Source organism: Xanthomonas vasicola pv. musacearum NCPPB 4379 (genome assembly GCF_000277895.2).
In the GTDB taxonomy this organism is placed as follows: Bacteria; Pseudomonadota; Gammaproteobacteria; order Xanthomonadales; family Xanthomonadaceae; genus Xanthomonas; species Xanthomonas vasicola.
Genome location: NZ_CP034655.1, coordinates 459765 through 575107 on the forward strand (window position 1 = coordinate 459765; position 115343 = coordinate 575107).

Annotated in this window: 93 protein-coding genes, 2 tRNA genes, 4 other RNA genes and 12 pseudogenes (1 of these 111 only partly in view); 59 read left to right on the forward strand and 52 right to left on the reverse strand. The window is 63.8% G+C overall.

Annotated elements, in window-relative coordinates; genetic code table 11:
* The first annotated feature begins 40 nt into the window (after positions 1 to 40).
* The 3 genes from KWO_RS02085 (at position 41) to KWO_RS02095 (ending at position 2811) form a co-directional block, all read left to right on the forward strand.
* A complete protein-coding gene (locus tag KWO_RS02085) occupies positions 41 to 1450 on the forward strand; it encodes an FAD/NAD(P)-binding protein (RefSeq protein WP_026113209.1) in 1410 nt (469 codons plus the stop codon).
* A gap of 346 nt (positions 1451 to 1796) precedes the next feature.
* Positions 1797 to 2228, forward strand: a complete 432-nt coding sequence (locus KWO_RS02090; RefSeq protein WP_026112367.1) for a VirK family protein — start codon at positions 1797 to 1799, stop codon at positions 2226 to 2228.
* A 247-nt stretch (positions 2229 to 2475) separates the two neighbouring features.
* The gene (locus tag KWO_RS02095) at positions 2476 to 2811 is read left to right on the forward strand and encodes a DUF6172 family protein (RefSeq protein ID WP_010367985.1); all 336 of its coding nucleotides are present in this window, start codon (positions 2476 to 2478) and stop codon (positions 2809 to 2811) included.
* 437 nt (positions 2812 to 3248) lie between these two features.
* On the opposite strand, the gene KWO_RS02100 is transcribed toward KWO_RS02095, so the two are convergent.
* The gene (locus tag KWO_RS02100) at positions 3249 to 4538 is read right to left on the reverse strand and encodes a DEAD/DEAH box helicase (RefSeq protein WP_017112906.1); all 1290 of its coding nucleotides are present in this window, start codon (positions 4536 to 4538) and stop codon (positions 3249 to 3251) included.
* 332 nt (positions 4539 to 4870) lie between these two features.
* On the opposite strand from KWO_RS02100, the pseudogene avrRxv reads away from it, so the two are divergent.
* Positions 4871 to 5993: pseudogene (avrRxv, locus tag KWO_RS02110) on the forward strand (type III secretion system YopJ family effector AvrRxv).
* Positions 5994 to 6462: 469 nt separating this feature from the next.
* Here the strand turns inward: avrRxv and KWO_RS02115 are convergent.
* From KWO_RS02115 to KWO_RS02135, 5 genes are all read right to left on the reverse strand, one after another.
* Entirely contained in the window at positions 6463 to 7983 is a 1521-nt protein-coding gene (locus tag KWO_RS02115) for a dihydrolipoamide acetyltransferase family protein (protein ID WP_017112908.1), read from the reverse strand.
* Positions 7980 to 8363 (reverse strand): SH3 domain-containing protein, encoded by a 384-nt coding sequence (locus tag KWO_RS02120; protein ID WP_008575527.1) that lies wholly within the window; start codon positions 8361 to 8363, stop codon positions 7980 to 7982. The genes KWO_RS02115 and KWO_RS02120 overlap by 4 nt, the downstream gene beginning before the upstream one ends.
* A 1-nt stretch (position 8364) precedes the next feature.
* Positions 8365 to 9435, reverse strand: coding sequence for an alpha-ketoacid dehydrogenase subunit beta (locus tag KWO_RS02125; RefSeq protein ID WP_010382049.1), 1071 nt, complete (start codon positions 9433 to 9435; stop codon positions 8365 to 8367).
* Positions 9428 to 10516, reverse strand: coding sequence for a pyruvate dehydrogenase (acetyl-transferring) E1 component subunit alpha (gene pdhA, locus KWO_RS02130; RefSeq protein ID WP_010382051.1), 1089 nt, complete (start codon positions 10514 to 10516; stop codon positions 9428 to 9430). The genes KWO_RS02125 and pdhA overlap by 8 nt, the downstream gene beginning before the upstream one ends.
* Before the next feature lie 177 nt (positions 10517 to 10693).
* Positions 10694 to 14281: a lamin tail domain-containing protein gene (locus KWO_RS02135; RefSeq protein ID WP_026113210.1), complete on the reverse strand. Its 3588-nt coding sequence runs from the start codon at positions 14279 to 14281 to the stop codon at positions 10694 to 10696.
* 496 nt (positions 14282 to 14777) lie between these two features.
* Between KWO_RS02135 and KWO_RS02145 the strand changes: the two genes are divergently transcribed.
* The 3 genes from KWO_RS02145 to KWO_RS02155 all read left to right on the forward strand — a co-directional run bounded on the left by KWO_RS02145 (position 14778) and on the right by KWO_RS02155 (position 18425).
* Positions 14778 to 15674: a tryptophan 2,3-dioxygenase gene (locus tag KWO_RS02145; RefSeq protein WP_010382061.1), complete on the forward strand. Its 897-nt coding sequence runs from the start codon at positions 14778 to 14780 to the stop codon at positions 15672 to 15674.
* 640 nt (positions 15675 to 16314) lie between these two features.
* On the forward strand, positions 16315 to 17823 hold the full coding sequence (locus tag KWO_RS02150) for a peptide MFS transporter (protein ID WP_010382062.1): 1509 nt from the start codon (positions 16315 to 16317) through the stop codon (positions 17821 to 17823).
* 11 nt (positions 17824 to 17834) lie between these two features.
* Positions 17835 to 18425 carry a thioredoxin family protein gene (locus tag KWO_RS02155; RefSeq protein WP_010382065.1) on the forward strand — a complete coding sequence of 197 codons (591 nt, stop codon included), beginning with the start codon at positions 17835 to 17837 and terminating at the stop codon, positions 18423 to 18425.
* A gap of 345 nt (positions 18426 to 18770) precedes the next feature.
* On the opposite strand, the gene KWO_RS02160 is transcribed toward KWO_RS02155, so the two are convergent.
* Complete coding sequence (locus tag KWO_RS02160; RefSeq protein WP_010368009.1) at positions 18771 to 19259, reverse strand: MarR family winged helix-turn-helix transcriptional regulator; 489 nt, start codon at positions 19257 to 19259, stop codon at positions 18771 to 18773.
* 122 nt (positions 19260 to 19381) lie between these two features.
* Here KWO_RS02160 and hppD point away from each other — a divergent pair, with 122 nt between their 5' ends.
* Positions 19382 to 20497: a 4-hydroxyphenylpyruvate dioxygenase gene (gene hppD, locus KWO_RS02165; RefSeq protein ID WP_017112910.1), complete on the forward strand. Its 1116-nt coding sequence runs from the start codon at positions 19382 to 19384 to the stop codon at positions 20495 to 20497.
* Positions 20498 to 20804: 307 nt separating this feature from the next.
* Positions 20805 to 22130, forward strand: a complete 1326-nt coding sequence (gene hmgA, locus KWO_RS02170) for a homogentisate 1,2-dioxygenase (RefSeq protein ID WP_017114055.1) — start codon at positions 20805 to 20807, stop codon at positions 22128 to 22130.
* Positions 22131 to 22156: 26 nt separating this feature from the next.
* Here the strand turns inward: hmgA and KWO_RS02175 are convergent.
* Positions 22157 to 22777, reverse strand: a pseudogene (locus KWO_RS02175) (IS630 family transposase); the annotation flags it as partial.
* Between the two features lie 66 nt (positions 22778 to 22843).
* Here KWO_RS02175 and KWO_RS02180 point away from each other — a divergent pair.
* Positions 22844 to 23128, forward strand: coding sequence for a hypothetical protein (locus tag KWO_RS02180; RefSeq protein ID WP_017112633.1), 285 nt, complete (start codon positions 22844 to 22846; stop codon positions 23126 to 23128).
* A gap of 1139 nt (positions 23129 to 24267) precedes the next feature.
* Positions 24268 to 24867: a hypothetical protein gene (locus tag KWO_RS02185; RefSeq protein ID WP_113622324.1), complete on the forward strand. Its 600-nt coding sequence runs from the start codon at positions 24268 to 24270 to the stop codon at positions 24865 to 24867.
* A gap of 287 nt (positions 24868 to 25154) precedes the next feature.
* Here KWO_RS02185 and KWO_RS02190 read toward each other — a convergent pair.
* Positions 25155 to 25619: pseudogene (locus KWO_RS02190) on the reverse strand (IS630 family transposase); the annotation flags it as partial.
* On the opposite strand from KWO_RS02190, the pseudogene KWO_RS02195 reads away from it, so the two are divergent.
* A pseudogene (locus KWO_RS02195) lies at positions 25616 to 25903 on the forward strand (homogentisate 1,2-dioxygenase domain-containing protein); the annotation flags it as partial. The pseudogenes KWO_RS02190 and KWO_RS02195 sit on opposite strands and share 4 nt — an antisense overlap.
* A gap of 104 nt (positions 25904 to 26007) precedes the next feature.
* Positions 26008 to 26084, forward strand: a non-coding RNA gene (locus KWO_RS02200) — sX9 sRNA.
* A gap of 69 nt (positions 26085 to 26153) precedes the next feature.
* Here the strand turns inward: KWO_RS02200 and KWO_RS02205 are convergent.
* From KWO_RS02205 to KWO_RS02215, 3 genes and pseudogenes are all read right to left on the reverse strand, one after another.
* On the reverse strand, positions 26154 to 26729 hold the full coding sequence (locus tag KWO_RS02205) for an OmpO family porin (RefSeq protein WP_010382083.1): 576 nt from the start codon (positions 26727 to 26729) through the stop codon (positions 26154 to 26156).
* A gap of 166 nt (positions 26730 to 26895) precedes the next feature.
* A pseudogene (locus KWO_RS02210) lies at positions 26896 to 27090 on the reverse strand (IS3 family transposase); the annotation flags it as partial.
* Positions 27091 to 27286: 196 nt separating this feature from the next.
* Positions 27287 to 27706, reverse strand: coding sequence for a hypothetical protein (locus KWO_RS02215; protein ID WP_227479926.1), 420 nt, complete (start codon positions 27704 to 27706; stop codon positions 27287 to 27289).
* 48 nt (positions 27707 to 27754) lie between these two features.
* Between KWO_RS02215 and KWO_RS02220 the strand changes: the two genes are divergently transcribed.
* A complete protein-coding gene (locus KWO_RS02220) occupies positions 27755 to 28738 on the forward strand; it encodes an IS5 family transposase (RefSeq protein ID WP_017113471.1) in 984 nt (327 codons plus the stop codon).
* Positions 28739 to 29113: 375 nt separating this feature from the next.
* Here the strand turns inward: KWO_RS02220 and KWO_RS02225 are convergent.
* From KWO_RS02225 to KWO_RS02255, 7 genes and pseudogenes are all read right to left on the reverse strand, one after another.
* A pseudogene (locus tag KWO_RS02225) lies at positions 29114 to 30116 on the reverse strand (IS1595 family transposase).
* Positions 30117 to 30473: 357 nt separating this feature from the next.
* Positions 30474 to 30827 (reverse strand): Na+/H+ antiporter subunit G, encoded by a 354-nt coding sequence (locus tag KWO_RS02230; protein ID WP_010368016.1) that lies wholly within the window; start codon positions 30825 to 30827, stop codon positions 30474 to 30476.
* Complete coding sequence (locus KWO_RS02235; RefSeq protein WP_003486364.1) at positions 30824 to 31108, reverse strand: K+/H+ antiporter subunit F; 285 nt, start codon at positions 31106 to 31108, stop codon at positions 30824 to 30826. The genes KWO_RS02230 and KWO_RS02235 overlap by 4 nt, the downstream gene beginning before the upstream one ends.
* Positions 31105 to 31611 (reverse strand): Na+/H+ antiporter subunit E, encoded by a 507-nt coding sequence (locus KWO_RS02240; RefSeq protein ID WP_010375086.1) that lies wholly within the window; start codon positions 31609 to 31611, stop codon positions 31105 to 31107. Before KWO_RS02240 ends, KWO_RS02235 begins: the two co-directional genes overlap by 4 nt.
* Positions 31608 to 33152 carry a monovalent cation/H+ antiporter subunit D gene (locus KWO_RS02245; protein WP_017112249.1) on the reverse strand — a complete coding sequence of 515 codons (1545 nt, stop codon included), beginning with the start codon at positions 33150 to 33152 and terminating at the stop codon, positions 31608 to 31610. The genes KWO_RS02240 and KWO_RS02245 overlap by 4 nt, the downstream gene beginning before the upstream one ends.
* Positions 33149 to 33523, reverse strand: coding sequence for a Na+/H+ antiporter subunit C (locus tag KWO_RS02250; protein WP_010368025.1), 375 nt, complete (start codon positions 33521 to 33523; stop codon positions 33149 to 33151). The genes KWO_RS02245 and KWO_RS02250 overlap by 4 nt, the downstream gene beginning before the upstream one ends.
* Positions 33523 to 36351 (reverse strand): monovalent cation/H+ antiporter subunit A, encoded by a 2829-nt coding sequence (locus tag KWO_RS02255; RefSeq protein ID WP_010375088.1) that lies wholly within the window; start codon positions 36349 to 36351, stop codon positions 33523 to 33525. Before KWO_RS02255 ends, KWO_RS02250 begins: the two co-directional genes overlap by 1 nt.
* A gap of 165 nt (positions 36352 to 36516) precedes the next feature.
* Between KWO_RS02255 and KWO_RS02260 the strand changes: the two are divergent.
* Positions 36517 to 37418 (forward strand): annotated as a pseudogene (locus tag KWO_RS02260) (NAD-dependent epimerase/dehydratase family protein).
* A gap of 28 nt (positions 37419 to 37446) precedes the next feature.
* Here the strand turns inward: KWO_RS02260 and KWO_RS02265 are convergent.
* From KWO_RS02265 to KWO_RS02280, 3 genes are all read right to left on the reverse strand, one after another.
* Positions 37447 to 37932, reverse strand: a complete 486-nt coding sequence (locus KWO_RS02265) for an Mpo1 family 2-hydroxy fatty acid dioxygenase (RefSeq protein WP_017112251.1) — start codon at positions 37930 to 37932, stop codon at positions 37447 to 37449.
* 99 nt (positions 37933 to 38031) lie between these two features.
* Positions 38032 to 39627: a M4 family metallopeptidase gene (locus KWO_RS02270; RefSeq protein ID WP_010375091.1), complete on the reverse strand. Its 1596-nt coding sequence runs from the start codon at positions 39625 to 39627 to the stop codon at positions 38032 to 38034.
* Positions 39628 to 39869: 242 nt separating this feature from the next.
* A complete protein-coding gene (locus KWO_RS02280) occupies positions 39870 to 40334 on the reverse strand; it encodes a hypothetical protein (RefSeq protein ID WP_227479946.1) in 465 nt (154 codons plus the stop codon).
* Here KWO_RS02280 and KWO_RS22395 point away from each other — a divergent pair.
* From KWO_RS22395 to KWO_RS22840, 6 genes are all read left to right on the forward strand, one after another.
* Positions 40329 to 40604: a hypothetical protein gene (locus KWO_RS22395; protein ID WP_162471411.1), complete on the forward strand. Its 276-nt coding sequence runs from the start codon at positions 40329 to 40331 to the stop codon at positions 40602 to 40604. The genes KWO_RS02280 and KWO_RS22395 overlap by 6 nt on opposite strands.
* Positions 40605 to 41665: 1061 nt before the next feature.
* On the forward strand, positions 41666 to 42115 hold the full coding sequence (gene hap3 / locus KWO_RS02290) for an Hpa3 family type III secretion system protein (protein ID WP_010375095.1): 450 nt from the start codon (positions 41666 to 41668) through the stop codon (positions 42113 to 42115).
* Entirely contained in the window at positions 42112 to 44079 is a 1968-nt protein-coding gene (xopF1, locus tag KWO_RS02295; protein WP_010375096.1) for a type III secretion system effector XopF1, read from the forward strand. The genes hap3 and xopF1 overlap by 4 nt, the downstream gene beginning before the upstream one ends.
* Positions 44080 to 44529: 450 nt before the next feature.
* Positions 44530 to 45513, forward strand: coding sequence for an IS5 family transposase (locus KWO_RS02300; protein ID WP_017113471.1), 984 nt, complete (start codon positions 44530 to 44532; stop codon positions 45511 to 45513).
* Positions 45514 to 45693: 180 nt separating this feature from the next.
* Positions 45694 to 46674 carry an IS5 family transposase gene (locus KWO_RS02310; protein WP_017113964.1) on the forward strand — a complete coding sequence of 327 codons (981 nt, stop codon included), beginning with the start codon at positions 45694 to 45696 and terminating at the stop codon, positions 46672 to 46674.
* A 323-nt stretch (positions 46675 to 46997) separates the two neighbouring features.
* On the forward strand, positions 46998 to 48113 hold the full coding sequence (locus tag KWO_RS22840) for a YopT-type cysteine protease domain-containing protein (RefSeq protein ID WP_227479914.1): 1116 nt from the start codon (positions 46998 to 47000) through the stop codon (positions 48111 to 48113).
* Positions 48114 to 48637: 524 nt separating this feature from the next.
* Here the strand turns inward: KWO_RS22840 and KWO_RS02325 are convergent.
* The gene (locus KWO_RS02325; RefSeq protein ID WP_017112681.1) at positions 48638 to 49564 is read right to left on the reverse strand and encodes a phosphoribosylaminoimidazolesuccinocarboxamide synthase; all 927 of its coding nucleotides are present in this window, start codon (positions 49562 to 49564) and stop codon (positions 48638 to 48640) included.
* A 207-nt stretch (positions 49565 to 49771) separates the two neighbouring features.
* Between KWO_RS02325 and KWO_RS02330 the strand changes: the two genes are divergently transcribed.
* Positions 49772 to 50101 (forward strand): J domain-containing protein, encoded by a 330-nt coding sequence (locus KWO_RS02330; protein ID WP_010368045.1) that lies wholly within the window; start codon positions 49772 to 49774, stop codon positions 50099 to 50101.
* Between the two features lie 150 nt (positions 50102 to 50251).
* Here the strand turns inward: KWO_RS02330 and KWO_RS02335 are convergent.
* Positions 50252 to 51079: pseudogene (locus KWO_RS02335) on the reverse strand (outer membrane protein).
* Positions 51080 to 51324: 245 nt separating this feature from the next.
* On the opposite strand from KWO_RS02335, the gene rpe reads away from it, so the two are divergent.
* From rpe to KWO_RS02390, 12 genes are all read left to right on the forward strand, one after another.
* On the forward strand, positions 51325 to 52026 hold the full coding sequence (rpe, locus tag KWO_RS02340; protein ID WP_017112682.1) for a ribulose-phosphate 3-epimerase: 702 nt from the start codon (positions 51325 to 51327) through the stop codon (positions 52024 to 52026).
* Positions 52023 to 52514 carry a GNAT family N-acetyltransferase gene (locus KWO_RS02345; protein WP_010379430.1) on the forward strand — a complete coding sequence of 164 codons (492 nt, stop codon included), beginning with the start codon at positions 52023 to 52025 and terminating at the stop codon, positions 52512 to 52514. Before rpe ends, KWO_RS02345 begins: the two co-directional genes overlap by 4 nt.
* A gap of 235 nt (positions 52515 to 52749) precedes the next feature.
* Positions 52750 to 53679, forward strand: a complete 930-nt coding sequence (yegS, locus tag KWO_RS02350; protein WP_010368054.1) for a lipid kinase YegS — start codon at positions 52750 to 52752, stop codon at positions 53677 to 53679.
* A 203-nt stretch (positions 53680 to 53882) separates the two neighbouring features.
* Positions 53883 to 54062 carry a hypothetical protein gene (locus tag KWO_RS23510; RefSeq protein ID WP_207286807.1) on the forward strand — a complete coding sequence of 60 codons (180 nt, stop codon included), beginning with the start codon at positions 53883 to 53885 and terminating at the stop codon, positions 54060 to 54062.
* A gap of 308 nt (positions 54063 to 54370) precedes the next feature.
* The gene (trpE, locus tag KWO_RS02355; RefSeq protein WP_010368055.1) at positions 54371 to 55846 is read left to right on the forward strand and encodes an anthranilate synthase component I; all 1476 of its coding nucleotides are present in this window, start codon (positions 54371 to 54373) and stop codon (positions 55844 to 55846) included.
* Positions 55846 to 56907: a threonine aldolase family protein gene (locus tag KWO_RS02360; protein WP_010368057.1), complete on the forward strand. Its 1062-nt coding sequence runs from the start codon at positions 55846 to 55848 to the stop codon at positions 56905 to 56907. Before trpE ends, KWO_RS02360 begins: the two co-directional genes overlap by 1 nt.
* A 31-nt stretch (positions 56908 to 56938) precedes the next feature.
* On the forward strand, positions 56939 to 57703 hold the full coding sequence (locus tag KWO_RS02365) for an SIMPL domain-containing protein (RefSeq protein ID WP_010368059.1): 765 nt from the start codon (positions 56939 to 56941) through the stop codon (positions 57701 to 57703).
* A gap of 10 nt (positions 57704 to 57713) precedes the next feature.
* Positions 57714 to 58292, forward strand: a complete 579-nt coding sequence (locus KWO_RS02370) for an anthranilate synthase component II (protein ID WP_010368061.1) — start codon at positions 57714 to 57716, stop codon at positions 58290 to 58292.
* A 152-nt stretch (positions 58293 to 58444) separates the two neighbouring features.
* The gene (locus KWO_RS02375) at positions 58445 to 59077 is read left to right on the forward strand and encodes a flavin reductase family protein (protein WP_010379434.1); all 633 of its coding nucleotides are present in this window, start codon (positions 58445 to 58447) and stop codon (positions 59075 to 59077) included.
* A gap of 115 nt (positions 59078 to 59192) precedes the next feature.
* On the forward strand, positions 59193 to 60230 hold the full coding sequence (trpD, locus tag KWO_RS02380; protein WP_010379436.1) for an anthranilate phosphoribosyltransferase: 1038 nt from the start codon (positions 59193 to 59195) through the stop codon (positions 60228 to 60230).
* A gap of 62 nt (positions 60231 to 60292) precedes the next feature.
* Positions 60293 to 61168 (forward strand): indole-3-glycerol phosphate synthase TrpC, encoded by an 876-nt coding sequence (trpC, locus tag KWO_RS02385; protein WP_017112685.1) that lies wholly within the window; start codon positions 60293 to 60295, stop codon positions 61166 to 61168.
* The gene (locus KWO_RS02390; RefSeq protein WP_010368066.1) at positions 61161 to 61877 is read left to right on the forward strand and encodes a haloacid dehalogenase-like hydrolase; all 717 of its coding nucleotides are present in this window, start codon (positions 61161 to 61163) and stop codon (positions 61875 to 61877) included. Before trpC ends, KWO_RS02390 begins: the two co-directional genes overlap by 8 nt.
* Before the next feature lie 318 nt (positions 61878 to 62195).
* Here KWO_RS02390 and crp read toward each other — a convergent pair whose 3' ends face one another.
* On the reverse strand, positions 62196 to 62888 hold the full coding sequence (crp, locus tag KWO_RS02395) for a cAMP-activated global transcriptional regulator CRP (protein WP_010368067.1): 693 nt from the start codon (positions 62886 to 62888) through the stop codon (positions 62196 to 62198).
* A gap of 137 nt (positions 62889 to 63025) precedes the next feature.
* Between crp and speD the strand changes: the two genes are divergently transcribed.
* A complete protein-coding gene (speD, locus tag KWO_RS02400) occupies positions 63026 to 63820 on the forward strand; it encodes an adenosylmethionine decarboxylase (RefSeq protein WP_010368069.1) in 795 nt (264 codons plus the stop codon).
* Between the two features lie 159 nt (positions 63821 to 63979).
* Positions 63980 to 64294 (forward strand): DMT family transporter, encoded by a 315-nt coding sequence (locus KWO_RS02405; protein ID WP_010379439.1) that lies wholly within the window; start codon positions 63980 to 63982, stop codon positions 64292 to 64294.
* A gap of 344 nt (positions 64295 to 64638) precedes the next feature.
* On the opposite strand, the gene coq7 is transcribed toward KWO_RS02405, so the two are convergent.
* Entirely contained in the window at positions 64639 to 65292 is a 654-nt protein-coding gene (gene coq7 / locus KWO_RS02410) for a 2-polyprenyl-3-methyl-6-methoxy-1,4-benzoquinone monooxygenase (RefSeq protein WP_010379440.1), read from the reverse strand.
* Positions 65293 to 65474: 182 nt separating this feature from the next.
* On the opposite strand from coq7, the gene rplM reads away from it, so the two are divergent.
* Both rplM and rpsI read left to right on the forward strand, forming a co-directional pair.
* A complete protein-coding gene (gene rplM / locus KWO_RS02415) occupies positions 65475 to 65903 on the forward strand; it encodes a 50S ribosomal protein L13 (RefSeq protein ID WP_003483082.1) in 429 nt (142 codons plus the stop codon).
* 3 nt (positions 65904 to 65906) lie between these two features.
* Complete coding sequence (rpsI, locus tag KWO_RS02420; protein ID WP_005990700.1) at positions 65907 to 66299, forward strand: 30S ribosomal protein S9; 393 nt, start codon at positions 65907 to 65909, stop codon at positions 66297 to 66299.
* Between the two features lie 222 nt (positions 66300 to 66521).
* Here rpsI and KWO_RS02425 read toward each other — a convergent pair.
* Both KWO_RS02425 and KWO_RS02430 read right to left on the reverse strand, forming a co-directional pair.
* Positions 66522 to 66595 (reverse strand) — tRNA-Gln (locus KWO_RS02425).
* Between the two features lie 53 nt (positions 66596 to 66648).
* A tRNA-Met gene (locus tag KWO_RS02430) sits at positions 66649 to 66725 on the reverse strand.
* Positions 66726 to 66843: 118 nt separating this feature from the next.
* On the opposite strand from KWO_RS02430, the gene KWO_RS02435 reads away from it, so the two are divergent.
* The 3 genes from KWO_RS02435 to bfr all read left to right on the forward strand — a co-directional run bounded on the left by KWO_RS02435 (position 66844) and on the right by bfr (position 68595).
* A complete protein-coding gene (locus KWO_RS02435; RefSeq protein ID WP_010368084.1) occupies positions 66844 to 67446 on the forward strand; it encodes an RNA pyrophosphohydrolase in 603 nt (200 codons plus the stop codon).
* A 95-nt stretch (positions 67447 to 67541) separates the two neighbouring features.
* Positions 67542 to 67751: a (2Fe-2S)-binding protein gene (locus tag KWO_RS02440; protein ID WP_010368085.1), complete on the forward strand. Its 210-nt coding sequence runs from the start codon at positions 67542 to 67544 to the stop codon at positions 67749 to 67751.
* 373 nt (positions 67752 to 68124) lie between these two features.
* Positions 68125 to 68595 (forward strand): bacterioferritin, encoded by a 471-nt coding sequence (gene bfr, locus KWO_RS02445; RefSeq protein WP_003483093.1) that lies wholly within the window; start codon positions 68125 to 68127, stop codon positions 68593 to 68595.
* 601 nt (positions 68596 to 69196) lie between these two features.
* Here bfr and KWO_RS02450 read toward each other — a convergent pair.
* From KWO_RS02450 to KWO_RS02460, 3 genes are read right to left on the reverse strand one after another with little or no spacing between them, the layout of a single operon-like run.
* Positions 69197 to 71506, reverse strand: coding sequence for an ATP-binding protein (locus KWO_RS02450; RefSeq protein ID WP_010379441.1), 2310 nt, complete (start codon positions 71504 to 71506; stop codon positions 69197 to 69199).
* Positions 71507 to 73477 carry an EAL domain-containing protein gene (locus KWO_RS02455; RefSeq protein WP_017112687.1) on the reverse strand — a complete coding sequence of 657 codons (1971 nt, stop codon included), beginning with the start codon at positions 73475 to 73477 and terminating at the stop codon, positions 71507 to 71509. It lies immediately after the preceding gene.
* Positions 73478 to 73515: 38 nt separating this feature from the next.
* Positions 73516 to 74142, reverse strand: coding sequence for a DUF4126 domain-containing protein (locus KWO_RS02460; protein WP_010368090.1), 627 nt, complete (start codon positions 74140 to 74142; stop codon positions 73516 to 73518).
* 140 nt (positions 74143 to 74282) lie between these two features.
* On the opposite strand from KWO_RS02460, the gene KWO_RS02465 reads away from it, so the two are divergent.
* From KWO_RS02465 to KWO_RS02500, 6 genes and pseudogenes are all read left to right on the forward strand, one after another.
* Complete coding sequence (locus tag KWO_RS02465; RefSeq protein WP_017112688.1) at positions 74283 to 75020, forward strand: DUF6776 family protein; 738 nt, start codon at positions 74283 to 74285, stop codon at positions 75018 to 75020.
* 3 nt (positions 75021 to 75023) lie between these two features.
* On the forward strand, positions 75024 to 75473 hold the full coding sequence (locus tag KWO_RS02470) for a bactofilin family protein (protein WP_010379445.1): 450 nt from the start codon (positions 75024 to 75026) through the stop codon (positions 75471 to 75473).
* Between the two features lie 72 nt (positions 75474 to 75545).
* Positions 75546 to 75932 (forward strand): iron-sulfur cluster insertion protein ErpA, encoded by a 387-nt coding sequence (erpA, locus tag KWO_RS02475; protein ID WP_010368095.1) that lies wholly within the window; start codon positions 75546 to 75548, stop codon positions 75930 to 75932.
* A gap of 937 nt (positions 75933 to 76869) precedes the next feature.
* Positions 76870 to 78137: pseudogene (locus tag KWO_RS02490) on the forward strand (lipase family protein).
* A gap of 309 nt (positions 78138 to 78446) precedes the next feature.
* Positions 78447 to 79337, forward strand: coding sequence for an NAD(+) diphosphatase (gene nudC, locus KWO_RS02495; protein WP_010368103.1), 891 nt, complete (start codon positions 78447 to 78449; stop codon positions 79335 to 79337).
* 73 nt (positions 79338 to 79410) lie between these two features.
* Positions 79411 to 80310, forward strand: coding sequence for a cobalamin biosynthesis protein (locus KWO_RS02500; RefSeq protein ID WP_017112691.1), 900 nt, complete (start codon positions 79411 to 79413; stop codon positions 80308 to 80310).
* A 219-nt stretch (positions 80311 to 80529) separates the two neighbouring features.
* Here the strand turns inward: KWO_RS02500 and KWO_RS02505 are convergent, their stop codons facing one another.
* The 4 genes from KWO_RS02505 to KWO_RS02525 all read right to left on the reverse strand — a co-directional run bounded on the left by KWO_RS02505 (position 80530) and on the right by KWO_RS02525 (position 84633).
* On the reverse strand, positions 80530 to 80940 hold the full coding sequence (locus tag KWO_RS02505) for a DUF2752 domain-containing protein (RefSeq protein ID WP_010368108.1): 411 nt from the start codon (positions 80938 to 80940) through the stop codon (positions 80530 to 80532).
* Positions 80940 to 81284 carry a CD225/dispanin family protein gene (locus KWO_RS02510; protein ID WP_010368109.1) on the reverse strand — a complete coding sequence of 115 codons (345 nt, stop codon included), beginning with the start codon at positions 81282 to 81284 and terminating at the stop codon, positions 80940 to 80942. The genes KWO_RS02505 and KWO_RS02510 overlap by 1 nt, the downstream gene beginning before the upstream one ends.
* Before the next feature lie 455 nt (positions 81285 to 81739).
* Positions 81740 to 83662 (reverse strand): MFS transporter, encoded by a 1923-nt coding sequence (locus KWO_RS02520; protein WP_010379453.1) that lies wholly within the window; start codon positions 83660 to 83662, stop codon positions 81740 to 81742.
* Between the two features lie 68 nt (positions 83663 to 83730).
* Positions 83731 to 84633, reverse strand: a complete 903-nt coding sequence (locus tag KWO_RS02525; RefSeq protein ID WP_017112692.1) for a LysR family transcriptional regulator — start codon at positions 84631 to 84633, stop codon at positions 83731 to 83733.
* A gap of 97 nt (positions 84634 to 84730) precedes the next feature.
* Here KWO_RS02525 and KWO_RS02530 point away from each other — a divergent pair, with 97 nt between their 5' ends.
* Complete coding sequence (locus KWO_RS02530) at positions 84731 to 85921, forward strand: MFS transporter (protein ID WP_010379459.1); 1191 nt, start codon at positions 84731 to 84733, stop codon at positions 85919 to 85921.
* 129 nt (positions 85922 to 86050) lie between these two features.
* Here KWO_RS02530 and yccS read toward each other — a convergent pair whose 3' ends face one another.
* The 5 genes from yccS to purH form a co-directional block, all read right to left on the reverse strand.
* Positions 86051 to 88264: a YccS family putative transporter gene (gene yccS, locus KWO_RS02535; RefSeq protein ID WP_010379461.1), complete on the reverse strand. Its 2214-nt coding sequence runs from the start codon at positions 88262 to 88264 to the stop codon at positions 86051 to 86053.
* Between the two features lie 213 nt (positions 88265 to 88477).
* Complete coding sequence (gene purD / locus KWO_RS02540; protein ID WP_010379462.1) at positions 88478 to 89773, reverse strand: phosphoribosylamine--glycine ligase; 1296 nt, start codon at positions 89771 to 89773, stop codon at positions 88478 to 88480.
* Positions 89774 to 89793: 20 nt separating this feature from the next.
* Positions 89794 to 90408, reverse strand: coding sequence for a DUF4276 family protein (locus tag KWO_RS02545; RefSeq protein ID WP_010379465.1), 615 nt, complete (start codon positions 90406 to 90408; stop codon positions 89794 to 89796).
* Complete coding sequence (locus KWO_RS02550) at positions 90408 to 91643, reverse strand: AAA family ATPase (RefSeq protein ID WP_010379468.1); 1236 nt, start codon at positions 91641 to 91643, stop codon at positions 90408 to 90410. The genes KWO_RS02545 and KWO_RS02550 overlap by 1 nt, the downstream gene beginning before the upstream one ends.
* Before the next feature lie 49 nt (positions 91644 to 91692).
* Entirely contained in the window at positions 91693 to 93276 is a 1584-nt protein-coding gene (gene purH / locus KWO_RS02555) for a bifunctional phosphoribosylaminoimidazolecarboxamide formyltransferase/IMP cyclohydrolase (protein ID WP_010379469.1), read from the reverse strand.
* Between the two features lie 74 nt (positions 93277 to 93350).
* Here purH and KWO_RS02560 point away from each other — a divergent pair.
* From KWO_RS02560 to KWO_RS02575, 3 pseudogenes are all read left to right on the forward strand, one after another.
* Positions 93351 to 93952 (forward strand): annotated as a pseudogene (locus KWO_RS02560) (CDP-alcohol phosphatidyltransferase family protein).
* 232 nt (positions 93953 to 94184) lie between these two features.
* Positions 94185 to 94818: pseudogene (locus KWO_RS02570) on the forward strand (lysophospholipid acyltransferase family protein).
* Positions 94815 to 95785, forward strand: a pseudogene (locus tag KWO_RS02575) (phosphatidate cytidylyltransferase). Before KWO_RS02570 ends, KWO_RS02575 begins: the two co-directional pseudogenes overlap by 4 nt.
* A gap of 209 nt (positions 95786 to 95994) precedes the next feature.
* On the opposite strand, the gene fis reads toward KWO_RS02575, so the two are convergent.
* The 3 genes from fis to KWO_RS02595 form a co-directional block, all read right to left on the reverse strand.
* A complete protein-coding gene (gene fis, locus KWO_RS02580) occupies positions 95995 to 96267 on the reverse strand; it encodes a DNA-binding transcriptional regulator Fis (RefSeq protein WP_002804983.1) in 273 nt (90 codons plus the stop codon).
* A 104-nt stretch (positions 96268 to 96371) separates the two neighbouring features.
* On the reverse strand, positions 96372 to 97658 hold the full coding sequence (locus KWO_RS23350) for a DUF3426 domain-containing protein (RefSeq protein WP_425526967.1): 1287 nt from the start codon (positions 97656 to 97658) through the stop codon (positions 96372 to 96374).
* 417 nt (positions 97659 to 98075) lie between these two features.
* Positions 98076 to 98453, reverse strand: a complete 378-nt coding sequence (locus tag KWO_RS02595; protein ID WP_010368130.1) for a helix-turn-helix domain-containing protein — start codon at positions 98451 to 98453, stop codon at positions 98076 to 98078.
* A gap of 143 nt (positions 98454 to 98596) precedes the next feature.
* On the opposite strand from KWO_RS02595, the gene KWO_RS02600 reads away from it, so the two are divergent.
* Positions 98597 to 99106, forward strand: a complete 510-nt coding sequence (locus KWO_RS02600) for a hypothetical protein (RefSeq protein WP_010368131.1) — start codon at positions 98597 to 98599, stop codon at positions 99104 to 99106.
* A 62-nt stretch (positions 99107 to 99168) separates the two neighbouring features.
* A non-coding RNA gene (locus KWO_RS02605) (sX9 sRNA) lies at positions 99169 to 99245 on the forward strand.
* A gap of 3 nt (positions 99246 to 99248) precedes the next feature.
* On the opposite strand, the gene prmA is transcribed toward KWO_RS02605, so the two are convergent.
* Positions 99249 to 100181 carry a 50S ribosomal protein L11 methyltransferase gene (gene prmA, locus KWO_RS02610; protein ID WP_010379477.1) on the reverse strand — a complete coding sequence of 311 codons (933 nt, stop codon included), beginning with the start codon at positions 100179 to 100181 and terminating at the stop codon, positions 99249 to 99251.
* 607 nt (positions 100182 to 100788) lie between these two features.
* Between prmA and KWO_RS02620 the strand changes: the two genes are divergently transcribed.
* Together KWO_RS02620 and KWO_RS02625 are read left to right on the forward strand one after the other, a co-directional pair.
* A complete protein-coding gene (locus tag KWO_RS02620) occupies positions 100789 to 101718 on the forward strand; it encodes a hypothetical protein (RefSeq protein WP_017113285.1) in 930 nt (309 codons plus the stop codon).
* A complete protein-coding gene (locus KWO_RS02625) occupies positions 101715 to 102080 on the forward strand; it encodes a hypothetical protein (RefSeq protein WP_010368136.1) in 366 nt (121 codons plus the stop codon). The genes KWO_RS02620 and KWO_RS02625 overlap by 4 nt, the downstream gene beginning before the upstream one ends.
* Before the next feature lie 352 nt (positions 102081 to 102432).
* On the opposite strand, the gene accC is transcribed toward KWO_RS02625, so the two are convergent.
* The 6 genes from accC to cutA all read right to left on the reverse strand — a co-directional run bounded on the left by accC (position 102433) and on the right by cutA (position 108798).
* The gene (gene accC / locus KWO_RS02630) at positions 102433 to 103800 is read right to left on the reverse strand and encodes an acetyl-CoA carboxylase biotin carboxylase subunit (protein ID WP_010368143.1); all 1368 of its coding nucleotides are present in this window, start codon (positions 103798 to 103800) and stop codon (positions 102433 to 102435) included.
* 77 nt (positions 103801 to 103877) lie between these two features.
* Positions 103878 to 104246 (reverse strand): four helix bundle protein, encoded by a 369-nt coding sequence (locus KWO_RS02635; RefSeq protein WP_227479776.1) that lies wholly within the window; start codon positions 104244 to 104246, stop codon positions 103878 to 103880.
* A 16-nt stretch (positions 104247 to 104262) separates the two neighbouring features.
* A complete protein-coding gene (gene accB, locus KWO_RS02640; protein WP_010368146.1) occupies positions 104263 to 104748 on the reverse strand; it encodes an acetyl-CoA carboxylase biotin carboxyl carrier protein in 486 nt (161 codons plus the stop codon).
* Between the two features lie 98 nt (positions 104749 to 104846).
* Complete coding sequence (gene aroQ / locus KWO_RS02645) at positions 104847 to 105293, reverse strand: type II 3-dehydroquinate dehydratase (RefSeq protein ID WP_010368147.1); 447 nt, start codon at positions 105291 to 105293, stop codon at positions 104847 to 104849.
* An 839-nt stretch (positions 105294 to 106132) separates the two neighbouring features.
* Complete coding sequence (locus KWO_RS02650; protein WP_010368151.1) at positions 106133 to 108460, reverse strand: protein-disulfide reductase DsbD family protein; 2328 nt, start codon at positions 108458 to 108460, stop codon at positions 106133 to 106135.
* A gap of 5 nt (positions 108461 to 108465) precedes the next feature.
* Positions 108466 to 108798, reverse strand: a complete 333-nt coding sequence (gene cutA / locus KWO_RS02655; protein WP_010379502.1) for a divalent-cation tolerance protein CutA — start codon at positions 108796 to 108798, stop codon at positions 108466 to 108468.
* Between the two features lie 385 nt (positions 108799 to 109183).
* On the opposite strand from cutA, the gene KWO_RS02660 reads away from it, so the two are divergent.
* Positions 109184 to 109259: non-coding RNA, sX9 sRNA (locus tag KWO_RS02660), on the forward strand.
* A gap of 4 nt (positions 109260 to 109263) precedes the next feature.
* On the opposite strand, the gene KWO_RS02665 is transcribed toward KWO_RS02660, so the two are convergent.
* Positions 109264 to 111060 carry an endonuclease gene (locus KWO_RS02665; RefSeq protein WP_017113287.1) on the reverse strand — a complete coding sequence of 599 codons (1797 nt, stop codon included), beginning with the start codon at positions 111058 to 111060 and terminating at the stop codon, positions 109264 to 109266.
* Between the two features lie 143 nt (positions 111061 to 111203).
* Here KWO_RS02665 and KWO_RS02670 point away from each other — a divergent pair.
* The 3 genes from KWO_RS02670 to groL all read left to right on the forward strand — a co-directional run bounded on the left by KWO_RS02670 (position 111204) and on the right by groL (position 113550).
* Positions 111204 to 111279, forward strand: a non-coding RNA gene (locus tag KWO_RS02670) — sX9 sRNA.
* 197 nt (positions 111280 to 111476) lie between these two features.
* Positions 111477 to 111764, forward strand: coding sequence for a co-chaperone GroES (locus KWO_RS02675; RefSeq protein WP_003483210.1), 288 nt, complete (start codon positions 111477 to 111479; stop codon positions 111762 to 111764).
* Between the two features lie 145 nt (positions 111765 to 111909).
* Complete coding sequence (gene groL / locus KWO_RS02680; protein WP_010368157.1) at positions 111910 to 113550, forward strand: chaperonin GroEL; 1641 nt, start codon at positions 111910 to 111912, stop codon at positions 113548 to 113550.
* Between the two features lie 296 nt (positions 113551 to 113846).
* On the opposite strand, the gene xopX is transcribed toward groL, so the two are convergent.
* Positions 113847 to 115343, reverse strand: partial view of a XopX family type III secretion system effector gene (gene xopX / locus KWO_RS02685; protein WP_227479775.1) — the 3' portion only. The gene runs 687 nt beyond the window's last position; 1497 of the gene's 2184 nt are visible here — the last part of the coding sequence; its start codon lies beyond the right edge, outside the window; its stop codon occupies positions 113847 to 113849.

The window sequence follows — 115343 nt, forward strand, 5'->3', positions numbered from 1 at the left end:
CTGCGGGCACAACGTGCGAGTCATTCAGCGGGATGTACACATGGAAACCCATATCACCGTCATCGGCGCCGGCTTCTGCGGCACCGCGCTGGTCCGTGCACTGGCGCAGAAGGCCGATGCGCAGGTGCGCATCACCCTGGTCGGCGTGGCCGAGACCTTTGGCAGCGGGATCGCCTATGGCGCAGCGCGGCCAGAGCATCTGCTCAACGTGCGAGCCAAGGATCTGGGCATCGACGCACAGGCGCCTGGCGCCTTCGCCGACACCCTGCATCTGGGCGACGGCGGGCGTTTGGAATTCTTGCCGCGGCTGGCCTATGGCGACTACCTGCGCAGCGAACTGGATGCGGCGGTGAGCTGCGCGCAAGCCTCGATCATGCGACTGTCGCAAGAAGCGGTGGCGGTGGAGCGCGTGCGCAAGGGCTTCCGCGTGTTTCTGGCCAATGGCGATGCGTTTCAGAGCGATCGCGTGGTGCTGGCGGTCGGCGCGTTGCAACCGCAGGCGCTGGCGGGTATCGGCCCGCGCTTGAGCGTGCATCCGCGCTATATCGGCTGGCCGTGGCAGGGCGATGCGTTGGCGCGGTTATCACCGGACGACGATGTGCTGATCGTCGGCACCGGGTTGACCATGGTGGACGTGGCACTGACCTTGCACACGCGCGGGCATCGCGGCCGGTTGCTGGCGATTTCCCGGCGTGGGCTGGCACCGCAAGCGCATCTGCGCCAGCCCGGCGCGCCACTGGAATTGCCGCCGCATCTACAGCGTGCGCTCAAGGACGCCGATCTGCGCGGCCTGTTGCGCGGGGTACGTCAGCTCAGTGCGGTGGTCGACGATTGGCGTCGCGTGGTGGATGCGCTGCGCCCGCATCTGCAGCCGCTGTGGCAGCGCCTGGAACTGAGCCAGCGTGCGCGCTTCCTGCGGCACCTGCGCCCGTACTGGGAAGTGGCCCGCCATCGCGTGGCGCCTGGTGCCGCCGAGCAGCTGGCGCAATTGCAAGCGTCGGGCCAGTTGCAAATTGTGTCTGCACGCTTGCTGCGTGCGCGCTGGGTGCCCGATGGCGTGGAAGCGGTGATCCGCCCGCGCGGCTCTGCTGATGCGCAGACCGGTCACTACGATGCAGTCATTCGCGCCACGGGCTTGGATACCGACATCGACCGCACCAGCGACCCTTTGATTGCCGGCATGCGCGAAGCCGGTCTGCTGCGCGCCGATCCGTTAGGCCTGGGCGTGGACACCGATGCGCAACTGCGCGTGCGCGATGGCGCCGGGCAGATCGTGCCGGGGCTGTATTGCGTAGGCCCGCTATTGCGCGGGCGCTATTGGGAAATCACCGCGGTGCCCGAGTTGCGCGTGGCCACGCGCGCATTGGCCGACCGGCTGCTGTTGGGTGCAACGCCTGCGTTACAGTCGACGCCTGAGCAGGTGCCGCGCGAGGTCAATACGCGGTTGTAGGTGCGGCGGTTCGTTAAGTTTTTGCGGTGGCGTAAGTGCTTGCCTGTTTTTCATCTGGACCGAAAGTGTGTGCAAAGCGCGGACGAGGATGCGCGTTGCCTCGCATGGTCTGCGAAGATCTTGATCGCGTCTCGAACAGCGTATGCCCGCTCGCTCAGAGCCGATCTTTCGCGATGCGCTGAGTGATACACAGAATGCGGATCTGTGCACGGCGTTCGCCAGGCAGCGCAATCATGCCGCGTAATGCGTAGTGTCGCGCGCTCATGCAGGACGGAGTGGGTCATGTTGGCGGTCTGGGCGCATGCAAGCCCAGGCCGTCGCATCCCGTTATTTGCCGGAGTTCGCCATGCCACGTCTTGTTTCTATCGCAATGCTTACCACGCTATGCGCGTGCGCGCTGCCCGCGCTGGCCAGCGAATCGCTTAAGAGTTACAACGAAGTGACCGCCGCGCTGGACGCCGGTTACGACGTCAGTGTGAGCACCGACCTTGCACGCTGCGCGCCCGAAGAAGGTACGCCGGTCACCCAGACCCGCGGCGGCCGCCATATCGATGCCTACCGCATCACCGCGGACGGCACCGTGGCATTTTCGGATGCGCATTTCACCGTCGCCAACGACGGCAAGCCGATCCAGCAATTCATGCGCTACCAACTGCGCCCGGATGGCAGCCTGCGCTTCACCACCTACATGTATGACCTGCCGGGCCTGCAGCAACGTGGGCCAGTGCTGGCGTATCAATGCAAGCTCAATGAAGGCGTTCGTTTCCACGCCGATTGAGCGCATCGGGTGTCTGCGATGCCATCACATGCATGGCATCGCAGCATTCGAAAAGCGTGTCGGCACCTGCACAAGCCGCGTGGCATGGGCTACGGCAGGGCGACTGGCGCAGGACTGCCTGGCCGGGGGCTGCAATGCGGTGGCAGCCGCGGCGCGGGAGGGCTGGCAGCGCCAGTAGACGCCGGATTCGCCCGTGATGCCGCCTTGGCCTCACAATAGGCGGCCAGTTCCCACAACCGATGTCGCCATGCGCAAGACCTACCAGCTCAACCTCGAAGGCAAGAACCGCGATCGTCTGCTGGAATCCAGCAAGAACGATATCCGCAAGTACATCCGCCGCGAGCGCCGCAAAGACCTGCCGGAAGGCGCGGATTACTGGGACTTCGACATGCGCTTCGGGGTGGACGAAGCCAGCGCGGTGGCACTGCCGCCGGCCGAGCTGATCCGCTCGATCAACGCGCTCACTGCCGAAGGTGGCGACCAGTTCTTTGTCGAAATCCTGCGCAAGCCAGGCAAGCGCGTACCGCGCGCTGAAAGCGACCACGCGTTCGGTGACGGCGAGCTGGATTTCGAGCAGGACTGAGTTTTCGTCGTCTCCCGCTGGCGGCGCACCGCTGCGGGACGAGGCGTTCCTGGCGTATTGTTGACCGCATCGCATTGGACGAGCGAGGCGTCGTGCCTTGCGGATGGCAACTGGACGGGTCGCACGAGGGCTGCGGTGCCTTGACGCTGGCGAGCGCCGCTGAGCGGCGGACCGACGATGACGCTGCCACCGGCCAAACCTGCTGGTGCTTGATAGCGGGCACTTGTCGCCCGGACGCAGCGGTTCGAGCGGGCCGTGGCTAACCGACTGCTGTTGCGCCAGAGCGTTTTGCTGGGCGGTTGCGGCTGACGCATGCTGTGCGCGTTCGGCTGCCAAGGCCTGCGGTTGTTGGTCAAGCCCGCGCTGCAGTGCGGCGCTGCCGGCACAGTCATCACGCGCCGGTGCTACGACTGCTCGCTACGGTGCGTTCGCCACTCTCAGCCGGGCTTGGCAGTCTGCGCCTGCGCCGCGGCGCGCAATTTGTCCTTCTTGCTCGGCCGCTTGCCCTTGATGCCGCCGTTGTCATGCGCAGCACGTACCGCTGCGTCAAGCGCATCGCCGGCAGGCGTCTTGGCCTGAGTCGGCTCGAAGCCTTCGATCACGCCGGTCGGCACGCGCAGGCCCTGGCGTTTTTCGATCAGCCGCCACTGCTGGGCGCTCTCGGCGGTGACGAAGCTGACCGCCACCCCGCTGGCACCGGCGCGCGCGGTGCGGCCGATGCGGTGGGTGTAGTCGACGGTGGAGCGGGGTAGGTCGTAATTGAGCACGGCCGGCAGGGCGTCGATGTCGATGCCGCGCCCGGCCAGATCGGTGGCCACCAGCACCTGCACCTCAGCCTGTTTGAAGGCCCGCAGCGTGCGTTCGCGGCGGCCCTGGCTCAATTCGCCATGCAGCGGCAACGCGGCGATGCCGGTCTTGCTCAGTTTTTCGGCAACCTTGTCGGCGGTGTGGCGACTGGCGACGAATACCAGCAGCTGCGGCCAGGCGTGTTCCAGCAGCAGATGACGCACCAGCTGCGTGCGCTGGCCGGCATCTACTGCAATCGCGCGTTGCGCGATCGCCGGTGCCTGTTCCGGCGTGGCTTCAATGGTGATGCGCAGTGGGTCGCGCAGACGCCGCTTGGCCAGCGATGCGATGGCAGGCGGGAACGTGGCCGAGACCAGCACGCTTTGCCGCTGTGACGGCAGCAAGGCCAGGATGCGATCGAGCTCGGCGCCAAAGCCCAGGTCCAGCAGGCGATCGGCCTCGTCCAGCACCAGCGTGCTTACCTGCGACAGGCGCAGTGCATTGTGCGCCACCAGGTCCAGCAGCCGCCCCGGGGTGGCGATGACGATGTCCGCGCCACCGCGCAACGCCATCAGTTGCGGATTGATGGCCTCACCGCCGGTGGCGGCGACGATCTTCAGCCGCCGCGGCAAGGCGGCGGCCAGCGACAGCAGGGTCTGCGCGACCTGGGCGACCAGCTCGCGCGTCGGCACCAGGATCAGCCCTCCCAGCACGCGCGGCGCCTGTTCCGGCGCCTGCAGGCGCTGCTGCAGCAGCGGCAAGGCATATGCCAGGGTCTTGCCCGAGCCGGTCTGCGCGGTGGCGATCAGGTCGCGTGCGGCCAGCATCGGCGGAATCATCGCGACCTGGATCGGCGTGAGCGTGCGCACACCGGCCCTGGCGAGCGCGGACTCGAATACGGGCTGTAGCTGTAGCGACAGCAAATCTGCTTTCAGTGACATCGCGCGATTATCCGCGCATTGTCGACGGCGTGCATGCCGAAACGAAGTGCAGGTGCGCTGGCCGCGCATGGCGCTCCACGGCGCCGCCAAGCGGCAGTGGCAACAACCGGTGTGTCGACCCGGGGTCTGCTGCGTCCAATGCGACTAATCCACGGCCGTGGCCAGGTTTTTGGGGTTGGTTAGTCACCGAACATCAGTTACGCAGATCACTCTTCAGCGTGAATTAGTGTCGCTTATCTGTAGTGCTTCGTTCAGGGTTTTTCAGCTTTTCGCATTATTGCCTAGATCTTCGCGCAACGAAACCGAGTTCTTCGATTAGCGCGATCTAATATATGTGCGACTCCATAAGAGTGCAATTCAGATCCATACAAAAAATGGTGGTAAAAAATGAAGAAATTTTTCAGATCATTAGGAGTGGGCGGCTCAAGCAGTAGTCGTTTTCAACATCATATTCCGGAGGCTGACTCAGCACCCAGTAGTAAGGCGTCTACGCCTCCGGCCTCTCCGCCGCCGGATTCCCCGCCCAGTAACTCTGCTTTTTCCGCTCTCCCGACCAGGCCTCGCAAGAAGGCCGAGGCCTTGTCGGATGCGGTGGAGTCGCGCGGACATTTAGCCCCGCCAAGCCTGGTCTCCTATGCCAACGCAACCCTTGATCAACTGAGGCGAAATGAACCCATCAGCGAGTCACTTCGGCTGATGGACATTGAAAATCTCCCCCATCTGGTCCGCTCCTACGACAATAGATTGAATAATCTAAACCTGCGCAGCTTCGACACTCCGGGGCAGTTTTTACATGACCTGAGTCGCTGGCATAAAACAGGATTGCCATTAAGAGCGGTAGTGCGGCTGGATGAAGACCCTAGGAGATGGCATCGCGTCGCGTTCGACGTGCGCAACCACGAGAGTGGACACACGACGATTATCGCATTGGAGCCTGCGTCTGCTTACAATCCGGACCATATGCCTGGTTTCGTGAAAATGAGAGAAAATCTCACGTCTCAGTTCGGTAGGAAAATTTCGTTTGCGGTGATTGAGGCGGAAGCACTTAAGTCAATCGGTGGGTGTGTCATATTTTCTCTTGATTATGCCCTGGCGGCATACCAGGAAAGAAGCACCTTTGACCAATGGCATAAAGATCTTCGAAAGAAAGGAAATATCAAGGGGATGACTCCCGAAAGTCAGCACCTTAACGAGCTTGGCGTCTATTTGCTTAAAGGAACCAGGTTGCTGCCGGCAAACTTCTACAAGCATGCGCATTCCAGGCGCACCATCGACGAGCTCGAGGCAGATCAGCCTGGCGCGTCGGGTACCGACGTGAGGTCAGGCAGAGCCGCTGTCTACAAGGAGTCGCTGAGCCGTAGACTGGAGGAGTTCCAGGTCCAGCGCGATAAGACCTACAGCATGTCAATCGAAGCATCCAGAGCTCGAAAGATCCGTCACGCCTTAGAATCCTGAGACAATTACCAAATATTATTTACTTTCCTTACCTTCACAGGCCCGCTTCCCAGCGGGCTTTTTTTCGGTATGTAATAAGGCGACCCTGATGGAAAGCGCAACGGCAGGCTTGTCGAATGAGGTTTGCTGTGTCTGAAGGGCTTGTCGCTACGCCAGGCAGGATCATCCAGTGGCAGCGGCTGCCGGCGCATCGTGACAGATACGAGAGCGCAAGCGACGTCAGCACTGGCGCCGTGTTCTTGTCCATGCCGCGAATCTGAACTTGGTGCAACCAACCTGGCGCTTGATCGAGGTTCCTTAGCACACCGCAACATTGCGCGGCTGCGGGCGCCGCTGACGTTGGAAATCATCCGCTGCATTGCGCTCGTCCACCTGGCACACGCGCGCATCTGCGTGTACCCGCGTTCGCGGTTGCTGCCGGGGCGTTTTCCAGCCTGCGCGGCGAGCCGGCAAGCCGCCGCGCAAGTGCTCAGTTGGCCAACGCCAAATCGTCCAGCAAGGCGCGCAGGAAGCGCGCCGCTTCACCACCGGTGGCGGCGCGGTGATCGAAGGTCAGCGACAGTGGCATCACCTTGTGCGTTTCCACGCCGCCCATCACCGGGGTGAGCTGGTAGCGCGCGCGACCGGCGGCCACGATCGCCACGCAGGGCGGCACCACCACCGGCGTGGCGTAGCGGCCGGCAAACATGCCGAAGTTGGACAGCGAGATGGTGTAGCCGCTCAGTTCGGACGCGGCGATGCTGCGGCTTTCCACCTGCTGGCGCAGCCGGTTGACGCCTTCGCGAATGCCATGCGCATCCAGCATGTCGGCGTTGCGCAACGCCGGCACGAACAGGCCTTCTTCGGTATCCACGGCAATGCCGATGTCGACCTGGTGGTGCAGGGTGCGGCTGAGTGCGTCGCCGTCGAACCAGGCATTGAGTGCGGGCACCGCCTGGCAGGCGCGCACGATACCGCGCACCAGACGCACGGTGACATCGTTACCGGGCTGCCAGGCGTGCAGATCGGCATCGTCGTTGAGCGTGGTCGGCACCACCTTGGTGTGTGCATCGGCCATCACACGTGCCATGTTGCGGCGCACGCCCTTGAGTTGCTCGGGTTGGCCCTTGGCGCTGATGCCGGGCGACTGGGTGCGCATCGGCTTGCCGCTGGCCGACAGCGTGGAGCGGGCGTTGCCCTCGTCCGCCCTGCGGGCACCTTCTCCCGCAGGCGGGAGAAGGGATGCTGTTGCGGATCGATCCCTGCTGTCGGCAGCGCTCCCAGCAGCTCTCCCACCATCACCGATCGGACCACCTCTCCCGCTGGCAGGAGAGGTCGGCGCGCCATGCGCGCCGGGTGAGAACTGCGCGGTACCGGCAGCCGCTGCCTGCTTTACGTCTGCCAGCGTGACCGTGCCGTCCGGGCCGGTAGCGCGCACCTGTGCCAGGTCCACACGCAGCTTGCGCGCCAGCGCGCGCACCACCGGCATGGCGCGCACGCCGCCGACGGTAATGGCCTGCTCGCTCTGCACGACGTTGGAGCTTTGCATCGCGCCGACCACGGTGCCGGCATCGTCGCGATCGCTGCTGCCATCGCCAGCATCGGCATCGGCATCGGCATCGGCAATTTCGCCGCCGTTATCGGAGGCCACCACGCGCGTGGTGTGCCCAGCCGCGCTGTCGCCGGTGCTGGGCGTGGGTGAGTGCGTCGGCGCCGGTCCATGCGAATGGCCGGTGTCCTGGCCGTCGGCGCGTTGCGGCTGCGAGGCATCCAGCGCGAACTGCGCCAGCACCGAGCCGGTCACGATCACATCGCCGGCGGCGCCGGCGAGCTTGACCACGGTCCCGGAAAACGGCGAGGGCACCTCGACCACCGCCTTGGCGGTTTCCATCGATACCAGCGGGTCGTCCAGGCGCACGGTGTCGCCCTCCTTGACGAACCATTCCACGATGGTGGCGTCGGGCAGGCCTTCGCCCAGGTCGGGCAGGTGGAAATTCTTGTTGTCGCTCATGGCAGATTCTCTTGCGCGGCCGGCAGCTGCGGCGTGGTGTCGTCGAGGAGTTCAAGGTCGGCGGCCGGCAGCCAGCCCTGCGTGCCGTCGGCACGTTCGGACCACCACCAGCCACCGTGTTCGTGATGCAGCAACACGTCCTCGCCTGTCTGGGCATCGAGTTCGCGTGCGTCGTAATCGCGCAGGGCTTCGGCCCGGCCGTCCCCCAGCGGGCGCAACCAGGCCAGCGGCGCCCAACCGGCGCGTCCGCTATCGGTCGTGACCCAGGCAAACGCCGGCCATTCTTCGTCGCGCACGCCCACGCCAACCTGCTGGCCTGCCTGGAAGCGGACCGGGTTGGCGTAGGCGGCGCGATGGTCGCAAAGCAGACGGGCGCGCATATCAGCCGGCAGCCACCGCGCGACGTGCCGCGGCGACGATGCGCTCCACGCTCGGCAGGAACTTCATTTCCAGCCGGAACAGCGGGATATGCGTGTCGTAACCGGTGACGCGTTCGACCGGCGCCACCAGGTCGTACATCGATTGCTCCGCAAGGCGCGCGGCGATTTCCGCGCCGAAACCGGCGGTGCGCGGGGCCTCCTGCACGATCACGCAGCGGCCGGTTTTCGCAACCGATTCGGCAATGGTGTCGAAGTCCAGCGGGCGCAGCGTGGCCACGTCGATGACTTCGGCACTGATGCCTTCGCCGGCGAGTTTGTCGGCCGCTTCCAGCGCTTCTTTGACCTGCGCGCCCCAGGTGACCAGGGTGACGTCGGTACCGTCGCGCAGCACGAAGCACACATCCAGCGGCAGCGCTTCGCCATCGTTGGCCACCACTTCCTTGTACTGGCGATAGATGCGCTTGGGCTCCATGTAAATCACCGGATCCGGGTCGCGGATCGCGGCCAGCAACAGACCGTACGCGCGCTGCGGCGAGGACGGCAACACCACGCGCAGGCCCGGCACGTTGGTGAAGATGGCTTCGTTGGCTTCGCTGTGATGTTCCGGCGCGCGGATGCCGCCGCCCCACGGCACGCGCAGCACCATCGGGCAATGCAGACGGCCACGAGTGCGGTTGCGCAAGCGTGCGGCGTGGCAGATCAGGTGATCGACCATGGGATACACGAAGCCGTCGAACTGCGCCTCGGCCACCGGTTTCATGCCTTGTGCGGCCAGGCCTACGCTCAGGCCTGCGATGGTGGTTTCGTCTAGCGGCGTGTCCAGCACGCGTTCGCTGCCGAAGCGTTGCTGCAGGCCGGCGGTGGCGCGGAACACGCCGCCGTTGACGCCGACATCCTCGCCCAGCACCAGCACCGCGGAGTCGTGTTCCAGCTCCCAGGCCAGCGCCTGGGTGATGGCTTCGATCAGGGTGATGGGCGAACTCATGGCGATTTCTCCGCGCGTTGCCGCAGCGTTGTAAGGGGCACTGGCATGCTGCGACGTGTCTGCGGGCACATGCTTGAGCTCATCCATGACGCGACTCCAGCGCCATCACTTCGGCGCGCTGTGCCAGCAACTCGGCCGGCGGGTCGCCGTAGAGGTAATCGAACATCGCTTCGACCGGCTGCACCGGCGTGTTGAGATAGGCGTTGACCTCTTCGTCCACGCGCGCGCTGCATTCGGCCTTCCAGGCGTCTTCCTGGGCGGCGTCCCACAGGCCTTGCGCGGTGAGGTAGCGGCGCAGGCGCAGCAGCGGTTCGCGCGCCCAGCCCTGCTTGACCTCTTCTTCGCCGCGATAGCGCCGCGCGTCGTCGGCGGTGGTGTGGTCGGACAGGCGATAGGTCAAAAACTCGATCACCGTGCCGCCATCGCCGGCCAGTGCGCGCACGCGTGCCTGACGCATGGCTTCGAGCACGGCAACCAGATCGTTGCCGTCCACCTGCAGGCACTGCAGGCCGCCGGCCAGGCCCTTCTGCGCAAGCGTCTGCGCGCCGGTCTGCGCCGAGCGCGGCACCGAGATCGCCCAGCCGTTATTGATCACGCACAGGATCAGCGGCAGCTTGTAGGCGCCGGCCGAATTGAGTGCGGCATAGAAGTCGGTCTTGGAGCTGCCACCGTCGCCGCAGCAGGCCACCGCAACCTGCGGTTTGCCCTGCAGCTTGAACGACAGCGCCGAGCCGGCGGCGTGCAGGCACTGGGTGGAAATGGGCACGCAGATCGGGAAGTCGATCGCCGCATCGGCATCGCGCGGATAGTCGCTGCCGCGCTCGTCGCCGCCCCAGTACAGCAGCACATCGCGCGGGCGCACGCCGCGTTCGAACATGGTGCCGTATTCGCGGTAGCTTGGCGCAAACACATCGCCGCTGCGCATCGAAGCGCCGATGCCCACATGCGTGGCCTCGTGGCCGATGCAGGCCGCGTAGGTGCCCAGCTTGCCGGTGCGTTGCAAGGCCACCGACTTGGTGTCGAAGGTGCGCACGAACAACATGCGCTTGAACAGGGCGAGCAGTTGTTGCGGGTTGGCGGCGTCGGCCGGAAGGTCGTCGCGGACCCATTGGCCGTCCGCGTCCATGTAGTGCAGATAGTCGATCTGGAACTGCGCGGCTACGCTCATTGCGACGACACCTTCATCAAGAAGTTTCAAATGATATGAGTTGCCATGTTAAGGACGGCGAAGCAAAACGCTGTCCTGCACCGCAGCAGACAATCATGCTGGCTTGCACAAAAAAAAGGGCGCGGACCAGGCCGCGCCCTTTGTCGCAGTAGAGAACTGCGACGTGTTGCACTGCGATCAGCGGCGCCCATCACCTCCGCCGATCGGCGTGACGATCAGCGCAGTGTTGTCGGCTGGGTTGGCATCGGGCGAACGCGAGGTGGCCGTGGCCTGCACCCGCACCGCGCCGTCGGCCGGGATGGGCCTGGTAGCGACGGTCAGCTGGAAAGTTGCCTGCGCGCCGGGCAGTACCACCGCGGCGGTGCTGCAGACGAAGCGGGCCCGACGCAGCGATTGGGTCTGCTTGTCGCAACGCCAGCCTTGCGGCGGTACCAATTGCGACAACGCCGACACCGTGTTGCCTTCGATCACCAGGCCGGAGCCTTGCGCCGGTGCGGCGCCGACATTGCTCACCAGCACGCGGTAGGTGGCGCTGAAGGCGGTGGTCGGCAGGCTGCTTGGACCGTCGAAACGTACCGCCAGGTCGCTGCGGGGTTGCGGACGTGCCTGTACCATGACCGTGGCGGTGTCGGTGTTGTTGCCAGGTTGCGGATCGGGCGATTGCGAGGCGACCGACCCGGCCAGCATCAGGGTGCGTCCTACCAGTTCCGGGCTGGCATCGAGGTGCACCGCAAAGCTCTGCATGGCGCCGGGTTTCATCGCGGGCAGATTGCAGGTAAATGTAGTTTGCGTGGCATTTGTCTGGTTCTGGCAGATCCAACCCGTCGGCGCTGTGATACGCGCCTGCACCGGTAGGTCGAACACCAGCGCCAGCGCTGTGAACGGTGCCCGATCCGGCCCACGGTTCTCCACATCCACGGTGTAGTCGATGCGCTCGCCTTCGGTGACTTGCGCACGTGCAGCAGTCACCGCCACACCCAGGTCCGCGTTGACCTGCTTGCTCATGCGCAACAGCACCACGGTGGGATCGTGATCGGACAACCGCGTCGGCGTATTGGCATCGTTGCGCGCGGTGCCCGGGAAGTCGGCATTGATGCGTGAGTGGCCGACCGACAACGAGGCGATCTGCGGCAAGCGCATCAGCGCCTCGTTGGCCAGGATGTGATCCAGCGACTGCACGTTGCCGTCGAACGCGTACGAGTAGCTCTGGTCGGGCGTGTTGAACCAGGTCAGGTCGGTGTAATCCGGGTTGACCAGATCGGCGCCATCGCCGCCCACCACGGTCTGTGCATCCGGCGCCGGTTTGCCGGTGACCGTGCCCATCGCATCCACATAGCCATCGTTGAACTCGAAGGCGTTGAAGTCGCCCATCACCAGCACTTTTTCGTCAGGGTTCAATTGCTGACGCGTCTGCAGCAGGCGCGCAAGATACTCGGCCTGCGCCTGACGTTTGGCGCGGATGCGGGTGCCGGCGGCATCGTCGGTCTCGGCGCCATTGAGCGAACGCTGATGCACCACGATGGCGGTCAACGGCAGCGTGCGGCCATCGACCTGATGCACGTTGGCGGTGAGCACCAGCGGCGGGCGGTCGTTAAGCAGGCTCACACCGCCTGCCGGCTCGGTCCAGGTCGTGGTCTTGCCTTCCTGGGCGATCGAGAGCACGTCCACCCGCGGCACGCCGCCGGCGGTGTCTGCGGTCTTGACCAGGAAACCGACGTCGATGCCGCCCACGTCATTGCCTTCCTGCAGGTACGCCACGTACTTGGGATCCTGCTGGCCGGAGGACACCGCATCGGCGTTGACGCGTGCGGCCAGGGTCTGCAGCACGCTGAGGTTTTCCACTTCCACCGTGCCCAAGATATCGGGCATGTGCAGGTAGTTGCGGATCGCCAGCGAGGCCTTGTTGAGGCGGGCCTGGAAGGCGGCCGGCGTGAGCACCGGTTCGCCGATTGCCGGGTCGTTCTGGTCGTCGAAGAAGCGCTCCATGTTGTAGGTCGCCACGGCCACATCGTCTGCCTGCGGCATCGGTGCGGGGCGTGGTTGGTCGGCACCGTTGCAACTCACCTGCGGGGTACGTTCCGGATACAGCGTGTAGCGGCGGAAGCTGTAATCCAGCGGGCCGACCACGTTGAACACCATGCAGCCGGAGGCCAGATCCAGCCGCTCGGCGCCGACGCCGGCACTGCCGACCGCGATCACTTCGGGGTTGGTATTCCAGCGCGGCACTCCGGCAGGCGAGCCGGCCGGCAGCGGGTCGGGCAACTGCACGCCCGGCTCGCGGTAGGCGCGCGGCACGCCGGTGACCACGGCATGGAACACCCCATTGCTGGTCGCCGTGGCATTGGTCTCGTTGACGCTGCCACCGGTGGGTGCATTGACGGTGAGGCTGGCGGCGGCCACGCGCATGCCTTCCAGCGCTTCGAGCTGATCGAAGGCGCCGTTAGGGTTGGGGAAGTTCGCGCTCAACGCCACCGGCATCGGCAAGGGGTTGCCGGTGGAATCCAGCAGCACGGTGATGCTGCCGCCGATCTCGGTCAGCGGCGGCTGGTCCGGGTCGGCGGTGGGCACGTATTCGATCACCGTGCCCTGCACGCGCACCCGATTGCCGATGGCGGCCGCGTCCGGCGGTGCGCTGCCGGTGTAGACGTACACGCCTTCGGAGGTGGACGGGTCGGCATCTGCTTCGGTATCCGGCGCCTGCAGGAAGAACCCGGCGCTGCGGCGTGCCGTCACGATGCCGGAGGTGGCCACTACCTGGCCTTCCAGCGGCGAACGTGCGCCCTTGCCCTGGATGGCGTGGATCGGCAACAGGCTGAAGTCGTCGTTGAGGAGGGTGCCGGTAGCACTCAGCGTGGCCGGCAACGCGCCGGTCACCCCGCTGATCTGCAGGCGGAAGCTTTCATCCGGCTCAGGTGTGGTGTCGCCCAGGAAATCGACGGAAATGGTGGCGCTGCGTTCGCCAGCGGCGATGCGCAGGGTGGTGGCTGGCAGGGCAATGTAGTCGCTGCCGGCGGTGGCGGTGCCATCGACGGTGGCGGCGGTGAAGCTTACCCCGCCCGCGCCGGCCGGCTGGCTCAGGGTGAGCGTGAACACGTAGCTGCGGCTGCCAGTATTGCCTTCGGCCTGGCTGACATCGGCCAACGTGGCAATCGGCTGGCCGCCGCCGCTGCACAGGCGCGCGGCACTGGCGGCATTGCGTGGGGCCGGCGCGCCGGTCGCAAAATCGGCTGCGTTATTGTCTGTATCGGTGCACCCTTCGTTGCCGCGCAGCACCGCCAGCGTGTTGCTCGGGGCGGGCGTGGGCGCGTTGCCCTCGGCGCAGCTGGCCGTGCTGCCGTAGCCGACCAGGTCGGCATTGCCGGTGGGGCAGGTGCCGCTCAGCGCGCCCACCGTGTTGCTCAGCGCCACCTTGCCGGCGGTGCCACTCATGGCCAGCGTGCCGGTGGCATCGGGCGTGGGCAGCGCAACGCTGCCGCCGCTGCCATCGGCCTGCTTGATCAGGTAATAACCGCCGGCCGGGACAGTGCCCGCCAACGGGGTGACCTGCCAGCTGCTGCCGGCGGCCGAGGCGTACTGCACCGACCAGCCGTCCAGGCCGACCGAGGTGCTGCCGATGTTGTGCAGCTCGATGAAATCGCTGCGGAAGGTGGCGCCGCTATTGCCGCCACCGCCGTAGACCTGGCTGATGACGACTTGGGCATTGGCGTGGCCGGCCACGGCCAGCGCACACAAAAATACGGCTGCACGACGCTGCAACACATGCATGAGATAAGAGTCCCCAGGATCCCTGAGACGTGAAACGCTCCCCTGGTCCGGCCACGTCCCTGGCCGGCAGCGCCGTTCGATTCTGCATGAATTTGCAGACCGTGGTTGACGATACGGTGACAGCGGCGCAGCAGCTGCGACTAGGCCGGGCGCGTGCAAGTTGATTCAAAGGTGAAAAGAAGCGGGCTCGAGGCCGAGGCATGCAGGTGCGACTGGTGTGGATGGGCGTTCTGCGAGGCACTGCGCAAGGATCGCTGGCCCAATCCCTCAAGAGCCCCTCCGGGACTGCAAGCAGCCAGCCAACCCGGTCCATGGCCGAATGCCATCCGCCATCCGCCATCCGCCATCCGCTAATCCCGATTCCCGATTCCCAATTCCCAATTCCCAATTCCCAATTCCCAATTCCCAATTCCCAATTCCCAATTCCCAATTCAGCAGCGGCTGCCAAGCCGCCGCCAGCGCGCTACCCTGCGTGCCCGATCTTCAGCGCTCCGCCATGCCCGTCGACAAGAATCTGCGTGACCTGGAACCTGGCATCCACACCGACCTGGAGGGGCGGCTGACCTACGGCGGCTATCTGCGGCTGGACCAGTTGCTGTCTGCGCAGCAGCCGCTGTCCGAGCCGGCCCATCACGACGAAATGCTGTTCATCATCCAGCACCAGACCTCGGAGCTGTGGCTGAAGCTGCTGGCGCACGAGCTGCGCGCGGCGATGGTGCATCTGCAAAACGATCAGGTCTGGCAATGCCGCAAGGTGTTGGCGCGCAGCAAACAGGTGCTGCGCCAGCTCACCGAACAGTGGTCGGTGCTGGAGACGCTCACCCCCAGCGAGTACATGGGCTTTCGCGATGTGCTGGGGCCTTCGTCGGGCTTTCAATCGCTGCAATACCGCTACATCGAGTTTCTGCTCGGCAACAAGAACCCGCAGGTGCTGCAGGTGTTCGCGTACGACCCGCCGGGCCAGGCGCGGCTGCGCGAAGTGCTTGAAGCACCCAGTCTGTATGAAGAATTCCTGCGCTATCTGGCGCGCTTCGGGCACGCAATTCCCCAGCAATATCATGCCCGTGACTGGACCGCCGCCCATGTGGCCGACGACAGCCTGCGGCCGGTGTTCGAGCGCATCTACGAAAACACCGACCGCTACTGGCGCGAGTACGTGCTGTGCGAGGATCTGGTGGATGTGGAAACCCAGTTCCAGCTGTGGCGGTTCCGCCACATGCGCACGGTGATGCGGGTGATCGGCTTCAAGCGCGGCACCGGCGGCTCCAGCGGCGTCGGCTTTCTGCAGCAGGCGTTGGCGCTGACATTCTTCCCGGAACTGTTCGACGTGCGCACCTCGGTGGGCGTGGACAGCCGCCCAGTGCAGGGCGGGGCGTACGCCGGGAACGGCTGAGTAAGGCCAGACGTCAAGCGGGCGACAAGCTGAGCACGGGGATAAGCAGAGCAGGGCGACAACCCGCGCAGGGAAAAAAGCTGAGCAATGCAAACGCTGAGCAATCAGCAGCCGCAGCGCACTCAAGCGCCTTCCCCTCGGGGCGAGAAAGCGCGGCCTGCGCGCTACTGGCGCGCGTGCCTAGGAGCGCCCGCGCCGCGAGCGCGGGCCGGGGCGGAGCAGGGATCGATGCATGGCAGCAGCATTGATCGTTTCACTTTGCCGGCGCGTGGCGACGCGTTTGTGATCGCTGGCGCTGCCAGCTTTCCGACGCGCCCCTCATCCGCCCTTCGGGCACCTTCTTCCCCATGAAGGAGGACAATGTCCCGATGGGAGAAGGCAAGGCGCGGCGGCGGTAGGGGTTAAGGGCGATTGCCAGTGCTGACGCAGGCGCCTCGGGACCATCCTAGGCCCTGGAAACGATCTCGCACACGCCGGTGGGGATACCCAACACACCCACCAAACCCGCCCATTCCACCCTCGGCCATCAGGTCGCCGACTCCGGCGAATTTGACGCGTACATGACGTCTAAGTGATCCTCGCGCGTTGCCCGGGCTCGCTCCGGTGCACCCAGCCATCACTGAATACGCAAGGGACTTCTATGAGCGTTGACGCGACTGCGCCGACATCCGCCTCCAATCCGCCGCCGCCCGAGTTCCCCACGTTGCTCGGCCATCCCCGGCCGCTGTGGTTGCTGTTCATGACCGAATTCTGGGAACGCTTTGCGTTCTACGGCATTCGCTGGGCGCTGGTGTTGTACATCGTTGCGCAGTTCTTCAACGGGGATGCCACCGGCCAGGCGCCGGCGGGGCGGACCTACGGCGCCTACCTGGCGCTGGTGTATGCGGCGGCGATCTTCGGCGGCTACGTGGCCGACCGTGTGCTCGGTTACCAGCGCTCGATCCTGGTCGGCGCGGCCGTCATGGCGACCGGTCTGTTTCTGATCGCCATTCCCGACCACACCATGTTCGAGATCGGCCTGGCCACCGTGGTGGTTGGCAACGGGCTGTTCAAGCCGAACATCTCCACCATGGTCGGCAAGCTGTATTCGGTGGCCGATCCACGCCGCGACAGCGGGTTCACCATCTTCTACATGGGTATCAACCTGGGCGCGATGATCTCGCCGGTGCTGACCCAGCTGCTGGCCGAAAAGGTGTTCGGCACCGAAGCCATGCCGTCCTACAAGATGGTGTTCATGGCCTCCGGCGTGGGCATGCTGATCAGCCTGGTGTGGTTCTGGTTCGGCCGCGTCCAGCTCAAGGGCATCGGCGCCCCGGCGCCGGACGCGCAGGGCGTGGGCCGTGTGCTGATGGTGCTGGTGGGCTGCCTGCTGGCGATTCCGGGCGTGTACTTCCTGCTCGCGGTCGGTGCGGACGTGTTGCAGATCGTGCTGACGGTGCTGTTCATCGGCCTGTCGGTGATGCTGCTGGTGGAAGGCATCCGCGAAGGCAAGGTACAGCGCGACAAGGTGATTGCGATGCTGATCATCTTCGCCTTCAACGTGCTGTTCTGGATGTTCTTCGAACAGGCCGGCAGCTCGTTCACCTTCCTGGCCGACAACATCGTCAACCGCAACTTCGGCAGCTGGACCTTCCCCACCGCGTGGTTCCAGTCGGTGAACTCCATCGCCATCATTGCGCTGGCCCCGGTCATCGCCTGGATCTGGGTCAGGTCCGGCCGCTTCAATCCGTCGATCCCGCGCAAGTTCGGCCTGGGCCTGCTGTTCAACGGCCTGGCGTTCCTGCTGCTGATGTTTGCGTTGTCCAGCCTGGTCAACGACGCCGGCAAGATCCCGTTCTGGACCTTGTTCATGGTCTACGTCATCCAGTCGATCGGCGAGCTGTGCCTGTCGCCGATCGGCCTGTCGATGGTGACCAAGCTGGCCCCGGTACGCCTGGTCGGTTTCGGCATGGGTGGCTGGTTCCTGTCCACCGGCATCGGCAACAACCTGTCGGGCATTTTCGCAGGTCATGTCAGCGGGAACGAAGGCATGAGTGTGTCCTCGGCGCTGGGCGGATATACCTTCGGGTTCTGGGCGCTGATGGGCGCCGGCGCGTTGCTGTTCCTGATCGCGCCGCTGATCAATAAATTGATGCATGGTGTGAAGTGAGGAGAACAGCGATGCCGATCAAACCCCTTGTCTGTGGCTTATTGCTGACGGGTCTGTTGAGCGCCTGCGGGCAGACCAGCAGCCCGCAGGAAGCGCCAAAGCCGTTGGATACGTCGATGCAGAAGCCGCCCAGCGCCGATCCCAGCCAACCGGTGTCCTCGGGCAATACGCCGACCGCTGCAGATATCGCCGCAGCCGCCGCGCTCAATGCGCAATACGACCCCTCGCGCGATCCGGCCGCCGATCTGGAGACGGCCAAGGTCGAAGCCAAGCGTGGCGGCAAGCGCATCGTGCTCAATGTCGGCAATGCGGCTTGCGAGCCCTGCAAGGCGCTGGATGAGCTGATGGGCGGCGACGCCGAACTACGCAGCTTCCGCGACGCGCACTTCGTGGTGGTCAAGGTCAACCGCGATGCGGCCAACGAAAACGCTGCGTTCCTGTCGGCGTTCTCACAGCTCAACGACTCTCCCTCGCTGCTGGTGCTGGATAACGACGGCAAGCTGCTGGCCACCCAGTCTGGCCCGGAGCTGCGCAAGGGCGAGGGCTTCGACCGCAAGAAGCTGTTCGACTTCCTCAAGCAGTGGGCGCCGCCGCAGGCCTGAGGTCTTGGATGCGTCAAACACAAAACCCCCGCAGCAGTGCGGGGGTTTTGTGTTTGCATCGTGCCGATGTGGATCGGCTGGCGTGCGCACGGTGAGTCTGCGTCGCGCGCTGCGTGCTGCACCACCTGATGATGCATCGTCGGCGACAGCAGCACGCCACTGCATGGGAGGTACTGTGGCCATGCGCGGCGTGCCAACAGCGAAGAGCAGCGATCCAACCTCCGGTCGCAATCTGTAGGAGCCGCCATACACAGTTCTGCGCGCGTCCAGCAGCGATGCGAGTACTGCACCAGCGTTGCCCGCTAGCACGGAACTGCAACTAAACCAGGTCCTGCGCAGCGCCACTTACTCCTTGCTGGCCATGCGCGGCAGCCCATCCTTGGCCAGCCGGTCGATCAGCTTTTCCAGGATTTGCTGTTCTTCCGCGCTGAACACCGACATCAGCCGTTGTTCCATCTCGTTGACCAGCGGCGCGACGGTCTCGTAGACCTGGCGCCCGGCCGGCGACAGCGCCAGCATCGAGCGGCGGCGATCATCGCCGTGGGTTTCGCGGCGGATGAAGCCGCGCTCCAGCAGGCGTGCCACGGCGCGGCTGACTGCCACCTTGTCCATCGCCGTGCGGTCGGAGACCTCACTGGCCGAAGATCCCGGGTATAGCGCCAGAATCGTGATCACCCGCCACTCGGGAATCGCCATGCCGTAACGATCGCCGTATACCTTGGCAATATTGCTGCTGATACGGTTGGACAGCACGCTCAGGCGATACGGCAGGAACTGCTCAAGGTTGAGCAGTACAGGATGTTGCGGCGGATGAGGGGCGTCGAGATCGCTCATGTTGCACTGTGTCTTGATTTTGGTTTCATTTGCAACTACAAACGGAGGGTGGCCTGCGCATTCTCGCGGGTCTTCTGCTAGTCCGCATAGCCCTGCGGCCCCCAAAGCGTGGAGAAACGACGATGAGCGCACAACCGAACAGCACTGCAACCCGCCCGGATCCGGGCATGCAGATCACCACCTTCGAGAATCCGATGGGCATCGATGGCTTCGAATTCGTCGAATTCGCCGCACCGGCCGGCCAGGCGGAGCAACTGCACGACTATTTCCGCAAGATGGGCTTCAGCGCGGTGCTGCGTCACCGCAGCCGCCCCATTACCGTCTATCGCCAGGGCGGGGTCAACTTCCTGCTCAACGAAGACCCCGATTCGTTCGCTGCCGACTTCGCCGCTGCGCATGGTCCTTGCGCCTGTGGCTTTGCGATCCGCTTCCGCACCCCGGCAGAGACCGTGCTGCAGACCGTGCTGGGCAACGGCGGCGAAGCGGTGCAGGACAAGGCCGATACGCGCGCCGTGCCGGCACCGGTGGTCAAGGGCATCGGCGACTGCATGCTGTATCTGGTGGACCGTTACGGCGACGCCGGCAGCATCTACGACGCCGATTTCGAGCCGATCGAAGGTGCCGACCAGCATCCGACCGGCTTCGGGCTGACCTTCATCGACCACCTCACCCACAACCTGTATTTCGGCAACATGCAACGCTGGTCGGATTACTACGAGCGCCTGTTCAACTTCCGCGAGATCCGCTACTTCGACATCAAGGGCGCCAAAACCGGCCTGGTGTCCAAGGCGATGACTGCGCCGGATGGCATCGTGCGGATTCCGCTCAACGAATCGTCCGACCCCAAGAGCCAGATCAACGAGTATCTGGACGCGTACCAGGGCGAAGGCATCCAGCACATCGCCTGCTTCACCGACGACATCTACACCAGCGTGGAAAAAATGCGCGCCGCCGGCGTGAGCTTTCTGGACACGCCGGACACGTATTTCGACGTGGTGGATCTGCGCATCCCCGACCACGGCGAAGACGTCGAACGCCTGCGCCGCAACAAAATCCTGATCGACGCCGACCCGGATACCAAACAGCGCAAGCTGCTGCAGATCTTCACCACCAACTGCATCGGCCCGATCTTCTTCGAGATCATCCAGCGCAAGGGCAATGAAGGTTTTGGCGAAGGTAATTTCCAGGCGTTGTTTGAAAGCATCGAGCGCGATCAGATGAAGCGTGGGGTGCTTTGAGGGCTGGGATTGGTGATTCGGGATTTGTGGCTGCTGCCACTCACTGCGCCGGTGCGGGTTTGGAGTGGTGCTCGTTGTGATGCCGAACGCCGCAGCTTGTTAAGTCAGGCGGAGCTTTGGTATGTATCAGGCCAATTACGCAGACAAGTCGCACGTATCAGGCAATTGCGCGCGTCCCAAGCACGCATGTGTCTGACAACACAGAGTGATGAAACGCACGTTGCTGAAACCCCTCTCCCGACGGGAGAGGGCTTCAGCACTGGTCGTCCTGTGCGATGGCAAGACCACAATTGAAGAGCCTATGTCCATGCATGACCAATCTAACTACATGACCGGCTTCGGCAACGAGTTCGCGACCGAGGCCGTGGCCGGTGCTCTACCGGTCGGGCAGAACTCGCCACAGCGCGTGGCGCATGGGCTCTATGCCGAGCAGTTGTCCGGCACCGCGTTCACTGCGCCGCGTGGCGAGAATCGGCGTAGCTGGCTGTATCGCATCCGTCCGGCAGCCGTGCATGGCAGCTTCTCCCTGATCGAGCAATCGCACTTCCACAACGACTTCGGTACCGGCCCGGTGCCGCCGGATCAGCTGCGCTGGAGCCCGCTGCCATTGCCGTCCGCGCCCACCGATTTCGTCGATGGTCTCTACACCATGGCCGGCAATGGTGGGCCGGAGGCGATGTCCGGCGTTGGCGTGCATCTGTATGCGGCCAACGCCTCCATGCAGGATCGCTTCTTCTATGACGCCGATGGCGAGCTGTTGCTGGTGCCGCAGCAGGGCCGGTTGCGTGTGCATACCGAACTTGGCGTGCTGGCGTTGGAGCCGCAGCAGATCGGTGTGATTCCGCGCGGGGTGCGCTTTCGCGTCGAGTTGCTGGATGGCACCGCGCGCGGTTACGTGTGCGAAAACTTCGGTGGCCTGCTGCGCCTGCCCGATCTAGGGCCGATCGGCTCGAATGGGTTGGCTAATCCGCGCGATTTCCAAACGCCGCATGCTGCGTTCGAGCAACGCGAAGGCGCGTTCGAATTGGTCGCAAAGTTCCAAGGCCACCTCTGGCGTGCCGACATCGGCCATTCGCCATTGGATGTGGTCGCCTGGCACGGCAATTACGCACCCTATCGCTATGACCTGCGTCGCTTCAACACCATCGGCTCGATCAGTTTCGATCATCCCGATCCCAGCATCTTCACTGTGCTGACCTCACCCAGCGACACGCATGGCACTGCGAACATGGATTTTGCGATCTTCCCACCGCGTTGGCTGGTGGCGCAGCACACCTTCCGTCCGCCGTGGTTTCATCGCAACGTCGCCAGCGAATTCATGGGCCTGGTGCATGGCGTCTACGATGCCAAGGCCGAAGGCTTCGCGCCCGGTGGCGCCTCGTTGCATAACTGCATGAGCGGGCACGGCCCGGATGCGGCCACCTTCGACAAAGCCTCGCAGGCAGATCTCACGCGCCCGGAAGTGATCACTGAAACCATGGCTTTCATGTTCGAAACCCGCGCGGTATTACGCCCTACGCAGCAGGCATTGAACGCCGCGCATCGGCAAGCCGATTACCAGCAGTGTTGGTCCAGATTGCGCGCGGCGTTTCAGCATCCACCAGCGGAAAACGCGACGTCGGTTTCACGGTAAACGGAGCGTGATACGCCCAGGCTTTCCTAGTGTCGCGTTCCGTTGATAACTTTGCAGAGCCGTTCGACCTTGGCCAGGATCGAGTCAGCGGTCGCAGTCCATTGGAACGGTCGCGGGTTTTGGTAGTAGTGCTCGACGAAGGCGTTGATCTTGCGCGTTAGATCGGCCACCGACTCGAAGGAGCCCCGCCTGATCGCCCGCTGGGTGATCAGGCCGAACCAACGCTCGACCTGATTGAGCCAGGAGCTGCAGGTCGGCGTGTAGTGGATGTGGTAGCGCGGTCGTTTGGCCAGCCATGCCTTGATCCTGGCGTGCTTGTGAGTGGCGTAGTTGTCGCAGATCAGATGGACGTCCAGATCCTGCGGCACCTGCGTGTCCACGTGCCGCAGGAACGAGAGAAACTCCTGATGTCGGTGCTGGGGTTTGCACTGGGTAATGACACTGCCGTTGGCGATGTCCAGCGCGGCAAACAGGGTCCTCGTGCCGTGGCGCACAGAGTCATGCGTGATGCCTTCGACGTACCCCAGCCCCATCGGCAGCAGCGGCTGGGTGCGCTCCACAGCCTGTACTTGGCTAGTCTCGTCCACGCACAGCACCAGCGCATGATCCGGTGGATTCAGAGACAGGCCGACGATGTCGCGCACCTGGCGACGGGCCCCGGCGCGGACATCGTCTTCAACATCCATGCCGCGCACACCGGGGGGCAGAAGGTCATGGAAGAAAACCTGGAGATCAGCCAGCCGGACGCGTTGCCGCGACTGCATACCGATCCCGCCACCGGCACGCGCTGCATGCGGATGCACGCCGCCCCGGGGCCGCTCACCGTCGCCTACGCGGCCACGGTGGACATGCACCACCACGCCGCCGATCCGGCGCGCATTCCCGAGGCGCCGGTGCGTGACCTGCCGCCCGAGGCCGTCGGCTACATCCTGCCCAGTCGCTACTGCCAGTCCGACCGCCCCGTCACGCTGGCCATGCGCGAATTCGGCCACCTGTAGCAGGGCTACAGCCGCGTGCAGGCCTTCTGCGATTGTGTGCGCGGCCACGTCGCCTTCCGCTCCAATACCTCCAACTCCACCACCTCGGCCATCGACACTTTCGTGGAGCGCGTCGGGGTGTGCCGCGATTTCGCGCGCTGAACATCCCGGCCCGCATCGCGACCGGCGCCGACTACGGCGCCGATCCCGCGCTGGGCCGCCCGATTTCCACGCCTACGTGGAGGTCTTCCTCGGGGACCGCTGGTACGTGTTCGATCCGTCCGGCACGGCCATCCCCATGGGCATGGTGCGGCTGGCGCCGCGCCGCGATGCCGCCGGCGTGGCCTTCGCCACGATCTTCGGCAGCGTGCAGTCGTCCGCCCCCAAGATCCGGGCCTGGGCGGTGCAGGACCCGGCCCGCGGCTTCGAGCTACCCCAACATTCCTCACTGGCGCTGTCTACCGATTTCCCGGACGGCCACGGCGCGCCGCGTGCTCCGGCAAGCCAGGCCGCAGGGGGGGCACGTGGGCTCGGGACGCATGCCCGCACTGCAGGCGGCCGGCGCCTGAGGCGTTTCCCCGGCGGGTGCCGCCGGGGCCGCAGGTTCGCGCATGCGCCTGCCGGTTCGCACGCCGGCTCCGCCGGCGATGCCAGTGCGGCTTCAATGGGCCAGGGGGGATCAACGCATCCCGTACGCAGGGCCGGGCGCCGCCGCGCCGTGCCCGCTCTCTTCGAGCGCTCCGATGCCTTCCACGCCTTCTGCCACATCGCCACGAACGTCCTTCTGCCAGGCCAGCCCCGCGTACCCCGAACCAGCCACGGTGCCCGACGCGCATGCCGCCGCCCCACCGCAGGAGGCCGGGCCGCGGTTGCACGCCCATGCGGGCCCGTTGCTGCCTCGCTCCCGTTCCCTGCCTGCACGTGCCGGGCTGCCTGGAACCACCGGCCGTCCGCCGCGTGCCGCGGGCACGTCTTCCCCCCGTTCCGCACCCCGCGCCCCGTCTCCGCACGGGCCTGGGCTGCAAAGTCCGCAAGGCCCGCCAGGCCCGCCAGGCCACGGTGGCGCGGGCGCGCGGTGGGCTCTGTTCCCGCGCGACCTTCCCACGCTGCAGCCCCTGTGGCGCAACCTGCTCCGGCAGGCGGCATGGCTGACCGAAGAGATGCGCGCCCATCCCGCGTGGACCGCCGTCGCCCTGGACACCCTGCGGCAGCCCGAACTCGTCGGTGCCATGGCAGCGCAACTGGCCACGGCTGCGCAATGGTTCTCCGCCGGGGCGGCCGCGCTGCCAGGGCAGCTTGCGGAGCGCGGCGACCAGGAAACGGCCTGGCGCATCGCGCAGGCCCTGGTGCAGCTCGATGGAGCGCAACTGGCCGAGGACCTGATCGGCGAGGTGGTGTACGGCACGCTCCGGCACCTGCCGGACCGCCAACTGGCGGGCCTGCAACTGCTCGCGGGCCTGGGCATGCTGCTGGCCTACTGGCAGAGGATGGCCCGCCAGCGCGACGCCCTGGCCGCGGCGCATGCGCCGGACCAGCCGCCGGTGCAGGCCTGCACGCCGGCGGGGCCGGTCGCAGGCACCCTCCAGCGATCCCTGAGCGAAAGCCGCGCCAGCGTGGCAGGCGCGGTGGCAGGCGCGGTGGCGCATGCCACCCAGGGCGTGATCGATGGCGAATATGCGGTGGGCGTGGCCCAGTGGATGGCGGACGAGGCCCGCCAGGCGGCCAGCCGCTGGTTCAGCCGCAGCCGGAGTTTCAGCTAGGGCGTGTCATCAATCCCCGAGCATGCCGCGCCGCGGGCGCGCGCAACCGCGGCCCTTCGGGTTGGGCCTGGCAGGCGCGCTGCCGGCCCCGCGCGGCTTGACCTGACGGCCAGTCAGGCGCTGCTCCGCGCAAGGCCGGCAGCGCGCCTGCCAGACCCAACGCGGCATACGCAGGAATTGGTGACACGCCCTAAGGGCTCTGCCCGCCTTGCCCAGGGCGGCCAGCCGCGGGAGGTGTATGAGCTGGCCCTGCGGGAGATCGCCACGCAGCGGTGAGGCGGCTGGCGCTACTGTTCCGTTCCGTTGATCACTTTGCAGAGCCGTTCGATCTTGGCCAGGATCGAGTCAGCGGTCGCAGTCCATTTGAACGGTCGCGGGTTTTGGTAGTAGTGCTCGACGAAGGCGTTGATCTTGCGCGTTAGATCGGCCACCGACTCGAAGGAGCCCGGCCTGATCGCCCGCTGGGTGATCAGGCCGAACCAACGCTCGACCTGATTGAGCCAGGAGCTGCAGGTCGGCGTGTAGTGGATGTGGTAGCGCGGTCGTTTGGCCAGCCATGCCTTGATCCTGGCGTGCTTGTGAGTGGCGTAGTTGTCGCAGATCAGATGGACGTCCAGATCCTGCGGCACCTGCGTGTCCACGTGCCGCAGGAACGAGAGAAACTCCTGATGTCGGTGCTGGGGTTTGCACTGGGTAATGACACTGCCGTTGGCGATGTCCAGCGCGGCAGACAGGGTCCTCGTGCCGTGGCGTCTACGATGCCAAGGCCGAAGGCTTCGCGCCCGGTGGCGCCTCGTTGCATAACTGCATGAGCGGGCACGGCCCGGATGCGGCCACCTTCGACAAGGCCTCGCAGGCAGATCTCACGCGCCCGGAAGTGATCACTGAAACCATGGCTTTCATGTTCGAAACCCGCGCAGTGTTGCGCCCCACGCAGCAGGCATTGAACGCCGCGCATCGGCAAGCCGATAACCAGCAGTGTTGGTCCGGATTGCGCGCGGTATTTCAACATCGACCAGCTGAAGACGCGACGTAGGCCATACGGCAGACGTGGGGCCTACCGCAACTGCGCCGGCTAAGAGCTGCTAACAAAACGACTGCGCAGCCGCCAGGCGGACGCGGCCGGTGCTCGGAATCGGCATGTACCACGCGTGCACTCCGGTGCTGAGCGCGCCGTCCGCACCCACCTGACAGCTGCTCACTACGTTTTGTTGGCCGCTCTTACTCGGTGAATGCGCAGTGGTTTTTAGTCGCCTCTTATTGGCCCCAGTGGCATGGGCGAACGCTTACCAGCTCAAGCGCGGCCCTACGAACCATGCGATGTCACCCATGCGACCCATCTTCATGTCGGCGCTGAGGCTCCACGTCCGGTTCAGCTTGGCCTGGGCACCCAGATCTAAGTGGTACTGGCCTTTCGGGTCGTAGCCTTTTTTCTTCAGGTAGTCCTCATAACCAAGCAAGGCGAAAACTTCCAGGTAGGGGCTGAAGGAGGTACGGATGCCCGCTTCGGCGCTCCATCCGCCGAACGTAATGAGCGGCGATGCCGGTGTTGCGCTGCTGTAGGCCACACGGCTCACCAGGTCTGTGTGATTTGCGATTTCATGGCTGTAACCGACGCCGACGTGCCACAGGTGAAAGCTTCGGTCTTTAAAGTCGGTCTTCTGGCGGGTGAAATCGCCAAACAGATTGAAGTTCGGATTGAGCGCATAAGAGCCATTGACTGCCAAGCCTTGCGCAGAATAGCCCCCATCGCGGGTCTCGGCATAAGCGGCTTCGGCGTAGTCATAGGACAGGCCTTCGGCAGCAGAGGCGGCCAACGGCAGGATCGCTAGGATACCGACAGCTAGCAAAGAGGTCTTCATGGTTGCGTGTCTCTGGAGGGTGTCAGAAATTTTTTCTAAGAGTCGACGTCTCACCTTCTTGAGTAGCAGTCGAGTTTAGAGTCCGGGACTGATGACCTCGTTGCTGGCCAGATGACGGCGTTTTGGGTTGTAGAACATCTCGATGTAGTTGAACACCTCGGCGCGTGTCTATCACCGCGGCCGGATGCATCCAGCCTGCGTGCGTGCGGATGAAGGTGAAATCACTGGCCCAAGTCGTGTCCGGCTCGGTCACGTCGAACTGCCGACCAAGCAGGTTGGCCGCCGCCATGCACTCGGTCCCGCCATGGAAGCGGGGTTTGCGCTCGTAGCCCACTTGCGCACGTAAGCTGACCAAACGCACGCCCATGTCCGGGTCGAAGCGCTTGTATACCGCTTGCTGCTCATGGACACCCCCCGAATCAGCCATGTTCCATGGCCTTGAGATGTCTACGGAACCCTGGGCGTATTAAGTCGATATTTTCTAGTCGTGCAAAGCAGACGGCGGGGTGACAAGGGGGCAGTGCCAGTTCGCATGCCGGCACTGCCACCCACGGCGATCAGCGGTATGAAAATCCCGAATTACTCAGACCGAAAACAATCGTCGCTGAGTTTTCTCCCTGGAAGCCGAGCGTGGTGTAGAATCCAGCCATGGCGGTACCAGGCTGACAGTTCGCTGTGGACATCGCGTAGAACTGGTAGTTATCGGGTGTATTGAGCTTCAAATTCGGGCCAGGCACACTTCTCTTATAGCGCAATGGCACGCACGTCTGTAAGCCGTTACCTACCACCAACACCGCACCTGCGCGTTCGACAATGCTTATGAATTTAGTTGAAATCACGGGCCGGCCTGGGCCGAGGAACTTACCAGTGCCAGCAGGAGCAATGCTGTCGGCACGATGGTCCGAACTTTTCCACACGGAATTTCTCGATTCATTGGACTTCTCAAGAGATTTTTTCTTTAAGGAAACTCTGAACAACTCCCCTTGATCCTGCGACAATCACACAGACGCAACGGGACAACGACGATGCAACTGACCTTCGGCGATGCGGAGTACAACGGCAAGCGCAAGCGGACGCGGCGTGAGGTGTTCTTGGCCGAGATGGACCAGGTCGTGCCGTGGAAGGATCTGCTGGCACTGATCGAACCGCACTACCCGAAGTCGGGGCAGCCGGGGCGACAGCCGTATCGGCTGGAGACGATGCTGCGCATCCACTTTTTGCAGCAGTGGTACGCACTGAGCGATCCATCGGCGGAAGAAGCACTGTACGACACGGTGTCGATGCGCCGTTTTGCGAAGATCGGCGGGCTGGATGAGGTGCCGGATGAAACGACGATTCTCAACTTCCGGCATTTGCTGGAGCGGCATGATTTGGCGCGCAAGCTGTTCAACCGGGTCAACGCGCACCTGTCGCGTAAAGGGCAGAGTCTGCGGGGCGGGACGATCGTGGATGCCACGATCATTGCGGCGCCAAGTTCGACCAAGAACAAGGATGGCGAGCGCGATCCGGACATGCACCAGACCAAGAAGGGCAACCAGTACTTCTTCGGGATGAAGGCGCACATCGGGGTGGACGATGAGTCGGGCCTGGTGCACCACGTGGAATGCACGGCGGCCAACGCAGCGGACATCACGCAGGCGCACAAGCTGCTGCACGGCAAGGAAGACACTGTGAGCGGCGACAGCGGCTACACCGGGCTGGACAAGCGCGATGAGATGAAGGGCAAGCGCACGCTGCGCTACCTGATCGCGGAGAAGCCCTCGAAGCTGAAGCAGATCAAGAATAAGCGCGAACTGAAGTTGGCCAAGCGCTGGGAGCACACCAAAGCCAGCCTGCGTGCGAAGGTGGAACACCCGTTTCGGGTGATCAAGCGTCAGTTTGGTTACGTCAAGGTGCGCTATCGCGGTTTGGCGAAGAACACCGCACAGGTGCTGACGCTGTTTGCACTATCGAATCTGTGGCTGACGCGCAAAGCGTTAATGCCTGCTGCGGGGAAGCTGTGCCTGTAATCCAGGCAACACCCCGCAAACGTGCCGAAACCGGCAAAAAATCGGCGATTTGAGCGCCCTCAGCGCGGCGGATGCGGTTGCTTCGTTTTCCGGTCGCGTTGATCAGACCATCCTTAAGTTGGAAAGGCCTGCGGATCGATTGTGAATCGCATGCCACTAGGTGTAACATGGCGGAGGATAACGACTTGCAAGCCGGGACTTTTGTTCGTTGGCGCAGTTACGCGTCCCCTGGCGAACAGACGCTAGCAGGCTGCTGAAATACTCTGGATGGACCTCTGCGACGACTCGAGGAAGGGCCAACAAAGAACTACTGCGTGAAATCTTAAGGCTGCCGGTGTCTGTCGGAGGCTCAGAATTGGCGGAGAAGCTACTCATCTATGCATGTCGGCAGGCCGAAATTAGTACCTGATTAGCCCTGACTCTCAAGCCATGGAAATGGCTTGCCATGCGCAGAGCCGGATCCGGGCAGGGCTTGCAACGCATCATCGCCGTAGCGAGTCGCGGCAGCATCTCGCGCAAGCGGAAACGGCGATTGAAGCGGTAGGCGGCTTCGGCCAGATAACGATTTGCATATTTTCCTTGGGCAATGGCGTGATAGACGCCGCTGATGGCACGTTTGAGGTTGCCCAGCACCACGTTGACCCAAAGGGCACCGGCGGCTTCGGTCGCAGCCCGTCCGCCACCGATGTTCAGTGTGGTATGCGCATGTCCCGCCTCTTCCAGGCGGCGGAAACAGGCCAATCCGTCGGTATAGACCTCGCACCCGGGCGCCGGGCTGTCCAGTCAGCAAGCGAGATAGTGTCGAAGCTGCGCACTGGTTCGATGACCACACAACCCGGCGCGGTGAAGGTCTCGTCGATCTGCACTGCAATCGGGAACGGTTGCTTGTTTTCCGATCCGCGACCAGCCTTGCCACCATTGCGCTTACCGCCTAGGTAGGCATCGTCAGTCTGCACGAATCCAGACAGTCGACGCGTGTCTTCGCGCTCCGTCATCACCTGCATGATCTTGTGCTTCATCCGCCGGGCGGTTTTGTAGTTGACGCCCAGGTGACGCATCAGTTCCAACGCGGCCATGTTGGTCTTGGTCGAGGTCAACAGATGCAAGGCCAGCATCCAGGTGCGCAGTGTCAGCTTGGTGCCTTGGAACATCGTGCCGGCGATCAAGCTGGTCTGGTGCCGGCAGGCGCTGCACGGTAATAGATGGCGCCACCGCGCTTGAAGCGCGAGCGCGCTCGTCCAGCGTAGCAGGGGCAGTGAAATCTCTGTGGCAACCGCCATCTGTACAGAGCGCGGTAGCACTTGGCCTCGGTGGCGTAGGACGCAAAGAACTCCGGCATCGACACTCCCGCCTGGAATTGCACCGCATTGATGCTCATCGCGCCGGCTCATTGGCTTCAGGTGGCGACAGCATCTGATCATGCCATCGCAGATCTTGCGGCTGCTGGATGAAGGTCGGGGCTAATCAGGAATTAGTATTTCAGCAGCCTGCTAAGCGCCATCGGAAACGCCGGAAAAGCCCAATATTGCGCAGTTGCAGTACTGTCGAGTGTCGCGTTATTTGTACTCATGGAGCCCATTGTCTTGCTGGCTTGCGGCAGTGCGCATGCTATCGCGCAAAGGACATGAGGACGTTTGGCACGGCCATGCATGATGCAGTGCAACCCTGCTCGGAGTCGCTTCTGAGAGAGCCACCAGCAATATCCATGGCTGAGCGTCGGAGCTATCGCGCCGCCCTAGCGAGGTGGCACTTTTTGCTGCTGCGCGTCGCTATGATTCGGTGGTTCCGGGCGGTTTTCCATCATCAGCGACAGTGCTGCCTTTGCCATGAGGTGCGCGCTGATCGGTGCAGTGATGAATAGAAATACGGTAATCAGCAATTCGCGCGGCTGCGGGTCCACGCCGAGAAACAGGTGATAGCCCACCGAGGCCAGCAGCACGCAGCCCACGCCCAGCGTGCTGGCCTTGGTCGGTGCATGCAGGCGCTTGAAAAAATCCGACAGTTTTACCAGCCCGAATGCGCCGATCAGGATGAAAAACGTGCCCGCCAGTAGCAAGGCGCTGAGCACGTATTCGGTGAGGGCGATCATTCGACGATGCTCCGCCGCAACACATACTTGCTCAGCACCACCGTGCTGCCGAAGCCGAGCATCGCAATGACCAGGGCCGCCTCGAAATAGATCGGCGAATCCAGGTACATGCCCAGCAGCATCAATTCGGCGATGGCGGTGACCGAGAGCGTATCCAGCGCCAGGATGCGGTCTGGCACGGTCGGCCCGCGCAGCAGACGCCATAACGCCATCAGGATAGCCAGGCCCACCGCATGCATGCAGATCACGATGGTCGATTCGATGAACATGTGGCCGGTCATGGAAAGATCTCCATCAGGGGCTTCTCGTAGCGGCTCTTGATCTCGGCAATCAACGCCTCCGGATCGTCCAGATGCAGCACGTGCACCAGCAGATATTTACGGTCATCCGACAGCGCCGCCGAGACGGTGCCGGGCGTCAGCGTGATCATGCTGGTCAACGCGGCAATGCCGTGGATGTTGGCGATATCCAGCGGCACCCAGATGAAACCGGGATGGATACGCGATTCTGGCCCGAGCACCTGCGCAGCGACCTTGATGTTGGAGCGCACGATGTCGCCCGCGGCCACCAGCAGCATGCGCGGCACCGAGCGCAGCGAACCGATCTGAGCGAACTCGCGGTCCAGCCGCGCCGCAAAGATCGGCACGACCACGCCCAGCAGCATGCCCAGTCCCCATTGCTGCGGGCCGAAGCTGTCGCTGAGCAGCAGCCAGAACACGAAGACCGTCACGCTCAACGGCGGCGACGGAAACAGGCGGCGACGCAATGGCACACGCATGGTCATGGCTGCCTCCGCTGCGGTGTCGTGGCACGCACCTGGTCCACATACGCGCCCGGTTCGCGCAGCTGCGTAGCGGCGGCGTTGGTGTAATGCATCAAGGGCCCGGCGGCCACGGTCATCGCGACCAGCCCGCTGAGCAACACGACCGTGGCGGCGGTCTCCACCGGGCGCATGCGGCCACGCCGTTGCGGCTGCAGTTCCGGTGCGTCTTCTGCGGCGGCCGGCACGCGCCAGAACAAACGCACACCGGCGCGCGTGAGTCCGATCACCACCAGCAGGCTGCTACCGAGCACCGCGCCCCACACCGGCCCAACCAGGCCCTCGGGCACGTGCTGTAGCAACGCGGCCTTGGCAAGGAAGCCGGACAGCGGCGGCAACCCGGCCACCGCGACTGCAGCGATCATAAACATCGTGCCTGGGATGGCCCTCCCTGGTAGCGGCGCCACCACTTCCTTGCGGTCGCTGGCATTGCCGCGGCGGCGCCGGATCAGGTCCGACACCATGAATAACGCCGCCGCGACAAAGCTGCTATGCGGCAGGTAATACAGGCCAGCACCCAAGGCACCTGCATCGTCCAGCGAGAACGCGATAAACAAGGTCGCCGCCGAAAACACCACCAGGTACGACACCATGACCCGCAGCCGCGATGCAGCCATCACCCCGAACGCGGCCATCAGCAGTGTTGCGATGCCCAGCCACAACAGCGCATGGCGACCGAAGCCGTGCATTTCGCCAGCACCGGCGCCAAACCACAACGACGAGACCCGCAGCGTTGCATACAGCCCCACCTTGGTCATGATGGCGAACAACGCAGCCACCGCCGCTGGCGCACGCGAATAGGTTTCCGGCAACCACAGATACAACGGTAGCAACGCGGCCTTGCTGCAAAACACCAGCAGCAACAGGCCGAGCGTGGCCTTGGCCAGTGGCACATCCTGCGCCGGCAGATCGGCAATGCGCTGCGCCAGCTCGGCCATGTTGAGCGTGCCGAACACTCCGAACAGCAAGCCCAACGCGATCAGGAACAGCGTCGACGCGCACACGTTGAACACCACGTAATGCAGGCCCACCCGCATCTGCAAGCCACGCCCGCCGCTGAGCAGCAGGCCGTAGGAGGCGATCAGCATCACCTCGAAGAACACGAACAAGTTGAAGATGTCGCCGGTCAAAAATGCGCCGTTCAAGCCCATCAACTGGAACTGAAACAACGCATGGAAATGCGGCGCGCGCCGATCCCAGCCTGCGCATGCATGCAGCAGACACGCCGAGCCCAGGATCAAGGTCGTCAACAGCATCCACGCCGACAGGCGGTCGCCCATCAGCACGATACCGATGCGCGCCGGCCAGTCGCCGAGCAGGTACACCAAGATCTCGCCATCGGCCGCACGTGCGAACAAGGCGATGATCGCTGCGGCCAGCAAGGTCATGCTGACCCACGCCACGCTGCGCTGCACGCGCGGCCCATAGCGACGGTGCTCGACGAACAACGACGCCGACGCGCCCAGCATCGGGATCAGGATTGGCAGGATCATCAGATGATTCATCGCCGTGCCTCGCGCGTGTCCACGCCGGTGGTGGCGTCTTCATGCGCATCCACGTGATCACTGTGGTTGTCGCTACGGCTGCGGATTGCCAGCACCAGGCTCACCGCCGTCATTGCGAACGCAATCACGATGGCCGTCAGCACCAGGGCCTGCGGGAGCGGGTCGGTGTGGTGCATCAGTTCGGCTGGCACGCCCTCGCGTAACACAGGTGCTTGGCCGCTGCGTAAGCGTCCGCCGGCAAAGATCAGCAGGTTGGTCGCGTACGACAGGAAGGTCATGCCCAGGATCACATCGAAGCTGCGCGCACGCAGAAGCAGGTAGATCGCCAATGCGGTGAGGACGCCGATCGCGCTTGCCACTGCCAATTCCATCAATGTTGCTCCGCGGTGCGTGTCGAACGTTGGGTGGGGTCGATCTCGCCGCGCTGCGAACTGCGCGTGCGTGAGGGTTTGATCGTGCCCATCATCGACAGCGTCAACATCGCCGCACCGAACACCACCAGATACACGCCGATATCGAAGCCCAGCGCACTGGCCAATTCCAACTCGCCCAGCAGCGGTAGCGGAATTTCCAGATGTCCGCTACTCAGGAACGGCAGCCCAAAGACCAACGAGCCTGCACCGCTGACCAGTGCGCACAACAAGCCGATACCGGTCAGGCGGATGTAGTCGAAACCAAAGCGTGACTCCACCGAGGCGGTGCCCTGAATCACGTACTGCATCAGCAACGGCACCGCCAGCACCAGCCCGGCGATAAAACCGCCACCCGGCGCGTTGTGCCCGCGCAGGAACAGAAACAGCGACACCGTCAGCGTCAGCGGGAACATGATCTGCGCCAGATCGGCCGGCACCGGCAACTTGATCGGTGGCCCTGGCATGGTGCGCTCCGGCGCCATGCGCGAGCGGCGCAGCAAGGCATGCACCACCAGCCCGGCAATCGCAAACATGGTGATCTCGCCAAAGGTGTCGAAGCCGCGGAAATCCACCAGGATCACGTTGACCACATTGCGCCCGTACGCTTCCGGCAACGCGCGCTGCAGCAGTTCGCCGGCGACGGAGTGGCTGGGCTGGGTCATCAAGGTATACGCCAACGCTGCCAGACCCGCACCGCCGAAAACGGCAATTGCGGCATCGCGGATCTTGCGCAGCCGCGCAGGTTCGGGCAACGAGCGCTCGGGCAGATAATTCATCGCCAGCAGCATCAGTACCAGCGTGACCATTTCCACCAGCAACTGCGTCAGTGCCAGATCCGGCGCCGACAAGAAGACGAACGTCAGGCTGACCGCCAGCCCGGTGCCGCCCAGTACCAGCACGGCCAGCAGGCGCTGCTTGTACAGGAACAGGCTGCCCAGGGCGCACGCCATCATCAACAGCCACACCATCCAACCCAGCGCAGGCATCGGCGTGGGTGCAGGCCACTCAGGCAATGTGCCGCCTTGCAGGAACGGCACCAGCGCCACCACTACTGCGCTCAGCACCAGCAGCATCAACATGCGCTGCAAGTTGCCGTTGGTGACGGCATCGGTCATGCGTGTGGTGGCGGTGAACAAGGCACGCAAATTCCATTGGAACAGCGCCTTGCCCGGGGAACGGTTCTGGATGGCGTACAAATCCAGCGTGCGTCGCAGTGACATGTACAGCAACGCACCGCCGACGATGCCGGCGATGCTCATTGCCAGCGGCCGATTGAAGCCATGCCACAGCGCCAAGCTGTAGTCGGGCAGGCGATCGCCAAGGATCGCGGTGGCGCCCGCGCGCAACACCGGCGCTACTGTCCACGCGGGCACGATGCCCACCGCCACGCAGGTGAGCACCAACACATCTACCGGAATCCGCATCCAGCGCGGCGGCTCGTGCGGTGTGGTATCCAGATCGCGTGGGCCGTCGCCGAAGAAGGTGTCGTGCACAAAGCGCAGGCTGTACGCCACGCCCAGCAGACCGGCCAGCAGCGCAGCCGTGCTGGCCAGGATGCGCATCAGCTGCGGTGCTTCGGTGTCCAGCGCAACCGCAAAGAACATTTCTTTCGACAAGAAGCCGTTGAGCAGCGGAATGCCCGCCATCGCCAGCGACGCAGTGATCGCCAGCGCGCTGGTCACCGGCATCAAATGGCGCAGATTGCCCAGCTTGCGCATGTCGCGCGTGCCGGTCTCGTGGTCGATGATGCCGGCAGCCATGAACAGCGATGCCTTGAACACCGCGTGGTTGATGAGGTGAAACACACCGGCCACCACCGCCATCGGCGTGGACAGGCCGAACAGCATCGTGATCAAACCAAGATGCGAAATGGTCGAATAGGCCAACACGCCTTTGAGGTCGTGCTGAAAGATGGCGTGCCACGCGCCTAGCAAGACCGTGATCGCACCGATGCTGGTGACCGTGTAGAAAAACAGATCGGTACCGGCCAGCGCCGGATGCAGACGCGCCAGCAAAAATACGCCGGCCTTCACCATCGTGGCCGAATGCAGATACGCCGACACCGGCGTGGGCGCCGCCATTGCATGCGGCAACCAGAAGTGAAACGGGAACTGCGCGCTCTTGGTAAAAATGCCCAGCAGCACCAGCATCAACGCATATGGATACAGCGGGCTGGCGCGAATCACATTGCCAGCCGCCAATACGGCATCCAGCTGAAAACTGCCGACGATGCGGCCGATCATCAACACGCCGCCCAACAACGCCAGGCCACCGCCGGCGGTCAGCACGAAGGCCATGCGCGCGCCTTCGCGCGCGTCCTTGCGGTGTGACCAGAATCCGATCAGCAGGAACGAGCTGATACTGGTGAGTTCCCAGAACACCATCAGCAAGAGCAGATTGCCCGACAGCACCATGCCGAGCATCGCGCCCATGAACAGCAATAGATACGCAAAAAAGCGCGATGCGCTGTCGCGTGCGCTCAGGTAGTAATGCGCATATAGCACCACGAGTGCGCCGATACCCAGCACCAGCAGGGAAAACATCCACGCCAGGCCGTCGAGCCGCAGCGAAAACATCAAACCCATCTGCGGTAACCATGCATGTTCGCTGCGAAGCACCTCGCCGCGCAGCACCGCTGGCGTCCACAGTGCCAGCACCAGCAGCCCGCCCAACGGCGCGGCCACAGCCAACCACGCAGTGATCGAACGGGGCGCGCGCCAGAGCAGCGCCGCGGCAGCGGCCATGACAAATGGCAGTGCCAGCAGAATTTCCAACGAGAAAGGCATGCAGGGAACACGAGATTCGCGAGCAGGCCAGAGAGCTTAACAAACCGTTGACTGACGTCCGCGTCAACGCCGTCGAAGCGCGCAGCCCGAAGCGACGCCGGATTGGCTGCACATCGCTGCGCTGCACTCGGTATGCTGCAAGTTCCATGCATCGATAGCCGCCCTGTGACCGCCGCCAATCCCGCTCCTTCCACCGCTGCATCTGCGCCACGCGCCCTGGTCTTCGGCGGCAGCGGGCAGATCGGCGAGCGTTTGCTGACCCGGTTGCTAAGCCGCGGGTGGCAGGTGACGGCGTGGTCGCGCCAGCCGCGCGCAGCCCGCTCCGGTCTGTTATGGCGGCAAGGCGATCTGGCCGTACCGGCAGCCGCTGGTGAGGCCTTCGAGGTGATCTTCAGCTGCGGCCCGCTGGACCATTTCGCCCGCTGGTATGCCGAAAATCCAGTGGTCGCGCCGCGTATCGTGGCGTTCGGTTCCACCAGCGTAGAGGTCAAGGAACACTCCATTGATGCGGCCGAGCGCGATGTAGCCCAGCGTCTGGCCAATGCCGAGCAGGCGCTGTTTTCCGCTGCCCTCGCGCGTGGCACCAGTGCCACCGTGCTGCGTCCGACCCTGGTCTACGGTGCCGGGCGCGACAAGACACTGACCCAGATTGCCGGGTTGGCGCAGCGCACCGGCGCATTCGTGCTGCCGGCCAACGCCACCGGGCTGCGTCAGCCGGTGCATGTGGACGATCTGGCCAGTGCTGCCTTGGCAGTGTCGCCCAGCCGGCTACCCAGCAACGCAGTTATGCAGTGGGCTGCAGCCAAGTGCTCGCGTACACGCAGATGATGGAGCACGTGCTGGAGGCATTGCCACGGCCCGCGCGCCTGTATCAGGTGCCGCCGGGTCTGTTTGGTCTTGCACTCACCGCAGCGCGACGCCTGGGCCGCCTGCAGGGTCTGAATGCCGCCGCGCTGCAGCGCATGCGCGACGACCTGGTATCCGATCTGGAACCGGCACGCCGCGATTTCGGCTATGCACCGCGTGCGTTTCGCCCATTGCCTGAAGAGCTCGGGATCGGCGAGTGATGCCGCGTGGTTGGTCTGTCGCTGGCGCTCAGTAACGCCAACCCAACTGGCGATACGCCTTCGCCAACACCCAGATCGGCCCTATCAACAGATAGGTCAGATCGGTCAAAAAGCTCGGCTTGCGGCCTTCGATCTTGTGGCCGACGAACTGCGCGATCCAAGCCAGCACGAACACCGTCAGCGCGGTGGTGAACAGGCCACTAAGCCCGATGCGGCCTTCGATCAGTCGGCACAGGCAACCGAAGAAGAAGAAAATCCCCAGCATGCCCAGACCCAGCGGGCGCGACAGCCGGTTGTAGTACGACCACGCCGCAAACATCGACAGCGCGGCCCACACGCCGCTACTGAACCAGGTCCCGCCCACCGGAATGCACCACAGCAGCGCCACCACCGACCACACGATTGCAGGCACCGCCAGCACGTGGATCTGCTGATTGGTCGCGTTTTGGTGATCGTCGGAATAACTGGCGAAATAGCGCTCGATCGGTCGCGCGGTCGTGGTGCGTTCGGTCATGTTCCCTCCCAGGAATGACCCAAGCATACGCGCGCGGATGGCGCTGTGGCAGCTGTGCCCGTCGCCACGCACGAATGGCGTGACGAGGGACGCGCGACATCAGTTGACCGAAACTGCACTCCACGCCGCAGCGACCGCGCGGTACTGCGTGGACGTGCTGCCATACAGATCGGTGGCCGCGCTCAACGTAGCGCGGCGGGCGGCCGCGTAGTTGGTGGACGAGGTCATGTACACGGTCAGCGCGCGATACCAGATACGGCTGGCGGCAGCGCGGCCGATCGCGGTCAGCGCCGTCGAGCCACTGCAGACCAGCCCGGCCGGGGTCAGGTTGTAGCTGGTGCCCGTACCGAAGCCGCTCGGCACCACTGCGCCTTCGGCCAGCAGATAGTAGAAGTGATTAGCCACGCCCGAGCTGTAGTGCACATTGAGCGAGCCCAGATTGCTGCTGTAGCAATCCGGCGAATCACCATCCAGGCTCGGCTTGAACATGTAACGCAACGCCAGCGTGCCGGTGCTGTTGTTGGGGATGATCTTCTCGCCAATCAGATAATTGCCCGGCTCCGCACTGTTGGCAGCGGAGTACTCCACCATGGTGCCCATGATGTCGGAGGTGGCTTCATTCAAACCGCCCGATTCTCCGGAGTACACCAGGCGTGCGGTCCGGCTGGTCACACCGTGTGTCATCTCGTGGCCCGCCACATCCACCGACACCAACGGCGTGAATGTGCTGCCGTCACCATCGCCGAAGGTCATGCAGAAACAGCTGTCCTGCCAGAAGGCATTGTTGTAGCGGCTACCGTAATGCACGCGGCTACGCGCACCGGCGCCATCGTTGGCGATGCCGCTACGCGAATGCGTGGTGCGGTAGTAGTCCCAGGTCAACGCCACGCCGTAATGCGCATCGACCGCGGCGGTGACCGTGTCGCTGGTGGTGCCGTTACCCCAGGCGTTGTCGGCATCGGTGACCAGGAAGCCATTGCCGGAGGTGCTGTTACGCATGTTGTAGGTGGCGCCGCTGCCGCGACTGAGATCGGTCAACTCGTAACCGCTGCTGCAACGCGTGGTCGACAATCCAACGCTGCCCGCATACAGCGCACGCCCGGTGCCGACCGCGCTGGTGCCGCCGCTGCACACCATATGCACCGTATCCCAGGATTCGAGGATGCGCTGGTTGACCGCATCGACGATGTAATGCATCTCGGTCGGCGTTTGATCGGGTTTTACGCCGCTATAGATCACCTCATACACCAGACGTGGCGCACCTTGGCGTGCATATAGCGCCAGGCTCGCACGCGGTGCGGCATCCTGCGCTACATCAAAGTGCGACCCCGCAACGCGCAATGCGGTTGCACTATCGATCCCCGGCACTAGGCTAGGGCGCACCGTCGTCTCCATGGTCTGGCTCAACTCACGCATCACGCCACGGCGCGAATGCACCACCACATCGCCGCCGATCACCGGCAGGCCGTGATAGGTGCGATCGAAGCGCACATGTTCGGTGCCGTCGGCATCGACGATGCTATCGCGTGCGATGAACGTATCGGCCGATGCACGGTTGGCCAATGCCGACGCGTTGTTCCCCAACAACGATTGCGCACGCGAAACAGCGGCATTTGCGGACAAATCTGCAGCGGTAGCGGCAGCAGAAGACGATAGCGCGCAGCAGATCGCCGCGCCCAAGACGTGGAATTGCATGACGACTCTCTCCAGAACACGTGCGATGCAAAGACCGGCGGCCCCCGACAGCCGGTCGCCGATGGCGCCTTGGGTGCCGGCAGCTACGCTTGCACAGTCACGAGCTACACAGGAGTAAAAATTACGGATGTGTTGCGTTCTGTGCGCCCGGCCACTTTCCGCTGTGGCGCACATCGCAGAGGTGCAGCGGATGTATGGTGTTATTTGCCGCTGTGGCCAAGCATGCGCGCAATGCAGTGGTTTCAAGCAGGGGTGCGCCGCATCGTTGCGCCAGCGCGGGGGCGCTGCGGTGTCCCATCACCACGCGCGCTGGCCGTTGAACGACGATCAGCTTGCGCGATGGTGTCGTTACTCCCGCGGCGCATGCGGAAACAAAGACGCCGACCAATGTCCTGGCCGGCGCCTTTTTGACCATCGCTGAAAGATCGGCGACCGCCCATCGCAACTTTCTGCTGCTCTTGCTGGGCCTGTTGCTGCTGCGACTGATCAGCCAGCAACTGCGCGCTGGTTTGCTCAAGTGTCGCGGTAGGTTGGTTCAGGTCCACTGCCGCACGGAAGCCAGGCGTGGTGCCCATGAAGAGCGATTTGCTGGTGAAGGTGGTAGCAGATGCCGATGCAGCATTGCCATAGATCCCAGTGCCGTCGATGTAACAACGCATCGCAGATAAGCGAAACTCTCGAGTCACGGTCAGAGGTGATCCATGCAACTGACGCTCGGCAACGCTGAAAGCCCGGGCAAGCGCAACCAGACCCGGCGCGAAATTTTCCGGCCCGAAATGGAGCGGTCGCTTCTGCGGCCGCAATTACTCGATCTGATCGAGCCGCAATGGACGGTAGCAGGACGGCCCGGTCGGCAGCCATTTGGTCTGGCTAAGATGTTGCAGAGTCATCTGCTGCAACATTCGTATGCGCCCAGTCCGCAGATGGAAGGGGCAGTGCACCGATCCCGACCTTATGGCGGTTGCTCAGCTTACTGACTTGGGCAACCTTCCGGGCCAGACCACGATTCTCAGCGTTTGCCGCCTGCTATAGGCCCAAGCCTTGCCGCTCAGGTGTTGGACACGTCGACGTATGTGGTGCTTGCGTTGGGCCAGAGCTTGCAATCGGGCACGATTGTCGACGCGTCGACAATTGCTGCGCCTAGTTCGACTCACGCCAGTTCGGTGATACAAAAGGCCACGATCGGGACTAGCCCCAAAGAAGCGCCCAAGTGACGACCTTGCTCGCGCGGTCACACCGGTGGATCAAGCGAAAGCGGTTACTGCATGTCGGGAGGAGCCTGCGACTGCCATCAGGAGGTGATATCCCAACCACACCAAAACTGGCGGAAGGCCGCGAGTTCCGCAGTCACTATCGCCCGGCCCGGCCTTGCGACGTCGATGCCGTCGGTTTCGTAGCAGATCTAGGGAAGCTCTGAACAACTCCTCCATCGGCTTCTGATCGACGCCTGAGCTTGTAGGCATTACGCGTAAGTGATTCCGCAAGTTGCGAGTGTTGCGATTAGGTCAGATTGCTAGCGTTCTCGCTGGTCCGGCAATTGTTCAGAGGTTCCCTAGTAGCCGCGTCCCGGGATGTGGATCGCCTGGAAAGCAAGACATGGTGATCATGGCGAACATGCTGCCACCGAAACCCATACGCGGATAATCGCGCTTTAATACGTCTAGCCAATTCCCCCTCTCGCGCAAGCGATAGGCGAAGATAGAACGGCGAAATCACCATCAAATCAGGTTAGGTGGCTATAGTTTTATATATCGCTATAAACAATAGGTGATCGCGATAATTATTCGCATAAGAAGCACATGGAATGCCGTTTCAAGACAATAAAAAAGGTAATTAAATTATTTTTTTGAATGGAATCGTGGTGCGCGCGTATGTGCATGATCAAAATTCGCTTCGCTCACTGCGCGCGAGATTCGCAATGTAGCTCCAGTCGATTTGCCATAAGAATAAAAATGCGCCCGCTTCGCGACGTGGAAAGAGCGATTGGCGCGAAACGAAGTCGATTGAAATTCATTATTTATCTTATGAGGATTTTGTGATGAAACTTAATCAGGAATATAGTGACTCCAAGGTCGCGGCGTTCTTTTCCAATATTGGTATACGTCTGGGGCTTACCGATGCGCTGGCGCAGCGGCTGCGCGAAGGCGAGACCGTTCTCGGACCTGCGGGCATGCTGTGCCGTGTGCATACGCAGTCTCAGGACGGTGACGTATCAGGGTTTCCGGAAGTCATCCTGCCGCTTGCCGCACGCGAAATTGGGGGCGACGAAGTCGTGACACTGCTTGCGCTGCAGGAGCAACTGCTGACCGAGTACGGGTGGCGGCTGACGATGTCCAATATGGGCCTGCTCTGCATTTGCCCGTTGTTGCTCGCGCAGACGCCAGAAGAAGTGGCGGCCACCCTTGAGCGTGGTCAGGTCATCGCACGTATCGCATTGGAGACGCTGGCTCCGAAGGCCGGCAGCGCTAAGAAGGAGGCGACCGTATGAGAGCAGAGCTCCAGCGCGCACGAACCGCTCCAGAGGCGGCGCTGCAGGAGAATTCCTCTCCGGCGCACCCCGAGGCACAGCATCTGCGGGATGCCTCGCCGCAAGCAAGGCAGACACCTCCCTCCGGGCCACTCGAAGGGTTGCCCAAACGCGAGAGTATCAGTAAGCGTCTAATGCGTATGGGATCCAGTCTCGGAGCCTCGTTCAAGGGGGCTTCGGTGGACAAAGCATCCATCAAGCCACAGCGGCACCCAGGAGAATCTTCCTCCGGCGCGGCTGCGCGGGAGGCCAGGCTTCAGCAATCTCTGGATCGTAATAACGCTTGCGTCCAGAAGCTGAAGGCGGAGTTCCATGCCGGCTTGAAGAGTTTTCCGTTTGAAGATGCCTCGCCGGAGCAGATGGCGTTGGAAGCGGACTACATCCGGTGGGCTGAAGCTCGAATACAGGAACGAGTCGATGTGTACGGGACAGACTCCGCCTACCATATTGCCGGGGATATGAAGGCCCTGGGCAATGACGCGGCGCTACCCCTCGCTTACGACTGCCTGAAAGGCTTGATCGTCGGCACAATGCGTGGTCCGTTCGGCAACATGGTTGCCCTCCCGTACCAGAACACTCACCTGCCTTCTGCCGAGCCGGTGAGTACCGCGGCCCTCGCCGGGGCCATCGGGGGGCTAGGGTCATTCACATGCGATACCATGCTACTTCCCGCGATGGACCGGCGGGCTCGCGTCGCCAACATGCCGGTACTGAAAAAGGTCGATCCGAAGATCCTGATCCCAGACACGGCGCCCGTGCTGTTGCAGATTACGGCGAACGGCACTAAGCGCTTCGTGACTCCCGGTGATCCTGGCGTGCCGTCGAAGCAGGAACTCACGGCAAAGGTCTTCGATAAACGTTCGGAATTAGCTTGGCGTCAGGACGCACTGACCGATGCCTCGCCGGACACCATGATGCTCAGGCCAGCGATCACCGGCTTGTTTAGCGGCGCGCGTCGCTCGTTCGCCAACCACGTACCCTACCCCTTGCCTGTGGAGATCCTGTTGAGCGCGCTGACCGGTGCGGTCTCCGGCGCATTTCACAAAGGGATGCTGCACGCGGGTAAGGTCGGCGCGATCACCGGTCAAGGCAGGGTGAGCGATTTATTGGGTGGGCATCAACGCTTGAATCTGTTTGCCATGACACTCCCGGACCAGACACGTCCCCCTGCCACGTGGTCCGACGCAGTGCATATCCCCCGTTATATTCTCCAAACCAGTAGGGAAGGGATTGCACTGGCCAAGCAAGTGTTCACTACGGGAAATGCGTTTAGAACCGCGCTGCGCGACTTGCTAGGGCGTCATATGGCCGGTAGCCTCATGTCGAATTTGGCGGCGCTCGGGACCACCAAATTGATCGTGTCACCCTTGCGCCACGGACAGGATAAGGCCTTGCCCGGCGAGCCCAACAATTCGCCAGTATCGGTGTTGCAGCAAGCCTTGCAGAGTTTCTTCAGTGACGTTGTTTGGAACTCCTTCAAAGCCAAGGTTAGTGCAAATACGAACCAGTCCAAGCGATTGGATTTCCAGGAGGCCATCGCGTTCAATGTGCAGGACACCGCGATTTTGCGATCGCTGCGGGAATTGAGGCAGCCCGTGGAAACGATGATCGAAATGCTTTCTCCGCTCGGCGGCGAAGAGGTGCGCGCAATGGAAGAGGGCGAGATCACGCAGGTGCCGTTTGGCACGGGCGCCCGCGCATTACGCAAGGCCTTGGAGTCGCTCAGAGACGAGATGCGAACCCGCTCAGTCTCGATTGAGACAGTCCAATATGCGCTTGAGCAGCTCGCCACACGTTCAGGCGATGCAAGTGGGGGTTTGCCTGACAGCCGGCTGCTTGTCGTGTTGACAAAGCAGCTGACCGATCTCTGGCAGAATCTTGTCAAGAATGAAGAACTGAGTGAGTGGCAGGAGGGCGTTATCTGAGCGGCTGCCATCGCATGCGTTTGGTCAGGTCAACGACCGAACGCAACCGCTACGAGTCGCAGCTAGGCTGCGGCTCGTATTTCGCGTTAGATAGCTGTGATCGGCACATTCCGCGGATGCATAGGCTTGCATCTGCCGAGAAACAGATTCGAAACGAATGCTGCCTATCGCTGGTGAGAAAGCGGCGCATCCTGCCGGAGGACTGAAGTACGGGCCGGCGCGATTTCCGCTACGGAGCGCATCTGGCATCGGTGCGTCCGCAGCGAGTTACGGTACTGCGCGGTTCCTGTTGCGACATGGACACCTAAGAAGGCCCTGGGTAACTCATGGACCGGCTGGAGAGCTGCAATCTGGGTTAGTGGCGACGATTGCGGTTATTGTACTTAAGGAAACTCTGAACAACTCCCCTTGATCCTGCGACAATCACACAGACGCAACGGGACAACGACGATGCAACTGACCTTCGGCGATGCGGAGTACAACGGCAAGCGCAAGCGGACGCGGCGTGAGGTGTTCTTGGCCGAGATGGACCAGGTCGTGCCGTGGAAGGATCTGCTGGCACTGATCGAACCGCACTACCCGAAGTCGGGGCAGCCGGGGCGACAGCCGTATCGGCTGGAGACGATGCTGCGCATCCACTTTTTGCAGCAGTGGTACGCACTGAGCGATCCATCGGCGGAAGAAGCACTGTACGACACGGTGTCGATGCGCCGTTTTGCGAAGATCGGCGGGCTGGATGAGGTGCCGGATGAAACGACGATTCTCAACTTCCGGCATTTGCTGGAGCGGCATGATTTGGCGCGCAAGCTGTTCAACCGGGTCAACGCGCACCTGTCGCGTAAAGGGCAGAGTCTGCGGGGCGGGACGATCGTGGATGCCACGATCATTGCGGCGCCAAGTTCGACCAAGAACAAGGATGGCGAGCGCGATCCGGACATGCACCAGACCAAGAAGGGCAACCAGTACTTCTTCGGGATGAAGGCGCACATCGGGGTGGACGATGAGTCGGGCCTGGTGCACCACGTGGAATGCACGGCGGCCAACGCAGCGGACATCACGCAGGCGCACAAGCTGCTGCACGGCAAGGAAGACACTGTGAGCGGCGACAGCGGCTACACCGGGCTGGACAAGCGCGATGAGATGAAGGGCAAGCGCACGCTGCGCTACCTGATCGCGGAGAAGCCCTCGAAGCTGAAGCAGATCAAGAATAAGCGCGAACTGAAGTTGGCCAAGCGCTGGGAGCACACCAAAGCCAGCCTGCGTGCGAAGGTGGAACACCCGTTTCGGGTGATCAAGCGTCAGTTTGGTTACGTCAAGGTGCGCTATCGCGGTTTGGCGAAGAACACCGCACAGGTGCTGACGCTGTTTGCACTATCGAATCTGTGGCTGACGCGCAAAGCGTTAATGCCTGCTGCGGGGAAGCTGTGCCTGTAATCCAGGCAACACCTCGCAAACGTGCCGAAACCGGCAAAAAATCGGCGATTTGAGCGCCCTCAGCGCGGCGGATGCGGTTGCTTCGTTTTCCGGTCGCGTTGATCAGACCATCCTTAAGGAACCTCTGAATAACGCACCACAGATACGCGACACTACCCGCCTCATGTTGAGGAGTGATCCATGCAACTGACGTTCGGTGACGCTGAGGGCCTGGGCAAGCGCAAGCAGACCCGGCGCGAGATCTTTCTGGCCGAGATGGAGCAGGTGGTTCCGTGGCAGCAACTGCTCGGGTTGATCGCGCCGCACTATCCGGTGTCGGGGCGGCCGGGGCGGCAGCCATATGCCCTGGCGACGATTTTGCGGATTCATTTGCTGCAGCAGTGGTATGCGTTGAGCGATCCGGCGATGGAAGAAGCGCTGCACGAGATTCCGACATTGCGGCGATTTGCCCAGCTCGGCGGGTTGGACGACATTCCCGACGAGACCACGATTCTCAACTTTCGGCGCCTGCTGGAGACCCATGGCCTTGCCGGGCGGATGCTGGAAGCGGTCAACGCGCATCTGGCGCGCAAGGGCCAGAGCCTGCGGTCCGGCACGATCGTCGATGCCACGCTGATCGCTGCACCCAGTTCGACCAAGAATGCCGATCGCGCGCGCGACCCTGAGATGCATCAGACCAGGAAAGGCAATCAGTGGTATTTCGGGATGAAGGCGCACATCGGTGTGGATGAGTTTTCCGGGCTGGTGCACCACGTCCATTGCACAGCGGCCAATGTCGCCGATGTCACGGTGATGCACATGTTGCTGCATGGCAAAGAAGACAGCGTGTTCGGCGACAGCGGCTATACCGGTGCAGACAAACGCGAAGAGCTGCAGGACTGCGAAGCTGCATTCTTCATCGCCGCCAGGCCCTCGACGATCCAAGCCATCGGCAACAAACGCGAGCGTGCCCAGGAACAGCGTTGGGAACGCTTCAAGGCCAGCGTGCGCGCGAAGGTGGAGCATCCGTTCCGGGTGATCAAGCGCCAGTTCGGTTACACCACGGTCCGCTATCGCGGACTGGCCAAGAACACGGCACACGTGCTGACCTTGTTTGCGCTCTCCAATCTGTGGATGAAGCGAAAGCAGTTGCTGCCGGCTATGGGGAGCGTGCGCCTGTAAACCGGGGAATTCCCACGGAAAGCGCCAGAAATGGCGAAATTCCGAAGATCCAAACGCCACTCTTCGGAACCATGCCACCTTCCGCCCTGTCAGCATCGTTGTTCAGACCTTCCTTAAGCATCTTGCGCGCCAACTAGCCTGTCTCGGACACTGACCGACAGCCTATGACGGAGTCGTTCAGAGCTTCTTTATTCGACCTGCATTCTTGCATGGGTCACGCATAAGAGCGTCCCCATTTTTCTGCTTTCGTGGCGCGCATTAGCCGTGACGAAACGAAATCCTTTTGATAATGCGCTGTGCCTACTCGGACTCAGGAGCGACTCATGGCTAAAACTCGGCTTGCATTTCCCGTTGCGACTGCGGCCTCTATTCCCTCGCATACCCAGGCTCCGCCCATATCAGACCTGTGGCGCGAAGCGCCTTCGTCTGGAAATGCCACCTCGTGTGGCCCGCTGGCGGGGCTGCCGCGACGGCCGGCACGGGCACACCGCAGTGCTTCGTGGTTGTCTGCTTCGCGCTCTGGCCTGGATCTGCCTTCATGTGAAGCGCAAGCCGGTCAACCGACGGAGACAGTTGCGACTTCGGTTGGCTGCGCCGATGTGTCCACTCGCTTGAAAGCGAAGTTGAGTGGTTTTGCCTGCTGGGCTCCGTCCGATAAAAGCGTTTTCGAAAAAAGTCTTCGATTCGGTTTTGTACAAGACAGGAAGAGTTTAGAGACTGTGTTCAATGGTGATGAGATAGGGGGCGGCGGGGTGTGCGCCGGACTTTCCGCCATATGGATGAATCTCCACTGTGCCGTCCCCAATGCCAAAGTCAGCACGAGACTGCAAACGCTGGCCTCGCTCGAAAGCCTGCACCACGCCCTCATTTATCAGAGGATTTACTTGCTTAACCTCGATGACAGCCTTAACCTGCGTTACTCGACGCAGGGCTTGTTCGAACCTAAATCACTTCAATCTGAGGCGTTCCGGAAAATTAGCGAAAATTCACTAGACCCAATGCTCTCAGTAGAGTCAGAGGGGCGTGAGCACATGAACGAACTCTACGGAATCGCTAGGGAGGATATGCCGATAAAAAGCACGTCTTCCTCGGCAAAAATGGCTGAGGCGATAGCGACCGTCGACGGTTACGCCAGCCTCCTTTACCAGCGCATCCATAATGACAAAAAACAGCGTAGCGGGCATGAAATGAGCATATACAGGAGCCCCCAAAACGGCATGATCACTTTCTTCGAACCTAACTTTGGAGAGTTTATATTCAGCACCAAAGCGGCTGCCCAGTTCCTGCGGGAATTGGAAAAAAGGGTGCGAGATAGAAGCGACATTTACTTCAAATGGATATTGACACGAGTCCGACCGAACATCGCAGGCACGAGTACGCCCATTGACGTTTTGGTAGATCACATAAAAGCAAAGTATGCAGCTCGTCTCGTGCCTTAGCTGGACATGACGGTCAATTCTCGTTGTGGTGTTTTTTAACGCGAAACGCCGCAATGCAAGTAACTCTCTGCTCCGCACGCGCGAAGATCCTAAAACGGTGATTCGACCGGCAGCGGAAATGACCCCCTGCACAGCGGCTGACCGTACAAGCTGCACTAGACCTCATCGACGCGCCGGGCTTCGAGCCCATCTTTGCCCGGCAATGGCCCAGCTCATCAGGCTGGTGCCGCAGGTGGAGTCCGATCCGGTCTTTCAGCTGGCGCAGCTGTTCCACGCGTCCGAATTGTCGCTGAGGCAGACCGTCAAAACAGCGCGCGCCGGTGCGTGCTGGCTCATGCAACCGAGTCGAAGCCAGGCCACAGCGGCGCCTATCCGGCGTCGCGCGTCTGGTCGTTCGCGGGTGCGTCCCGCTTCGTCAACGAGTTGATCGCCGAGGTAGAGCGAACAAGCCCGTGCGCTCCCACTTCGCCTTGATGCGTGGCTTCCTCAGTAAAGCGCGAGGCCCGAACGCGAGGCCTTGAAACTCAATCGACCCAAATATCTGCCAGCCGCTGCAGCGCTTCGGCATATTTTGCCCGTGTACGGTCGATGACCTCTGCCGGCAGGCGCGGGCCGGGCGCGGTCTTGCCCCATTCCAGGGTTTCCAGATAATCGCGCACGAACTGCTTGTCGTAGCTCGGCGGGCTGGTGCCCGGTTCGTATTGGTCGGCTGGCCAATAGCGCGACGAATCCGGGGTCAGCATCTCGTCCATGATGTACAGGCGGCCGTCGGCATCGGTGCCGAATTCGAACTTGGTATCGGCCAGCAGAATGCCGTGTTCGGCAGCGAAATCTGCGGCGAAGCGGTAGATGCGCAAGGTGGCATCGCGCACGCGTTCGGCCAGCTCGGCGCCGACGGTCTTGACCATCGCGTCGAAGTCGATGTTTTCGTCGTGGTCGCCGACAGCGGCTTTTGTCGAGGGAGTAAAGATCGGCTCGGGCAGTTTCTCGGCCTGACGCAGGCCGTCGGGCAATTCGATGCCGCTGATCTTGCCGGTGCGCTGGTAATCCTTCCACCCGCTACCAATCAGATACCCGCGTGCGATCGCTTCCACCGGCACCGGCTTGAGCTTGCGCGTGACCACGGCGCGTTTGGCGTACAAGGTCGGGTCCACGCCCTCGGGCAACACCTGCTCCACGCGGATGTCCACCAGGTGGTTGGGCATCAGGTGTTCGGTCTTGTGGAACCAAAAGTTGGAGACCTGGCACAGCATCTCGCCCTTGCCGGGAATCGGATCGGGCAGCACCACGTCGAACGCAGACAGGCGGTCGGTGGCCACCATCAACAGATAGTCGCCCGGGGGCGCGTTGGCGGGCAGGCGGTCGCGGGGAATATCGAAGACATCGCGGACCTTGCCACGGTGACGCAACGGCAGGCCGGGCAGATCGGATTGCAACAGCGTGGTCGACACAGGCACTCCTAAGGACGTCGCTATGACGCTGTCCCCGGGACCCGGTGGGCCCGCGGGTGGCCAGCGGGCCGCGTAGTGTACGGCGCTTCGCCGCCGCCCGCAGAATTTATTGGAGCCCGCGCGGTGGCGCCTGTGCAGGGCCCGTCAGCCAGGCCGGGCGGGCGTTCGGGTAAGATCGCCAACCCGCCTCATCTCCCCCGATCGCCTATGTCCTGGTACGGAAAACTGCTCGGCGCACTGGCCGGCGCCCTGCTGTTTCGCGGGGCACCGGTGGTGGGGCTGATGATCGGGCTGGCGATCGGCCACGCGGTCGACGCCGGCTGGTTCAAGCGGCGCGCGGAAAACCCGTATGAAGCGCTGGGCCTGGAGCCGGATGCCACCGCCGCCGAGATCGATCTGGCCTATCGCCGGCTGATCTCGCGCTACCACCCAGACAAAATGATCAACGCCGACCCGGAAGCCCGTCGCCAGGCTGAAAAGAAGGCCAGCCAGATCAACGCCGCCTACGACCGGATTCAACGGCTACGCAAGCGCTGAGCGAAGGCCGCGCGCCGAACGCGGATGGGTCGAGGTTTGCAGGGCGTCTACGCAGCAGGCTCTTACAGCGCAGTGGCGTCACACTGTAAAAAACGCCTGATCATGACGATCAGGCGCCGTGGTTACCCACACAGACGGCTTTTAGAACTCCTAGGTCGCCGTCAGCCGCACCACATTGGTCGAAAAATCGGTATCGGTACGACGCAGATCGGTACCGGCCGGATTCATGCGCAGGAACGGGTTGGTTGCCGGCGCGGTGCCCGGCCCGACGCGCACGCGGGTGGCGTCGTCCTGCAGACGGGTGAACAGGTACTCCACGCCCACCGAGACGTTGTCGCTCAACCACCTCTGCAGGCCGATGCCGGCCTGATAGCCATCGGCGCTGTCGCCGCCGCTGCTGGTGAAGCTGTTGGCGGTGTTGCTGCTGTTGAAGCTATGGTCGAACTCGCCGCGTGCAACGCCGGCGGTGACGTAGGCCAGGTAATCGCCGTGCTCACCCAAGGCGTAGCCGATGCGACCGCGCAACGCCGCGGTGCGGTTGAACTGGCGGGTGAAGGTGTACAGCGCCGGGTTGGTGCTGAACGCGCTGACGCTGTCGCGGATATCGTTGCGGGTGTATTCGGCTACTACGCCGTAGACCCAGTCGCCGGCCTGCCAGTCATACCCAGCGGCGCGCCGTATTCGGCACCGCCCTTGTCCTTGCTGCAGCCGCTGGCGGGAGTGCGCCCAGCCGTGGCGGCGCCGCAGAAGCCGGGCGAGAACGCATCGGCGCCGGTGGCGGTGCTGACCTGGTCGCCATCACTGCCATCCAGTTGGTGTCGAAGCCGAAGCGGCCGCCGGACACGCCGGCTGGGTCGGCTCCGCCGACGTTGGCGTCGATGGAAAAGTCTGACCAATCGGCGGGGCCGGATTGGGCCCAGGCCGAGGGAGCCAAGGCCAGCAAAAAAGCGCGGCGGGAGCGAGCGGGGTTGTTTTCATGCGGTCTCCTTGCATCTGATGCGGCGCGCCGGCCAGATACCTGCGTGCTCGCGTCCGTTACAGATGCAGGTGGGTGGCGCTGGAGAGGGCATTGCATGGCGCGACAGCAGCCGATGCAGCGGTCAGCAACGTGGTCGTGGCGGTCAAACCCCGTCACCTGCGCGATGCGAGCCGCCCAACGATGGAAGGATTTTCAGATGTGTCCAGTGGCGTTCGGCTTTCCTCGCCGGGCCGCGGTTGCGACAATGGCGCTCCTGCATTTTTCCGAGCTGCCCATGCAACCGACGGTGATCGCCCCGTCCATCCTGTCTGCCGATTTCGCCCGTCTGGGCGAGGAAGTGAACAACGTCCTCAACGCCGGCGCCGACTGGGTGCACTTCGATGTGATGGACAACCACTACGTGCCCAACCTCACCATTGGCCCGATGGTCTGCCAGGCGCTGCGCAAGCACGGCATCACTGCACCGATCGACGTGCATCTGATGGTCGAGCCGGTGGACCGCATCGTGCCGGACTTCGCCGAGGCCGGCGCCACCACCATCAGCTTCCATCCCGAAGCCAGCCGCCACGTGCACCGCACGATCCAGTTGATCAAGTCGCACGGCTGTCAGGCCGGGCTGGTGCTCAACCCGGCCACGCCGGTGGATATCCTGGATTGGGTGCTGCCCGAGTTGGATCTGGTGTTGGTGATGTCGGTCAATCCAGGCTTTGGCGGGCAGGCCTTTATTCCGTCCGCGCTGGATAAATTGCGTGCCATCCGCACGAAAATCGACGCGTTGGGCAAGCCGATCCGGCTGGAGATCGATGGCGGCGTCAAGGCCGACAACATCGGCGCGATTGCCGCAGCCGGCGCCGACACCTTCGTCGCCGGGTCGGCCATCTTCAACGCGCCCGACTATGCGCAGGTGATTGAACAGATGCGCGCGGCGGTGGACGCGGTGCGATGAGCCAGCCCGCGCCGCAGATCCGCAGCGCCACCCCCGACGATGTGCCGTTGCTGCATGAACTGATCACTGCGCTGGCGGTCTACGAGCGCGAGCCGGATGCGGTCAAGGCGAGCCTGGAAGATCTGCGCACCAGTCTGTTCGGCGAGGGCGCCACCGCCCATGCGCTGATCTGCGAGCAGGACGGTCAAGTGCTGGGATTTGCGGTGTATTTCTTCAACTATTCCACCTGGCTGGGCCGCAACGGCCTGTATCTGGAAGACCTGTTCGTGCGCCCGCAAGCGCGCGGCAAGGGCGCGGGCCTTGCGCTGTTGCGGCACCTGGCGCAGCTGGCGGTGCAGCGTGGCTGCGGGCGGTTCGAATGGTCGGTACTGGACTGGAACCAGCCGGCCATCGACTTCTATCAAGCGGTGGGTGCGCGCCCGATGGATGGCTGGACCGTCTACCGGCTCGACGGCGAGCGGTTGGTTGCGTTTGCCGCAGGCAGCTGAGCCTGGGCGCACCGGGAATCCAACGTCACGCAAACGGAAGGCCGCTCCCGAGGAAGCGGCCTTCAAGAAAATTGGAGGCTGATCCTGCCTCCGCCCGTCGTCCCTGCTATGGCCTTCTACTCTCCGGGCCATCGATGACATGGCAATGACAGCGCCCCGGCGTTGCCTATTCACGATCTGCCCATTGGCCCGCTGCTAGCCTGCGGTCATTACCCTCACAGCATCGGCAGCGCGCATGGCCCCGTCCCACTGGCGTCTGATCCTCAATGGCAAGTCCACCGATAATCTGGACCTGCGTGAGGCGGTGGGCACGCTGCGCAAGCGTGGCATCCAGCTCGATGTGCGGGTCACCTGGGAAGACGGCGATGCCGAACGCTATGTCGGCGAAGCGGTGGCCGACGGCGTGGACACGGTGGTGGCTGCCGGTGGCGATGGCACCTTGAGCGAAGTGGCCGCCGCGCTGGCGCACCACGATGGCGATGCGGCCACGTTGCCGTCGCTGGGCCTGGTGCCGCTGGGTACCGCCAACGACTTCGCCACCGCTGCCAACCTGCCGATCGCCCCGCTGGACGCGCTGACCCTGATCGCCGAGCGTATTGCGCAGCCGGTCGACCTGCTGCGCATCGACGCCGATCACGGCCCGCATTGGTGCGCCAATGTGGCCAGCGGCGGCTTCGGTACCCAGGTCACCGTGGAAACCGACGAGGGCCTGAAGAAGATGCTCGGAGGCCTGGCGTATCTCATCACCGGCATGTCGCGGCTGGGTCGTATCGACCCGATCAGCGCCCGCTTCAGCGGCCCGGATTTCAGTTGGGAAGGCGAATTCATTGCGCTGGGCCTGGGTAACGGGCGCCAGGCCGGTGGCGGCCAGGCGCTATGCCCGGAGGCGTTGATCGATGACGGCCTGCTGGATGTCACCATCGTCCCCGACCTCGACGGCGAAGTGGCTGCCACGCTCGGCACCTTGGTCACCGGCGGCAAACAGGCTGCACTCGAACGTGTCGCCGTACGCGCCCGGGTGCCGTGGCTTGAGATTGTCTCCCGGCAATCGCTGACCTTGAACCTGGACGGCGAACCGGAAACCTCGCGGCACTTCCGCATCGAATGCGTCCCAGCGCGGCTGCGGATGCATTTGCCGGGCGAGTGCCCGCTGCTTGGGGGGTGAGGGCGGGGAATCGGGAATCGGGAATCGGGAAAGCGTGGCACGCATTTTGGTGAGCCCCGCAATCCCGCCGCTTCAAGCACCTCTCCGGCCGGGTCGATGAGGCACCGCTTGCGCGCCATTGGCGCGTGCCCTGGAGCGCCCGCGCTGCTAGCGTGGGCCGGCGCGTCGCAGGGATTGGGGTGAGTGCCCCTGCGGCGATTCGCATGCCGCGACCAGACCGCCTTGTTCAGAGAAATAGTTGCCGCAAGCTAGCGCACGGAGCGCACGGAGCGCACGGAGCGCACGGAGCGCACGGAGCGCACGGAGCGCACGGAGCGCACGGAGCGCACGGAGCGCACGGAGCGCACGGAGCGCACGGAGCGCACCGCGCACACCGTGCGTAACCGCGCCGCGCGGACTCTAAGCGTGCGCACGGAGGTCCAGCGCCCACCAGCATGACGACATCAACCAACTCGCCTGCGTGCCTCAGCTCTCCGCCAACCCGCAAAACCACATCAGCAACACCATCCCACCTTCGCCGTTGTTGAACGGCGTTCGCCCGCGCCTGCTGCTCTGGGCCAGCAGTTGCGCTACAGTAGCCGTGTGTCCCGCCTGACGACCCCACGCTCCTTCTCTTCCGCTCGCCGCTGGTGGCGATGGTGGCCCGTTGCCGTCGTCCGCCCCGCCACAGAGCCCCGGAAGGAAAGTCGTCTTGATCACTGCAGAGCAGTTCCAGCGCCAGGCCGCTGAAGGTCACACCCGTATTCCCGTTGTCCGCGAAGTGCTGTCCGACCTGGACACGCCGCTTTCGGTTTATCTGAAGCTCGCCGACGGCGCTTACACCTATCTATTCGAATCGGTCGAAGGCGGGGAGCGCTTCGGACGCTACTCCATCATCGGCCTGCCGGCGCGCCGTGTGTACAGCTTTCGCGGCCACACGCTGGACGTCAGCGAGCACGGCGAAGTGGTCGAAACGCGCGAGGTCGCCGACCCGTTGGCCGAAGTGGACGCACTACGCGCCGAGCATTCGGTGCCGCAGCTGGATAGGCTGCCGGGCTTCACTGGCGGGCTGGTCGGCTGGTTCGGTTTCGAGTGCATCCAGTACATCGAACCGCGCCTGGGCAGCGGCGACAAACCCGACGAACTCGGCACGCCCGATATTTTGCTGATGCTCTCCGAAGAGCTGGCAGTGTTCGACAATCTCAAGGGCCGCCTGTACCTGATCGTGCATGCCGACCCGCGTCAGCCGCAGGCGTATGTGCGTGCAAATCGGCGTCTGGACGAACTGGCCCATCGCCTGCGCCAGGGCGGTGCGGGTTATCCGCGCGCACAGATTTCCGATGCGATCGGCGAATCGGATTTCCATTCCTCGTTCACCCGCGAGGAGTACCACGCGGTAGTACGCAAGGCGCAGGAATACGTGCGCGCCGGCGACATCTTCCAGGTGGTGCCATCGCAACGTTTGCGTGTGCCGTTCCGCGCGCGCCCGGTGGATGTGTATCGCGCGTTGCGCGCGTTGAATCCCTCGCCGTACATGTATTTTCTCGACGTCGGCGGCACCCAGGTGGTCGGCTCGTCGCCGGAAATTCTGGCGCGTCTGCGCGACGGCGTGGTCACCGTGCGCCCGATTGCCGGCACCCGCCCACGCGGTGCCACGCCGGAACTCGACAAGGCGCTTGAAGCCGAATTGCTGGCCGACCCGAAGGAGCGCGCCGAGCACGTGATGCTGATCGATCTGGGCCGCAATGATGTCGGCCGCGTTGCCGAGCCGGGCACGGTCAAGGTTGGCGAGCAGTTCGTGATCGAACGCTATAGCCACGTCATGCATATCGTCAGTGAGGTCACCGGCACGTTGAAGGCCGGTTTGAACTACAGCGATGTGCTGCGCGCCACCTTCCCGGCCGGCACTGTCAGCGGCGCGCCAAAAATCCGCGCGCTTGAAATCATCCGCGAGCTCGAGCCGGTCAAGCGCAATGTGTATTCCGGTGCGGTCGGCTACATCGGGTGGCACGGCGATGCCGACACCGCCATCGCCATCCGCACCGCCGTCATCCAGGACGGTTATCTATACGTGCAGGCCGGTGGCGGCGTGGTCTACGACTCCGACCCCGACCTGGAATGGCAGGAAACCATGAACAAGGGGCGCGCGCTGTTTCGCGCAGTCGCCCAGGCGGCAAAGGGCCTGTGATGGACGGGCAGGGCAGCAATGCGCGCATCAGCTTTCGTAACGACTACAGCGAAGGCGCGCATCCGCGTCTGCTGCAGGCGTTGGCGCAGGCCAGCGCCGAGCAGCACGCCGGCTACGGTACCGATCGGCACACGGCGCGTGCGGTTGCGTTGATCCGCAATGCAGTCGCGCAGCCGCAGGCCGACGTGCATCTGCTGGTCGGCGGCACGCAGACCAATCTGATCGCGATCAGCGCGTTTTTGCGCCCGCATCAGGCGGTCATCGCGGTGGAGGCGGGGCATATCGCCACGCACGAAACCGGGGCAATCGAAGCGACTGGGCACAAGGTGCTCACTGTGCCGGCGCTGCACGACAAGCTGACCCCTGCACTGATCGAGCCACTGCTCGCTGTGCACAGCAACGAACACATGGTGCAGCCACGCCTGGTCTATATTTCCAACAGCACCGAAAGCGGCACCATCTACACACGTGCCGAACTTGATGCGTTGTCTCGGTTCTGCCATGCAAACGATCTGCTGCTATATCTGGATGGCGCACGCTTGGGCGCCGCGCTGACTGCCGACGGCAACGATCTGGATCTGCCCACAGTTGCCGCGCTCACCGACGCGTTCTACATCGGTGGCACCAAGAATGGTGCGCTGCTGGGCGAAGCGCTGGTCATCGTCAATCCCGCCCTGCAGGCTGATTTTCGCTATCTGATCAAGCAGCGCGGTGCGTTGCTGGCCAAGGGCATGGTGCTCGGCGTGCAATTCGCCGCGTTGTTCGAAGGCGGTCTGTTTTTTGAATTGGCGACGCATGCCAACGCAATGGCACAACGCTTGCGCGCCGGCCTGCTTGCCGCACGCGCACACTTCACAAGCGACTCGCCGACCAATCAGCAGTTCATCGCCATCAGCGCGCAACACGCAGCGCAGCTGGCGCAACGCTACGACTTCGAGCGCTGGGAAGTGCGCCCCGATGGCAGTCACGTGATCCGCTTCGTCACTTCGTGGGCAACCACGCTTGAGGCGGTCGATCGCCTGTGTGCGGATGTGGCGGCACTGCAGCGCGGCGTGCCGTAAGCATGCGCATCATTCACCAGGGAGAAGGCAGATGAAGCAATTGGCGCGTTGGATGCTGGTGGCACTGCTTGCAGTGCCGATGCTGGCGACAGCGCAGGTCAACAGCCTGCCGTCGCAGCCGCATTTATTGGTGAAGGGACAGGCAGAAAAAACGGTCATGCCCGACCGGTTTTTTGTGACGATTAATTTTCGCGCCGTGGATCTGCAGCCGGAACTTGCACGCAAGCGCGTCCAGTTAGCCGCCGAACAGATCCTCACGTCCTTGAAGGCGCACCATGCCCTCAAGGACAGCATCGAAGCCTCGTCGCTGCAGATACAGCCTTCCTATTCTTACGTGGCGAACGGGACACAAAAATTCGAAGGCACTGAAGTCAAACGCGGCATTGGCGCGGCATTTCAGGCGCTTGATGATGCGCGGCAGTTTCTCGGCGACATGAAGACGAGTGACGAAGTCCAGCTGTCGGGTATCCAGACGTCCTATAGCAAGGAAGCCGAGGTGCGTGCGCAACTCAAGCGCGAAGCTGCTGACCAATCACGCAGTTCTGCCGCCGAACTTGCCAAAGCGTATGGCGTCCGGATTCAGGGGCTTTACACGATCTCCGATGTTGCACCGAATTTCGCCTATGGCATTCAGGCGGGCAGTTGGCCGACAAAGGTCTCTATGATCTCACTTGTCTCCACATCGCCGGCACCGTCTGCGCCTGTTGCTGATCGAGGTGCAACCGTCGAGTCACTCGAAGCCGGCAGCATCACCCTCACCGAAAACATCTATGCGGTCTTCCTGATCGCGCAATGAGTCCTTTGCCATGCTGCTGATGCTCGACAACTACGACAGCTTCACCTACAACCTTGTGCAGTATCTGCAGGCGCTGGGCGCCGAGGTCATGGTGGTGCGCAACGATGCGATGCGCGTCGATCAGATCGCCGCGCTCAGGCCCGAGCGCATCGTCATCTCGCCAGGTCCGTGCACGCCCAACGAGGCAGGCATCTCGCTGCAATTGATCGAGCAGCTGGGTCAGACCACACCCATCCTGGGCGTGTGCCTGGGCCATCAAAGCATCGGTCAGGTCTATGGCGGCGATGTGATCCGTGCCGGCAACATCATGCATGGCAAGACTTCGCCCATTCGCCATGAGGGCAAGGGCGTGTTCGCCGGCCTGCCGGACAGCTACGAGGCCACCCGCTATCACTCGCTGGTGGTGGACAAGACCACCTTGCCGGATGCGCTGGAGGTCACCGCCTGGACCGAAAATCCGGATGGTTCGATGGAAGAGATCATGGGCCTTCGCCATCGCCAGTTTCCGGTCGAAGGCGTGCAGTTCCATCCCGAATCGATCCTGACCCAGCACGGGCACGCCTTGCTGAAAAACTTTCTGCAGCGTTGATTGCGATGCGTCATCTGCGTCTTGGTGTGGCGACTGCATCGCGCTGAGGCGTCAACGCAGCGACGATACAGAGCCACGATGTCACCCGACCCACGCAACTCCCGCGCAACTGATGTCACCGCCGCGCCGGCTTCCACCGCATCCGGATCATGATGAGCACACCCGACGACAGCATCCATTTCTACGAGCCGACCCGGGGCCACGGGCTGCCGCACGATCCGTTCAATGCCATTGTCGGCCCACGCCCGATCGGCTGGATCGGCTCGCGCAGCGCCGAGGGCATTGCCAATCTGGCGCCGTACAGTTTTTTCAATGCCTTCAACTACATTCCGCCGATCGTCGGTTTTGCCAGCATCGGTCGCAAAGACAGCCTGCGCAACATCGAAGCCACTGGCGAATTCACCTGGAATCTGACCACCCGCCCGCTGGCCGAGGCGATGAATGCCAGTGCGGCGATGGTGCCAGCGGAGGTTGATGAATTCGATCTTGCCGGCCTGCAGATGGCGCCATCGCGCCTGATCGCTGCGCCACGCGTCGCTGCCAGCCCGGTGAGTTTCGAATGCCGGCTCAGCCAGCTATTACCGCTGCAAACCGCCGCCGGTCATGCCATCGAGACCTGGTTAGTGCTGGGCGAAGTGGTCGGCGTGCATTTGGCTAAGTCGGCGTTGCACGAGGGCGTCTACGACCCGGCCGCAGTGCAGACGATTCTGCGCGCAGGCGGGCCGGCCGATTACTACGAAGTGCAACCGCAGGCGCGCTTCCGCATGCGGCGTCCAGGCCAATGATCATCGTCGTTGTTTCGCCTAGTACGTCGCTCAGCGCCCGCGATTTCCCGCACTGATTCAGCACGCCGCGAGCCGCTTGCGTCTCCATCCATCACGTTCTGCCACGGTTGTCCCCATGCCCATCACTCCGCAAGAAGCCCTCCAGCGCACCATTGAACACCGCGAAATCTTCCATGACGAAATGGTCGAATTGATGCGGCAGATCATGCGCGGCGAGGTCTCCGACATGATGGTCGCGGCCATCCTCACCGGGCTACGGGTCAAGAAGGAAACCATCGGCGAAATCGCCGGCGCTGCCACGGTGATGCGCGAGTTCTCGCGCCGCGTAGAGGTGAGCGATCGCCAACACATGGTCGACATCGTCGGCACCGGCGGCGATGGCTCGCACACCTTCAACATTTCCACCTGCGCGATGTTCGTTGCTGCAGCCGGCGGTGCCAAGGTGGCCAAGCACGGCAATCGCAGCGTCTCGTCCAAATCCGGCAGTGCCGACGCACTGGAGGCATTGGGCGCGGTGATCGAGCTGCAGCCCGAGCAGGTTGCCGACGCATTGGCGCAGACCGGCATCGGCTTCATGTACGCGCCGGTGCATCACCCGGCCATGAAGGTGGTGGCGCCGGTGCGTCGCGAAATGGGCGTGCGCACCATCTTCAACATCCTCGGCCCGCTCACCAACCCCGCTGGCTCGCCGAACATCCTGATGGGCGTGTTCCACCCCGACTTGGTCGGCATCCAGGCGCGCGTGTTGCAGGAGCTTGGCGCCGAGCGCGCGTTGGTGGTGTGGGGGCGTGACGGCATGGACGAACTCTCGCTCGGCGCCGGCACCCTGGTTGGCGAATTGCGCGATGGCCAGGTGCACGAATACGAAGTGCACCCGGAAGATTTTGGCATCGCCATGTCGGCCAGCCGTAACCTCAGGGTCGCCGATGCGGCGCAATCGCGCGTGATGCTGCTGCAGGTTTTGGATAACGTGCCCGGCCCCGCGCTGGACATCGTGGCGCTCAATGCGGGTGCTGCGTTGTATGTGGCCGGCGTGGCCGACAGCATCGCCGACGGCGTGCTGCGTGCACGCGCGGTACTCGCCGACGGCTCGGCGCGCGCGCGGCTGGACGCTTATGTCGCCTGCACCCGCCAACTCGCCGTGCAGCCCTGAGTCATGCCGGCGACCGCAATGCAGCGTCAATCACCCGCCAGCATCCTCACAGTGACGCTGGCATGCTGCGCGCTGGCATGCAGCTGCGCTCCAGTGCGGTCGTCTTGACCGATAATGCCCGCCCGCCAGGATCCGATACGATGAGCGATATCCTCAACACCATTCTTGCCCGCAAGGCCGACGAAGTCGCCGAGCGCAGTGCGCGCGTGCCGCTGGCCGAGTTGATCGCACGCAGCGCCGACCTGCCGCTCACGCGCGGTTTCGCCGCTGCCATGCAGGCCAGCATCGCCGCCGGCGACCCGGCCGTGATTGCCGAAGTGAAGAAGGCCAGCCCGTCCAAGGGCGTGATCCGGCCCGACTTTCATCCGGCCGATATCGCGGTCAGCTATGAATTTGGCGGCGCGACGTGCCTGTCGGTGCTCACCGATGTGGATTTCTTCCAGGGATCCGATGCCTACCTGCGCCAGGCGCGTGATGCCTGCACGCTGCCGGTGCTGCGCAAGGATTTCACCGTTGACCCGTATCAGGTCTACGAAGCGCGCGTGCTCGGTGCCGACTGCATTTTGTTGATCGTCTCCGCATTGGAAGACGCCCAGCTGGCCGACCTGTCGGGCCTGGCCATGCAGCTGGGCCTGGACGTGCTGGTGGAAGTGCATGACATCGACGAACTCGAGCGTGCGGTGCAGGTGCCGGTGCCATTGATCGGCATCAACAACCGCAACCTGCGCACGTTCGAGGTCACGCTGCAGACCACGCTGGACATGCGCGCCGCCGTGCCGCGTGATCGCGTGCTGGTTACAGAAAGCGGCATCGTCACCCAGGCCGATGTGCAACTGATGCGCAGCAACGATGTGAACGCGTTTCTGGTTGGCGAGACCTTCATGCGAGCGGCCGAACCCGGCGAGTCACTGCGTCAGCTATTCTTCGCGCATGACTGAGTCGTATCCCGCACCGCGCGAAGACGCACCGCTGGTGGTGTTCGACTTCGACCACACCTTGTACGACGGCGATTCCGGCAGCCATCTGTTCGCTTGGCTGATCAAGCGCAATCCGTTGCGCTTGCTGGTCGCACTGTTGGCCTCGCCAATTCTCGGCCCGATGGTGGCGATGCTGCCAACCCGGCGGCGCGGCGTGTCCGGCTATGTGTGGATCGCCACCTTCGGCCTGCATCGCGCGCGCGAGTTCAACCGTTTCATCGACGCATACGTGCTCAAACATGAAGTGCAGATCCGCCAGCGCCTGCTGCCTCATGCGCTCAAGGTCTTCACCGAACACCGCGCTGCCGGGGACCGTGTGGTCGTCGCCACCGGTGCACCGCCAGAACTGGCGCGCGCCATTCTCGGCTTTGTCGCGCACCAGGACGTGCCGGTAATCGGCAGCCTGGTCGGCCCGCGTCTAGGCGCGGTCACCGCACGGCGGCACTGCCATAACGAGGAAAAGATGCGCATGTTGCGCGAGCGCGGCTACTCCGACATCGCCATCGCCTATTCGGACAGCACCGCAGATCTGCCGCTGTTGAAGGCCGCGCGCGCGCCGGTGGTGGTCAATCCCAAGGCCAATCGCGAAGCGGTGTTCCGTCAGGTCCTGCCGGCGGGGACGCCCATCCTCAACTGGGGTTGCCGCGACCGCGGCGGCAAGGCGCTGTAGGCAAGCGCACGCGTCCAGGCGGCAAGTCTTGCAAGCGGATGGACGGGTGTGCAGTTCAGCCCGCTGTGCGTCATTGATGAAGCGCACCGACTTGGGTAAGGCCTATGCAATTTAATAACGACGAATCATCAGAACCGTGACGCAGTTGCGATGCGAACCGTGCGGTTCGACTGCCCGAACTCTCTCTTATAAGAGGTATCGCGCAAACGCGTTGGTGTAAGCCTCCGCAAGTGCCAATGTCGGCAGCATCGCAATCGCGTACCTCGTTGCCGAACTCGGCACGCAGCCAATGCAACGCACTGGCTGCGTGGTGCCGTCTCAGCGAGTGCCGTACAGCACGACGGTCTTACCGCGTGCATGCAGCAGGCCGTCGGCTTGCAGCTTCTTGAGCACGCGGCCGGCCATTTCGCGCGAGCACCCGACCAGGCGCGCCAGTTCCTGGCGCGAAACGCGCAGCTGGGTGCCTTGCGGATGACTCATCGCTTCCGGCTCTTTGGACAGGTCGTGCAGCGTGCGCACGATGCGGTCGGTCACGTCCAGGAAGGCCAGGCGGCTGGCTTTCCTTGTGGTATCGAGCAGCCGTTTTGAAAGCTGAACACCGATCGCGTACAGGATCTTAGGCGCATCCGGCGACAGGCTGGTCTGGAAAAGCTGCTGCAGCCGCTCGTAGCTGATCTCGGCAAGCTCGCACTGGGTGCGAGTGCGCAGGATCACCTCGCGCGTATCGGATTCGATGAACAAGCCCATCTCGCCGACGAATTCCCCGCTACCGAAGTAGCCCAGCACCAACTCACGGTCGTCATCTTCCTCGGCGATGATGCTCACCGAGCCGCTGATCACGTAGTAGAGGGTGCCGGCCGGGTCTCCTGGCCGGAACACATCGGTCCGGGTCGGATAGCGCCTGCGGTGACTGTGCGCTAGGAAACGCTCGATGGTGCCCGCGTCCAGCGCCAGGGAAGGGGTAGCGTTACGTACCGTCGTAGTGACAACCGTCGTGTTTCCTGGGCTCATGGGAGTTCCGCGTGTGATTCCTGAAGCTTAATGGCATGAGTCATGCAAGGTAAACCATTCTTAACATCGGCATTTCGTTGCTGGGATCTTTGGCTCATAATTAACTCCTTTCCCGCTTTCCATAAGGACAGACCGACGTGGTCAAGCCGTTGCCTCGCCTGAGGCTACAGGGGTTCAACAACCTCACCAAGGCGTTGAGCTTCAACATCTACGACGTCTGTTATGCGCGTACCGAAGAGGAGCGTCAGCGCTACATCGAGTATATCGATGAGCAGTACGACGCCGATCGTCTGACGCAGATCCTGACCGATGTGGCCGAGATCATTGGCGCCAACATCCTCAATATCGCACGTCAGGACTACGATCCGCAGGGTGCATCGGTGACCATTCTGATCTCCGAAGAACCGGTGATCGACAAAAAGCAGGCCGGCAAGGAGTTGATCTCCGACGCCGTGGTTGCTCACATGGACAAGAGTCATATTACTGTCCATACATATCCGGAAACGCACCCGCAGGAAGGTATCGCCACGTTCCGCGCCGATATCGACGTCGCCACCTGCGGCGTGATCTCGCCGCTGAAGGCGCTGAACTATCTGATCGAGACGCTGGAATCGGACATCGTGATCATGGACTACCGTGTCCGTGGCTTTACCCGCGATGTGAAGGGCAAGAAGCACTACATCGACCACAAGATCAACTCGATCCAGCACTTCCTCGCCAAGAACGTGAAGTCGCGCTACGAGATGATCGATGTCAACGTCTATCAGGAAAATATCTTCCACACGAAGATGCACCTGAAGGACTTCGACCTGGATCAGTACCTGTTCGAAGAGCGCGCCAAGAACCTCTCGTTCAAGGAACGCATGAAGATCGAAACGCTGCTCAAGCGCGAGATCGAAGAACTGTTTCACGGGCGCAACCTGAGCGAATAAGCGCAGGAGCAACCCGTTTCGCGCTTGCGTAGGCGCGCAAATGCCACAAGGCGGGACGGCCCGCCACGCGATCACCTCGCGTTCCACAGCCGACGGCGGCCCAGTGTGCAAACACTGGGTCGCTTTTTTTTTGTGCGATTTTTTGTGAGGAGTACTGCGATGCCCTGGATCTATCTGTTGCTGGCCGGCCTGTTCGAGATCGGCTTTGCCATGGGACTGAAATACAGCGACGGCTTCACCCGCCTGTGGCCGACCGTGCTGACGATCGGCCTGGCCGGCATCAGTCTGTGGTTTATGACCCAGGCGCTGAAAACCATTCCGGTCGGCACCGGCTACGCGATCTGGACCGGCATTGGCGCGCTGGGCGTGACCATCGCCGGCATCGCGTTGTTCGGCGACAGCGCGTCGTGGTCGCGACTGGCGTGCATCGGTTTGATCGTGGCTGGCGTGATCGGGTTGAAGCTCGTGTCATAGTCGGCATCGCTGCACGGGCCTACCCCCCAAAGGTTGCTGCGCAAACCTGACTACCGACCCAGTGGCTTACTAACCCACGCTTCGGCCGTGGCCGCACCCGCACCCGGGCGCAGCCCCCAAAGTCTGCTGTGCAAACCTTGGGCCCAACTTGTTAGCTCCCTATCCCCACGCCTTCGGCGTAAAAGGGGGCTCTAATCCGGTGGTGCGTCGCTAGGCGTGACGTTGGTGACGCTGTTGACGGAGTGGCCGTCACAGCGGGCGGGTGGCTGTGCATGTTGCACGCGACCGTAGGCTGGATTTTGGCCGCTAGGGGCTAGCCGCCAATTCCCGATTCCCGATCCCGACTAGAGCCGGTACGCGACGGTCTTCATCAGCTTGGAGGCCAGAGCCATCGCGCTGGGGATCGGGGCGGGCAGCTGGCGGGCGCCGGCTTGTTCGGCTTGGTCTGCGTGGCGGGCCTCGTCGATCTTCATCACGCGCAGGATGGCGCGGCTGCGTTGGTCGATGTCGGGCAGGGTTTCCAGGTGCTCATCCAGGTGGGCTTCAACCTGTCGCTCGGTTTCGACCACGAACCCCAGGCTCCAGTCGTCGCCACGCAGCCCGGCGAGCGCGCCGAGCGCGTAGCTGCCGGCGTACCAGAGTGGATTGAACAAGCTGGGGCGGCTGTCCAGTTCGTGCAGGCGGTCGGCACACCAGGCGAGGTGGTCAGTCTCTTCCTGCGCGGCTTCCAACAGGTGGCGCTGGGTGTGCGTGTCGCGGGCCACCGCGGCCTGGCCGAAATACAGGCCCTGCGCGCAGACTTCGCCGACATGGTTGATGCGCATCAGGCCGGCGGCGTGGCCACGCTGCTCCGGGTCCAGCGCGACGTCGGGTGTGTCCGCAGCGGGGTTGGGGCGTTCGGCCGGCGGATTGCCGAAGACTGTGTCCAGCGCGCGCTGGGCTTCGACCAGCAGCCGGTCGAGCGGGCTATGCAGTCGGGAAGGGGAGGTCTGGGTCATGCGTCGATTCTGGCCCCGCTCCGCCGCGCTGCCAACCGCCATAGCCCGGCCGTCGCTGCAACTTGCGTCCCCGCCGGGCGTCCCGTACAATCCGGCGTCTTCTGTTTCGCCTTCACAACGCGTGGCAAAGTTCCAGTGGTCATCGGCCGCTGCAATCCGCCCGACCACTCAAGAGTTTTCTCATGACTACGTTCACAGCCAAGTCCGAGACCGTCCAGCGCGACTGGTATCTCGTTGACGCCGCCGGCAAGACGCTCGGCCGTCTGTCCACCGAACTGGCCCGCCGCCTGCGCGGCAAGCACAAGCCGGTTTATACCCCTCACGTCGATACTGGCGATTACCTTGTGGTGATCAACGCCGAGAAGATCGTGGTTACGGGCAATAAGCTGAAAGACAAGAAGTATCACCGCTTCACCGGCTACATCGGTAATTTGAAAACCGAGAGCCTGGAGCAGGCGCTGCAGCGCCACCCGGAGCGCGTGATCGAAATCGCCGTCAAGGGCATGCTGCCGAAGGGCCCCCTGGGCCGCACCATGTACCGCAAGCTCAAGGTCTATTCGGGTGCCGAGCATCCGCATGCCGCCCAGCAGCCGCAAGTTCTGGATATCTAAATCATGGCTATCACGCAAAACTACGGCACTGGCCGCCGCAAGTCCTCCACCGCTCGCGTGTTCCTGCGCAAGGGTACCGGCAAAATCACCGTTAACGACCGTCCGCTGGACGAGTTCTTTGGTCGTGAGACTGCGCGCATGATCGTGCGCCAGCCGCTGGAACTGACCAAGAACACCGAAAGCTTCGACATCCTGGTCACCGCCTCCGGCGGCGGCACCACCGGTCAGGCCGGTGCGATCCGTCTGGGCATCGCCCGTGCGCTGGTCGAATACGACGAAACCCTGAAGTCCGAGTTGCGTAAGGCTGGCTTCATGACCCGCGACGCCCGTGAAGTCGAGCGTAAGAAGGTCGGTCTGCACAAGGCCCGTCGCGCTACCCAGTTCTCCAAGCGCTGATCCATCGCGTTTGGTGCGGCCCGGTTCGCCGGGGCGCCTGCTTCAAAAGCCCGGCCATGCCGGGCTTTTGTCGTTTTGGGGTTTGACGTCTGTGGTTTGCGCGCGCGGCAAAGGTTGCCCTGGAGGAGAAAGGCGAGATGCGCCTGGCTGCATGTACGCAATGCGTCGCTGCGAAACTTGGGCAACAAAAAAGGCCCGATCTTCGATCGGACCTCTTGTGTTTGGCTGCCCCGGATGGATTCGAACCACCGATGCCTGAGTCAGAGTCAGGTGCCTTACCGCTTGGCGACGGGGCAATAAAAACGTGTTGATTCAAGATTATCGCATGCCGGTGAGGGCGTGAATACCTTGGTGGCTATGGGTGGACTCGAACCACCGACCCCAGCATTATGAGTGCTGTGCTCTAACCGGCTGAGCTACATAGCCTAGGGAGCCGACAATTCTCACGATGCGCTGCAGTGTTGTCAAGTATTTCGTTTTCAGCTTGTGAGCCGGGCGTCGCCGTGGCAGAGTCGGTGACAGTAGATTTTCAGGAGTCCGCATCGTGATCGATCCGGACGGTTTCCGGCCAAACGTTGGCATCGTGCTGATGCGGCAGGACGGTCAGGTGTTCTGGGCACGACGTGTGCGCAGGGACGGCTGGCAGTTCCCGCAAGGTGGCATGAACACCGACGAGACCCCCGTTGAAGCCATGTACCGCGAGTTGCGCGAAGAAACCGGGTTGTTGCCCGAGCATGTGGAATTGCTCGGTGCCACGCCGGGGTGGCTACGCTATCGCCTGCCCAGCCGCGCGGTGCGCCGCAATGAGCGGCAGGTGTGTATCGGGCAGAAGCAGGTCTGGTTCCTGCTGCGTTTCACCGGCGACGAATCCCATCTCAAACTCGACCATACCGATACCCCGGAATTCGATCATTGGCGCTGGGTGGATTTTTGGTATCCGGTCGAGCACGTGGTGATGTTCAAGCGCGGCGTGTATGCCCGCGCGTTACGTCATCTGGCGCCGCTGGCGCAGAATCTGGCGGGCCCGGCGGCAGTCGGCGCGATGCCCGAACGTGCGCTGGAGGCGTGGTTGCCGGGCAGCAGCGCGGCCGGGCACGACAGCCCACGCAAGCGCCCACGCAAGCGCAGCGGGGCTCGGCCGATATGAATTAATAATGATTAACGTATGGAATTGACACCTATTCTCGTTTGCGGTGCAATTAGTGCCGGTCCTTTCCGGATCGCCAACACCTAACCGATACCGTGTACGTCTGCATCTGTAATGGGGTCACCGACCACCAGATCCGCGAAGCGGCCGAGAATGGCTGCGCCAGCCTTGCCGAACTGACCATGCGCACCGGCTGCGGGTCCAATTGCGGCTCGTGTCTCGAGATGGCGGGCGATTTGTTGAATCAGGTACACGCCACCCGCGCGTTGCCGTTGCCCCTGTTGGGACTGGCCAGCGCTGCATGATGTAAGCCGTCCGGGTCTGCAGGGCCCGACCATGGCTTTCATGTGTTTCCTCAGCGATACCTAACGCGGCGCGCAGCTGCGTTGCCCCGAGTGCAAGTGGTGTCCCTCCGTCATTGGAGCAGCCATGCAGCTGCGAGGCTTTTCGCGGGCGGACTGCAACACCGCGCGCGCTGGCGCCGCAGCTGGCGTTGGCCGGCAAGATTACAGCCGGTTCGTCGGCCGATTTGTCGGCGGATATCTGGCAGCTTTGAATAATTTTGATGCTGGCGTCTCCGTCTCGCGAAGCGTCCCGCAACTGATCACGATTCGCGTTCCTTCATGCCTTGCGCCAACGCGTTAGAGTGCGGCCGGCTCACTGTCTCGGAGACATCGCATGAAGGGCGATACCAAAGTCATCGAGTACCTCAACAAGGTGCTCTACAACGAACTCACTGCGATCAACCAGTACTTCCTGCACGCCAAGATGCTGAAGAACTGGGGCCTGAAAGAACTGGCCGAGCATGAGTACAAAGAATCTATCGACGAAATGAAGCATGCGGACAAGCTGTCCGACCGCATCCTGTTTCTCGAGGGGCTGCCCAATTTTCAGGCGCTGGGCAAGCTGCGCATCGGCGAGAACCCGACCGAGATGTTCCGCTGCGATCTGACCCTGGAGCGCGAGGCCGTTGTCGTGCTGCGCGAGGCAGTGGCTTATGCGGAGACCGTCAAGGACTACGTGAGCCGCCAGTTGTTGGTGGACATCCTGGAGTCGGAAGAAGAGCACATCGACTGGCTGGAAACCCAGCTGGATCTGGTGGCGCGCATCGGCGAGCCGAATTATCTGCTGACCAAGCTGGACGACTAAACGCGCGTCTGGCCGGGTGATTGTTTGGCCCTGACCTGCTGGCGCGGGTTGTCTACTGGTTGGTGTTTTCAGCGATTGTTTGCTGATGATGTGTCTTGCAGCTTTGGCTGCCTGGTGAGAGTGCGTGGCTTCGCCCGTACCCTCACCCCAAGCCCTCTCCCGTAGGAGAGGGGCTCTAGCCTCGTTCCGAGGCTCAAGAGGCTTGAGCGTCCTCCTGCATGAGCGGGCATTGAGCGTCAGAGCGATTAAGCATCGCGTTGACGACTTGCAGATGCTCGGTACATAGCTTTCAGGCGGTCTGCACATAGCTGTCGGCGCCTGCCTGATGATCCGTGCTCGATGCTCATCAATCATGTTGGTGACGGCCTGCAAGCGCGCTACGGCCTCCCCATGCGACCACGCGCCGTAAAGATGCGGCGATGATCCTGGGCGCGCTCACCGAGCGATCAAGGCAGCCATGACCGAGTAGCGTTCGTGGTCAGGACGGCTCTGCCCGAGTGCGTTCGCGGTCGGAGCGGGGTCGGAGTGGCTATTGCCAAGGCACGTTCGATGCGGATGGTGGCGCCGCGCCGTTGTCGCCGCTTCGATAGCGCTTCTTCGATTACGGATTTGTCGTGTTGGCGGCGGCTTGCAGGTGGGCGACTTGGCCTAGCAGCGCCAGGCGCGCGCGCGCGTATTCGGCGATGACCAGGGCGACCATGGCCGAGGGGCGTTCGATGGTGCCGGTGCGGGCGGCCAGTTCGATACGCCGTGCCGCGTTGGACACGGCCTGGGCGCCGACGTTGGCGCTGGAGGACTTGAGGGTATGGGCGAGGTCGCGCAGCTGCATGCTGTCGCGATTGGCTGCGGCCGCTTCCAGTTGTTCGATGATGAGCGGGGCGTCTTCCAGGAACAGCTGCAGGATGGTGATGGTGTCAGCGCCGGCCACTTCGTACAGCTCGTCGATGACGCTGTTGTCCAGGATCGGCAATGCGCGTGCCTGCGCACCGGCGCTGGCGCTTTCGGGGGCATGTGTGGCCTGGCCGGTGGTGCTTTGGCCGGGCAGCAGCGCCTGACGCGGCAGCCAGCGTTGCAGGCAGGCGTCGAGCTGTTCGCGTGCGACCGGCTTGGACAGATAGTCGTCCATGCCGGCGGCCAGGCAGCGTTCGCGGTCGCCGGCCATGGCGTTGGCGGTCATCGCCACGATCGGAATCGGGCGCCCGCCGCTTTCGGTTTCCAAGGCGCGCCAGTGGCGGGTGGCGGCGTAGCCGTCCAGCACCGGCATCTGGCAATCCATGAAGATCATGTCGTAGCGGGTGGATTCCATGCGGCTCAGCGCGGCTTCGCCGTCCGTGGCTGTGTCGGCCTCGAAGCCAAGCACGGCCAGCAGCTTCTGCGCGACCAGCAGGTTCACCGGGTTGTCTTCGACCAGCAGGATGCGCATTTCGCGCGCGTTGGCCACTGGCGGCGGCAACGGCTCGGGAATCATCGCCGTGGCCAGCGTGGCGGTGTGGCCGGGCTTGGGATCGGCCGGCCACACCAGGGCGCGCAGGGTTTCGTCCGGGCTCTGACGCGGCACAAGAGTGGCGTGATCCTGCAATTCGGCCGGCACCGGCTCTTCGCCGTACAGCCAGATCAGCCGCGCGCTGTTGGCGTCTCCCGGGCGGGCGAGTGCGCGGTGCACAGCGCGTGCGCTGTAGCGCAGTGTGTCGTGGTCGGCGATGACGCAGCGGAAGCCCTCTGTGTCACTTTGGCGGCGCACGCGTTCGAGCGCTTCCTGGGTGGTTTCCATCAGCACATGCGATACGCCCCAACTATCGAGCAGGCGCTTGAGACGTTGCGACAGGCGCGCATCGGAGCTGATCACCATCACCCGCGCGGCGTCGGCGCCGGTGGCCTGCTGCAGGTCGCCGATAACCTTGAGTAGCGGAATTTCAAACCAGAAGGTGGAGCCGCGCCCGGGTTCAGATTCTACCCCGATGCGGCCGCCCATCAGATCAATGATGCGTTTGCAGATCGCCAGGCCCAACCCGGTGCCGCCGTACAGCCGCGTGGTGGAAGCATCGGCCTGTGCGAAGGAGCGAAACAGGCGCGCCTGCTGGTCCGGGGCGATGCCGATCCCGGTGTCGCGCACCTGGAAGCGCAGCAGATGTTGGGCACGGGTTTCGCCCAGGCGACGCAGCTGGATGTCGACGCTGCCGCGTTCGGTGAACTTGATGGCGTTGCCGATCAGGTTGCCCAGCACCTGGCGCAGGCGGATCGGGTCGCCGCGCACCAGCAGGCGCACTGACGGTTCGATATCCAGGCTTAGCCGCAACTGACGGCCTTCTGCGGTGCGCTGCAGCAGTTGCACGACGCCGTCGAGCAGTTCGCGCAGGTTGAAGGTGGTGATTTCCAGTTCGAGCTTGTTGGCTTCGAGTTTGGAGTAATCGAGGATGTCGTCGACGATGCGCAGCAGCTGCAACGAGCTGCCAGTGGCGGTCTGCAGCATGTCGCGTTGGTCCAGGCTCAGCTGGCCGCTGGAGATCAGCTCCAGCATCGGAATGATGCCGTTGAGCGGGGTGCGGATCTCGTGGCTCATGGTCGCCAGGAATTCCCCTTTGGCCAGCGTGGCGGCTTCGGCAGTCTGTTTGGCGCGCAACAGCTCCTGTTCGAGTTCGCCGTGGCGCTGCAGCTCCTGCTGCAAGCGTTCGCGGGCCAGCTCAGACTCTTCCAGGCGTTGCGCCAAGGCGTGCTGCGCACGTGCGGCCCGGTAGGCGCCGGCTGCAGCGCAAATGCCGCACACCACTGCCAGTACTGCCGACACCGCGGTGGCCGCGCGCCAGGGGCCTTGCAGCGAAGACCGCTGCAGGGCTGCACCTAGCGCTGCAGCGAGCGCCGCCAGTGTTGCCGCGATGCTCCAGGCGCGGAGGCCCCCTGCCTGCACTGTCACTCAGAGCACCGCGCTCGTGAAATCGAAGTTCAGTTCCTTGCCGACCGTCTGCACCAGGTTGCCCTGGATGAAATCCACACCGCTCATCCACATCGCAGCCGCTGCCTGCGGGTCTTCGATGCGTTGGCCGATGATGAGCAGGCCGCGCTGGTGGGCGATGTCGATCACGCCGCGCAATTCGTCGCGCACCGCCGCGTTGCCATGGGCATCGGCGAAGCGGTGGGCCATGCGCACGAAGCTCAGTGGCAACTGGGCCAGCAGCGCGTTGGCTTCGTCGCCGGGTTCGAACTGGCTCAGGCAGAACTGAACGCCGGCCGGCATCAACTTGGCGCAGAACTGCTGCACGGTGACGGCATGGATCAGCGCATCGTCCAGGCGCAGATCCACGATCAGGGACTGCCCGGCCACGCCGCGTTCCACCAGAGCCTTGAGCAGCCAATCGGCGAAGGCGTCACGGGCCAGCGTGCGCGGTGACTGCGATACGAACAGGCGCAGCGGCGGGCTGGCGTGCTGGTACAGATGCAGCAAGCCCAGCGCGTGGTCCATGACCTGCTGGTCCAGATCGGCGATGCGCCCGGCCGCTTCGGCGGCAGGAATGACCAGGCCCGCCGACAGCAGGGTGCCGTCGGCCTGGCGCAGACGCAGCAGCACCTGGTATTGCGCGGTGTCGCCGCCGGCCACGGCCACGATCGGTTGATAGGCCAGTTCTAGTTGGCCTTCGACCAGCCGCAGTTGCTCCTGCTGTTCGGCCTGGCTGGGTGCCAGATAGGTCTGCACGCCCTCGCTGCGCAGGCGTGCCTGCAGCGCGGTGCGTTCGACCGCTTCCAGCGCGCTGCCGGTGTCGTCGAAACCCAAGCCCAGCGCTGCCACGCCGATGGCACAGCGCACGTGCACGGATTCTTCTTCGCGCACCGGGAAAGCGTTGGCGGACAAGCGCTGGCGGATCTCCAGCGCCTGTTGTTCCAGACTGGCTTCGGGCATGTCCACGGCCAGCAGCAGGAAGCTGTTGTCGTTCAAGCGCGCCAGCGGGTAGGGCTGAGCGGCGCTAGCCAGGCGGTGCCCGGCCTGGGTCATCAGGCGCTCGTAGGCGGCGTAGCCATAGCGTTCGCGCAGGCCGAGCGCACTGGCGATCTCGATGAAGAACAGGCCGCCGGACTGCTTGCGCTCCAGCGCATCGGCGAGCAGGTCCATCACGTGGCCGCGCGTGGGCAGACCGGTTTCCGGATTGCTGCGCACACTGACCTGTTCGCCGGCTAGCTGCAGCGCCTGTTGGCGTGCGCGGCGGATGCGATTGGACACCGCAGCGATCAGATGGCGCGGGCGAATTGGTTTGGTGAGGAAGTCGTCGGCGCCGCTGTCGAGCACTTCGAACTGGCGCTCCGGGTCCGGGTCGCCGGTGAGGAACACGATTGGCAGCAACTGCTGACCGGGCTGCTGGCGGATCAGCGTGGTCAGGCGGATGCCGTCCAGTTCGGGCATGTGCAGGTCCATCAGGATCAGATCCGGGTGATAGTCCTGGATCGCCTGCGGCACGCTGGCGGCAGTCATTTCGACCTGCGCGTGCATGCCGGCACCGTGCAGCACGCTCTGCGCGAACAAGGCCTGGGAGCGATCGTCTTCGACGATGAGCACACGATATGGCGCATCGGCCGCAATGTTGTCGTCGCCTTCGCGCGCCGCGGCTGCGGAGGTCGGCGGTGCAGCGAACGCCGATGCCGATGCGGCACGCGCGCTGCTAACGGCGGCTGCCGGGCGCAGCGCGGCCACGGGGGCAGCCGAACTTGGCGCAGCTGCAGGGGCTGGCGCAGGAATGATCGCTGCGCTCACCGGCGCGGCGTCGTCAGACGTCGCGGCAGCCTCATCGGCCCAGCGACGCCAGTGGTCGGCCGGCGGGGTCTCGGCGCGCAGTGCACGATTACGCGTGGCGGTATCGTCACGTGTGGTGGAAACAACCGGATCTCGGGCGGCCATCGATATTCCCTACAGTAACTGTGATTATGCGATGAACTTCACCGTAGCGGGGAGCTGCGTGCAGCCGGCGTGGCGGTAGAGCGCATCGGCGCGACCAGCCGGCGCATGCCCCGCCATAGCAAGCGCCAGACCCACCACACCACCAGCGCCGCCAGCAGGCTGGAACCCACCGCAACACTCAGTGCCAGCCACGGGTGCGCCAACGCCAGTGCCAATGCCGTGGTGGCGACGGTGTCTTCGGCCAGCGAGGCGACCCAGTTGCTGGCCGGCTCGGGTGAGGTGTTGAGCAATACGCGGGTTCCGGCCTTGAGCGTGTGGCTGGTGAGCGCCACGCCGGCGCCGGCCGCCAGGGCGCCGGCACCCAGATCGCCGTCGGGCGAGAGGGTGGCCGCGGCCAGGAAGGCGCCGGCCGGCACGCGCGCCAGCGTCTGCAGCAGGTCCCAGCCCGAATCCACGCCCGGGATCTTGTCGGCGAAGAATTCGGCCACTGCCAGCGCGCCGGAGGTGCCCAGCACCCACCACGACTGCGCCGGATGCAGCGCCGGCGGCAAGTCGATCCAGCCCAGCAGGCCGGCCAGGCCGACGCCGAACACGGTGAGATAGACCCGGATGCCGGCCAGCCAGGCCAGCAGAATGCCGATCACGAACAGATGCGCTTCGCTCATGGCGTGGTTCCCTGCAAACAATTGCAGAACTATCGCAGAACTTTGGGATAACCGCCGGGCCAGCGCCAGCGCGACGATTGTCGGGGCTCTGGCACACTACGCCGCCGATGATTGCGCCGGCCCGTCCGGACCCGATGCCCATGAGACCAGCCGCACGCGTGCAGATCGTCCAACGTGACTCCGGCGGTGGCCGTCCCGGTGGCCGCTGGCTGTGGCTGGTGGTCGCCGTCGTCTGGCTGGCCTCGCTGGGCGGGGTGTGGTGGATGGCCACGCGCACCGCCGCCCCGCGCTTGGTGGAGGCCGAGGCTGCGCTGCGGCAGGCGCAACGCAGCCAGGCTCAGCAGCGTCGGCAGATCGAGCAGTTGCAGCAGCGTCAGGTCAATCTGGCGATGTCGGACAAGATCAGCCGCGCGGCCAATACCGAAGTGCAGGCCTCGCTGGCCGAGCGCGACGAGCAGATCGCCGCATTGCGTGCCGACGTGGCCTTCTACGAGCGCTTGGTGGGCTCCACAGCGCAGCGTAAGGGGCTCAACGCACACTCGGTGCAGTTCACTGCCGAAGCCGGCGGCACTTGGAATTACAGCGTGGTGCTCACCCAGAACCTCAACCGTGGCGCGATCAGCCAGGGCCAGCTGCGCTTTGCGGTAGAAGGCGTGCGCGCCGGCAAGCTGCTGACGGTGAGCTGGAACGAGCTGCACCAGAGGCCCGATGCCGCCGGGCAGCCGTATTCCTTTCGCTATTTCCAGCAACTGGACGGTAGCGTGATCCTGCCGAAGGATTTCACCCCGCAACGTGTCAAAATCTCCCTGAGCGGTGATGGGGCGCCGGTCAATCAGACATTCGATTGGAAAGTCGCCGGCAATGGCGCGGGGGAGTAGCTCATGTTCGGAAACAAGTCCAACCGTGGTGCACAGACCGTGGTCGATACCTTGATCGGACCGCAGGTCGTCATCCGCGGCGACCTGATGTTCAGCGGCGGCCTGTATGTGGAAGGCCGCGTCCTGGGCAAGGTGATTGCCGAAGAAGGTGCCAGCGCCACCTTGACGGTGGCCGAGCAGGGCAGCATCGAGGGCGAAGTGCGCGCGCCGGTGGTCATCATCAACGGCCAGCTGATCGGTGATGTGCATGCCGCTGAGCGGGTCGAACTGGCCGCCAATGCGCGCGTGCAGGGCAATGTGCATTACCAAGTGGTGGAAATGAGCGCCGGTGCGCAGCTCACCGGGCGGCTGATCCACGCCGCCAGCGCAGGCGCAACCGCGGCTCTGCCGGCGCCGGAAGCCAGCCGTGCCGAGCCGGTCAAGGCACTGCAGGCCGAAACCGCCGACGTCTGAGTGCGGCGTGCGCGGTGAACGCCAGCGCAGCCGCGACTTGAAGTGGGGCCGTCTGGCCCCCATGCTGACGCCATGAGTACGCTCGTTTCGCTTCCCACCGCCGCCCCGGTACCGGACTACCAATCCATCGACCGGCCACTGAACTTTTCCGTGGCCGCCGCCGCCAAGGTGCGCGAGCTGATCCAGGAAGAAGGCAATGCCGACCTGGCACTGCGCGTGTACATCCAGGGCGGCGGGTGTTCCGGTTTCCAGTACGGCTTCGAGTTCGACGAGAACCGTGCCGAGGATGACCTTGCCGTGGCCACCGATGGCGTGACGCTGCTGGTCGATCCGCTAAGCCTGCAATACCTGATGGGCGCCGAGGTGGATTACACCGAAAGCCTGACCGGCGCGCAGTTTGTGATCCGCAATCCTAATGCGAAGACCACGTGCGGGTGCGGGAGCAGTTTCAGCGTCTGATCGTGTGGATGCGTGCTGATTGCTGGCGTGTAGTGCGTGTCCCGGTAAGGCGCCTGTTGCGATGACAGCTTGGTTCTTGCGCGTGAGATCGAGCGCTTCGTACTCGCGCGCGCTGCGCTCCTTGAAACATTCAACGCGTGCCGATGAGGCGTGCCGGGCAGTAGGTGGTGTGACGTGTTTGCGTTAGGTCGCTTGCCGCGCTGTGCTTGCTGATGGTGCTGCGTTTGCTGCTGGTGACGTATCGCGCGTTTGGCCGATGCAGCTCGATGGACGACTGCAGACTGCCTTCACGATCAGGCTGCCGACGCGACCTGCTTATTGCGTAAACGCCGCTACTGCTCAGACATGCGTTCGAGTGCTTCAACTGTCGATAATTCCACGGCAATCCTTCAATGCGATGACCGCAATGTGCGCCACATAAAGCGCGCAAGCAGCGATCCCTGCGCGCAGTTGAGGCAGATGGTCTGCGCCACGCGCAGCGCTTTAGCCATCTTCTACATGATGGTAGGAATGCAGCGTGTGCTGTCTATCGAGGGCCTGAGACGCAGCTGATTGCTTGGTTTTTGCGCGGCGTGAGCCACCCCTGCGTGCATTTAACGCGCCGCTAATATCTGCGTGTTGCAGCTTTCGCGGCGCGCGCGCCGGCTTCGTGCGTGCGCGGTGGTGCGTAGAGCGAGATGACCATACTGCGTGCGTGTTCACCGCTGGCGTCACGATATGCGCGTTTTATCCAGACAGTGCCGCTTGTCCATGCTGATGCCCTTCGGCCGGACGCGATGCTATGACGACCGCGCATGCCATGCATTGCGTCGATTCCAAGCGGTGGCGCAGTGACCGCTCCTACTTCTCTCGCACGTCGATCGGGCAACTGCTGCCGATCTTGCGTTGCGTGAGTGTTTTTTGCCTATTTCGTCCTTACCATAAGAGAGCATCACCCATGTTGCAGATCAACTCCCGATCGGCGTTTGGCCTGGCCGCCATGTTGGGCATCGCCAGCACCGTGCTCGCACCCAGCGCGCAGGCCGCGCCCGCACGCGGCACCGTGCTCACCAGCAGTTTCCTGACCAGTTATACCCGTGATGCGATCAGCGCAATGCTTGCCTCCGACTCGCAGCCAGAGCAGGCCAAATGTAATGTCCGTGTTGCTGAATTCACCTATGCAACCGTTGGTGTCGAAGGCGAACCCGCCACTGCATCTGGCGTGCTGCTGATTCCGGGTGGCGAGCGCTGCGCCGGGCCGTATCCGTTGCTCGGTTGGGGACGTCCAACGGAGACGGTTCGCGCGGAGGAGCAGGCCAAGGACATCCGCGATGCCAAGGGCAACGACCCGCTGGTTACGCGGCTCGCCAGCCAGGGGTATGTCGTGGTCAGCAGCGACTATCTGGGGCTTGGTAAGTCTAACTACGGTTATCACCCGTACCTGCACAGCGCGACCGAGGCGAGTGCGACCATCGATGCGATGCGATGCGTGCAGCGCGCAGCGTATTGCAGCGGTTGAACACGCCGCTTTCGGGCAAGGTCATGCTGTCGGGTTATTCGCAGGGCGGCCATACGGCGATGGCCACACAGCGTGAGATAGAAGCGCACCTGTCCAAGGAATTCCAGCTGGTGGCCAGCGCGCCGATCTCCGGGCCTTACGCGCTGCAGCAGACATTTTTGGACAGCTGGAGCGGCAGCAACGCGGTAGGCGAAAGCAGCTTCGGCATCATTCTGGGCAGCTATGCCATCGTCGCGATGCAGCACACTTACAAGAATATCTATCTGTCGCCCGGACAGGTGTTTCAAGACCCGTGGGCCGCCAAAGTGGAGCCCTTGTTCCCGGGCAAGCAAAGCCTGACAGATCTGTTCCTCGGCGACACCTTGCCCGGCATCGATCAAATTAAGGCGTATTTCCAGCCTGGCTTCTACCGCGACTTTGCCAGCAATCCCGCCAACCCGTTCCGTCAGGATCTGGCGCGCAACGATCTGCTGGCGTGGACGCCGCACACCCCGACATTGCTGTGCGGTTCGTCCAACGATGCCACCATTCCGCTCAAGAATGCGCAGACCGCCATCGCCAGCTTCAAGCGGCGTGGTAGCAACCAGGTGGCGTTGGTGGATATCGGCACCGGCAACTCCAGCGACAACTCGGCCTTCGACCATCTGTTGACGAACGAACCGTGCATCGTGGCGGTGCGGCATCAGTTGCTGGACAAGCAACGCTGACGCCAGGGTTATTGTTGACGCTGCCTTAGGTTTTGCAGGTGCGGGCGTATCGAGCGCCCGCACCTGCATGGTTCGTCGCTGCTCTTGCGTCAATGCATTCCCGATGACCACCGGCTAGCGTGGATGCCTTGACGTTGTGATATCCGCACGCCCTGCCGGGGATTGGGCCACATGCGGCCTGCCGTGAACCACAGGCCGAGCCAATCACCAGCGCGGGTGGCGCCCACGTCTGAACACGCACCGCAGCTGCCTTAGGCAGAGTGCTTATGATGGTTGCAGGCGCTGCCGATTATCGGCAGGCTTGCGCCGATGTCAGAGCCTCTTTTTTCATCTTCCGGTTTTGCCTTCACCCACGCGCCGCTCGATCGCGGTGATGTGCTGCGTGACGATCCCGACGCCCTGGCGCGTCTCTGGCCGCAGGGCCGTGTGCTGTTGCTCGATGCCAAAGGCGCGGCGCTGGCCGATGCCGATGGCCAGCCGCTGTTGATGGGGGGCGCGGCACTGGCCGATGGTCCAGAGGCGGCGATCTTCCTGGGCCTGCGCGACGCGGTGGGCTGGTTTTGTCTGCCGGCCGACATTGCCGCGGTGCAGGCGCCCCAGCGGATCGATCTACGCCAGGCGGCGGCCGACTGGCCCGCCGAGATCGCGACCGCCTTCGCTTATGCACGGGCGATGCTGCACTGGCAATCGCGCACGCGCTTTTGCGGCGTCTGCGGCGGTGCGATCGCGTTCCGGCGCGCCGGCTTCATCGCGCACTGCACGCAATGCCAGACCGAGCATTACCCACGCGTGGATCCGGCCATTATCGTGGCGGTGAGCGATGGCGCGCGCTTGCTGCTCGGCCGCCAGGCCAGTTGGACGCCAGGCCGTTATTCGGTGATTGCCGGGTTCGTCGAGCCGGGTGAGTCGCTGGAGCAGACCGTGGTGCGCGAGGTGTTCGAGGAAACCCGCGTGCATGTGCAGGATTGCCGCTATCTGGGCGCGCAGCCGTGGCCGTTCCCAGGCGCGCTGATGCTGGGCTTCACGGCGCGTGCCGCAGCGACCGAGGTGCCGCAGGTCACCGGAGAACTGGAAGACGCGCGCTGGGTCAGCCATGCGCAGGTCACCGCCGCGCTGGCCGGCGAGGGCGACATCGGGTTGCCGCCGCGTATCTCTATTGCGCGTGCATTGATCGAGCACTGGCATCGCACGCATGGCTGAGCCTGGCTGGCGGTCGCGACCTTGCAGCGGCGCTTGCGTCCGCTCGGCTAGACTCGGCTGAGGAGGCCCACCCATGTTCACCACCCTGGTAGCCGTCGTCGTCGCACTCACGCTGGGCCATCTGGTGCCGGCGCAGGTGGCCAAACTGCGCAATTTCGCCTGGTTCGGCCAATGGCTGCGTCGGTTGGACAGTTACGCGGCCGGGCGCGGTGCGTGGCAAGGCCGCTATGGCGTGCTGCTAGCGCTGCTGCCGGCGCTGCCGGCGCTGCTGGTGTTGCTGGTGCAGTGGCTGCTGGACGATGTCTGGCACGGCTTTCTGGACTTGCTGTTCGGCGTGGCGGTGCTGGCCTGGACCTGGGGCCCGCGCGATTTGGATCGCGATGTAGAAGCGGTGATCGATGCCGACGAGCCGCATACGCGGCGCGAGGCGATTTCGCACCTGCAGGCCGCGGGCGGCAGCGTGCATGAAGACACGCCGTCGCTGGTGGAAGCGGTGGTGGTCAATGGCCTGCGGCGCTGGTTTGCGGTGCTGTGGTGGTTTTTGCTGCTGGGCCCGTTCGGCGCGGTGCTCTACCGGCTGACTGCATCAGCGGTGGAAAGCCCGCTGGCGGTTTTGCTGCCGCCACGCAATCTGGGCGGCGCACGTTGGCTGCTGGCGGTGTTGGAATGGCCGGTGGCGCAGCTGATGACGATGTCGATGGCGCTGGTGGGTAACTTCGAGACGGTGTTCCGCGCCTGGCGTGAAGCGCATGGCAACCGCTGGTCGCTGGAACCGCATTTTCTCGGTGCCGTCGCGCGTGCCAGCGTCAGCGCAGAGCTGCGCGAAGAAGCGCACGATTACACCGATTCGGGCTTGGTGCCCGTCTGGCGTCGACTGCCGGAAGTGCGCGATGCGATGAGCCTGGTCTGGCGCGTGCTGCTGCTGTGGTTGGTGGTGCTGGCGTTGCTGGTGATTGCTGGGTGGGTGCGGTAGTGCCGCGCCTGCTTAGAAACAGTTAATCGCCTGTGCAACCGGTGATGGAAAGCTCAAGCGCATCGCCATTGGCGTCCACAAGAGCCGGCTGCCATCTTCGAACTGAATGACGATTGCGCCTGGTCGGTGATGGAGAACAGTCTTAACTGCCTTCCCGGCCAAGAGTTCAGTCGCGCGCTCGGATGCTAGTTCCAAGTTCACAGCGTTGATCCTTGCGGTCTAACCCGGCGCCAGCAGCGTAAACGGGTACCACGGCAAATTTCTTGCAACCCAATAGGTGGGCAGCGCCAACAACCAGAACTTCGGTTCGGACATCACCGCCACGACGGGTGCAAACCAGCGTGCGCGCCAGCCGGCTTTCCAGGCGATCAGGCCGGGCAGGGTGAACAGGCCGAGCACCGCGGCCGGATTCATTGCGAAGGCGCCGGGTAGATCGAAGTGGACCAGCGCATACAGTGCGCGGGTCATGCCGCAGCCGGGGCAGTAGCAGCCGGTGACGGCACGAAAAACGCAGGGCGGGAACGGGCTGTTGCTCGCATTCGGGTCGAAGCGATACAGCAACGACACGCCAAAGGCGGCCACGCTGGTGGCCGCCCCCAGTCCAAGCCAGTGGCGTGGACGCAGTTCCATTACTTCATGTGCTGCAACTGCTGCATGTAGTCCATGTAGCCCTGCATGCCGCCGGTGGCCACCATGCCGATGCTGATCAGCAAGCCGATCGCAGCCAGCACGCTGGTCACGATGCACCAGGTCTTGGCGGTGTTGGAGGCACGACGTGCGCCGTCGATGTCGCCCTGGTTGAGCAGGCCGTTGACCTTGCTGGAAAACACGATCGCCACGATGCCGGAGATCAGGGCCGGGCAGCACAGGCAGAAGCCGAGCACGGTGGAGACGATCGCCCAGATCAGGTGATTCGGCACCGGGCCGGGCGCGGCGCTGGACGAGGGATGGATCGGCGGTGGCATGGCACTCATGGTGAAGCTCCTTGGGTGGTAAACAACAGCGAACTGATGGGTGAGTGGGGTGCGTTATCGGTAGCCTTGCGCAGCGGCAATGCGCGATGGGCGCGCCGGCGCTGGCCGGATGGTCCTCAAGCAGACGTCGGCATGCGCGTGAGCGGCAAGCCAGGTGTCGGCATCTGTGGACGTGGGCCAATGCTGGATGTTTGCTCGCGCAAGCGACATGCACACTGCGCCCACGCAGTAATCGCGCGCGTTGCCATGCGCATCGCTGCCTGCATGACGGCCAGCCGCTGGACTGAGCGCCGCCCGCCGATCACGGCAGACGCCTCAGGCGCGATGATGTTGAGCACAACGACGTCCCCCGGTACGACCAGCCGCGTCCGCTTGGTGGATGCGGCGGCAAAGCGTGCAATGGCGCACAGGCTACTCGCGGCGCGTCATCGACGCAAAGTCTACAGCTGCCAAGCTCAGTACTGGTCCTGACGCAGTGCGCGCACCTGTTGTTCCAACAGCGCGGCGCTGGCGTGATCGCCTGCAACCGCCGCACCTGCCACCACTTCGATCTGCGCGCGCATCCGCCGCGGCACCCGCATGCGGCCCAGGCGCGTGTCGCGCCGGCTCCACATGCTCGACCACATGCCGCGCAGCGCCATCGGAATGACCGGCACGCTGCGGCGTTGCAGAATCTTTTCCACACCCGATTTGAATGGCGCGATCTCGCCATCCTTGGTCAACGCGCCCTCGGGGAAGATGCACACCAGCTCGCCATCGGCCAATGCGGCATCGATGCGGTCGAAGGCTTGTTGCATCAATGCGGGGTCTTCGCGCGCGCCGGCGATCGGGATGGCCTTGGCGGTGCGGAAGATCCAGCGCATCACCGGGATGCGGAAGATCTTGTAGTACATGACAAAGCGCACCGGGCGCGGAATCACTGCCGACAGAATCAGCGCGTCCATGTAGCTGACGTGGTTGCACACCAGCAGCGCTGCGCCCTCATCGGGCACGTGTGCGTCGATGTCGCGCGCGCGCAGGCGGTACAACACGCTCACCAGCACCCAGCTGAGGAAGCGCATCAGGAACTCGGGCACCAGGGTGAAGATCCACAGCGCCGCCAGCGTGTTGGCGATTGCCAGTGCCAGGAACACCTGCGGAATGCTCAGGCCCGGCAGCGGGATGCGCACCCCAAACAGCACCACGTGCGGCAACTGCAGCGCAATGCCAACGACGGCCGCAGCCACGATGAACAACGAGTTCTGGATGTTGAGCCCGGCAATCACGCGCGACAGCTCTGCCTTGGGCGTGCGGCTCTGGATCAGCGCAAACAACGGCACCACGAACAGGCCGGTAAACAGGCCGATGCCGATCAGATCGATGATCAGCCGCACGCTGCCGGGCTGCTGCACGAACTGGCCGATCGAAAGGCCTGTGACGGGCGCCGCGCCAGGGCGGGCGAAGTACAGATCCAGCAGGAATGCGCTGATGCCGAACGCGCCCAGCGGCACCAAGCCGATTTCCACGGTGCGCCCGGACAGGCGTTCGCATAGCAGCGAGCCCACGCCGGTGCCGATCGAAAACAGTGCCAGCGCAAACACGTACAGGTCCTGCTGGCCGCCGAGGTTGAGCTGCGCATAGGTGGGCAGCTGCGCGGTCAACACGGTGCCGATGAACCAGAACCACGACACACCCAACACCGAATTGCGCACCGCCAGCGTGCGCCGGGTCAGGCGCATGATGGCGCGCGATTCGGGGATGGGATTCCAGTTGATCTTCAGCTCGGGCGCGCCGGCGTCCACGCGCGGTACCAGCCGCGCCACCAGGTTGCCGGTGACCGCAATTGCGATCACCGCCGTCGCCGCAGCTTCCGGACCATGGCTGCCGGCGATCTGGAAGATCAGCCCGCCGAAGATCATCCCGCACAGGATCGAGATGGAGGTGCCCATTTCGACCAATCCGTTACCGCCGGTGAGTTCTTCCGGCTTGAGTACCGATGGCAGGATCGAATATTTCACCGGCCCAAATAGCGTGGACTGCAGCCCGGTGCAGAACAGCGCAATCAGCAGGATCACCATGTTTTCGGTGATGAAGCCGACGGCGGCCAGTGACATGATCGCAATCTCCATCGTGGTGGTGATCACGATGAGCTTCTGTTTTTCCAGTTTCTCGGCGATCTGCCCGGCCAGCGCGGAGAACAGGAAGTACGGCAGGATGAACAATGCCGGCGCCAGGTTCGTATACAGCGTGCGCTGCGCGGCATTGATGCCGAGATAGAACAACAGGCCGATGATGGCCTGCCGATAGACGTTGTCGTTGAACGCGCCCAGCGCCTGGACAGCGAAGAACGGCAAGAAGCGGCGCTGCCTGAGCAGGGCGAACTGGCTGTGACCGGACATGCAGTTTCCTTTGCGAACGCGCGCAGCCTAGCAGTCTTCCACGGCGTGCTGGTGGATGGCGGCTGCGCTCAGCGGGCGATACGTGCCGGCGGCTTGGGGCGTGCAAGCTGGGCACGCAGCAAGGCGACGAAGGCGCGCGCGGCCGGGCTGGGGTCGGGCCGCCACACTGCATACGTCAGAAAGCGGTAGCGCTCCTTCAGCGCGACCGTGACCACGCCGCGCATGGCGCCGGCCATGGTCTGCGGGATGATGCCCACGCCCAGGGCGGCGGCGACCAGTTCGCGCACCAGATCGGCATGGGTCACTTCGTACTGCTGGCGCTGCCGCAGGCCGGCCTGCGCAAAGGCGGCATCGATGATGCCGCGCACGCCAGCACCGGGAATCAGCCCGGCCATCGGTTCGTCGTCCAGCTCGGCCAGTGCCACCCGCTTGCGCGCGGCGAAGCGATGGCCGGGGGCCACGATCAAGGCCAGCGCCTCTTCATGCAGCAGCAGGCGCTGCGCCGGCACCGCGACCTGCGGGCCGACGCCGACCAGGACGACATCCAGCCGGCCTTCGCCCAGATCGTGCAGCAGCGCTTCGCTCATGGCGGTGCGCAGATGCACATCCACCCGCGCATGCGCACTGCGGAACTGATGCAGTAAGCCCGGCAGCTGCACGGTGGTGAGCGAGGAGATCTGCCCCAACGCGAGCCGCCCGCGCACGGTGCCCAGGGCCTGCGCCATTTCCTCGTGCAGGCGCTCGGCCGCGTGCAGGGTCTGGCGGGCGTTATGCAGGAACACCTCGCCGGCGGCGGTGGGCCGCACCTGGCGGGTGCCGCGTTCGAACAGGCGCGCGCCGAAGGTCTCTTCGATCTTGGCAACTTGATGGCTGAGTGCCGATTGCACGGTGTTGCAGCGGCGTGCGGCAGCAGTGAAGCCGCCTTCTTCGGCCACGGCCACGGCGAATTCCAGTTGGCGCAGGGTCAGCATGCAATCTCGCAATACGATGGCTCTGGTGAAAACAATACATTGGAAAGATGCCAGCCGGCTGTCCACACTGCGCACATTCCTTGACCAAGCAGCAGCCATGCAGACCGAGCCCACCTCCCACCCGCCCTTGCCACGTCGCTTGGTGCTGCTGATGGCCGCTGCCACCGGGCTGGCGGTGGCGAGCAACTATTACGCCCAGCCCCTGCTGGAAACGCTGGCGCAGGCATTCGGCATCCAGATGCGCAGCGCCGGTGCAGTGGTTACGGCTGCGCAGTTGGCGTACGCGGGGGGGTTGCTGTTACTGGTACCACTGGGCGACCGGCTGGAGCGGCGCGGCCTGATCGTGGGCTTGTTCGCGCTGAGCGCGCTCGGCCTGCTGGTGAGCGCCAGTTCGCACAGTTTTACGATGTTGCTGGTCGGCACGATCGTGACCGGCGCCAGCTCGGTGGCGGCGCAGATCCTGGTGCCATTTGCCGCCACGCTGGCCGCGCCCCACGAGCGTGGCCGGGTGATCGGCACGGTGATGAGCGGGTTGTTGCTGGGGATCTTGCTGGCGCGCACCGCGGCCGGCGTGCTGGCCGGCGTAGGTGGCTGGCAGACGGTGTACTGGATCGCATCGGTCGCGTTATTGCTTACCGCCGGGTTGTTGTGGCGTGGGCTGCCGCGCCATCCGGGCAATGCGCAACTGGCGTATCCACAGCTGGTGGGCTCGGTGCTGACGTTGCTGCGCGACGATGCGGTGCTGCGTTCGCGCTCCATACTGGGCGGGCTGATTTTTGCCGGCTTCAGCATGTTCTGGACCACCCTGGCGTTTTTGTTGTCCGGGCCGAACTATTCCTATGGCACGGCGGTGATCGGGTTATTCGGCCTGATCGGTGCGGCCGGTGCGCTGGCTGCCAATCGCTCCGGGCATTGGTCCGACCACGGCCATGGCGACCGCGTGAGCTGGGGCGGGCTGGTGATGTTGCTGCTGTCGTGGGGCTTGCTGGCGTTTGCGCCGCACTCGATCGTGCTGCTGATCGTCGGTGTGCTGCTGCTGGATATCGCGGTGCAGGGCGTGCATATCGCCAACCAAAGCGTGATCTATCAGCGCACTCCGACTGCGCGCAATCGCATCACCTCCGCCTACATCACTTGTTACTTCATCGGCGGTGCGCTGGGCTCGACCCTGGGCACGGCGGCGTATGCGCAGGCTGGGTGGATGGGTGTGGTGATCGGTGGAGCGGTGCTTGCTGCAGCGGCGCTGGGTTGGGTGGGACTGAGCGTGGCGCGCAAGCAGTGGAAGTAAGCCTGGCTGATGGAAACGCCGCTGCGACTTAGCCGGTGTGGCGGTTACTCGGCATTACAGTGCTCGGCTCCGCGTTGTCCACGGATGCTGCGTCGGTGGCGCAGCGTCCAGGCCCACAGAGACGATGCGTTAGGCCTTGTTGATTGCCAGACGCGGCGGATTCTCTGCCGGCGCCATTGTCACCGCCAACGCTGCAGCGCGCAGCTTGGGCAGCAGGCGCAGCGTCAATGCCAACTGGTCGCGCACCAGGCGTTGTTTGGGTGGCAACTGCACGGCGTGTTGTTCCAGCGTTTCGGCGATGGCCAGTTCTTCGCTTTCGTCGTGCACCGGCAGCGGTTGGCGTTGGCCGAGCGCGCTGGCGATTTCGCTCAGCGCGCGCTGCAGGTACTCGCCGGCCTGCGCGATGGCGGCATCGTGTTCGCCCTCCAGCGCGGCGCGATGCGCACCCAATGCAGACAGATAGCCGAGCAAGGTGTTGGACAGCGCCAGGAAGCGAAACCCCGCATCCAGATTGCGCCGGTAGCGACCTGGCTCGCGCAGCATGTTGGACAGCGCCACCGACAACGCGGCATCGGCGTTGTGCATGTCGCGGCGCGCGATGCGGTAGGGCAGATCGTCGCGCATGCCGCTGGCGTATTGCTCCAGCACTGGGGTGAGATAGCGCGCGCAGCTGGCCAGTACCGTGGCCATCACCTGGTTCAGGCGGCGGCCCTGCCAGTCCGGCAGGATCAGGAACGAAGCAGCCGCGGCAATCGCGCAGCCAATCAGGGTGTCGATCAGGCGCGGCCAGATCAGCACGAAGCCATCGCCGAGCAGGTTGAAGCAGAACAGCGCCATCACCGTGATGCCGGCAGTGGCCAGCATGTAGCGGTCGGTGCGGGTGATGAAAAACACCAGCGCAGCAACCAGCGCCAGCAGCAGTTGCACTTCGGTACCGGGAAATAGCTGCATCAACGCCCAGGTGGCGACCAGGCCGATCAAGGTGCCGGCGATGCGCTGCACCAGCCGCAAGCGCGTGGCGCCGTAATTGGGCCGGCAGACGAACGCGGTGGTGAGCAGGATCCAGTAGCCGTTGTCGGCATGGATGGATTGCATGATGGCGTAGCCGACCAGCAGCGCGATGGCCATGCGCAGGCCGTGGCGGAACAGCACCGAGCCGGGCGTGAGTTGCTGCACCAGCCGTGCGCCCATTTCGCGTAAGGTATGCGGCGAGGAATCGCGCAGGCGGGTGTCGAGGTTCTCGCTGGTGGAATCGGATTGCGCTGCCTCCGATAACTTGCGTTCGATGCTTTGCAGGTTGGTCACTAGCAGTTCCAGTGCGCCCAGCAGCCGCGTCAACGCAGGGTCGGTACGCGCGTGCAGATAATCCAGCGATTGGCGTAGATCTTCGGTGGCCAGACGGCTGTTGTCGCCGTAATCGAACGGATGGCGCAGGCGGATCGCCTCGCCCAGCGCGGTGCACGCCTTGCCTTGCAATGCGAGCAGGCGCTGGCAGCGATACAGCACGTCGCTGTGGAAGAACGCGTCGGTCAGCGCTTCGTACGGATAATGCGACGAGCTGGCGCGTTCATGGAATTCCTGCGCCATGTAATACAGCCGGAAATACAGGCCAGATTGCACGCCCGGCCGCCCCGAGCGGCCGAAGCGGCTCATGATCGCGGTCTTGGCCGCATTGAGCGCGCCGACCACCTTGGCGTTCTGTTCGGCCAATGCCAGCCGGCGTGCATGCAGGTCGCTTTGGCGTACCGGTTCGAACAGATCGGCCTTGAGCTTGAGATAGCGTCCCAGCTCGAAAAACAGCCGCGACAGCCGCTCGCGCACCGGGCGATTGGCGAACAGGATGGTCCACAGGATCGACAGCACGCCATACCAGGTCGCCCCGATCAACAGCAGCGCCGCGCCATGCCAGGCGATCGACGGATCGTGGTTGCCGTGCTGGTCCATGCCGATCATGGCGTAGATCGACAAGGCCACCGTGGCCTGCGCGATCGAGGCATAGCGCTCGCCCAGCGCACCGAGCAGGGTCAACGAGAACGTCGCCAACGCCATGCCGATCACGAACGGCAGCGGGTATGGAAACAGCAGCACCACCGCAGCTGCAGCGGCAGCAAAACACAACAGCGACAGCAGCACCGATTTGATGCGGCCCAGCCAGTTGTCGTCGGTTTCTGCAATGGCGCTGGCAATCGCGCCGAGGAACAGCGCCGGTACCGCGGTGAGTTGCTGCCAGTGCCAGCACACGCCCATCGCCACCGCCAACGCGATGAACACGCGCAGGCCATAGCTGGCCTTTTCATGGGCCCACAAACGGCTTAAGCGGGTTTCGAAGGAGGGAGTGGCCACAGTCTCTACAGGGGAGGGTGCCCGGGCATTATTGCCGCAGCCACGTGCCACCGGGGTAGATGGCGGCTAGTTCTTTGTCAGTAGCTGCGTGGCGTGGGTTGGTGCAGGCGGCACGCGCTGGCGTAGGCGCGTGCTGTGGCGGTTCGCGGAGGCGCTGCGACCGATGCCCTGCGACAGCGCGCACTGGGCGCTGCTGTCGCAGGCGTGAAGCGCTTAGCCCTGCGCGTTTTGCTCGCGCACGATTGCCCGCCAGCCGATGTCGCTGCGCTGGAAAGCGCTGGCCCAGTGGATCGGCTGCAGGCCGGCGTAGGCGGTGCGCTGCGCGTCATGCACGCTGTCGCCCAGGGCCGCAACGCACAGCACGCGGCCACCGGCGCTGACCACCTCACCGGCGGCATTCAACGCAGTGCCGGCATGGAAGACCTTGGCGTTGGCCGGCACCGCGTCCAGGCCGGTGATGACTTCACCGGTGACCGGGGTTTCCGGGTAAGGCTTGGCGGCGATGACCACGCCCAGTGACGGGCGCGCGTCCCACTGTGCTTGCGTGCGGTCGAGCCTGCCGTCGATGGCCGCGTTGAGCAGATCGACCAGATCCGACTGCAGGCGCAGCATCACCGGCTGGGTTTCGGGGTCGCCGAAGCGCACGTTGAATTCGATCACCTTGGGCGCGCCGTGCGCGTCGATCATCAGTCCAGCGTAGAGAAAGCCGGTGAACGGCACGCCGTCGGCAATCATGCCCTGCACGGTCGGCTCGACCACCTCGCGCATCACCCGCGCATGCACCTCGGGTGTGACGACGGGGGCTGGCGAATACGCGCCCATGCCGCCGGTATTGGGACCGGTGTCGCCATCGCCGACACGCTTGTGATCCTGGCTGGTCGCCATCGGCAGGGCGTGCTTGCCATCGACCATCGAGATGAAGCTGGCTTCTTCGCCATCGAGAAATTCTTCGATGACCACGCGTGCGCCGGCGTCACCGAACGCATTGCCCGAAAGCATGTCGCGCACTGCATCTTCGGCCTCGGCCAAGGTCATCGCCACGATCACGCCCTTGCCGGCGGCCAGGCCATCGGCCTTGACCACGATCGGTGCGCCTTTTTCGCGCACGTACGCAAGCGCCGCATCCACGTCCGTATGCACCGCGTAATACGCCGTGGGAATGCCGTGGCGGGCGAGGAAATCCTTGGCGAAGGCTTTGCTGCCTTCCAACTGCGCGGCCTTGGCGGTGGGCCCGAAGATGCGCAGGCCGGCCGCGTGGAAGCGGTCGACCACGCCCAGCACCAACGGCACTTCCGGGCCGACTACGGTAAGCGCGACCGCTTCGCGCTGCGCCAGCGCGAGCAAGCCGTCCAGGTCATCGACCTTGATCACGACATTGCGGCATTTGGCTTCGGTGGCGGTACCGGCATTGCCCGGCGCCACCAGCACTTCGCTCACGTGCGCGGACTGCGCGATCTTCCAGGCCAGGGCATGTTCACGGCCGCCGGAGCCGATGACGAGGATTTTCATAATTTATAACCCAATATTGTTCAGTCAATCGCACTGCGCACAGCGCCTATAAACGCGTTGAAGCTCTCGGATATATTGCGGCCAGGGTCGATCTTTGCACCAATCAGTCGCGCTGCATTGATCTTGGGTAGTCCTTCCGCAAAGTAGCCATATCCTTTCATGATTCGCTCGAATGCTTCCCAGGTGCCGCCCCTGATGCTGTCTGGTTTCCGATAAGCCTTCTGCTTATCCACAGTCGAGGCTACGCGTGGGAAAACTGCTTTGACTGCTTGCCAATCGCCGAAGTACCAAGCTTCTAATTCTTCAACAACGATGCGTGTCACGAAATTCCATTGGGCGCTTCCAGTTGACTTGGGGATCAAGCCAGATCTTTTTGCAATTTCTTCTAAATTGCTTCGCAGCTCTTTGCAGTCATCCTCGTCTCTATCAACTACGATAATAATTCGCCAGTCTTCCGGGATGTAGTTTGCGTATGCCCCTAGGCGCGCTTCGGCTTTAGCTAATAAGTCAGACTTTCCTTGGAATGTCCGAATTGCATACGTCTTGCCAGCTGGAATCATGCGCGGGAGAAGCGCATGTAGAAAATTCTCCATGGAAGGCTCTTCCACAAGAATTTCTAAATGATTTGCGCTCATCAAGCCTTCTCCGGAAGCAGGCTCGCCGGTGCACCTTGATTGGTTAGGGGATCTCCAACGCCAAGCTGTCCCTCCATCCATAGATGGCCAAGTAATGCTCCATGTTTTATGAATTCGCGTATTCCTGGAAGGTCCGCTGCTCGACGAGTCTGCGTGTAGCCCTGATCGTCCCTCCAAAGGACGCGGACTTCCTCGGGGCGAAGAGAGTTTAGAAAAAATGGGGAGTGACTCGTGACGAGCAACTGAGTCTGGGCACTAGATTTTCTGCACTCTTCCGCTAGCTCTGGCAGTAGTCTTGGATGGAGAAAGTTTTCGGGCTCTTCGATGCCAATGAAAGGCGGAGGTGCGGGATCATAAAGAAGGACGAGATACGCTAGCATTTTCAGCGTGCCATCCGACGCAAATCTAGCAAGTACAGGATGGCTGAAGGGGGCGTCCTTGATTTGAAGGAGAAGGCGTCCGTCAGGCATCGCTTCAGCAAGAACGCGTTCAACTCTTGGTATGCGCTCTCTCAGCGCCGAGAATACGTCCTCAAGGCGATTCGGATGTTGTTCAGCCAGAAATTGGATGACATTAGCTAGATTGTCACCAGTTCTACTGAGTCTGTCCTGTGGGCCGGCTTCAGGCTGACCACGCGAACTGTCTGCTGACAGGTAAGAAACATACCAACCGGTAATGAAGTCTCGTAACGCTGCAACTCGCGGGTGCTCTGCGAACTGGCCTAGCGCATTGACGGCTAAAAGATCTGCGGATTTTAGCGGTGTGTCAATACGCTTGTCCTGATCATCAGGGCGCTCGCCACTAGCGGCTTTGCCAATTCCTTCTCGATACTCCAGAAAGCGAAATGGTCTGCCTCGCTCACTGCGCCGCCACTGTAGCCACTCCTCAATGACTACTGGGGAACTGCTTCGTTCATCCACCGATAGGTGGTAAGTGATTAATGGATAGCCAGGTTCGCGGTACTTAATCTCAATTGTAATGGGACCTTCGCTTCCGCGCGTTTTTAGCTCCTTAGCTCTGCCACGTTTGTCCCATGCTCGCCGCAAGCCAAGCTCAAAGCACTCGGCTAAAAATGCAAACACATCGAAAACTGTTGACTTGCCGCTGCCATTAGGCCCCAAAAGGACCGTTAGCGGAGTGATATCCCTGAGCTCAAGATCACGAATCGCTCGAAAATTTTGTATCTTTAAATACTCAATTCTCGCCACTTTCCGCGCGATCAATTCGTTTGCCATCAGTTCGTCTCCCGCTCCAACATGAAGTATCTGCGCTTGTATGCCTGTATCAATGCCGGAAGTGCCGCACGCCGGTGAACACCATCGCAAGGCCGTGTTCGTCGGCGGCGGCGATCACTTCGCCATCGCGCATCGAACCACCGGGCTGAATCACTGCCTTGATGCCGGCCGCTGCCGCCGCGTCGATACCATCGCGGAACGGGAAGAATGCATCCGAGGCCATCACCGAGCCGGCCACCGTGAGCTTGGCTTCTTCGGCCTTGAGCGCGGCAATCTTGGCGCTGACCACGCGGCTCATCTGCCCGGCGCCGACACCAATGGTGCGGCTGTCCTTGGCGTAGACAATGGCGTTGGACTTGACGTACTTGGCCACGCGCCAGGCAAACAGCAGATCGCCCAGTTCGGCCTCATTGGGCGCACGCTGGGTGACCACGCTCAATTCGCCCAGCGACATGCCGCGGTTGTCGGCCGACTGCATCAACAGGCCAGAGCCGATCCGCTTGGTGTCGTAGTTGTTCAAGCCATTGCCGTGCGGAATCTTGAGCACGCGCACGTTGGCCTTCTTGGTGGCGTATTCCAGTGCGCCGGCCTCGTAATCGGGCGCGATCAGCACTTCCACGAACTGACGATCCAGAATAGCTTTGGCAGTCGCTGCATCGAGCGTCTTGTTGAAGGCCAGGATGCCGCCGAATGCGCTGGTCGGGTCGGTGGCGTAGGCCAGTTCATAGGCATCGCCGCAGGCTGCACCCACGGCCACGCCGCAGGGGTTGGCGTGCTTGACGATCACACAGGCCGGCGCATCGAACTGGCGCACGCATTCCCACGCGGCATCGGCATCGGCCAGGTTGTTGTAGCTGAGTTCCTTGCCCTGCAACTGCTGGAAGGTGGCCAGCGTGCCCGGCACCGGGTACAGGTCGCGGTAGAACGCGCCGGACTGGTGCGGGTTTTCGCCGTAGCGCAGGTCCATCACCTTGACGAAGTTGGAATTGATCTGCGCCGGGAACGGGCTGCGCGTGGGCACCGCTTCGGTACTGTCGGCCACTGCCGAGAGATAGTTGCTGATCGCCGCGTCGTATTGCGCCACGCGGTTGAACGCGGCCACCGACAGCGCAAAACGCTTGGCCGCCGACAGTTGGCCGTTGTTGGCCTCCAGTTCGGCCAGCAGGTCGGGGTACTGCGCCGGGTCGGTGGCTACTGCCACGCGCGCGAAATTCTTGGCCGCGCTGCGCAGCATCGCCGGGCCGCCGATGTCGATGTTTTCCACCGCCTCGGCCAGCGTGCAATCGGCTTTGACCGTGACCGATTCGAACGGATACAGGTTCAGCACCAGCAGGTCGATCGGCGCGATGCCGTGTTCGGCCATCACCGCTTCATCGATGCCGGCGCGCCCGAGCAGGCCGCCGTGCACCAGCGGATGCAGGGTCTTGACGCGGCCGTCCATCATTTCCGGGAAACCGGTGAGGTCGGCGACGTCTTTCACCGGCAGGCCGGCTTCGCGGATCGCCTTGGCGGTGCCGCCGGTGGACAGCAGCTCGACGTTGCGCGCCACCAGCGCGCGGGCCAGGTCGATCAGGCCGGTCTTGTTGGAAACGGAGAGCAGGGCCCGGCGCACGGGCAGGAAATCAGGGGCCATCGGTGGGGGATGTCGTTGCGGGGCAGCCGATATTGTAGGCTGCGCCAGCGCTCGAATGGACTCAACAGCCCCGTATGGCCTGGATCTATGCATTGAAAGGACGCTTCCAGGCGCTGCTGCGGCCCATGGTGGGCGCGCTGTATCGCGGCGGCCACAGCTGGCCGCTGCTGTATCTGTTGTTACCCGTGTGGATGCTGGTGCGCATGGCGCTCAATGCGGTGGACAGCATGCTGGCCCGCGAGTTCGGCCAGCAATAGCGGCTGGGTGCTTACCTCAACGAACTCTGCGATGTGGTAGCCGACGCGGCGTTGTACTTGAGTCTGCTTGGTATGCCCGGTGTGAGCGCGCACTGGCTGTGGATCTTCGCGCTTTTGGCCGCGCTGACCGAATACGCCGGCGTGCTCGGCTTGATGGTCGGCGCCAGCCGCCGTTACGACGGGCCGATGGGCAAGAGCGAGCGCGCCTTCGTTATCGGCGTGCTGGGCGTGGGCCTGGCCAGCGGCTGCTGGGCGCACGCCGAGTCACCTGGGTGGCCATCGTGCTGAGCCTGGCCTGCATGGTCACGGTGTGGCGGCGCCGGCGCTTGGCGGCATATCCCGCAGCGGCGCCGCTGGGCAGCGTGGTGGTGCAGTTGATCGCGCTGGCCGCGGCATTGATCGGCAAGGCGCTGCTGTGACCGCGGCATATGCCCCAGATGCGCCCGCCGCGCCGATGGCAAGCGTGCAGCGCATGCAGCGGTTGTCGCCAGTCACTGGGTGGGTTGTTTCATTGCAATGGCTGGGCCATGCCATGCAGTCGGCGTTGTGCGTGATGTGTGCCCTGGCGTCGGACGTGGCGACATGGCTCGCCACTGCAGGACGAATTGTGGTGTTACCGCTGCGCATGCCGGTGCGTACCTTGGAGCAGAGATGATTGCCCATTTGATCGCGCGTGCCTGCAGTGGTGCCATTCGTACCTTGACCGGCGCGCGTGCGCTGTGGCGCGGCTGCGCGCCCTCCAACGAACGCCGCGTGTATTACGGCAACCACGCAAGTCACGGCGATTTCGTGCTGATCTGGTCATCGCTGCCGGTCCGCCTGCGCCATGAAGTGCGCCCGGTGGCGGCGGCCGACTACTGGCAGCGCACCGCACTGCGGCGCTATCTGATCCACGCGGTTTTCCAACGACGTGTTGATCGAACGCGACCCCTCCCAGCGCACGCGCAACCCGATCGCATGCCTGTGCGATGCGGTGGACGCCGACGATTCGTTGATCCTGTTTCCCGAAGGAACGCGCAACCCGGACGACGGCGTGCTGCCGTTCAAGAGCGGGCTGTATCACCTGGCGCGGCAACGCCCGGAACTGGAGTTCGTGCCAGTGTGCATCGATAACCTCAAGCGCGTGATGCCCAAAGGCAAGTGGTTGCCGTTGCCGCTGCTGTGCACTACCACCTTCGGTGTGCCGTTGCGGCTGGACGCGGACGAAACCAAGGACGCATTTCTGGCGCGTGCGCGTGAGGCCTTGTTGGCGTTATCGCCGGATCAGTTGGAGGCGCGCGCATGAGTCTTTATGCGTTTAGCGGGCAGCTGCAGCAGTCCTCGATGCAGCAACAGACGCTGTGGTTGTTCAGCGGTATCGCGCTCGTATTACTCATCGCCACGGCCATTTCCGAAACACTGCGCTGGCGCGCGCGCACGCCCGAGCGCGGTGCTGGACAACCTGGTCGCCCGCATCGGCGTATGGTGGGTAATGGCCGCAGTGGTCGGCATTGCCTTCGTCTTCGGGCGTGCCGGCGTCATTGGTTTGTTCGCGTTGGTGTCGTTGTTCGCGTTGCGCGAATTCATCACCCTCACCCCCAGCGGCGTGGCGATGACTACGCGCTGCTGGCTGCGTTCTACATCGTGTTGCCGTGGCAGTACGGCCTGGTGTGGGCCGGTTGGTACGGCATGTACACGTTGCTGATTCCGGTCTACGCATTTCTGGTGCTGCCCATCCTGGCCACCATTGGCGGGGACACCACGCGTTATCTGGAACACACCGCCAAAGTGTAGGGGGGGCTGATGATCTGCGTGTTCTGCATTTCGCATGTGCCGGCATTGTTGAATCTGGACATTCCCGGCTACGCCGGGCGCAATCTGCTGTTGATCGCATTCCTGGTGATCGTGGTGCAGTCTCGGACGTGCTGCAGTACGTGTGGGACAAATTGGCCGGCCGCCATCTGATCGCGCCGAAATTGTCGCCGTCCAAAACAATGGAAGGATTCATCGGCGGCGTGTTGTCGCCCCGCCTGCTCGGCATGGCGCTGTGGTGGATCACCCCGTTCGCGCCTTGGCATGCCTTCGGCCTGGCGTTGGTGGCCAATCTGATGGGCTTTTTCGGCGGGCTGGTGATGTCGGCGATCAAGCGCGACCGCGGCATCAAGGATTGGGGCCACATGATTGAAGGCCACGGCGGCGTACTCGATCGCCTGGATCCGGTGTGCTTCGCCGCGCCGGTGTTCTTCCACCTGATCCGCTACGGGTGGGCATGATCGCCTGCAAAGCAGATCGTCAGAACATCGCAATATGTGCCGCGCGAAGACTGCGATGTGCAGCGTCGAACCCGCGCTGCGCGTCTCGGCCAACAACGGCGTTCAGCCGCCCATGATGCTGACCCGTATCCACTCACGCTTGACTGGGACCTCAGTGCTCACGACCTCTCGCTGCAGCACGCTTTTGCGATTCCCGATTCGATTCCCGCTTACGTCAGCCCGTACTCTTTGAGCTTCTTGCGCAAGGTCGCCCGGTGGATGCCCAGCATCGCCGCGGCGCGGCTCTGGTTGCCTTCGCAGTGGTTGAGCACTTCGACGAACAGCGGGATCTCCATTTCGCGCAGCACGATTTCATACACGTCGTCCGCGTCGCTGCCGTCCAGGTCGCGCAGATAACGGCGAACGGACTGTGCCACGTGTTCGCGCAGAGGCGACTTCGGGGCGCCACGACTGGTGTCAGGACGAGAGGGGGCTGCGTTCAAAGGAGGTTCCCAGTGTCACGAAGCCGGGACGCGTGGCCGGCGAGGGGAGTGAGTCTAGCGCGTGACCTCATCGCTCGCCACGCCCATGTGGCGGTCGCGCCCGCTCAGCGGAAGTCGAAACTGAAGGCAGCCGTGCTCGCAGCCGGTTCGCGCACCCGGAACGCCACGTGCACTGCTTGCCCCGGCGCCAGCGCGTCCTGCGCAGCCGGCGACTGGCCCAGATAGTCCTGCGGCGACAGGATGCGGGTGCCGATCACCCGGCCGTCGGCATCGGACAGCGACAGCTGCAGCCACGGCCAGGCCTGCGCCCAGCGTGCGTCGTTGCGGAAGCTGACCTGGATCTGCAATCCCCCCGCCACACCCGGCAGCGGGCGCACGTCGCGGTTGAGCAGGGTCAGTGCCTCCGGCTCGCGCCAGGCAGGCAATGTGCAGCGCGCCAGCGTACAGGCTGCGCTGGCCAGCGGACGCCAGCGCGGGCTGGTGGCCAAATGCGCGCGGTCGGCGATGACGATCTGCAAGCCGAGCAGGCCCACCAGCCCGACCAACAGCGCCCATTGGCCCCCACTGGCGCGCAGCCGCGGCCGGGTGATGCCACGCTGCGCAAAGGCGGGCGCAGCCAGGGCGGGAGCGGGCAGGGGCTGCATTTGTAAAGGTGGGGGACGGGTCTGCGCGCGACCTGCATCGAACTGCGCGTCTTCGCCTGCCAATGCGTTGGCTGCACCTACCTCGTTGGCTGGCGGGTCGAGAGGGCTGGAGGGGCAGTCCAGGTGAGACGGGCCTTCGGGTGTGCTCGCCGCCCGCTCGCTGCCGCTGGTGTCGGCTTGCGTTGCGGCTGCCGCCGTTGCCACAGGCGCTGCGGATCCCGCAGGCGCTGCTGCCGCTGCGGTTGGCGCCTCGCGCGCGGTCGTTTCTGCCAGCGCCCTCGGCGTGCCCGGCGCATTCCGAGACGGCAGGTCTGCATGCGCTGATGCACGCAGCGCGTGTTGCTGCGCTGAATTCAACGGGCCAGGTGCAGTCCGCGCGGTTGGGTTCTGGAGGGCGTCATCGGTCGCGGCATTGATCGGGGCAAGCCCGTCATCGCCTATGTGGGCATCGGGGGCGGCCGACACCGAGCGAGGTGGATCGTCCATCGCATCAGCGACTCGTCCGGCCACGGGCGCGGTCGCCGAGGCGGACGGCATCGCGCCACCGGGCGCGGGCAGTTGCGCCCCGCCGGGCACTGGCGCCTGGAAACCATCCTGCCCGGGCGTGCCCGTTGCGCGATGCGGCAACGGAGCTACCGCGGCAGCAGGCGATGGCACGCGCGGCGCGGGAAGCGCGCTCACCTCGGGCGGTGTTGCCGGCGGCGCCGTAGAGCCTGGGGCCGGCGTGGCCTGCTCCAACGACTCCATAGGCGGAGCCCCCGGGGTCGGAACCAGCGGCGGAGCAGCCGGCGTCGCACGCAGGAACGTGGCCAGGGGGGCGGCGCGGTGGCGGAGTCTCGGACATCGGCAGGCGTGCAGCGGGAAGACCGCTATTCAACCACGCGCAGGTCCAAGGGCGAACCCTGGCCAACCGCGTGCGGTCAACCCTAGGTAATTGCCCCAACCCCAGTGGTAATGACTTCGTCCACGTCCACGTCCGCGCTAACGCCGCCCACGCAGCACGCCGCTGATGTCCGCGGCAACGACGCCCACCCCAGTCAGCAAGCGAATCCCGGCCAGGCTCGGCTAACAATCAGGAAGCCGCAGCCAGCGAATCATCCCCGTGGAAAATCAGCCTCGGCAATGCCAGCTCGGCGAATCCCGATCCCGATCCGATTCCCCAACTCACCGCCTGCGCCGCGTTTTTCCCTCGGCCAACAACAGATCCAGCAGGCCGCTGCGCTGGCGCGGTGCCAGGGTGTCGAAGCGCATCAGCAGCACGCGTTGCTGGTCATCCAGGCGGCGATATTGCGCTGGCTCTTCGGCAATGGCCGAGACCGGCGGGCCGAACACGCGGTCGCCGCGGCCGGTGGCCAGGTATTCGAACGTCATGCCGCTGCGCTTGGCCAGGCCGATCAGGTTCTCCACCGATGGCGCGGTGCCTTCGGCCATTTCCCATTGCGCCACGGCGCTGCGGGTGACACCCAGCTCGCCAGCCAGGGCTTCCTGGGTCAGCTTGGTGAGGCTGCGGGCTTCGCGTACTCGTTCGTACAGCTTGCTCACACGGCACCGTTGGAAAGCAGGCAGGGCCGGGAGGTATAGCCCTAGCAGCGCCTTGAGATAGTTCGTATGCCTTTCATATTGCAATATGTTTGCGATACTGTCGCGCAGCCAGTGATGACCCGATCACAGCGAACTCAAGGAGGATGTTCATGGTCGAGCCTGCCGATTCGAAACCCGATCCGCATGCACGCAGCCCGCCCTCGCGCTCGGCGCCTCCACATGCGCCATGGCCTGCGCATTCGCCACTGGACCCAGCGGCAAACCGCTTTCGTGGTGCGGCCAGGTATCAGATCTGGCGGCGCGGCGCCAGATGGACCGCAGTCGCCGAGGGTCCGCAATGGTCGGCCGCGCTGGCGCCACGGCTCTGGGCGCTGCGGGAGCGGCACTGGTGGCTGCTGGCGGTGAGTGGGCCAATGGTTGCCATCGCCGGCGCGCTGGCGCTTGCCGGTGCACAGGCATGGTCGCCCGCGGCCTGGGCGGCGCTGCTGGTGGCCGAGGTGGTGCTGCGGGTGTGCGTGGCCTGGCGGGCCGGGCAGTGGCGCACGGCGGCCCTGCAACGCACCGGCTGGCAGCCAGTGACCTGGCTGCGGGCGATCAGTCGTGCCGATGCGGTGACCACTGCGCAGATCCGCGCCGGCCGGCCGCCGCGCTAGCTGGTGCGGCTGATAAGAACTACGCAGCCGCCAAGTGGGCGTGGCCGGTGCTCGGAACCGGCATGTACCACGCGGATACTGCGGTTCTGAGCGCGCCGCCCGCGCCCACCTGACGCCTGCTCGCGATGGGTTGTTAGCCCATCTAGGTGCCGGATGTGGCGCGACGCACGCCTTCGATGCGCATCCATTCGTCGTCGCGTTCGCAGCGCAGTTGCTCGAACCAGGGAGCGTAACGTTCCAGCAATTCGTCTTCCTGGCCGTGCAGGATCCCCGACAACGCAATCCGTCCGCCCGGAACCACGCGCGCAGCCAGGGTGTCGGCCAGGCTATCCAGTGCCGACGCCAGGATGTTGGCCACCACCACCTGGTAGGTCTGCACCGGCTCGTCCTGCGGCATGTACACCGCCAACTGCGCTTCCAGATCGTTGCGTTGCGCATTGTCGGCGGTGGCCAGCAGCGCCTGCGGGTCATAGTCCACGCCGACCGCGCGGCTGGCGCCCAGCTTCAGCGCGGCGATCGCAAGAATGCCCGAGCCACAGCCGAAATCGAGCACGCTGCGGCCCTGCAGCTCATCGCTGACGGCCAGGCTGTCCAGCCAGCGCAGGCATAGCGCCGTGGTCTGATGCGTGCCCGAACCGTAGGCCAGGCCCGGATCCAGCCGCACCACGGCAGCGTCCGGGGCGTTGGCAGCTTCAGGCAGGTCTTGATTCCACGGCACGATAAACGTGCGCGCGCCGAACTGCATCGGTTTGAACAGGTCGATCCAGGCGCGGATCCAGTCGCTGTCTTCGACCATGCGAAATCCCACCTGGCTCCAGTCCAGGCCCGGGTCGAAGGCTTCCAGTGCCGCCAGCACCACCAGCGCGTCGCTGGCGCCATCGAACAGCGCAGTCATGGTCAGCCGGTCCCACAGCGGCATTTCGCCCACGCCGGGTTCGAGTAGCGCGCGCTCGTTGCTGGTGTCGGCATCGGCGTCGAGCATGGTCACCGCCAGTGCGCCGACGTCGTCCAGCGCATTCTGGAAACGGGGCAGGGTGACCTCGGAGCAGGAAAGGGTCAGTTCAAGAAGCGGCATCGTGTTGGTCGGGCAATTCGAAAGCACGCATCGTAGACCATTCGTACCGGCATGCCTGCGCGCTGCGCGGGTCGGCCGCAATGCTGCCGCGACGCGCGCGGTTGAGTGCTCCGCCCACATCGCAACAACATGGCAATCCCGTCACGCAGCGTCGGGAACGCCGAGATCGGCCACCGTGTTCGGCCAACGGAAGATGATCCAGACTGGCAGTGGCACGCTGCGAGTGCAGCGCAAGGCAGGCGTGGTGATGCGCCAAACGGCAGACTCGGCCCACGAAGATCGCTTCGAAATGTGCTGCCGCCGGATACCAAATCCGCGAAGGTCAACCCGGCAACGCGCAATTGATCCACCAGGGCATCCAACCACTAAGCCATCAAGCGGCGACCAACCAATCAACCAACACCACGACAACCAACGCACAGCCCACAGCGCAACCAAATGCCTGCAGCGCGCTACTCACCTGCAGTCCGCGCAGGCCGTCACCGCATGTTTTGCCCTCTGGCGATCTACGCCGGCAGCGTCTGCTTGGCGGCGGTCTTGTGCACATGCGAGTGCTAGACTCCGCGCCGTCGCTGCGGGTGTTTCCGCAGCAGGGTCGCCGCTCTTCATGCCGCTTGCTCGTGCCCGCCATCTCTGGCTGCTGCTCGCTCCCGCTGCGTTTGCGGCGGCCACGTGGTGGCATGTGCGCGCGCAGCCGGCCGAGCATGCCCGCGACCGGGCGGTTCCGGTTGCCGCACACGTGACCCAGGTCGGTGACACCGCACCGCAGCCGCTCGTAGTGAAAGAGCACGGCACGGCACTCCAGCTGTCACACCGCGATGCGGTGGAAGCGCAACCGGATCTGTATCACTACGCGCAGCAATTGCAGCAGAAGGTGCGCGCCGGCGATGCACAGGCCGGGTGGCGGTTGAGCCGTGTCTACGATTACTGCGCGCCCTATGCGGCCAGCCCGTCCGGCTACGCCGCCGACAGCGCATGGCTCGCCGCGCAGCGCACCCCAGGTGTGGTGGCGATGCATGCCGCACGCGAGCGCGTGGCGCAGCGCTGCGCTGGTTTTGCCCCCACTGATGGACTGAGCTCGCGCGTGGTGGCGCAGCAACGCCAGGACGCGGCGCGCGCTGGCAGCCTGGCTGCCGAGGCCGCCATGCTGGCGCTGGGCGAACCGTTGCACGCCTGGCCCGGCTACAAGCGCGCGCTGGTGCAACGCGTGCTGGCCTCGCGCGATCCAGAGGCCTATCTGGCCCTGGCCCCGGCCATGGGCGCGCGCGCCAGCGGCGACGATAGCCTTCAAGGCTATGTGGCTGGCGATCAATTCGCCGAGCTGGCCTGGCAAGTGGCCGCATGCCGGCTGGGGCTGGATTGCAGCGCCGACAGCACCTTGGTCACCAGTTATTGCGCCAACGCGGGCATCTGCTCGCGCGATAGCGCACAGGATTTTGTGTCGTTCGTATTCGATGCCGCGGTGCCGCGGCAGGGAGCAGACAGGGTGGATGAGATGGTCGATACATTGGTCTCCGATCCGGGAGCGCAGTCATGAATTACCGTCGATTGGTGCATGGCGCCAAGTTCTGGTTATGGGTTGCGTTATTCGTGGCGTATTCGGCGGCGGCAGTGAGCATCGTGATGATCGATACCGCCGATCACCGCTACCAGCCGCTGTCGGTGAAGTCCACCAGCATCACTACCGACGAACAGCAGCGACGACATGGCGCAAGCCAGGTTGCTGCGGTCTACCGCGCCAGTAGCGCGATGCCGTTTTCCACCTTGCCTGCCGGCTCGACCTTTCAGGTGGTGTGGCCGGACGGCTCCACCGAAACCATGACCGTGGTCGACCCGTCGTCGGCCAGCGGCATCGTGCCGGTGCCGGGTAGCCAGCAGGGGCCTGCGCCGCGGCGCTGAGCGGTGCAGCGTGTCGATAGGGTCGCGGTCGCTGCGGATCCGGTAGCGTAGGCGGCAACGGTGGGGACGCACTGCCGCAGCTCAGCCACTCTCTCTTGCAGACGATCAAAGACCTGCACATCGGATCCGGCGCTGACGTGCGCCATCCAGGCCTCGAACCCTCGGATTCAGTAGGAGCGCGACCGGGCTCTATCAATAAAGCCTGGTCGCGCCCGGGTGCGCTCCTACGCATGGACCGGCTGGCTTGCAGGGCTGACGGCGTGACGCAATGTCGGCGCGATGCGCCGGGGAGCAACGAAAAAGCCCGGTTTCCCGGGCTTTTTCTTATTCGTCGATGCAACAGCAAGCGCGATCAGGTCAACGCAATCGACTTGTTCTTGCGCTCGGCCAGGCGTTTTTCCAGGTAGTGGATGTTCTGTCCGCCGGCCTGGAAGCCCTTGTCGCGCATGATGCGCTGCTGCAGCGGGATATTGGTCTTGATGCCGTCCACCACCATTTCGCTCAGCGCCACGCGCATGCGCGCAATCGCAGTTTCGCGATCCGGGCCGTGCACGATCAGCTTGCCGATCATGGAATCGTAATTCGGCGGCACCTTGTACCCTGCATAGATGTGCGTATCCACGCGCACGCCCGGGCCACCCGGCGGATGGAAGGCGGTGATCAAGCCCGGATTCGGCATGAAGGTTTCCGGATCCTCGGCATTGATGCGGCATTCGATCGCATGCCCGCGCAGCACGATGTCGCTCTGCTTGATGCTCAGCTTGTGGCCGGCAGCGATGCGCAGCTGTTCGCAGACCAGGTCAATACCGGTGATGCGTTCTGTCACCGGATGCTCCACCTGGATACGCGTGTTCATTTCGATGAAGTAGAAACTCCCGTTTTCGAACAGGAATTCGAAGGTGCCGGCGCCGCGGTAACCGATGCGAATGCACGCATCCACGCAGACCTTGCCGATCTGGTTGCGCAGTTCTTCGGTGATGCCCGGTGCCGGCGCTTCTTCCACCACTTTCTGATGGCGACGCTGCATCGAACAATCGCGTTCGCCCAGATGGATCGCACCGCCCTGGCCGTCGGCAAGGACCTGGATCTCCACGTGGCGCGGATTTTCCAGGAACTTCTCCATGTAGACCTGATCGTTGCTGAAAGCGGCCTTGGCTTCGGACTTGGTGGTTTCGATGGCGGCCTTCAGCGCCGCCTCCGAATGCACCACGCGCATGCCGCGGCCGCCGCCGCCGCCGGCGGCCTTGATGATGACCGGGTAGCCGATCTCGCGGGCGATCTTGGTGTTGGCGACGATGTCCTCGCCCAGCGGGCCGCCCGAACCGGGCACGCACGGCACGCCGGCGGCCTTCATTGCGCGGATCGCTTCCACCTTGTCGCCCATCAGGCGGATGGTGTCGGCTTTGGGACCGATGAAGATGAAGCCGGATTGCTCCACGCGCTCGGCAAAATCGGCGTTTTCCGACAGGAAACCGTAGCCGGGATGGATGGCCTGCGCATCGGTCACCTCGGCCGCGGCGATCAACGCCGGGATGTTGAGATAACTATCGCTGGAGGCGGCTGGGCCGATACACACCGACTCATCGGCCATGGCCACGTGCTTGAGGTTACGGTCGACCGTGGAATGCACCGCGACCGTGCGGATGCCGAGCGTGTGGCACGCGCGCAGGATGCGCAGCGCGATTTCACCTCGGTTGGCGATGACGACTTTATCGAGCATGGGAATAGGGAGTCGAGAATGGGGAATGGGTAGAAGCGGGCATCATGGTGCGGCTCCACGTCTGCGTAAGGCATTCATCAATGCGGTGAGCTTGGCGAAGACCTGGTCGACCTGCTGGCTGCTGGCTGCTGGCTGACGATGTCTTCGTCTTCGGTGTTGCGATAGCCCAGTCGTACGGCGATCTGGACCTGTGTATCCAGTTCGGAGAGCGAGCCGCGCGCAATCGAGAGAAACCGCGCGTAATCGGGAGTTGAACGTCGCGCCGCACCTTCGGCGATATTCGACGGGACGCTGATGGCCGCACGGCGCAGTTGCGCCCTCAGACCATAGCGTTCCTGCTCGGGAAAGACCTCGGTGAACCGATAGATCATTTCCACAAGCTCCATGGAGTCGCGCCAGGCCTCCAGGCGTTCATGAGGCCGCTTTGCCGATTCCCGATTTTCCACTCCCGATTCCCGGCTCTCAGCCAATCACAAACAGCGGCTGATCGAATTCCACCGGCTGGCCGGTTTCGCCAAGGATGGCGACGATGGTGCCGGCGGCGTCGGCTTCGATGGGGTTGAACATCTTCATCGCTTCGATGATCGCCAGGGTGTCGCCGACCTTGACCTGCTGGCCCACGGTGACGAAGGCCGGCTTGTCGGGCGAGGGCGAGGTGTAGAACGTGCCGACCATCGGTGCGCGCAGCACGTGGCCTTCCGGCAGTGCGGCGGCCTGCTTGGCGCCGCCGGTGGAGGCTTCGGTGGGCGATTGCATCGGCATGGTGGCCGCAGCCGGCACCTGCGCGGCGGGGGCCGGGGCGTACTGCTGCACCGGAGGGCTCATCATCGCTGTGCCCTTGGGCACGCGCGCCAGACGTACGCTTTCTTCGCCTTCCTTGATCTCGATTTCGGCGAGATTGGATTCTTCGAGCAGGTCGATCAGTTTCTTGATTTTGCGGAGATCCATAAGGGCCTCTGGAAGTGAAACGGTGGGGAGTGCCGGCGGATGCTGGCGGGAATGGGGTCAGGATGCCGGCGTGCTGGCCGGGGGCGGTGCTGCAGGTGTCATGCGTCGCGCTCCAGGCGCGCGATCACCGCTTCCAGCGCCAGCCGGTAGCTGTCTGCGCCGAAGCCGCAGATCACGCCGTCGGCCTTGTCGCTGAGATAGCTGTGGTGCCGGAACGGCTCGCGCGCATGCGGATTGGACAGATGGATTTCCACAAACGGCAGCCCAACGGCGAGCAGCGCGTCGCGCAGCGCCACCGAGGTATGGGTGAAGGCAGCCGGGTTGATCAGGATGTAGGCAGTGCCGTCCTCGCGCGCAGCGTGGATGCGCTCCACCAGCACGTGCTCGGCATTGGACTGCAGGCAGTCCAGCGCGTGCCCGGCCGCTTGCGCGCGGTCCACCAGGGCCGCATCGATCTGCGCCAGCGTGGTACGCCCGTAGACGTCCGGCTCGCGGGCGCCGAGCAGGTTGAGGTTGGGGCCATGCAACAGCAGCAGATGGGCCATGGTATCCGGAAGAGCGCAAAGGCCGGAAGTCTGCGCGATGTCGCCGATGCTGTCCAGTTCGACGAACTTAAGCCTGTTTAAAACGATCGTTTTAAATTTTTAAATGGTTTTGCCGAGGGCCTAACGGCGGCGGGCGTCCGTGCGCCGGAGGTCCTAGCGCCGGCTGAATGGGCGCCAAGTCCATGCGAGCAGGGCATGCAGGTTGCCGAACTCATCCGGTGCGCAGCGGTGACGTGCGGGCCGAGGGATGTGCCGGTGCGGGCACGGCAACGCTGGGTTCGCGGCTGCCTGCATCCTCCACTGTCGGGCGTCACAATGTTGTGCCGTTGGCAGCAGTTCGGTAAGTGCCGGCTTTTTCGCAGCCGGAGGGACCTCGAGGTGACGATGCAACACGTGGCGAGGTGCATTTCGCGTGGCGATCTAGGTTCCAAAAACGTGGCGCCAGGCCGGACGAGGCCGGCCCGGCGGATGCGGCGCGAGCAGCGCTATGGAACCCATCGGCCGCGATGATTCATGCAGCTGTCCGCTGTGCAGTTCACCGCGGTTGTCACCGTTGGCGCGTATCGCGGGTATCGATGCATCGCAGGCGTCAGCTGGATCGAATGGGCGACTCATCGCGCAGCTGGCCGCAGCGCATCCCAGATGGTGGCACCGGCAGCAACGCCTGCAGACCGCTAGCGTTGCGCCGGGACCATAGCGCGCCAGATGGACCAAGCCAGCGCCTCAACGCGCAGCAAGCCGTTCTTCGATAACGGCGCGGTCTACACAGTTTTAGCAGGACTTCCAGCGCAGCACCTGGGCCGTCGATCAAGCGCCAGTGACTGCACCGACGTCGCGTCTCACCGCGCAGCGCGCAGCAAGGCATCCTCGGTAATCGCGCCGGTCAGCACGGTCGGCAGGATCGCTGGTGGGGCGCCGGGGCCGTAGACCACGTAGAGCGGCACGCCGACGGCCTGGTGCTGGTCCAGGAAGGTGCTGATGGCAGGGTCGACATTGGTCCAGTCGCCTTTCATGTAGACCGCATCCACGCGGCGCAGTGCATCGCGGAATTCGGCGCTGCTCAGCACGTTCTTTTCGTTGGCCTTGCAGGTCACGCACCAATCGGCGGTCATGTTGACGAAGACCACGCGGTTGTCGGCGCGCAGGCGGTCCAGCAGCTGCGGCGAGAACGCCACCACGCCCTCGGCCGCAGTGGCCGCCGGCAGGCTCAGGCGCGTTACCGCCACTACCGGCACCAGCGCCAGCACCAGCATCGCCGTGGCTAGGCCCATGCCCAGGCGGTGGCTCTTCCAGCGGCTGCGCTCGAAGCACCACAGCCCCAGGGCGAGCAGGGTAGCGCCGACCAGCATCAGGGCCAGCGCATCCACGCCACGCTGCTTGCCCAAGACCCACAGCAGCCAGATCGCGGTGAGATACATCGGGAACGCCAACACCTGCTTGAGCGTTTCCATCCACGCGCCGGGGGTGGGCAGGCGCCGCGCCAGCGAGGGCACGAAGCCGATCAGCAGGAATGGCAGCGCCAGCCCCAGGCCCAGCGCCAGGAACACCAGCATCGCCAGCAGCGCGGGTGCGGTGAACGCGTAGGCCAGCGCGGTGCCCATGAATGGCGCGATGCAGGGGCTGGCGACCACGCAGGCCAGCACGCCGGTGAAGAAGTCGCCCAGGGGGCCGTTACGCGCGGCCAGCGACTGACCGATGCCGCCCAGGTTGGTGCCCAGGGTGAACACGCCCGACAGGCTCAGCCCCACTGCGAACATCAGGTACGCCAGCGCGGCTACGAACCATGGCTGCTGCAGCTGGAAGCCCCAGCCGGCGGCCTGCCCGGCGGCGCGCAAGCCGATCACCAGCCCGCCGATGGCGGCGAAAGACACCAGCACGCCCAGCGAGTACCAGATGGCGTGGCTGCGCGCATGGCCGCGGCTCTCGCCGCTATGCGCCAGCCCCAGTACCTTCAGCGACAGGATCGGCAGCACGCACGGCATCAGGTTGAGCACCAGCCCGCCAATTAGCGCCAGCACCAGCATGCCCAGCAGGCCCTTGTCGGTATGGGGCGGCGGGGTGCGCTCCGGATTGCCGGCCGAGGCGTCGGCAACTGGGCCGGCAGCACCGACGGGGGCCGCAGCGGGCGCGGGTTCGACCGGCACCTGGTCAGCGGCCAGCGGCGAAATCATCAATGGCGCGGCCTGCGCCTGGTTCTGCGGCGACACCATGCCGGCCGGCACATCGAGGGCGACGCGGCGGGTCATCGGCGGGTAGCAGATGCCGTCGGTCTGGCAGCCCTGGAAAGTGGCCACCAGGGTGACATGGGCCGGATCAGGTTTATCGCGCAGCAGCGGCAAGGTCACTTCGGCCTGGTCGAAATACACCACCACATCGCCGAAATGTTCGTCGCGGTGGGCCTTGCCCTGCGGCCAGCGCGGCAACCCGGTGCGCAGGCCGCTAGCGCCTTCCACTGCCAGCGAGGTCCGGTCGCGGTAGATGTAATAGCCCGGCGCCGGGGTGAAGCGCAGCAGCAGGCTGTTGCCGTCGCCGACGATGGCTTCGAAGTTGAAGGCTTGCTCGGCCGGCAGCGGCAGCGCGTCCACGCCGGCGGTCTGGCCGGGGGCACCGAACAGGCGCGGGCCGGCGGCGTTGCGCGGCACCAGCGCGCCCAGGTTTTCGCGTTGCGGGGCGGTGCCAGGCGCCCCTGCTGACGCGGCGGCGGGCAGGTTGACGCGAATCTCGCGCCGCTGCGGCGGGTAGCACACGCCAGCGTCGGCGCAACCTTGGTATTGCACCTGCAGGACGGCGGTCTGCACGGCCGGGTCGGCCTTGCCGGCCAGGGTGGCCTGCAGTTGCTTGCGGTAGGTCTGCACCTGGCCGAAGAACTCGTCGTGCTTGCTCTCGCCTTCCGGCAGCGCCAGTTCGCCGGCAGCAAACCCCTGCCCGGACTTGACGCTGATGCGGTGGCGATACAGGTAATAACCTGGCGCGATCTTCCAGTTCAGCGCGATACGGTCGCGGCTGTCGGCGGTGGCGCTCAACGCAAAAGCCTGGTCTACCGGCAGCAGATCGGCTTCGCTCACCGCCGCCTGTGCGGGGGCGGGGGCCAGCACCGCCAGCGGCGCGGCGAACAAGGGGGCAGCCAATAACGCGCAGCGGGCGATCCAGCGGGACAGAGACTTCATGGACGTCAGGATTCCTTGCGGGTTTCGGCCCGGACCCAATCGAAATACGCCGGCAGCCCGGCGCTGGTTTGGACAGCGACCGCTTCCGGCAGTTCATACGGATGCAAGGCCTGCAGCCGCGCGATGGCGTCGGGCAGGCGGTCGTCCCAGGTTTTGATCAGCAACTGCACTTCGGTGCTGCGCGCGATCGCACCATTCCAGCGGTACAGCGATTGCGCGCCAGGCAGTTGGGTGACGCACGCCGCCAGCCGTTCTTCAAGCAAGGCGTGCGCGATGCGATCGGCGCTGTCTGCATCCGGGCAGGTGCTGAATAACAAATGGAGGGAAGGTGCGCTCATCTGACCCGGCAGTGTAATCCCCTGTCTGCAGGGGATCGACCGCCGATTCCGAAACAAGACGTTTAACTTGGTGGCCTCAAGTTGAGGCGCCTTGCTTGAGCGGCCCACAGCCGCCCGCCCTGCCCTGCGTTATTGCTGGGTGGCTGTTGCAGCCGCCGTGCACAACGGGTGGCGTGGAACAAGGGAATTGGATCGGCGGCCTGCTGCCTGCCGGCGACACATACCTCGGTGGAGTGCCTGGCGGTACCTCCGTTCTGGGCAGTGTTTCCGCACGATCCAAGCCCAGCGGCCCGACGCCTTACGCGCCGGGCCAGTGCAGCTTGGAACAGCTGAAAAAACCACTGCGCTCACCGCCAGGCGCGTGCGGCCGGTGCTTGGAATCGGCATGTACCACGCGTACACGCAGTTCTGAGCGTGCCGTCCGCACCCGCCCGGCGACTGCTCGCTGCGTTTTGTTAGCCGTTCTTAATTGGCCAACTGGCAGCTAGCTGGTTTGGCCGAATTGAACAGGCTGGCGGTGGCCCATTCGGGGTGATCCACGAACGGGTTGCGGTTGCCCTGGAAGCTGAAGATCACCTGGTTGCGGGCGCGCTCGGCATCGTCCGGCGGGTCGGCCTGGTGCCAGGCCAGCAGCGTGGAGAGCAGGCCCATATACGCAGGCGATGCCGAGGTCTGCACGATCTTGCTACGGTCGTCGGTGAGCTCCAGGTCCGGCTCGGATTGGCCGGTAGCCGCGTCGGTGCCGCCTTCGTAGCGGATCGCCATGTACATCACCGCGCGCGCCATGTCGCCTTTATGCCGGCCCCACACCTCGAAGGTGCCGCTGTTGCCGTCGGGCGTGCGCACCCAGTTCGAATTGCCGGGGTAACGCCCACTGCCGCCGCCACTGCCGTCGTTGACCTCGGTCACGCGCTCGCCGCAGCTGCTGGTGCAGGTGGCATAGGGCTTGTTGCCGCGGTCCGCGTTGAAGGTGGTGTCGGTCAGGTACAGCATGTGGGTGTCGGTGTAGGGCGCGTACGGCAAGCCGCGGTCGCCGGTGGCACTGCCGAAGCCCAGCGAGTTGGGCCAGGTGTGCTCGCGGTTATAGGTGAGCCCGCTACCGGTGCCCGCGCGGTCGCTGACCTTGGCGTAGCTGCGGTTGCGGTAGGCGTCCAGGATGCGGCCGCTGTTGTTGGGATCCTCGTCGGCCATTTCCAGAATGGTCCAGGTGTTGGTGCCTGTGCCGCTGTATGGGTAGACCGTGTGGCCATGGATGGTGGCATGCAGCGAGCAGCGCAGCTGGCTGGCATTGGCGGTGTTGACCCGCGAGTAGTAGCCAGTGCCACCGCCACTGGCATTAGCCACGGTGAAGGCAATGGACTGGTTGGCCGCCGGGCTCAGGCCGCTGGCATCGCGGATGGCGCTGGCGGTGATGGCCAGGGTGCAGCGCTCGCCGCCGACCAGGGCGGTGTTGGTGGATAGCGTGAAGCGGGTGCCAGTCGTTGCGTAACTCAGTGCCACGTTGCCGGAACTGGCGCAGTTCAGCGCAAACGCGCCGCTGCTGAGCGTCACCGCTTCGCTAAAGCCCACTGCCAGATCGCCGGCGGCCGGGAAGCCGGTGGCACCCTGGGTCGGGGTAGTGCTGCCGATGGTGGGAGCGCCGGTGCTGCCGCCGCCGTCGCTCCCAGTGAAGGTTTGGCCGCGGTTGCAGGCGCCGAACGTCTGCGCCGCCGAGCCGGCCCAGCTGAAGTTGGCCGCGCTGCTGCTGCTGCCGGTGCCGGTCAATTGCAGCGAACTGCCAACCGCGGTGCTGTTGCTCTGGCTCACCGGCAGGTTCTGGCTGGCCACGCCGGCCGCCGGGCCGCCGCTGCCGGTGATGGCGCCTTCGTAACTGAGGAACTGCACCAACTGCCCGTTGGGGTCGACCAGCGCCACGCCGTCGTTGGGGCCGTTCTGCACGCCGTTGCTGGCGTAGCTCACCGTGGCGATACGCACCTGGCTGCCGCAGCTCACCACACTGCCGGCCGGTACCGCCGTGTTGGCATACACCACCGCAGCACTGGGGGTGTTGCCGTTGTACAGATAGATCCGGTAGCCGCTTAGCGATTCGCCAGCCGTGGCCACCACTTCCACACCTTCGCCGCTGTCGCCGGAGGCGCCCGCGTCGTCGTAGTGCAGTTCGTTGATGAAGACCGCCGCATTGGCGGAGGTGGCGCTCAGCGCAAACGCGCAGGCCAGGGGAAGGGTGCAACGCAGGGACACAACACGGGACGGCCACCTCATCGACGGCTCCTTGTGATCGGGGAATGCGATCCCGACTGTAAAACGCGCGCATGACAAAAGGTGGAACCTGGTTCCATTTCTAGAGCGACAGAAAAAACTACTGCGCGTCTGCCAGGCGGGCGCGGACGGTGCTCGGAATCCTCATGTACCACTCGTACACTCCGGCTCTTCCGCGCCGTCCGCGCCCACCTGACAACCGCTCGCTACGTTTTGCCAGCCGCTCTCGGCGTTTCGGAGGGAGCGGTCAAAGAAAAATTTTTACCGCCAGCCCTTGAAAGGCCGCCCACGCAGCACAATCTCTGGCCCGCACCCGCTCTGTCGGGTTTTTTCCGCGCGCTGTGCTGGCAGTCGTCATATGCGAGTGCTAACATCGCCGATAATTTCCAGGCCCATCAAATACTTAAGAGGTCTTCTCTATGAGCATCAAACCGCTTCACGACCGCGTTGTAGTCAAGCCGATCGAAGCCGACGAAGTTTCCGCCGGCGGCATCGTGATCCCGGACTCCGCCAAGGAAAAGTCCACCAAGGGTGAAGTCGTCGCAATCGGCGCCGGTAAGCCGCTGGACAACGGCAGCCTGCGCGCGCCCGTGGTCAAGGTTGGCGACAAGGTCATCTACGGCCAGTACGCCGGCAGCAGTTACAAGTCCGAAGGCGTCGAGTACAAGGTGCTGCGCGAAGACGACATTCTGGCCGTCATCGGCTGATCAGGCGCTACGCGCCGGGAATCGGGAGTAGGGAATCGGGAATCGGTAGAGCGGCCAACGCCCTCGCCATCCCACCCAGCCCCGAGATCCGCCCTTGATTGACCCATTTCTCATTTCCCATTCCCAATTTCCGGAGTAACAACCAATGGCTGCTAAAGACATTCGTTTCGGTGAAGACGCACGTACCCGTATGGTTCGTGGCGTCAACGTGCTTGCCAATGCCGTGAAGGCAACCCTGGGCCCGAAGGGCCGCAACGTCGTGCTCGAAAAGAGCTTCGGCGCCCCGACCATCACCAAGGACGGCGTCTCCGTCGCCAAGGAAATCGAACTGGCTGACAAGTTCGAGAACATGGGCGCGCAGATGGTCAAGGAAGTCGCTTCCAAGACCAACGACAACGCCGGCGACGGCACCACCACCGCCACCGTGCTGGCGCAGGCCCTGATCCGCGAAGGCGCCAAGGCTGTGGCCGCCGGCATGAACCCGATGGACCTCAAGCGCGGTATCGACCAGGCCGTCAAGGCTGCGGTTGTCGAGCTGAAGAACATCTCCAAGCCCACCACCGACGACAAGGCGATTGCCCAGGTCGGCACCATCTCGGCCAACTCGGACGAGTCGATCGGCAACATCATTGCCGAAGCGATGAAGAAGGTCGGCAAGGAAGGCGTGATCACCGTTGAAGAAGGCTCGGGCCTGGAAAACGAGCTGGACGTGGTCGAGGGCATGCAGTTCGATCGCGGCTACCTCTCCCCGTACTTCATCAACAACCAGCAGAGCCAGTCGGCCGACCTGGACGACCCGTTCATCCTGCTGCACGACAAGAAGATCTCCAACGTGCGCGACCTGCTGCCCGTGCTGGAAGGCGTGGCCAAGGCCGGCAAGCCGCTGCTGATCGTCGCCGAAGAAGTCGAAGGCGAAGCGCTGGCGACCCTGGTGGTCAACACCATCCGCGGCATCGTCAAGGTCGTGGCCGTCAAGGCGCCGGGCTTCGGCGACCGTCGCAAGGCGATGCTGGAAGACATGGCCGTGCTGACCGGCGGCACCGTGATCTCCGAAGAAGTGGGCCTGGCGCTGGAGAAGGCGACCATCAAGGACCTGGGCCGCGCCAAGAAGGTGCAGGTTTCCAAGGAAAACACCACGATCATCGACGGCGCCGGCGATTCGGCCGCGATCGAGTCGCGCGTCGGCCAGATCAAGACCCAGATCGAAGACACCTCGTCCGATTACGACCGCGAGAAGCTGCAGGAGCGCGTGGCCAAGCTGGCCGGTGGCGTTGCAGTGATCAAGGTCGGCGCATCGACCGAAATCGAAATGAAGGAAAAGAAGGCACGCGTCGAAGACGCCCTGCACGCGACCCGTGCCGCCGTTGAAGAAGGCGTTGTCCCGGGCGGCGGTGTGGCCCTGGTGCGTGCGCTGGTGGCTGTCGGTAACCTGACCGGTGCCAACGAAGACCAGACCCACGGCATCCAGATCGCCCTGCGCGCCATGGAAGCCCCGCTGCGCGAAATCGTGGCCAATGCCGGCGAAGAGCCGTCCGTGATCTTGAACAAGGTCAAGGAAGGCACCGGCAACTACGGCTACAACGCCGCCAACGGCCAGTTCGGCGACATGGTCGAATTCGGCATCCTGGACCCGACCAAGGTCACCCGTTCGGCGCTGCAGAACGCAGCTTCGATCGCTGGCCTGATGATCACCACCGAAGCCATGGTGGCCGATGCACCGAAGAAGGACGAGCCGGCAATGCCGGCCGGTGGCGGCATGGGCGGCATGGGCGGCATGGATTTCTGATCCAGCCGGCGCAAGCCGACACGCAACACCGCAGTCAAAAGGAGCCCCGCAGCGATGCGGGGCTTTTTTTTATACAGCGCGCTGTGCATCGTCGTGCCGGCTGCACGATGATGCGCGACGAGCGGCGCACGCTTCGCTTGCCGGGAGCGTTGTGCCTACTCCAGTCCGGGACGACATCGCACCCGCCAAGCCATTACGGCGTGCGATCTGGTCGCCGCGGCCCTGGATTCCGGGAAGCCCGCCGCGCGGCGTGAGCTGGCGCGTTTGGCGCGCCGCTGCCTGTCTGCCTTGCAGTGTCAATGCGGTGTCGAAGCACGGCCGGCCGTCGCGTCATCGCGGGTCGAGGGAGACTGCGCATTGTCCAGCGTTGTCGCGGCTCCGGGCTCGGCAGAGACACTGTCTTCCACGCTCTCGCCGTCAGAGTTGGTGGACAGCCGTGGCGGACTGGTGTCCGGTGTTTCTGCGATGGGCGCGGCGACGCCGTCATCCTCCTGGATCTCGGTGATGGTGACGCGGCTGGTGCTCGGCTGCGCCGCGGCGCCGGCGTCCCGGATCGCCTGTAGCGCGGCGTCTGGAGCGACTTGCTCCTCGTAAGCCTGCAGGTGCTCCGGCGACAGCTGGAGCAGATACCGCAACGTGCGACGGCTCGTCTCTTGCAGCTCCTCCGGCGTGGAAGGAACGGTGGTTGCGAGCTGCGTGCCATCGGGCCCGGTGAACAACCGGCGGATCTGCCGTCCACCCCAGTTCATCGCCTTCTCGGTGGCGTCGGCGACCGGACCCGGCATCGTCGCCGCCATCAGCGACATGACCGCACCCGCGTAGTAAGGCGAGGTGGACGACGCTTCGATCAAGCTCTGGTCGGCGAAGGTAGTGGCAAGTTTCTCGGCAGTAAGTGCCATGGCAATCACCATGCTGCCGCCGCACATGGCCTTGAAGCGCTCCATCGTGTCCTGCCGGTTCGCATGCTTGTTGAAAGTCGACTGCAGCATGACCGCCGCCACGACCGCGGTATCGGCCAGCGAATCCACCGTCCCGATCCGGTCCGGCTGAATCAGGTAAATCACCGAGCCGGTCACCGCGATACCCAGCAAGGCCAACGACAATTTGGCGGCAACGTCGTCGTTGGATAGTTGCCGTGGAATCGACTCAGACCGGTCCTGGCCGTGCTGTAGCGCAGTGCTCAAGTGCTTGCAGCAACGATCAAGCGTTTCCAGCAGATGGGTGCACTGGGCATTGAGCGTACGGGTGAGTTCATGCCCCTGGCCCGGGCCGGTGAAGTCGCGGCGCACCTGTTGAAATGCATCCCGGCCGTTGAGCAGCACGGTTGCGATCTGGTCGAGTTGCGTGCGTAGTTCCGCGCTGATCTGCCCGGGGGTCATGCCGGCGCGCGTCCGCTGCGCGGACTCGGTGAAGCCCAATTGGTGCGCAGCGCTCGCGCGCAACCGCGACACCTGGTCGCGCGCGCGATTGCCCAAGGTGCTAATGCTGTTCCAGAGAAAGGGGGTCATCATCATCGCCGCGCAGGCCGTTGCTGCGGCTGCGCCAAACCCCATGTTGTTTTCCACTGCTTCGGCTTGATGTCGCATAGCCTCGCTGCCGGCCTTCTTGGTGATTTCGAATGGCAGGAACAAACCATTGAGCAGGTAGGCATACAGATGCAACTCGTTGGCGTCGCGCCCCAACTGCCCACCGCCAATGATCGGGATGGGAAAGCCATCGGCGGTAGGGCGTAGTGCGGATGCCGACAGCATCAGCACACCCCTTGCTGCCAGTGCAAGCGAATACCCAAACGT

Bases quoted from the DNA above. Each gene is read 5' to 3' on its own strand.
- KWO_RS02085 (WP_026113209.1), top strand. From the start codon at position 41: ATGGAAACCCATATCACCGTCATCGGCGCCGGCTTCTGCGGCACCGCG.
- KWO_RS02090 (WP_026112367.1), top strand. From the start codon at position 1,797: ATGCCACGTCTTGTTTCTATCGCAATGCTTACCACGCTATGCGCGTGC.
- KWO_RS02095 (WP_010367985.1), top strand. From the start codon at position 2,476: ATGCGCAAGACCTACCAGCTCAACCTCGAAGGCAAGAACCGCGATCGT.
- KWO_RS02100 (WP_017112906.1), bottom strand. From the start codon at position 4,538: ATGTCACTGAAAGCAGATTTGCTGTCGCTACAGCTACAGCCCGTATTC.
- KWO_RS02115 (WP_017112908.1), bottom strand. From the start codon at position 7,983: ATGAGCGACAACAAGAATTTCCACCTGCCCGACCTGGGCGAAGGCCTG.
- KWO_RS02120 (WP_008575527.1), bottom strand. From the start codon at position 8,363: ATGCGCGCCCGTCTGCTTTGCGACCATCGCGCCGCCTACGCCAACCCG.
- KWO_RS02125 (WP_010382049.1), bottom strand. From the start codon at position 9,435: ATGGATGAGCTCAAGCATGTGCCCGCAGACACGTCGCAGCATGCCAGT.
- pdhA (WP_010382051.1), bottom strand. From the start codon at position 10,516: ATGAGCGTAGCCGCGCAGTTCCAGATCGACTATCTGCACTACATGGAC.
- KWO_RS02135 (WP_026113210.1), bottom strand. From the start codon at position 14,281: ATGCATGTGTTGCAGCGTCGTGCAGCCGTATTTTTGTGTGCGCTGGCC.
- KWO_RS02145 (WP_010382061.1), top strand. From the start codon at position 14,778: ATGCCCGTCGACAAGAATCTGCGTGACCTGGAACCTGGCATCCACACC.
- KWO_RS02150 (WP_010382062.1), top strand. From the start codon at position 16,315: ATGAGCGTTGACGCGACTGCGCCGACATCCGCCTCCAATCCGCCGCCG.
- KWO_RS02155 (WP_010382065.1), top strand. From the start codon at position 17,835: ATGCCGATCAAACCCCTTGTCTGTGGCTTATTGCTGACGGGTCTGTTG.
- KWO_RS02160 (WP_010368009.1), bottom strand. From the start codon at position 19,259: ATGAGCGATCTCGACGCCCCTCATCCGCCGCAACATCCTGTACTGCTC.
- hppD (WP_017112910.1), top strand. From the start codon at position 19,382: ATGAGCGCACAACCGAACAGCACTGCAACCCGCCCGGATCCGGGCATG.
- hmgA (WP_017114055.1), top strand. From the start codon at position 20,805: ATGCATGACCAATCTAACTACATGACCGGCTTCGGCAACGAGTTCGCG.
- KWO_RS02180 (WP_017112633.1), top strand. From the start codon at position 22,844: ATGGAAGAAAACCTGGAGATCAGCCAGCCGGACGCGTTGCCGCGACTG.
- KWO_RS02185 (WP_113622324.1), top strand. From the start codon at position 24,268: ATGCGCGCCCATCCCGCGTGGACCGCCGTCGCCCTGGACACCCTGCGG.
- KWO_RS02205 (WP_010382083.1), bottom strand. From the start codon at position 26,729: ATGAAGACCTCTTTGCTAGCTGTCGGTATCCTAGCGATCCTGCCGTTG.
- KWO_RS02220 (WP_017113471.1), top strand. From the start codon at position 27,755: ATGCAACTGACCTTCGGCGATGCGGAGTACAACGGCAAGCGCAAGCGG.
- KWO_RS02230 (WP_010368016.1), bottom strand. From the start codon at position 30,827: ATGATCGCCCTCACCGAATACGTGCTCAGCGCCTTGCTACTGGCGGGC.
- KWO_RS02235 (WP_003486364.1), bottom strand. From the start codon at position 31,108: ATGACCGGCCACATGTTCATCGAATCGACCATCGTGATCTGCATGCAT.
- KWO_RS02240 (WP_010375086.1), bottom strand. From the start codon at position 31,611: ATGACCATGCGTGTGCCATTGCGTCGCCGCCTGTTTCCGTCGCCGCCG.
- KWO_RS02245 (WP_017112249.1), bottom strand. From the start codon at position 33,152: ATGAATCATCTGATGATCCTGCCAATCCTGATCCCGATGCTGGGCGCG.
- KWO_RS02250 (WP_010368025.1), bottom strand. From the start codon at position 33,523: ATGGAATTGGCAGTGGCAAGCGCGATCGGCGTCCTCACCGCATTGGCG.
- KWO_RS02255 (WP_010375088.1), bottom strand. From the start codon at position 36,351: ATGCCTTTCTCGTTGGAAATTCTGCTGGCACTGCCATTTGTCATGGCC.
- KWO_RS02265 (WP_017112251.1), bottom strand. From the start codon at position 37,932: ATGACCGAACGCACCACGACCGCGCGACCGATCGAGCGCTATTTCGCC.
- KWO_RS02270 (WP_010375091.1), bottom strand. From the start codon at position 39,627: ATGCAATTCCACGTCTTGGGCGCGGCGATCTGCTGCGCGCTATCGTCT.
- KWO_RS22395 (WP_162471411.1), top strand. From the start codon at position 40,329: ATGCAACTGACGCTCGGCAACGCTGAAAGCCCGGGCAAGCGCAACCAG.
- hap3 (WP_010375095.1), top strand. From the start codon at position 41,666: ATGAAACTTAATCAGGAATATAGTGACTCCAAGGTCGCGGCGTTCTTT.
- xopF1 (WP_010375096.1), top strand. From the start codon at position 42,112: ATGAGAGCAGAGCTCCAGCGCGCACGAACCGCTCCAGAGGCGGCGCTG.
- KWO_RS02300 (WP_017113471.1), top strand. From the start codon at position 44,530: ATGCAACTGACCTTCGGCGATGCGGAGTACAACGGCAAGCGCAAGCGG.
- KWO_RS02310 (WP_017113964.1), top strand. From the start codon at position 45,694: ATGCAACTGACGTTCGGTGACGCTGAGGGCCTGGGCAAGCGCAAGCAG.
- KWO_RS22840 (WP_227479914.1), top strand. From the start codon at position 46,998: ATGGCTAAAACTCGGCTTGCATTTCCCGTTGCGACTGCGGCCTCTATT.
- KWO_RS02330 (WP_010368045.1), top strand. From the start codon at position 49,772: ATGTCCTGGTACGGAAAACTGCTCGGCGCACTGGCCGGCGCCCTGCTG.
- rpe (WP_017112682.1), top strand. From the start codon at position 51,325: ATGGCGCTCCTGCATTTTTCCGAGCTGCCCATGCAACCGACGGTGATC.
- KWO_RS02345 (WP_010379430.1), top strand. From the start codon at position 52,023: ATGAGCCAGCCCGCGCCGCAGATCCGCAGCGCCACCCCCGACGATGTG.
- yegS (WP_010368054.1), top strand. From the start codon at position 52,750: ATGGCCCCGTCCCACTGGCGTCTGATCCTCAATGGCAAGTCCACCGAT.
- KWO_RS23510 (WP_207286807.1), top strand. From the start codon at position 53,883: ATGCCGCGACCAGACCGCCTTGTTCAGAGAAATAGTTGCCGCAAGCTA.
- KWO_RS02360 (WP_010368057.1), top strand. From the start codon at position 55,846: ATGGACGGGCAGGGCAGCAATGCGCGCATCAGCTTTCGTAACGACTAC.
- KWO_RS02365 (WP_010368059.1), top strand. From the start codon at position 56,939: ATGAAGCAATTGGCGCGTTGGATGCTGGTGGCACTGCTTGCAGTGCCG.
- KWO_RS02370 (WP_010368061.1), top strand. From the start codon at position 57,714: ATGCTGCTGATGCTCGACAACTACGACAGCTTCACCTACAACCTTGTG.
- KWO_RS02375 (WP_010379434.1), top strand. From the start codon at position 58,445: ATGAGCACACCCGACGACAGCATCCATTTCTACGAGCCGACCCGGGGC.
- trpD (WP_010379436.1), top strand. From the start codon at position 59,193: ATGCCCATCACTCCGCAAGAAGCCCTCCAGCGCACCATTGAACACCGC.
- trpC (WP_017112685.1), top strand. From the start codon at position 60,293: ATGCTGCGCGCTGGCATGCAGCTGCGCTCCAGTGCGGTCGTCTTGACC.
- KWO_RS02390 (WP_010368066.1), top strand. From the start codon at position 61,161: ATGACTGAGTCGTATCCCGCACCGCGCGAAGACGCACCGCTGGTGGTG.
- crp (WP_010368067.1), bottom strand. From the start codon at position 62,888: ATGAGCCCAGGAAACACGACGGTTGTCACTACGACGGTACGTAACGCT.
- KWO_RS02405 (WP_010379439.1), top strand. From the start codon at position 63,980: ATGCCCTGGATCTATCTGTTGCTGGCCGGCCTGTTCGAGATCGGCTTT.
- coq7 (WP_010379440.1), bottom strand. From the start codon at position 65,292: ATGACCCAGACCTCCCCTTCCCGACTGCATAGCCCGCTCGACCGGCTG.
- rplM (WP_003483082.1), top strand. From the start codon at position 65,475: ATGACTACGTTCACAGCCAAGTCCGAGACCGTCCAGCGCGACTGGTAT.
- rpsI (WP_005990700.1), top strand. From the start codon at position 65,907: ATGGCTATCACGCAAAACTACGGCACTGGCCGCCGCAAGTCCTCCACC.
- bfr (WP_003483093.1), top strand. From the start codon at position 68,125: ATGAAGGGCGATACCAAAGTCATCGAGTACCTCAACAAGGTGCTCTAC.
- KWO_RS02455 (WP_017112687.1), bottom strand. From the start codon at position 73,477: ATGGCCGCCCGAGATCCGGTTGTTTCCACCACACGTGACGATACCGCC.
- KWO_RS02460 (WP_010368090.1), bottom strand. From the start codon at position 74,142: ATGAGCGAAGCGCATCTGTTCGTGATCGGCATTCTGCTGGCCTGGCTG.
- KWO_RS02465 (WP_017112688.1), top strand. From the start codon at position 74,283: ATGAGACCAGCCGCACGCGTGCAGATCGTCCAACGTGACTCCGGCGGT.
- KWO_RS02470 (WP_010379445.1), top strand. From the start codon at position 75,024: ATGTTCGGAAACAAGTCCAACCGTGGTGCACAGACCGTGGTCGATACC.
- erpA (WP_010368095.1), top strand. From the start codon at position 75,546: ATGAGTACGCTCGTTTCGCTTCCCACCGCCGCCCCGGTACCGGACTAC.
- nudC (WP_010368103.1), top strand. From the start codon at position 78,447: ATGTCAGAGCCTCTTTTTTCATCTTCCGGTTTTGCCTTCACCCACGCG.
- KWO_RS02500 (WP_017112691.1), top strand. From the start codon at position 79,411: ATGTTCACCACCCTGGTAGCCGTCGTCGTCGCACTCACGCTGGGCCAT.
- KWO_RS02505 (WP_010368108.1), bottom strand. From the start codon at position 80,940: ATGGAACTGCGTCCACGCCACTGGCTTGGACTGGGGGCGGCCACCAGC.
- KWO_RS02510 (WP_010368109.1), bottom strand. From the start codon at position 81,284: ATGAGTGCCATGCCACCGCCGATCCATCCCTCGTCCAGCGCCGCGCCC.
- KWO_RS02520 (WP_010379453.1), bottom strand. From the start codon at position 83,662: ATGTCCGGTCACAGCCAGTTCGCCCTGCTCAGGCAGCGCCGCTTCTTG.
- KWO_RS02525 (WP_017112692.1), bottom strand. From the start codon at position 84,633: ATGCTGACCCTGCGCCAACTGGAATTCGCCGTGGCCGTGGCCGAAGAA.
- KWO_RS02530 (WP_010379459.1), top strand. From the start codon at position 84,731: ATGCAGACCGAGCCCACCTCCCACCCGCCCTTGCCACGTCGCTTGGTG.
- purD (WP_010379462.1), bottom strand. From the start codon at position 89,773: ATGAAAATCCTCGTCATCGGCTCCGGCGGCCGTGAACATGCCCTGGCC.
- KWO_RS02545 (WP_010379465.1), bottom strand. From the start codon at position 90,408: ATGAGCGCAAATCATTTAGAAATTCTTGTGGAAGAGCCTTCCATGGAG.
- KWO_RS02550 (WP_010379468.1), bottom strand. From the start codon at position 91,643: ATGGCAAACGAATTGATCGCGCGGAAAGTGGCGAGAATTGAGTATTTA.
- purH (WP_010379469.1), bottom strand. From the start codon at position 93,276: ATGGCCCCTGATTTCCTGCCCGTGCGCCGGGCCCTGCTCTCCGTTTCC.
- KWO_RS23350 (WP_425526967.1), bottom strand. From the start codon at position 97,658: ATGGAGTCGTTGGAGCAGGCCACGCCGGCCCCAGGCTCTACGGCGCCG.
- KWO_RS02600 (WP_010368131.1), top strand. From the start codon at position 98,597: ATGTTCATGGTCGAGCCTGCCGATTCGAAACCCGATCCGCATGCACGC.
- prmA (WP_010379477.1), bottom strand. From the start codon at position 100,181: ATGCCGCTTCTTGAACTGACCCTTTCCTGCTCCGAGGTCACCCTGCCC.
- KWO_RS02620 (WP_017113285.1), top strand. From the start codon at position 100,789: ATGCCGCTTGCTCGTGCCCGCCATCTCTGGCTGCTGCTCGCTCCCGCT.
- KWO_RS02625 (WP_010368136.1), top strand. From the start codon at position 101,715: ATGAATTACCGTCGATTGGTGCATGGCGCCAAGTTCTGGTTATGGGTT.
- accC (WP_010368143.1), bottom strand. From the start codon at position 103,800: ATGCTCGATAAAGTCGTCATCGCCAACCGAGGTGAAATCGCGCTGCGC.
- accB (WP_010368146.1), bottom strand. From the start codon at position 104,748: ATGGATCTCCGCAAAATCAAGAAACTGATCGACCTGCTCGAAGAATCC.
- aroQ (WP_010368147.1), bottom strand. From the start codon at position 105,293: ATGGCCCATCTGCTGCTGTTGCATGGCCCCAACCTCAACCTGCTCGGC.
- KWO_RS02650 (WP_010368151.1), bottom strand. From the start codon at position 108,460: ATGAAGTCTCTGTCCCGCTGGATCGCCCGCTGCGCGTTATTGGCTGCC.
- cutA (WP_010379502.1), bottom strand. From the start codon at position 108,798: ATGAGCGCACCTTCCCTCCATTTGTTATTCAGCACCTGCCCGGATGCA.
- KWO_RS02665 (WP_017113287.1), bottom strand. From the start codon at position 111,060: ATGAGGTGGCCGTCCCGTGTTGTGTCCCTGCGTTGCACCCTTCCCCTG.
- KWO_RS02675 (WP_003483210.1), top strand. From the start codon at position 111,477: ATGAGCATCAAACCGCTTCACGACCGCGTTGTAGTCAAGCCGATCGAA.
- groL (WP_010368157.1), top strand. From the start codon at position 111,910: ATGGCTGCTAAAGACATTCGTTTCGGTGAAGACGCACGTACCCGTATG.